We start from the raw sequence: 115,343 nt of genomic DNA, 5'->3' as shown, positions 1-115,343 counted from the left end.
TAGTGCTCAAACTACCGATTCAAACGTCAATAATGTCTCTGACTGCGCTGATCCAAAGCAAATGGGTGTTCAGCAGCTGATTTCTGCTTATCGTCGTCGTGGTCATCGCCGTGCTAAGCTTGATCCATTAGATCTACATCCACGCGCAGAAGTGGAAGATTTGACGCTTGCTTATCATAACCTTTCAGAAGCGGATCTTGATACTGTATTCCCTACTAATGATTTGAATATTGGTAAAGGTGAAGCCACATTACGTGAAATCATTGAGATCATGGAGCGCGTATACTGCCGCTACATTGGTATCGAATATATGCACGTAACCACCAGCAAAGAAAAACGCTGGATGGAACAGTATTTAGAAACCAACTTGGGTTACATCAAGTTTGATAAAGAAAAGCGTTTGTCTATTCTTGAACGCCTAACAGCGGCTGAAGGTTTAGAAAAATATTTGGCGCGTAAATATACGGGCGTTAAGCGTTTTGGTTTAGAGGGTGGCGAAAGCTTTATCCCTGCTATCAATGAAATCATCCAACGTGCGGGTCATTATGGCACCAAAGAGATGGTTATTGGTATGGCTCACCGTGGTCGCCTAAACCTACTGGTGAACATTTTAGGTAAAAATCCTGCCGATTTGTTTGACGAATTCGATGGTAAAGTGCAGCCAGAAAAAGGCTCAGGTGATGTCAAATACCATAATGGTTTTTCATCTAATGTGATGACACCAGGTGGTGAAGTGCATTTGGCGTTGGCATTTAACCCATCGCATCTTGAAATCGTAGCTCCAGTATTACAAGGGTCAGTACGCGCACGTCAAGTTCGCCGTAACGATGAGCCTTTAATGGAGCATACCGATGGCAACTCAGTATTGCCAATCGTTATTCACGGTGATGCAGCGTTTGCTGGTCAAGGCGTCGTTCAAGAGACATTCCAAATGTCACAAACCCGTGCTTATACCACAGGTGGTACGGTACATATTGTTATCAACAACCAAGTTGGTTTTACCACCAGCCGTCAAGAAGATGCTCGTTCAACTGAGTATTGTACTGACGTTGCGAAGATGGTTCATGCGCCAATCTTACATGTAAACAGTGATGATCCTGAATCTGTCGTGTTCGCCGCTCAATTGGCATTGGACTATCGTCGCGAATTTGACAAAGACATCATCATTGACTTGTTCTGTTATCGCCGCAACGGCCATAACGAAGCAGATGAGCCTTCAGCCACGCAGCCACTGATGTATGCTGTGATCAAGAAGCTACCGACTGCACGTACTATCTATGCACAGAAACTTATCGAAGACGGTATATTGAGTGCTGATGAAGAAAAACAGTATGAAGATGATTACCGTGAGTCTTTAGATCGTGGTGACTATGTTGCCAATTCATTAGTCAATGAGCCTAATGAAGCGCTATTTGTCGATTGGAAACCTTATTTGGGTCATGATTTGGTCGACGAATGGGATACCAGTGTCGATATTGAAAAGCTCAAAGCTTATGGACGCCGTATGGCTGAAATGCCAGAAGGCTATAAGTTACAACGTCAGGTTCAGAAGATGGTCGAGCAACGCTTAGCCATGCAAACGGGTGAAGAGCCATTGAACTGGGGTGCAGCTGAGACATTGGCTTATGCATCACTAGTAGACAATGATGATGTACTGGTTCGTATTACTGGCGAAGATGTAGGTCGTGGTACGTTCTCACATCGTCATAGCGAAATTTATAATGTCAACGATGGCAGCATGTACGTGCCATTGGCTCATATGAGTGACACGCAAGCCCGTTTTGCCACTTATAATTCATTGCTATCAGAAGAAGCGGTATTGGCTTTTGAATATGGTTATGCAACGACTGTACCGAACGCATTAATCGTTTGGGAAGCGCAGTTCGGCGATTTCGTCAATGGCGCACAGGTAGTGATTGATCAGTTTATCGCGAGTGGCGAAACCAAATGGCAGCGTGTTTGTGGTCTGACTATGCTATTGCCGCATGGCTTTGAAGGTCAGGGTCCTGAGCATTCATCTGCACGTCTAGAGCGTTTCTTACAGCTGTGTGCTGAAGACAATATGCAAGTGATTACGCCAACCACGCCTGCACAGATTTACCATGCGCTGCGTCGTCAGGCTGTACGTCCAATTCGTAAACCATTAATTGTCATGTCACCGAAGAGTTTGTTACGCCATAAGCTGGCTACCTCGAACTTAGAAGAGCTTGCTAATGGTAAGTTTGAAACCGTATTGCCAGAGATGGACGATCACAATGCAGATAAAGTGACTCGTATGGTCTTATGTGGTGGCAAAGTATATTACGATTTGCTCGAACAACGCCGCGCTTTAGGTTTAGAACATGTTGCTATCGTTCGTATTGAGCAGCTTTATCCATTGCCAGAAAAGCGTTTGATTGCTGAGATTGAAAAGTATAGCAACTTGGCAGAAATCGTATGGACGCAAGAAGAGCCGCTTAACCAAGGCGCTTGGTATTATCTAGCACCGCATATGTTCCGTATTGTCGTACCGCACCCAACCAAGGCGAAAGTCATGGAGCCGGTGGCACGTCCTCCTAGTGCAGCACCTGCGACAGGCTCACCAAAAATACATGCTCAGCAGCAGCAAGCGTTGATCGCTGGTGGACTTGGCATCAGTGTTGATGAGTTATCTCAGTAACAGATTATCTAATTGAAAGACTATACAAGATAAATGAATCAGGCGATAACAGGCAGCACAATGTAATCTTATCCAGCATAGTGCTGACTGCTTATCACGACTTAATAATAAGTATGAATATCCAAATCTAAGGAGTATATCGATGGCTGATATCAAAGCCCCCGTTTTTCCAGAATCGGTTGCCGATGGCACAATCGTTGAATGGCATGTTACTGAAGGTCAGCAAGTAAATCGTGATGATCTATTGGCCGAAATCGAAACCGATAAAGTCGTATTAGAAGTGGTAGCGCCTGATAATGGCGTTGTTACTAAAATCGTTAAACAAGTAGATGACACAGTATTGTCTGACGAGCTGATTGCTGAATTCGAAGCAGGTGCAAGCGCCAGTGCAGATTCTGCTCCAGCTGTAGATCCAGATCAACCAGCAGCACCAGTACAAGCAAAACAAGCAGCTGATGGTGGCGAGCCTGTACAAGTAACAGATAAAAAGAACGAAGATGATCATAAAGATCAAAGCCCAGCAGTTCGTAAAGCGGCAAAAGAAAGTGGTGTAGATCCTAAAGAAGTTGAAGGTAGTGGTCGCGGTGGCCGTGTTACCAAAACAGATATGGCAAACCCAACGTTGAAAGCAGACAGCAGCATTAAGTCTGACAGTGGCCGTCCAGTTGCTGAGTCAACAGGTGAGCGTACTGAAAAACGTGTGCCAATGACCCGTCTTCGTAAGACAGTCGCAAATCGTCTGCTAGCAGCGTCTCAAGAAACAGCCATGTTAACGACGTTTAACGAAGTCAATATGAAGCCGCTGATGGATATGCGTGCTAAGTATAAAGACCAATTTGAGAAGCGTCATGGCGTACGTCTAGGCTTTATGTCATTGTTCGTAAAAGCTGCGACAGAAGCACTCAAGCGCTTCCCAGCAGTAAACGCCTCACTAGATGGTGATGATATTGTTTATCATGGTTTCTATGATATCGGTGTTGCCGTATCATCAGATCGCGGTCTAGTCGTTCCAGTATTACGTGATACCGATCGCATGAGCATGGCAGATGTAGAGAGCCGTATCCGTGAACTTGGTGGCCTCGCTCAAAAAGGTAAGCTTGGTATCAGCGACATGACCGGTGGTACGTTTACAATCTCGAACGGCGGTGTATTTGGTTCATTGATGTCAACGCCTATTTTGAATCCACCACAAACGGCTATCTTAGGTATGCATGCTATCAATGACCGTCCTATGGCTGTTGATGGTAAAGTTGAAATCTTACCAATGATGTATCTTGCGCTGTCTTATGACCATCGTATGATTGATGGTAAGGAAGCCGTGCAGTTCTTAGTAACGATCAAAGAGTTGGTTGAAGATCCAGCCATGTTACTACTAGACTTATAAGCTTCTAAGCTTGTATTGGCAAACGCTGATACAAGCTTTTTAACTTTAGTATAGATGTTGGGAAAGGTGGTCAATAATTTGTGTATCGATTGGTCTGTTAAAGCAATTTGGTCATTATTATTGAGTGCTTTTTATCAGCGAGTAAGAGCGTAATCTGCTGTCATAGTGTATTAACTATGATGAGAGTCAGGCTTTTATTCATGGATAACAAAGCCCGCAGTTTGAATAATACATAAACTTAGAATTGAAAAATAGGAACGTACTATGAAAGACAATTATGATCTAGTCGTCATCGGCGGCGGTCCTGGTGGTTATGAAGCCGCTATCCGTGCAGGCCAGTTGGGTATGAGCGTTGCTTGTATCGAAAAACGTGTTTATAAAGGTGAGCCTGCGCTTGGCGGTACTTGCTTGAATGTGGGTTGTATCCCATCAAAAGCCTTGCTTGATAGCTCGCATCGTTATGAAGCGACCAAACATGATCTGCAAGAACATGGTATTACTACTGGCGACGTAGCCATTGATATCGAGCAAATGATTGCCCGTAAAGAAGGTATCGTTAAGCAATTAACAGGCGGTGTTGCTGCATTATTAAAAGGCAATGGTGTTGATTGGTTACAAGGTTGGGGCACACTGGTTGATGGTAAAGGCACTGATAAAAAAGTGAAATTTACTGCGTTAGAAGATGATTCTGAGACCACTATCACGGCTAAAAACGTCATTCTTGCTGCAGGTTCTGTCCCTATCGATATCCCTGTTGCAAAAACTGACGGTGATCGTATCGTTGATTCTACTGGCGCTCTTGATTTCACAGAAGTTCCTAAGCGTTTAGGCGTTATTGGTGCTGGTGTTATCGGTCTTGAGCTAGGTTCAGTATGGCGTCGTCTAGGCGCTGAAGTAGTCGTTTATGAAGCGCTTCCAAGCTTCCTTGCCGCGGCTGACAAAGATATCGCTAAAGAAGCGGGTAAAATGCTGACGAAGCAAGGCCTTGATATCCGTGTGGATACCAAAGTAACCAATGCTGAAGTCAAAGGCGACCAAGTGGTTGTCACTAGCGAAAGCAAGGGTGAGTCATCTGAAGAAAGTTTTGACAAACTTATCGTTTGTGTTGGCCGCCGTGCCTATGCCGAAAAACTGCTCGGCAATGATAGCGGTATCACGTTGACTGAACGTGGTCTGATTGATGTCAACGATCAGTGCAAAACCAACCTTGATGGCGTTTATGCGATTGGTGACTTAGTACGTGGCCCTATGCTTGCGCATAAAGCGATGGAAGAAGGCATGATGGCGGTTGAGCGTATTCATGGCGAAAAAGCGCAAGTTAACTATGATACCATTATCAACGTTATCTATACGCATCCAGAAATCGCATGGGTTGGTTTGACCGAGCAAGAAGCTGAGGAAGCAGGCTATGAAGTTAAAACTGGCTCGTTCAATTTAGCGGCTAACGGCCGTGCATTAGCGCAAAGCGAAGCTCAAGGTTCTATCAAAGTCGTTGCAGATGCCAAAACAGATCGCCTATTAGGAATGCATGCTATCTCTGCGGGCGCGGGCGATATCGTCCATCAAGGCATGATCGCGATGGAGTTTGTCTCTAGTATCGAAGATTTACAGCTGATGACGTTTGCTCATCCAACCATTTCAGAAGCAGTGCATGAAGCTGCTCTGTCTGCTGATGGTCGTGCTATTCACGCCATTCAGCGTAAAAAGCGTAAGAAATAAGTAGTTATTTTAATAAGTACCGACTTATAACCTGATTGTGGCATTGCTAGCATAGCGGTTGCTACGATCATGAGTGCGTCAGACATACGTTAAACATGTATATACGACGCACTTGTTTTCACTTTTTATTAATTGTAAAAAATAAAGGATACAATCAATGAATCTACATGAGTATCAAGCAAAAGAGCTATTAAAGAGCTACGGACTGCCTATTCAAGAAGGTATTATTGCCCACAACGGCGACGAAGCTGCCGCTGCTTTTGATAAGACACCAACTGACATTGCGGTTATCAAAGCACAGGTACATGCAGGTGGTCGTGGTAAAGCGGGTGGTGTAAAACTGGTTAAGACTCGTGAAGAAGCCAAGCAAGTTGCTGAAGAACTAATTGGTACTAACCTAGTAACGTTCCAAACCGATGCTGATGGTCAGCCAGTTAACTTTGTATTGGTTGCAGAAGATATGTATCCAGTACAAACTGAACTATATCTTGGTGCAGTGGTTGATCGTGCGACTCGTCGCGTGACTTTCATGGCATCTACTGAAGGTGGTGTGGATATTGAAGAAGTGGCTCACAAAACGCCAGAAAAAATCTTCAAAGTAAATGTAGATCCATTAGTTGGCCTATTGCCTTTCCAAGCGCGTGATGTTGCGTTCAAACTAGGCCTAGAAGGCAAGCAAATCAATCAGTTCGTTAAATTGATGACTGGCGCTTATAAGGCATTTGTTGAAAATGACTTTGCTTTGATGGAAATCAACCCATTAGCCGTTCGTGAAAACGGCGAAATCGTTTGTGTTGATGGCAAAATCGGTATTGACTCAAACGCTTTATATCGTCTGCCAAAAATCGCAGCGCTACAAGACAAAACGCAAGAAAACGAGCGTGAGCTTAAAGCGGCTGAGTTTGATCTAAACTACGTTGCTCTAGAAGGTAACATCGGTTGTATGGTCAACGGCGCTGGTCTTGCAATGGCGACGATGGACATCATCAAATTGTACGGCGGCAAGCCTGCTAACTTCTTGGACGTTGGCGGCGGTGCAACCAAAGATCGCGTTGTTGAAGCGTTCAAAATCATTCTAGAAGACAGCAGTGTTGAAGGCGTTCTTATCAACATCTTTGGCGGTATCGTACGTTGTGACATGATTGCAGAAGCTATTATCGCTGCTATCAAAGAAGTTGACGTAAAAGTGCCAGTCGTTGTTCGTCTAGAAGGTAACAACGCTGAGAAAGGCGCACAGATTCTAGAAGAATCTGGTCTAAAGCTTATCTCAGCTCAAGGCCTATCTGACGCTGCTCAAAAAATTGTCGATGCTGTTAAAGCCTAAGTTTTTAAACATAGGTCTTTACATATAAGCGTTTAGTGATAAAGGCTTAAGCATAGTAGTCAAAGCGTGATAGCAGCTTGCTGATACAAAACAGACTATCAATATTGATCAGTCGATAAGTCAGCAAGTGGTTATCACAAGACAACCGAATACAAGGAAAACATAATGAGTGTATTAATCGATAAAGATACCAAAGTATTGGTACAAGGTTTTACTGGTAAAAATGGTACGTTCCATTCTGAGCAAGCCATCGAATACGGTACGAAAGTTGTAGGCGGTGTAACCCCAGGTAAAGGTGGTCAAACCCATCTAGGCCTACCAGTATTCAACACAATGAGTGAGGCGATGGAAGCCACTCAAGCAGATGCTTCTGTTATCTATGTACCAGCACCATTCGTACTTGACTCTATCATCGAAGCAATCGATGCAGGTGTTAAGCTGATTGTTGTGATCACTGAAGGTGTTCCAACGCTTGATATGCTAAAAGCCAAGCGCTATCTTGAAGCCGCGGGCGACGTACGTCTTGTTGGTCCTAACTGCCCAGGTGTTATCACGCCAGGTCAGTGCAAAATTGGTATCATGCCAGGTCACATCCATCAGCCAGGTAAAGTGGGTATCATCTCACGCTCTGGTACCTTGACTTATGAAGCCGTCGCGCAAACGACTAAGCTTGGTTTCGGTCAGTCAACTTGTATCGGTATCGGTGGTGATCCTATCCCTGGTATGAACCAGATTGATGCGTTGAAATTGTTCGAAGCTGATCCACAAACTGAAGCGATTATCCTAATCGGTGAAATCGGTGGTACTGCTGAAGAAGAAGCAGCCGCTTACATCAAAGACCATGTCACCAAGCCTGTTGTTGGTTACATCGCTGGTGTTACCGCTCCTGAAGGTAAGCGTATGGGTCATGCTGGCGCTATCATCTCTGGTGGTCAAGGTACTGCTGAAGAAAAATTCAAAGCCTTTGAAGATGCTGGTATTGCATACACGCGCGACCCATCTAAGCTTGGTGAAAAGTTGAAAGAAGTTACTGGTTGGTAATATAGGCAGTTGTCTACAATTTAAATACCAAAACTTGATTGAAAAGAAACAAAGACACCCCTACAATGGGGTGTTTTTTTAATGGTTTAGCAATAGTAATTTGAGGATAAGAGAAAATGTTAAGTAATTCAACAATTTTAGTGACAGGCGGTACAGGCTCTTTTGGCCACAAATTCATCCCTATGACGCTAGAAAAATACAACCCCAAAAAGATAATAATATTTTCAAGAGATGAGATGAAGCAGTGGGAAATGGCGAAGCTATTTCAAGATGATCCACGCGTACGCTTCTTTATTGGTGATGTCAGAGACAAAGAAAGACTTTATCGTGCATTGGATGGCGTTGATTATGTTGTACATGCAGCTGCTACTAAAATTGTTCCTACAGCAGAATATAATCCTTTTGAATGTGTGAAAACAAACGTACATGGTGCTATGAACTTAATCGATGCCTGTATAGACAAAGGTGTAAAAGGCGTAGTTGCATTATCAACAGACAAAGCAAGCAGCCCTATTAATCTATATGGTGCTACCAAACTGACTTCTGATAAGTTATTTGTAGCAGGAAATGCGTATAGTGGCCAGCATGTGACTAAATTCTCAGTTGTGAGATATGGTAATGTAATGGGTTCTAGAGGATCAGTTATTCCTTTCTTCTTGTCGATTAAAGAGAAAGGTGAGCTGCCTATTACTGATGATCGTATGACACGTTTTATGATTACTCTAGAAGAAGGTGTTGAGTTGGTTTGGCATGCTTTTGAAGACATGGAAGGTGGAGAGATTTATGTTAAGAAAATTCCATCAATGAATATTATGGATGTAGCAAAAGCAGTTGCGCCAGAAGCCCAAACAAAAGTAATAGGTATCAGACCAGGTGAAAAATTGCATGAACAAATGATCGGTGCTGAAGACTCTTACTATACTTACGAGTACGCTGAACATTTTAAGATTCTACCTACCATTAATAATTGGGGAAATTCACCTGAACGTGTAAAAGATGGTAAAAAAGTTGCAGAAGGTTTTGTATATTCGAGTGATAATAATACAGAATGGATGCCAAGAACGGAGCTAGAGTCTTGGATAGAAGAGAACAAAAATAACATCGGTAAAATATAATGGAATTTATCCCATATGGTCGCCAAAATATAACAGAGAAGGACATTGACGCAGTCGTCAATGTCCTTAAGTCTGATTATTTGACTCAAGGTCCTAAAGTACCAGAGTTTGAACAAGCAATTAAAAATCATTGTGCGGTTCGACATGCCTTAGCAATGAATAGCGCAACGTCAGCTTTGCACGTAGCATGTTTAGCATTGGGAGTGGGGAAAGGGGATATTGTATGGACGACTCCCATTACTTTTGTAGCTTCAGCAAATTGTGCCTTATACTGCGGTGCAACGGTTGATTTTGTAGATATTGACCCTAGAACTTATAATTTATCAGCCGAATCTTTAGCACAGAAGCTGAAAGAAGCGAAAGAACAAGATAAATTACCTAAAGTAGTTATTCCTGTTCATCTATGTGGTCAGCCTTGTGATATGGAGGCCATACATGCATTATCAGAAGAGTATGGTTTTTCAATTATTGAGGATGCCTCTCATGCTATAGGTGGTAGCTACCAAGATACACCGATAGGTAATTGTCAGTATTCAGATATTACTATATTTAGTTTTCATCCAGTTAAGATTATCACTACTGCTGAAGGTGGCGTTGCTACGACCAATAGTGATGAATTGGCGCAAAAGATGGATCTGCTTCGTAGCCATGGCATTACTCGTGACACTGACCTAATGACACATGAACCTGATGGTCCTTGGTACTATCAGCAAATAGATTTAGGTTTTAACTACCGTATGACAGAAATGCAGGCTGCGCTCGGTGTTTCACAGATGAAACGTTTAAATGACATTACTAAAAAGCGCCATGAAGTAGCCAAACGCTATAATGAGCTTTTAAAAGATTTGCCTTTAATGACGCCATATCAAGATTCTCAGGGTCATTCAGGTTTACATCTGTATGTCATAAGATTGGATACTAAAAAACTTGACGTGACTCATAAAGAAGTATTTGAATTGTTGCGTGCAGCTAACATAGGGGTGAATGTTCACTATATTCCTGTCCATATGCAACCTTATTATAAAAGTAAATTAGGTTTTAAGGAAGGAGACTTCCCTGAATCAGAAGCTTATTACTCTCAGGCGATTAGTTTACCAATGTATCCTGAATTATCAGAAAAAGAACAAGCGTATGTTGTCCAGATATTAAGGAATATTCTGTTATGAAAAGTGTTGCATTAATTCCTGCTCGTGGTGGAAGTAAGCGTATTCCCCGCAAAAATATCAAAGATTTTTGTGGAAAGCCAATTATTGCTTATTCTATAGAAGCTGCTTTAAAAAGCGGCTGCTTTGATAAAGTAGTTGTCTCTACAGATGATGAAGAAATAGCTGCTGTTGCAAGAGAGTATGGTGCTGATGTTCCCTTTTTGAGGCCTAAAGAAATTAGTAATGACTTCGCAACAACGAAAGATGTCATTACTCATTTTTTATCGTATTTAAAAGAAAATGGCTGTGATTATGACTATCTCTGTACCATCTATGCTACAGCACCTCTTATCCAAGAAAAATACCTTATAGAGGCTCACAATAAACTACAAGACCCAAATGTCGTCAATGTATTTAGCTGTTCCACAATGCCATTTCCTATACAAAGAACCTTTAAATTAGATGAAAATGGTCATTGTGAAATGTTTTGGCCAGAAAATTTTAATAGTCGTAGTCAAGATCTAGAAGAGGCGTATCAAGATGCTGGTCAATTTTACTGGAAAAAAATAAAAGTTGAATCAACAAAAAATATGTTTGACTCTGATAGCGCTGGAGTAATTATACCAAGACACTTTGTTCAAGATATTGATACTTTAGAAGATTGGGAAAGAGCCGAATATATGTATCAAATAATTAATAAATAGGACAGATATGAATAACATAATATTGATTTTGGGTACAAATTCGGGTCAGCTTGATCTAATCAAAGCTATGAAAGATCTAGGATGGTTTGTCATCGGTTGTTCAAACAGATCTGATGAGGTTGGTGTTAAATATACAGATCAATTCTTTGAAGTTGACATTCGGGACATTGATGCTGTATCGAAAATCGCAATAGAAAACAATGTAGATTTAGTCTATTCAGTATCCTCAGATACAGCTATTAAATCAGTTGTACAAGTTTCTAGTAAACTTAATTTACCTACTTTTTATTCAGAAGATTTAATTCGCTTGCTTGATAATAAGCAAGAACTGAGAAGATTTTTAAATGATGCTAAGCTGAGCTATGTAAATTACATAGAAATTGATAACATTAGTGATAGTTTTGAGTGGGATACATTCCCATGTATCGTGAAGCCATCAAATGCGCAGGGGCAAAGAGGCGTACAAAAGGTAAATAATATTACAGAATTGCGAGAGTCAATTCTGAATGCTAAACAGTTCTCGTCGAATAATACTGCAATCATTGAAGATTTTTTAGATGGTGTGGAAATCTCTTGCAATGTATTAGTTTCAAATGGCCAGATTATATTCGATACACTCTCAGAACGTCTAACTTACAACGATGAGTATTTTGGCATACCAAAGGGGCATGTGATACCTTGCGTTAATATTGATGAAAATGCTCGACAAGAGGCTGTTGAGTTAGTTCATAACGTGGTTAAAGTATTAGACATTAAGAATGGACCTTTATACTTTCAAATGAAAGCCACCACAAAAGGTGTCAAGATTATTGAGATTGCTCCAAGATTGGATGGATGTCATGTGTGGAGGCTCATCAAGGATGCTACAGATAGAAACTTTTTAACCGAAACAATTGAGGTTCTATTGAATGATCATAAGAACACTCAACCTGTAGTGCTAAAAGATAGTAAATATTATGAATTAATCTTTCAACACTCAGAACCAAGCCAAACATTCCAAGAGAAAAGATTTCCTATTCCAGCGGATGCTTTATATCATGAATATAGATACTCTAACGGAGATTCCATTAACATAATCAATGGAAAGAAAGAAGTCGTAGGTTACTATGTTGCTGAATTTTCAAAAAATAAATGGGTAAATGAATGAGGCTAATAGTTACAGGTGCTACCGGATTTATAGGCAAGCATCTAGTCGAGTCCGCCAAGCAGCACTCTGAAATTGTCTGTTTAACTAGAAATTCTGAAAACCAAAGCAATCATAAGAATGTAAGTTTTGTACAAACAACTTATGAGCTTGATAGTTTGAGAGATATCCTGCGTGAAGATGATGTTTTAGTTCATTTGGCTGGTCAAAGATTGACGAAAGATGAGACTAACCCAAAACTACTTAGTTTTATTGAGCCAAACATCAAACTAACTGAAAATTTGCTTATAGCTGCTTGCGAAGCTAACATTAGACAAGTCGTTTTAGCTTCTAGTATTGGTGTTTATTCAGAAGCTGATAACATGCCATATTTAGAAGATACGATTACCAATCCAAGTACTATCTATGGGCTCTCAAAGCTAATTGGAGAACAGTTAGTTAATTACTATTGTATGAAAAACAGTATAAAAAGCACAGTATTAAGATTCTCTCAGTGTTATGGTATTGGAGAAAAAGACACACCTGTTTTAATGAAATTTATAAAGCAAGCTAATGAAAAACAAAAAATTATCGCTCAAGATAATGAGTTTTACTTAGATGAGATCTACATCAAAGATGTCATTGATGCCATACTTTTGGTAGTTAATAAAGAGACTGAAGGTACTTTCAATATAGGCGGTGGAAAGGCTTATTCGATTTTAGAAATGGCAGAAACAGTAAATCTAATTTTTAATAATGAAAAAAATATTGAAGTTACATCAGGTGTCAAAAAATATAATCAAAGCAACTTTTTATCGATACAAAAAATTAAAGAGCATCTAAACTGGTCACCTAGATTTGATTTAGAAAAATCTTTGATTGACATGAAAGAAGCTTATGAAATAAGGAAAGATTAATAGTGAAAACATTAAAAGAAGTTTTATATGAAGGAGGATCAAAAGAAAATGATCCTACTCCTTTTATTATTGCAGAGATGTCAGGCAACCATGGTGCATCGCTTGAACAGGCATTAAAGATTGTTGACCATGCTTCACAAACCGGTGTGGACGCTTTAAAACTACAAACATTTACACCCGAATCAATGACTTTAAACTTGGATCATGAGCATTTCAAAGTGACTAATAAAAAGTCCTTGTGGTATGGTAGAAGACTATACGATTTATATGAAGAGGCTCAGACAAAGTACGAATGGCATAAAGCTATTTTTGATAGAGCCCGTGAAAAAAATGTTTTATGTTTTAGTACACCGTTCGATGAAGCAGCTGTGGATTTATTAGAGTCATTGAGTGTTCCAGCATATAAAATTGCTTCGTTTGAGTGTGTAGATATACCTTTGATTAAGTATGTGGCGCAGACTAAAAAGCCAATGATTATATCTACTGGTATGGCATCTATTGCTGAAATTGATCTAGCTGTTAATACGGCTTTGAAAAACGGCTGTACTCAGCTAACGCTTTTGCAATGCACTAGTAGCTATCCAGCGCCAGCATCAGAAGCGAACCTAAGAACTATCCCTCACATGAAAGAATTGTTTGGTTGCCAAGTAGGCTTGTCTGACCATACCTTAGGTATAGGCTCTGCGATAGCTGCTACAACATTAGGTGCAACTGTTATAGAAAAGCATTTTAAGTTAGAAGATGATGAAGATAGCATTGACGCTGCATTCTCTTTAACGCCAAGTCAATTCAAACAGCTTGTTAATGAATGTAAGACGGCTGCTGAAGCTATGGGACAGGTATCCTATGGAGTGAGTGAAGCTGATAGTTTGGCTAGAAAAAATAGGAGATCTATTTATGTTGTTAATGACATCAAAGCTGGTGAGTTGATTACCACTGAAAATATTAGAAGAATAAGACCTGGGCATGGTTTATCACCAAAGTACTTTGATGAAGTGATTGGGAAACGGGCTGCATTAGACTTGGATACAGGTACACCGTTAGATTGGAATCAATTAGAGAATTAATTATGACTCACTACTGGCTTAATAAAGCAAAAAAAAATCTTTTAGCATCTAAAGAGTTTTCTAAAGCCAAAGAACTCTTAGAAAATAAGGATTTTTTAGAAAAGAAGGAGTTCAGAAAAGTAAAAGAAATCCTTGATTCTAAAGAGTTTTCTAAAGCAAAAGGCTTTTTGAAAGCTAAAGAATCACAGTTTCTAAAAGCCAGAGATATATTAATTGTCAAAGTAAATGAACATCATGGTAGTGATATAAAAGAAACGTTGCAAGAATTGGTAGACAATGAACAATTAAGAGTCACTTCTCGCAGAAAATATGGTGTGCATCTTGAAGAGCTATTAACTTCAGAGAAAGGTCTACATAATTTAGGTATTGTTTCTGCTGAGCTTCTAAATGAGAACCCAGATAGTATTTTGTTAATATATTTAACAGTTGTCTCTTTAGCTAAGCAAGAAAGGTTTGAAGAAGCATCTGATCTTATTTCAAAACAAGTCGTAAAATTGAAGCTAAACAAAGTATTAAGTATTAAAGTTAGAGACAAACAGTTAGTCGCCCTGCTAAAGATTTGGAGAGTACTTGACCTCATAGCAAGAGAAAACATGAAGTGGGCAGACGGTGATAATTTAAAAAGTAAAAATTACGATGACTTAGACTTTTTATTAACAAATCAAGATTTGGAAGATCCTGAGTTAACTTCTGATCTTATTCTATTTTATGCTGAGCCATATTTACAAGGTAAGCTTCAGCATGACTACTTAAATATATGTCAATCAGCGTTTGATAAGTCTCAAACTTTAGATAAAAAACTAAAAGTTATTTATGCTATTAGAAGAGAAGGTATCAGACGTCTTCCTAGCTATCATGAACACTATGACCTCGCAATTTCGCTATATGTTTCTTTAAGAAGCGAAATTAATAATTTTGTGCGTCAGTCTTTGCTTGCTAGAACATTGAAAGATGTAAAAACGCTAAGAACAATAATGAATGTAGGAAGGTCGTTAGGGCAGTATGATATCTATAGACCGGCTAAAGACGCTATTATTGAAATAGCAACGTCAAAGCAAGGGCAATCAACAGTCTGGACTGCTGCCTTTACACTTATGGAAGACGGAAAAGAAAATTACGATATATCTAAAAGAATCTTGAGCCTAGCTGATAAAGACCCTCAGCACGCTTCAGACATTCAGCATTTTCTAGAATGGGCTATATTAGCAGAAGAGTATCAATTAGCTTATAACTTTTTTTCTGAACAACCAAGAAAGGTAAAAGAAACTAAAAATGCTCTCTCCTATGTAAAAATACTTAATAGGCTTAAGAAGTTTGAAGAAGCAGAGGAAATTACCCGGGGTATACATGTTTCTCTCTTGTCTCGAAGCCATAATTTATGTCCATATACCAGTTGGTCATTAGTTAAAAGAGTAGGTGAGCTTAAGTTTCTGAAAGACACCGCAATATTGTATCAAAGTGTTCCTCAACCTAAAGATCCACAGGGAGTGATTTTTATCACTCCGAGATCTATAGAGCAGTTGAGAAAAACACCTATTGTTCTTCTAATGGAACTCAAAAGACTTGGCTGGGCAGTCATACCGCTTTCAGAAGGTCTTTTGCCTACAGAAAAAACCAATAATAAATACATCAATGAATTTATTGATGTGATAACAATGAATAGAGAGATAAAAAGGGGTTCTAAGCTTACACTTGATGTAAAGTTTGACCTTAATTTAAATCAAGGTCAAATGCAGTGGAAGGGTATTGATTTATCTCATGTTGTATGGGAAGAGTCAGCCATCAATAAGCGTATTTATGACGTAGATTATACCTGCCCATCATTAAATAAGTATTTAGAGAACATTTACACGACAACAGAATCGGCAGCCACTGTTTTAGATAATATCTTTAAATCAAAGGATGACATCGGCTTAAGAATTGGATTTATTGTACAGTTTAACGCAAGATTGCCAGATGCGCTCTATCGTTTTTATTGTGAGCAATATGGCAATCCTAATGATTTCTTTTGCATACACTCTGCAAACGGCTATCAAAATTATTTTTCTAATTTTTCTACCAATATATCGTCCAAATGTGTTGTCAGAAATATGACGAAGTATCCTCATACAAGATCGGCTAGCTTTCCATTACCAGAAGACTTTGAAGTTTTTTATCAAGAAAATAAGTATCGTGCAAAAGAAATTTTACAAACAGTGAGTAACGTTACAAATGTAAAAAGATCAATTTCTTACGATGATGATTCTGTTGAGAAGAGAGCAGCGATTCAATATATTAAGAATTGGAGAGCGTCTGGTAAGAAAGTCGTTTGTGCGTTCGGTAAGGTTGTTTATGATTCAGGAGTTCCTTTTGATGGAGGCGCTGCACATTCAAGTATGAAGGATTGGATTAATCATTCTATTCAAACAGTCGATGGCACAGATACTCTACTACTCATTAAACCTCATCCACATGAGCTTAATCAGCAAATTTCAACATTTGGAAATGCGGTATTTAGAGACATTATTGAAAAAGAAAACCAAAACACTATATTTTTGGATCATAACTGGTTCAAAATGGATGATTTGAAAGACTTGATCGACTTTGCCATTGTCTATAATGGTACTTCAAGTATTGAATTAGGTGTGATGGATATTCCCACTATTCTGTGTGGGCATTTTGGTACAGTTGATTATCCAGTAGGGCATCCTTCGCCAAACAATAGATTGCATTTCGAAAAAATGCTGAAAGGTGAGGTCGACCTTGTGGTCGATAGTCAATTAAAATATAAGTCAGCCTTATGGCTTTTTTATATGGGAAGTAGTCTGTTCACGACAGACTATAGATATCACTCAAGACCTGTCACAAATAAAGTTCTTTATCCTCCATACTGGTTTAATAAAGATGTAAATCGTTATTTAACCAAAGGCGATCAAAACGTAAGAAAATTGGCTTTGGAAATTATTGAATAGGATTAGAAATTGGATATAGTCGTTATAAGATGTTCAGCAAGTGCTACGGTTGGATTTGGCCATTTGGTCAGGTGCAGAGTACTTGCTGAATCGTTAAGTACAAGAGGGTATGGTGTCGTAATGGTGGGACCACCAAATAGCCTAAAAAATGAAACTGATGAAGATATTTTTATTGAGTGGATTCCTCGAGAAAATTGGTCTAGCTCACAAGGCGAAGCTGATTTTCATCTTAGTGTGCTAGAAAGGTATGACTCTAAACACATTATTATTGATGATTATAGGTCTGATGGAGAGCATCAAAAAAAGTTACGTGCAAATGGCATAAGAATTGTTCAACAATATGATGCCAGTAAAAAGCAAAATTTTGCTGCTAATTTAGTAGTGAATGGTAGCCCATATGAGAAATCTGAGTTTTATAGCAAAGATGTTTTATATGATGATGTAGAGTTTTTATTGGGTCCTAAATATTGTATTTTACGACCCATATTTTTTAGTCCTACACTCAAGGAAAATCACAAAGAAAAGAAAATCTTGATGACTTTTGGGGGTGGTAGCGATAGAGGTGCGATTCTTTATATTTTGAAGAAATGCTATCAATCTATTACAGAGAAGCACTGGAAGCTAACCATAATAGTTAGTGATAAAAACGAAAATATCAAAGAGATATCTGATTGGATCAGCTTAAACGGCCATCAAAATATAGAGCTTATTGTCAATCCTGATAGTATGGCAGAAATAATGTCAACCTGTCGTTTCGCCATTATGGGCGGTGGTACTACTATATTTGAAGCAGCATATCTTGGCATTCCAGCGCTACTAATCCCTATTGCTGATAATCAAATCAACCAATGTGTGGGTTGGGACGAACTGGGCGGGATGAAGTACATCTCAACATTTGACACACTTGATGAAAGCAATCTCAAAGATAGTCTAGTAGAGTTCCTAAGTGAACATAGCTTGGTAGAATCATATAGCCAACGTCTCAAAGCGATTATTGATGAGCATGGCTATCAAAGAATACTTGATAAGTTATTAGACCATGAGCGATAGCGAGCTTCCATCACCTCTGAAAGGTGATAACCATTCTATATTCATTAGATCAGGTTCATCTAAGTTGGTGATTCTCTTTTCTGCAATTAACATGAAAGAGAATCAATTTAATTTTTGGCAGCTTGGCAGAGAAATTGATGAGAATATAATTTTTGTTAATGATCCTTCTAATCAATGGTATCTCAATGGTATTCCAAGCTTAGGCACAAGCTTGGATCAGACAATATTCTGCCTCAGAAAATGGATAGATTATTTAGGTATTAAGGACGTATATTCTGTTGGAACCAGTATGGGTGGGCATGCGGCTATCCATTATGGAATAGAGTTAAACGCAAATATCTTGTCATTTCCAGCTGAGACTATACTAGGAGAGCAGCATTCTAGAAGTATAAAGCACTTAGAAAAAGATATAGTAAAAAAAGACTTTTTACTAGAAAAGATAGCTCACTTTAATAAAACAATATATATGATAATTGGGGAGTCTACTCCTAAAGATTTAATCAATGCAAGTTATATCAGAAAATTCGAAAACGTTAAAATTCATTCGCTTTTAGGTGTCGATCATTATGTACCGTCAGTGATTTCGCGTTCTAGTAAATTATATACGTTGTTAACGAGTTTTGTTTCTGATGGTCTTATTGAAAAAGATTTGTTCTCAAATTTAGGAAACTTCAACATATATGATGATGAATTGTTTTCTGACCTCACTGAATCATATCATAATTTTGAATCTGACAATCTTGATAAGTGCATTGCTTGTGCTGAGAAAGTACTAGTTAAGTTTCCAGCTTTTGAAAGTGCGTTGTATATGATTGGAGACAGTTATCTACAAAAAGAAGAGTATCAGCTGGCAATGGATTATTTGGCAAGAGCAATCATGATAGCGCCTAATAATGCTGATTACTTATTTAAATACTCACATACTCTCAGAATGTTAGGTGATAAGAAGACGAGCTTACACCTTTTGGACATTTTAATTCAAAAGTTCCCAAATTATGCCAAGGCTTATTATGCTAGAGGTAATATGCAGGTAGAAGAGGGGAATGAGTCAGCGGCTTTAGAGTCATTTAAACTAGCATTTTCACTAAACAGTAAGAATGAAAAATTCGAAAATAGGTATCTAAAATTGCTTAATAAAATATAATAATATTAAATTTTTTTATTTATAAATAGGCATGCTTTAGTAATGAATAGTAATCTATCTTAAATCTCAATTGTTACTACTTGGAACGAGTTAATAGTATCGAATTTCGCAACTATAAATTATATTAGGACACTAGCATAAGTTGTAATAATTAAATGTATTAATTTATCTAATCTTATAAATAAGAATAAGTCTTTAAAAAGCTAAAATGTAAATTTCTAACAAGGATGGCAGGCTTTCGTAATATGCTTTAAGTTTTCGTATGGGAGCCTAAGAGTAGATATAATAATTTATACTGATTAAAAATACATCAACTTGACTTTGTTAAGCTTATTCTGCATTATTCTAACATAACTAACATAACTAACATAACTAACATAACTAACATAACTAACATAACTAACATAACTAACATAACTAACATAACTAACATAACTAACATAACTAACATAACTAACATAACTAATATGGCTTTCAAACCTAACATTTACGGCAAATGGAGAAGAATTGAGATGAGCGAAATACCAGAGATTAGTGTTTCTGAAAACCCATTAGCTAGACTGGATAAAATTCAAGCTAGAGATAAGCCAAATCCACGATGGAGCACCCATTTTAAAAATAATCTGCTAACAACTACTAAGAAACCACTTTTCAAAAAAACTGATAAAATTTTTGCTGTTGGTAGCTGCTTTGCAGAGCGAATACGTACAGCATTGAATGGGCAAGGCTTTGAAGTTGGCCCGCCTATGCAAGAAATTGTAATGGATACTGAGCGTTTCAAAATTGATCGTCTTCCAAATAGACCTCACATGGATTATTTTAATAGTTTCACTGTGCGCCAAGAATTTGAGCGATATATTGGAGAGTGGAAGCAATCGGAAGACGACTATTGGACTATTAATAAAGACCCGTATTGGGGTGGCAATACAATATATCAGGATCCTTACCGTCGTATGGTAATCGGACGTACTCCCGAAGATCTTCGAGAAGCAGTGTTTCATTGCAACACTGCAGTTGATAAAGGAATCAGCGAAGCAGATTTATTTATTATAACTTTTGGTATGGCTGAAGTGTTTCGAAACTTGTCTAGTGGGAAAATCGCTTGTCAAAAACCAGGGTATTCGGGAGGGGCTGGAGAGTTCGAGACAGAGTTTCACATGTCAACTTTTTCTGAAAACTACGAAAACTTGAAAAAAATTACTGAAATAATAAAAACGGTTCGACCAAATGCGCAGATCGTTTTTACATTATCTCCAGTTAGTTTAGCACGTACTTTTTCTGATAACGATATCTTAGTTGCAAACTCTGAAGGTAAAGGGATTTTGCGAGCAGCAATCGGGCAAATCGTTAGGGAGTATGAACAGGTTTCATACTTTCCATCGTACGAGATTGTCATGCATAACTCCCCTGAAAGTTTTCGTGAAGATGATGGGCGTCACGTTTCAGATTGGGTTGTCAATCGAATTGTCGAAGCGTTTGTTGAAACGCATGCAGATCTAAATTGATTGATTCAAGTAAAAGGATTCCTTATGTATCAGCCGATTGATAAGCTTTTGATCGAGGCAAGAGATTATAGCGTCCGACTCGAGGCAAGCGCAGCACAAGATTTAGCAATGAATCTTGAGAACTATCTTAGCCCATCTTGGACAGTACGCAAAGTGCTTGAAGGCTATGAGCGTTATGCCAAAACAGGCATTAATGACGAAACAACTTATAAGCTTTTCAGAGAGGCCTTTAGTGAAACACAGGGACGTAGCAACCGTGTGTTTAGTAATGTGCTTTCAGATCATGTTGGTAAGACACAGTATGACTACTCTCAAACTATTTTTGGTGATGATATTGATGCCATAAATACTGTGAAAACCGGTCTTTATCATCTTAAGCATCACGGTTTTTATAAAACAAAACTTCAGGTACCTGCGGAAATAGTTGAGCGTTTAAAAAACAAAATTCTGAGCAGTATGGAGACTGATTGTGGCAGTGACGTTGAAAAGGCGATTACTGGAACAGATGATGCTCCTCTACAGATTAAAGGAAAACATGGTCCACTAACTACATTTGAGGAAATGTACGAAATTTCGAGTGATCCAATTTTGCTTGCCATGGTTCAGGAGTATATGGGTGTACCACCAATTTTCAATACTCCCGTTGCTTTCCTGAATTCAGCCCGCAAAGTTAAATCACAAAGAGAGCTTTCAGATACTGCACAGCTTTATCATCACGATATGCATCGTTTGCAGTTTGTGAAGCTTTTCATATATCTGACTGATGTAGATATGGACGCTGGACCACATACATTAATACCAGGTACTCATCGTAACAGGCCTTCGGAAATGTGGGCAGATGGTCGTCATGCGGACAGTGCAGTGATTGATTCAGGACTTATGAATAACGAAGTCAATATAGTTGGGCCAGCAGGAACAGTTTTTCTTGTAGATACTAGTGCATTACATAAGGGTGCTAACCCCATTAGTAAACATCGGTTAATGGCACAGGTTCAATATACTAATTCGCTATTCGGTCGACCATGGCCTGAAACAGAGCGAAAAATTTCTCTTGCTGCTAAGAGTGAGAATAAAATAGTTAATCAAGCAGCCGAACTGGTTCGGAAGTACGCTCAGCATTCTGGTGTTCGCTTTATGCAGAACTATATATAATTCATGTATCTACAAGTAATTATTAAGCCAGCACTTGCTGGCTTAAAGCTTTGGAGGAACTAAAATTGACCTATAGTGATGTTTGCTTCGTGTGATTTTTAATGCTAAAGAAAGTAATATATATAATATATTAGACAAAGTTATAGTCTTCATTATTTTTAGATACAGTATTATTATAGACTTAATACCTTCTGCCTTTCAGTGCATTATGAATAATTAATATTTAGTAGGTTTTCAATGTTACTGTATCGATTGACCCGAAAATTAATACGTGATCCAAAGCAGTTTTTTCTCGATTTTATCAACAATCGTAAACATCTTAGAGTAGATCCGAAAGATACTGTTTTTGCATTCAATATTAAGGAGTGGAAAAGACCTTATTTGGAGAGGTTCTATTCAAATAAAAAGATTGTATATATCCCTATAAATCTGAATGAATCTTTACTTAGGAAAAAATACATACCTCATATACTCAATAATAATATCGAAATTCTTATTTGGGGTATGGATCTTCCCAAAATAATTCAAGATAGTGGCGCGAAAATTACTTATGTCGAAGATGGTTTTATACGTTCAGTCGGTTTGGGTTCTGAGCATACACCACCCATGTCACTAAATTTTGATTGTAAAACTGCTTATTTCAATGCACGACAAGCATCCGATTTAGAAGATATTATTAATACTTACGACTTTAAGTCAGATTTAGAATTAATGAAACGTGCTAGGCGGCTAAAGGATGCTTTACTTAGTACTGGGATAAGCAAATATAACCATAATTCTGATGTTAATCTTCATAGCGTTTATGGAGAAAAAACCAAGAAAAGAGTGTTGGTGCTTGGACAAGTTGAGGATGATGCATCAATCAAATATGGTTGCTCTATTCATATTACCAATAATGACTTAGTACGCTTAGCAGTAGCTGAAAATCCTACTTCCCAAGTTATTTATAAGCCACATCCAGATGTGCTACTTCAAAAGCGTAAAATGCTTTCAGATCCAAAGGAAGTAGCTGATATTTGTAAGGTATTGACAGAGGATATTCCACTCGCTCAATCATTAGAAACAATTGATCATGTATATACAATCACCTCCCAAGCAGGTTTTGAAGCCCTACTAAGAAATATAACAGTGACAACTATTGGTTGTCCTTTCTATTCTGGCTGGGGAGTTACGGATGATCGCCAACCAAACTCTCGGCGGATAGCGAAACGAACAATAGAAGAAATTCTCGCTGCTGCTTACATACTCTATCCTAGATATTTTGACTTTACTAAAAATACAGAAGTTGAAGTTGAAGATATTATTCAAAAATTACTAATTGAAAAGTCTAATTGTATCCATTTTGAAGACTAAGATGACAAAATTTCGAATGACCTCAATGCTTTTGATTAGTTATTTTAAAGTCTAGTTAAATATTTACTACTTGTTTTTCTAAGTTTTTCTAACGATAGAAAATACAAAAGATTTCTCAGCTATGTTCTAACTTGCTTTTTCTATTATTAAGGTACTTTACTCATATGACTGAATCTAATGTCATTCACGCTGTCATCCCTGTTGCAGGCTTCGGTACACGTATGCTACCGCTGTCTAAGTCTGTACCAAAAGAGTTATTGCCTTTAGGCAATCGACCAGCTATTCATTATGTGGTTGAAGAAGCGATTGCTGCGGGTATCAAGCACATTGTCTTGGTCGGTCATGCGCAAAAAAGCGCGATCGAAAACTATTTTGATATTAATGTTGAGCTAGACACTCAGCTGCGTCATAAAGGCAAGGATGAGTTGGCAGACAGCTTAAATTGGCTACCAGCTGACGTGACGGTGTCAATGATACGTCAGGGCAAGGCATTGGGCTTAGGTCACGCCGTACTCGCTGCTCGTCCTATCATTGGTGAGAATGACTTTGCGGTATTATTGCCTGATGTGGTGCTTGATCCATTTATGACCGACGCTGCTACCGATAATTTGGCTTTTATGCTTGATGCGTTTGCTAAAGACAATCATTCACAAATCCTCGTAAATACAGTGTCCGATGAGGATGTCCATAAGTATGGTATTGCTCAATTAAATGAAGAGCAAAGTGGTAATAGTAAAGTAGATGATACGAACGTGAATACTAGCTTTGGGGTTGCAGGGTTTGTAGAAAAACCCAGTTTAGCAGAAGCACCTTCAAAACTTGCCGTCGTAGGTCGCTATGTATTTAGCAATAGAATCTTTGATTATTTGGCTAATACGACTGCCTCAGTGGGTGGTGAGATACAGCTAACCGATGCCATCGATGCACTCATTAGTGAGTATGGAGTTAATGTAACCACCATGCGCGGCGATAGTTACGATGCAGGCGATATGCGCTCTTACATGCAAGCATTTATCTATTTTGCTCAGCAGCAATTAACAGATGATGAATAGCTGATGGCAGAGACTAGCAAGGATAGAGCGTATAGCAGTGCTCGACATTCTACCTACTGGCAACAACTGCAAATGTTGGCCACGCAAGAATGGTCATTGTCTACGTTATTTGCGCAAGATGCTGACCGTGCCGCACACTTTAGTACGCGAGCTGATGCACTGTACATGGATTACAGCAAGCAGTGTCTCGATGAGGAAGTACTGGTAAATCTTTTAAAACTGGCAAAAAGTTGCGAGTTATCCGCTCGAATTGAAGCACTCATGCAAGGTGCTATGGTCAATACCAGTGAGCAACGTGCAGCTTTACATACAGCGCTGCGTTTACCGTCTACATCAACCTTAAAGACGGGTGAACAGGATGTAGTCGCCGATGTGCATCACAGCCTGGCACAAGTTGCAAAACTATCAGAGCGGGTCCGTCAAGGGACATGGCGTGGGTTTTCAGGAAAGGCCATTACCGATGTAGTCAATATTGGCGTCGGCGGCTCTGATTTGGGTCCACTGATGGCGACAACAGCACTGGATGAGTGGGCAGATACAGAGGTTGAAGTACACTTCGTTTCTAACATGGATGGCACTCAGCTTGACAACTTACTAAAACATTTGAATCCTGAAACGACCTTATTTATTATCTCGTCCAAGTCCTTTAGTACAGTTGATACTTTATCAAATGCCAAAACGGCATTATCTTGGTTACTTGCTACTGCCAAACTGCGCGCTGGTACTGAAGACAGTGTGTTGCGCCGACATTTTATTGGTATTTCCGCCAACAGTGACAAGATGAATGCATGGGGCATCCATCCCGAGCATCAACTACAGCTGTGGGAATGGGTTGGTGGTCGCTTTTCTTTATGGTCAGCGATTGGATTGGCGATTGCCATTCGTATTGGTATGTCTCAATTTCAGGCGCTATTAAGCGGCGCTCATAGTATGGATGAGCATTTTGCGCAGGCAGATTTTGCCGAAAACTTGCCAGTACTGTTGGGTTTGTTGGCAGTTTGGAACAGTACTTTTTTACGAGTGAATGCGCATACGGTATTGCCTTACGATGGTCGTTTAATCTATTTGCCAAGCTACTTAACTCAGCTTGAGATGGAGAGTAATGGTAAATCAGTGACCCAGCACGGCGACCGTATTGATTATAATACGTGTCCAATTTTATGGGGCGAGATTGGTTCGAATGCCCAGCATGCGTTTTATCAGTTGCTTCATCAAGGCACGCAGCAGGTCTCTTGTGACTTTATCGCCTGTGTGCGCCGCTATAGTACCGAGGTAAGAAATGCCTCATTACAGCAGCAGCACGACTTGTCTTTGGCCAATTGTTTGGCACAAAGCCGAGTCCTAGCCTTTGGTAATACAGCCGTTGCAAATATAGCGAATACTAAAGCGGATGTTGAGACGGACAAATACAAGTATTATCGAGGCAATCAGCCTTCAACCACATTATTGATTGATGAGCTGACCCCGCATAGTTTGGGAGCTTTGATTGCCCTTTATGAGCACAAAGTTTATGTTATGGCCAGTATTTGGGACATCAATCCATTTGATCAGTGGGGGGTTGAGATGGGTAAGCAAATGGCAGAATCTGTACATGCTGCTATGGAGCAGGGCGCAGGAGGTCAGTTTGACTCCTCGACTGACCAATTACTACAGCACATTAAACAGCTATCTCAATAACTGCCAATATCTCAACCATGCTATAGGGTATCCTTATGAGCGCTGACGTAAGTCATAATAACCATTATCAGTACGAACCCAGTCTATCGAATAAGGCTGATGTTTGTGTGCTTGTTGGCCATAGTATTGAAGCCATCACCAGTGCGGTCGTGCTGGCCAGTTTAGGCCAGCGCGTTCACTTATATGCAGATTTGGATATATTGTCACAGCAATTACATCAATATGGCTTTGAGCATCATTTGCAAGCGCTGTGGCAGATGTATGAGCAGCAGCAAATGATTGTTAGCCAAGCGTTACCAAGTAGTGCTGATAGGCTTATACAGGGCTATGAAAAAACAAACTGTGCTGATAGTGATAATATCGACAACGACAATCCTAATACTCAGCCGCCAACAGTCGCGCTATACTGGTTATTTTTAAACAGTATGAGAACGAGCTGGACAGAAGATCACTGGATTACCGCCTTTAATCACAGCAATCGCCAAGCATTGCCTTTGATCATGAGTGGCATTGAGCAATTGGGTGATGTTTCAGCGCTTGCTCAACGTTTACAGCGGGCTTGGGTATATTACGTACCCTTTGTCTTTTTAAAAGATGGAGATGCCTATAACTCGATGTTAAACCCGTCCTTATGGTTGCTTGGTGAAAAGACGGCCAACAGTAGCAATCATTTACAGGTCCTAAAACCTTTAATTCAGCATGCTCGTGCCACGCATCATGCTGATATCGCAACGATAGAATTTGCGCGTAGTAGCATCATGGCAATGCTTGCGACAAGGGTGAGCTTTATGAATGAGATGTCACGCTTGGCGGATAGCCAACAAGTTGATATTAAGCAAGTGAGTCATATCATGGGGCTAGATGAGCGGGTGGGTAGTAGTTATCTGCAAGCTGGCTGGGGGTTTGGTGGTAATACGTTACCAGCAGAGTTGTCTAGGCTACAGCAGTCGAGTCAGGCACATAGTCTAGAGATGCCGCTGCTAGAATCTATTATTCATATCAATGAAGATCAAAAAGAGCTGATATTTCGTAAGTTTTGGCAGTATTTTGATGGATTTATCGATAATAAGACTGTGATGATTTGGGGCGGGAGTTACAAGTCTGGCTCAGGACGTACGGCAGGCTCAGCCATTCACCCATTATTAGACTTATTGTGGTCTTATAATATTCGCACCCTGATTTATAGTGACAAAGCTCAACCTGAATTGATCTCGCTTTATAATCAGCAACCTTTATTTAAATTGATTGCCAGTCCTTATCATCAGATGAATGAAGCTCAGGCAATTTTTATCATTAGCTGGTCACCCCGACACGAGCTTGATATTGTCAAAATCAATCAGCAAGCAATGCCTGTATTTGATGCACAAAATGCCCTGACACGCACCCAAATTCAGCAGTTAGTGGGCGATTATAGAGGTATTGGTCGCTCCAACTAACCGTTTGGTTTTATCTTTATTTAAAAGTTGTTTTTATTAAAAAAGGCTCGCTAATATATATTAGTGAGCCTTTTTTATCTTCCAATATACATGGTCTTTTAATAACCTTAAGCGGGTACGGCACCTTGCAGTGCCAACCACTGCTGGATTTCTTTAATCTTGGTGGCCAGCAATGCCGCATCACCGCGACTTTCGATGTTTAAGCGGATGAGGGGTTCGGTATTGGACGCTCGTAAGTTAAAACGCCATTCGCCAAAGTTAAGGCTTAAACCATCGAGGGTAGATTTGGTTGGTTTTTGAGTGCTAAATTTTTCTTCAATTGCTCGAATAATGGTTGGCGCATCCTGGGTGGTCAGGTGAAAATTTCGTTCACCTGAGCTGGGATACGCCTGTATGTAGCCTGTGACCAATTCGGACAAAGTCTTACCCGTGACGGACAATAGCTCAATGGTCAACAGCCATGGAATCATACCGCTATCGCAATAGAAAAAATCGCGAAAATAATGATGCGCCGACATCTCGCCGCCATAGACAGCGCCAGAATCACGCATCACTTGTTTGATAAAAGAGTGTCCAGACTTACTGATCACAGCTTTGCCATTATGATCTTGTATCACCGCTTCGGTGTTGTATACCACACGTGGGTCGTAGACGATGGCTTCGTTTGGGTATTTGTTTAAAAATGCTTGCGCCAGCATACCCACTACGTAGCTGCCATCAATAAACTTGCCATGTTCATCAAATAAGAAGCAGCGATCAAAATCACCATCAAAGGCAATACCAAGATCGGCTTTGTTTGTTAGCACCGCTTGCTGAGTCGCGACTCTATTGGCTTCAATCATTGGATTGGGAATGCCATTTGGGAAGCTACCATCAGGAATATGATGTAAGGTCACAATCTCGATTGGCGTGCCAGCTTGTACCAGCTTGTCAATCAATAAATCTACGACTGGCCCGGCACTACCATTGCCTGAATTGATCACCAATTTGAGCGGTTTGAGCTTATCGGTATCAATGAAGCTCATCACATGATTGATATAAGCGTTTTTATTGGTTAATACCTGCAACTGCCCTGATTGATGAGCCGTTGTGAATTGCCCAGATTCTGCCAATGTTTGAATCTCTGCCAAACCATCATCCGCGCTGATGGGTTTTGATTGTTCCTTCACCAATTTTAAGCCATTATAATTAATTGGGTTGTGACTGGCGGTCACTTCAATGCCACCTAGCGCCTGATAATGGCTAGTAGCAAAATATACTTCTTCTGTCCCTGTCATACCTAAGTCGATGACATCAACGCCAGCATCTAACATACCTTTGATGGCAGCTTGTTTGAGTTGCTCACTTGAATGGCGGATGTCACTACCGATGACAATCGCAGGCTGTAGTGTTGCCATATCGCTACTTTGACTATTAGAGACTGTGTGATAACGCTGATATAAAATCTGTGCAAAGGCACGGCCGATACGATAAGCAATGTTTTCATCAAGAGTGACACCAAGCTCGCCACGAATATCATAAGCCTTAAATGAATTGATCGTTATAGGATTGAATTCAGTTGCTGGTTGATAGCTGGTGGTCGCAGAAGTGGACATAGTAATAAAATTCCTTGCGCGTGAGCAGTGGTAGAATGAAGAAGTAAGAGACACAATTATAAGTCAATCCGTGTTCAATGATACACTAACATTAGAGCATGTCCTCACTCTAATCGAAAGTTATCTGATAAGGTTAAAAATAAGGACATGCACTAATAACCCGAAAAAACGTTAAGCATATAAGAGCCTCCTTTATGACGACTTTAAACAATAAAATCGTAGCGCCAACCCCAGTACAAGGTACGCCTGCCGCCAGTGGGCAACTTGAAGATCTTTTGGCACTCATGGCAAGACTGCGGGCCGACTGTCCGTGGGACAAAAAGCAAACCAATCACAGCTTAATTCCTTATGCGATTGAAGAAGCTTATGAATTGGGCGAGGCCGTACAAAGTGAGGACGATGAAGATATCAAAGGTGAGCTTGGGGATGTGCTATTACAAGTGGTATTTCATTGCCAGATGTATGCAGAGCAAGGTCGCTTCGATATGAGTGATGTCATTACCACCTTACAAGAAAAGCTGGTTCGACGCCATCCCCATGTTTTTGAAGCCGAAACGCTCAAAGATGATGCAGCCGTCAAAGAGCGCTGGGATGAGATTAAGGCTGAGGAAAATCAGGCACGCGAGGCGCGAGGTAAACCACCGCGCCGTTTAGATGCCATCAAAGCAGGCAGTGCCTTGATGCAAGCTCAAGATGTACAAAAACAAGCATCAAAACTTGGCTTTGATTGGGACGGTATCAGTGGAGCCTTTGACAAGCTGGAAGAAGAGATTGATGAGCTAAAGGCCGAGCTGACGAACAAATCCAAAGCGGAGATTAAGGCCAATATTAGGGACATAGAAAAAGAGCTTGGCGATTGTATGTTTGCGCTAGTCAATGTCGCGCGTAAGCTCAATCTGGATGCAGAGACGGCAACGCTCACTTGTGTGCATAAATTTAAATCGCGCTTCGGTTATATCGAAGCGCAGTTGGCAGTAGTTGGCAAACGCTTCGAGGACAGTGATATCACAGAGATGGACGCACTATGGGATGCAGCCAAACGCCATGAACGCTTATAGCAAAAACGCGTTTATAAGTTGGATAGTCCACGCTGGTGGCTGTTTATTATTGGCGCTACTTGCGCTTAATAATGCCAGTGCAGCTCCGTGTTTTGACAATCCACAGCGCGCTTATGAGTATTTACTGGCACAAGAAAAATCAGCCATTCAAGCTCGTGATCAAAAAATAATTGATATCAATCGCGCCAGTGAGGGTGAGCTTACGTCTCTTCATGGCATTGGCAGCAGTAAGGCACAAGCCATCATTTTGTACCGTGACATGTTTGGCGATTTTAAAGCCGTGGATGAATTAGCAAACGTCAAAGGGATTGGTGCAAAAACCATTGAGAAAAATCGAGCGCGTTTGAGAGTATAGAAGACAGCACCATATTTTGGATTAATTAACCCCAATATTGACAAAATAGCACGTAAGTAAGTGTCATAACACACCTACCACTCACAAAATTTGTTAAACTAGTGGGTACATCCGCCTGATAAACGCTTCGTTTGTCAAGGGTGGTTAAAGAATACCGGCGAGGAGTAGATGCATGGCCGAGCGTGCCGCCAAGCAGTTAGAACTGAATAAATCTGAATTACCCAATTCCATTACTGAAGTGATTGCGACATTGACCCGAGCTGGGTTTGATGCCTATATCGTCGGTGGTGGTGTGCGCGATACCTTATTAGGCCTGCGTCCAAAAGACTTTGACGCTGTGACTGATGCCAAGCCGCATGAAATCAAAGATGTATTTGGTAAGCGTTGCCGCATTATTGGTCGCCGTTTTCAATTGGCTCATGTGTACTCAGGACGAGAGTTGATTGAAGTGGCAACTTTCCGTGGTCCGCCAACGAGTGACGCCAATACCAATCGAGATGGTATGATCCTGCGTGACAATGTGTGGGGCGACATCAAGCAAGATTTTTCTCGCCGTGATTTTTCTATCAATGCTCTGTATTATCAGCCACTCAAAGGCATCGTCCACGATTTTTGCGGGGCGCTTGAAGATATTGATAATAGAGTCATTCGCCTACTGGGTGATGCGCCCGTGCGCATTGAAGAAGACCCAGTACGGTTATTGCGTGCCTTACGTTTTAAGGCCAAACTGGGCTTCGAATTTGACGACGCATTGGCTGCGCAATTTCATGATGGTAATTGGACCTTACTTGAGCAGATATCGCCGCACCGTCTTTACGATGAGACGCAAAAGATGTTTACGGGTGGCTATTTGGTGCCGTTGTTACCGTTGTTGTTTGAGTCAGGGGCGATTGACAGCTTAATTATTTATCCACCCTCTGAACCAAGTGCGCTGGTCAAACAAGTGGCGATCAATACCGACAAACGTATTGCCGCGGGCAAAAGCATCAATCCAGCGTTTTTCTATGCGGCACTTTTGTGGGAAAACTATCTGCATCAATTAGCAAAAGCCAAGAAGCGTAATATGCCCTTTGTTGAAGCACAGATGCATGCCGCTGGCAAAGTGATTGACCGTCAACGCATCAAAACGGCCATTCCTAAATTTGCTGAGCAGTTCATTCGTGATATCTGGATATTGCAGCCAAAGCTTGCCGCGCCGCGTAGCAAACAAATTGTGCAGCTCTCTGAACATCCACGTTTCCGCGCAGGTTTTGACTTCTTATTATTGCGTGAGCAATGCGGTGATGCAGAGCATCCGCTATCAGAGTCTACCAATGAGATGGGTGAGTGGTGGCAGACTTATCAAACGCTATCTGAAAGAGAGCAACAGCAAGTCATTGACGCGTTTGACGAAAATATCCGTCGCGGCGCTTATAAGCAAGGTCAAGGTCAGCGTGGTCGCGGACGCAATCGCCAAAAACCAGAGTCCAATACCGTTGAGGTATCCGCAACCAACCAACAAAATCCCAAACATAGTAAAGCCAATGGCAACACTAGAACAGATGTGAATGAGCAGACTATGGTAAACGACCCAGCAAATATTCCATCACGCCGACGACGTGCGACTAGTCAATCTTCATCGGCTAAGCAATCTGGTGGTCATCATGATAAAGGTTATGATACGCAGCAAGCAAAACAAGACAGCAGTGAACTTGCGCAATTACAGCAATTGTCTCTTGCCAATAGCAGCAGTCAAGCCGCCAAACCCCATCATGTTAGTCCTAAGCCGCTGTTCGTCATAGAGCACGAAAAAGTAGTACCGCCATTGAAGAGACAGCTGGCAAGTGATGAAAAGGTTAACCCCGTCACCGCAGTAACGGTGCAGAAAAAATCTGTCGCTAACAGAGCGCCAACTGAGAAAGCACCGCAACCAAAAACCGAGCAGGCTGAAGTTAAGGATACATCTGCTAAAACCGCTGCTAAGGTCACTCGTTCGGTCGCAACGTCTCCTGCATTGGTTAGTATGAATAACGAGCCAATACCTCACAAGCGTCGCCGTCGTCAGCCTAGCGTAGAGGTCTCTCACACTGTAAATAATGCAGAAAAGAAAGACGCTGTTCATAACGAACCAACGACTGCAAAATATGCAAAAAAAGCGCCAAAACCAGCGACTCAGTCTAGCGACAAGCCAGCAACTAAAGCTAGGAAGTCTCGCAAATCAGCAGAGGCGACGGCTACACAAAAAACGTCTGTCAAAACCAGTCCGCAGACTGACAGTCAATCTGTAGCCGATGCGCTACCTGAACATAAAGGTCCTGTACCGGCAAAGCGTCGCCGTCGTCAGCCAAGTGCGGATAAAGTCTAGCGTTGGTAGTGCTGAGATTTATAGCGAATATAGTTAATTGACTTTAACAACGGTGCGATGCGATTGGCATAAGTTTTTTGCAGCCTCTGTATTAGCAGCACGCAAGAAAAAGTTATGCCAGTCGCACATATTCATTAATGTACAGATGTCATGTTGAACTGACCGTATTAACCTGAGACTTTAGAACACAGTGACCATTATGAATAACGTTGAAACCAGTACCAAATCCCGTCATTCACAGCCCGCTGCTGTTATAGAAGGCAGTCAAGAGGAGCTCATGTGGGTTACTTGTTATATTGGTTTGGGAAGTAATTTAGCTAATGATTTAGGCTCGCCAGTAGAGCACTTGCAGCAAGCACTTGTTAGCATACAAGACCATGAGAATATACGTGACGTTGGCGTGTCTTCTTTCTATGCGTCTGCGCCTATGGGGCCACAAGATCAGCCAGATTTTGTCAATGCCGTTGCCAGCTTTCAGACGACATTGACGCCATTTGATTTACTGATGTTTTGTCAGCAGTTAGAGCAACAAGCGAAGCGGGCGCGCCTACGACGCTGGGGTGAGCGTAGTTTAGATGTCGATATTCTACTGTATGGTGACATACAAATGACAGATCCTCAGCTGACCATACCGCATGCAGGCTTGCCCGAGCGCAATTTTGTATTGATACCGCTGAAAGAGCTGGCGCCAGATTTGAAAATTTCGGGGACATCTATACAGGATTATTCACAAAGTGCGGACTGGACAGGTTTAACACGTTTATTCAATAGTTAGGAAAGGTGGCAGTTTTATCAAACATTAAAAATAGTTAGAGATGTTTATTCAAAAATTCATAACATCAGTGGTTGATTGATAATTAAAAATATTGAGGATCATATGACAACGCTATCTACTTTAAACAAGTTTAAAAAAGAGGGTATCAAGTTTACTTGCTTGACATGCTATGACTCGATGTTTGCCAGAATGATGGATAAAGCGCAAATTGATACCATTCTGATTGGTGATAGCTTGGGTATGGTGGTACAAGGTCACGACTCTACGTTGCCTGTGACGGTTGATGATATGGCTTATCATACTGCCAATATTGCTCGTAGTAATAAGCACGCCCTGATATTGGCTGATCTACCATTTATGAGTTATGTAACGTTGCCAGAGGCAGTGGCCAATAGTCGCCAACTGATGCAAGCAGGCGCCCATGTTATCAAGATCGAGGGTGGTAGTGAGCTTTGTGATCTCATCACAACCTTGGCGCAAGCTGGGGCACCCACTTGTGTACACTTGGGTTTGACACCGCAATCAGTCAACGTCTTTGGTGGCTACAAAATTCAAGGACGTGGTGACGCTGCGGCTGATAAAGTACTGGCTGACGCCAAAGCTGTGGTTGCTGCGGGGGCGGCGCTGCTTGTCTTAGAGTGTGTACCAGCGGCACTTGCCAAAACCATAACAGAAGCTGTTGACGTACCAGTGATTGGCATTGGGGCTGGCGCAGACACTGATGGGCAAGTCTTGGTGATGCACGACATGTTAGGTATGGCGCATGGTCGTGTGCCGCGCTTTGTACATGATTTTTTGACCGATGAGCGCAATGGTGCACGCAGTATCGAAGGCGCATTTGCCCTTTACCAGCAGTCAGTACGAGAAGGGATTTTTCCAACCGAACAGCACCAATTTAGCTAATTTGTCCAAAATTTGGAAGAGAAGACGACTAAACCATGCCCATTATTTATCATCACATATCAGCATTGCGTACCGCCCTACAGCCTTATCGTGACCAAAAAAATATCGAACAAAGTAGCTTACAGCGTATTGCTTTGGTACCGACGATGGGCAATTTGCATGAAGGCCATCTTGAATTAGTCAGAATTGCGAAACAACATGCTGACATCGTGGTCGTCAGTATCTTTGTCAACCCTACACAGTTTGGGGCAGGGGAAGATTTTGATAGCTATCCTCGTACGTTAGATGAGGATGTTGCCAAGCTCGCTACTGTCGATGCAGATTTTGTTTTTGCTCCTAGCATTGATGAGATGTATCCAGTCTTGCCACCGCCCACTTCTGTTCGTGCAGGGGCGATTACTGCTCAGCTATGTGGTCAGTCGCGTTTTGGACATTTCGACGGTGTTGGTATTGTTGTCTCTAAGTTATTTAACATTGTACAACCTGATATTGCTGTTTTTGGGCAAAAAGATTATCAACAATTGGCCATCATCAAGCAATTGGTACGTGACTTAAGCTATTCTATCGATATTATAGGGGCGCCTATCGTCCGTGCTGATGATGGATTGGCATTGTCTTCACGCAACCAATATCTTAGCGCAAGCGAGCGAGAGATCGCCCCCGTATTGCATCAAGAGTTACAACGTTTGGCACATCAGTTAACCAGTAGTAAGCTGAGTCAGCAAGAAGCGGATTCATTACTGGCGCAAACACAGACGCGTATTAATGAGGCAGGTTTCACGGTTGATTATCTAGAAATCAAAACCGATGAATTAGACGCTATCACAGAGTCTGCAACTTTTAATATAGAAAACAAAAATTTAATCATTCTGGTCGCCGCTTGGCTGGGACGTGCACGCTTATTGGACAACCAATTAGTAGCGGTTAATCGACCGTTATGACAGAGCAACCTGCAAATGCAATGGACTAGGGTAGATAGATCATGGATTTAAGTCAGGATAAAAGTAACGATCATTCTGAGCAGACAGTGCGTAAAGTCGCTACTGACAAGCTCAGCATTTTGGTCATATCAGGTCTGTCAGGGTCAGGTAAAACCTCGGTATTGAATATTCTAGAAGATTTGGGCTATTACTCTATTGATAATTTACCTTTATCTTTGCTTGCGAATGCCACTCATAAATTGATCAATGAAAGCGGTATTCGTCGCATTGCATTGGGTATCGATATTCGAACGCCTCGTGCGGATTTGTCCAACTTTGCAGAGATGCACGAATCCTTAAAGGCTGAATATGGTGATCATGCCGTCAAGGTGGTATATGTCACGGCTCAAGAGAACACATTGGTAGCACGTTTCAATGCAACTCGCCGTGTCCATCCATTAATGTCTCAAGACGTTAATGACGAGCATGCTAAGCACGTCGCTTTTAATCTACCAGCCGCGATTAAAAGAGAAATTGAGCTACTAGAACCAATAGCAGATCATGCAGATATAAGAATTGATACAAGTGATCTCAATATTCATCAGTTGAAAGATCTTTTACGTGAATACATTGGTATGGACAATCAAATTGTCGTCAACTTACTGTCTTTTGGCTTTAAATATGGCAGTCCTATTGATGCAGACTTTGTATTTGATGTAAGGATTTTGCCAAATCCGCATTGGAATCCGGAGCTGCGCACGGCAACAGGTCTTGATGCTGAGGTGGCCACCTTTTTTGCTGATTGTCCAGAAGTGGCTGAAATGACCAATGACATCGCTGGATTTTTAACCCGCTGGTTGCCAGAGTTTTTACACAACAATCGTCACACGGTAACAGTGGCCATTGGCTGTACTGGCGGTAAGCATCGCTCCGTGTTTATTACGGATAACTTGCAACGTCGCCTTGTCAACGTTATGCCAGAAGGTATAAAAGTACTGGCGAAGCACCGCGAAAAGCATCGTTGGTAGTGATTGCTACATCTCAAAGATTATTAATTTTATTATTCATTATTTTGGAAAGTGTTTATGATTGACTGGTCAGAACAGGATATGCGTGTCTCGCGCACAGAACTCAAAAAAGCTCATGAGCGCTTGCAAGAGTTGTCGATACCGCTTGCTAACCTATCAAAAAAGCAGCTAAAAACCCTGCCAGCCAGTGATTATTTTATGGCAGAGTTGATGGCTTTGGCTGATATCACTAGCGCCAATGCTCGTAATCGCCAGACCAAGCGTGTCGGTAAGCTTATTAGCGAAGAAAATCGCCATGAGTTGGTCAAAGCCTTGTTTAATGCTGTGTTCCCTAAAGAACAAATCTCAAAGATAGAGAGCTGGGCTGATCGCTTGAATATCAATGATGAAGGCACGCTAAAACAGTTTGTTAAACAGTACAAAGCGTCTGAGCACAACAGCATGTATCAGCTGCTGCTATGGATTGAGTATGCCAAACACACACAAGATGACGAGCTGATGGCTGAGTCTAAAGAAGATTTGGCCAGTTACATTCGTGAAGTGGCTATCTTGTCGCAGTTGAAAAAATAAAGATAAAACAGAATGGTTATAACATTGGGTAATCTGATTCGATGATCATTTTGATGCAAAGTCATACAGTCTTAAGAAAAAAAGCCAATCTTTGAAGGATTGGCTTTTTTATGGGTGGCTTTCTTGTAGAATGATAGGTCAGCTAGCAGTTACTCATACATGACCTATCAGCAAGAAGCACTACATTATTTTTTTTCAGCGCGAACTTTGTCTACCAAGAACTCAACCACTTTAGGAACAGTCGCATCTTCGCCAGTCACAACGTATTTACCTTGTACGACGACAGCAGGTACACCAGAAAGCTGATAGCGCTTAGCACCAGCTTGTGAGCGACCAATCTTTGTACCAACCGCAAATGAGTTATAAAGACTGTTGAATTTCTTTTCATCAACCCCTTTTGAACCATACCATTTGCTTAAAGACGCCTGATCGAATAGCTTTTTGCCATCTTTATGAATCGCATTGAATAGTGCACTATGGGTTTTGTTTTCAAATCCTAAAAGCTGTGCGGCATAAAAACCACGAGCATTGGCTTCCCATACTGGGTTAAGCGCTGCTGGAGTCTTGAGAAAGACCACGTCTTTATCTTTGGTCTTCGCCCATTTTTCCATATGCGGGTCAAGCACATTACAATGCGGGCAACCATACCAGAAAAATTCACGAACAATGATAGCATCACCGCTGATTTTTTCTGGATTGTCTATCACGCGATAGTCTTTTCCAGCAACGTAGTTGGCAGCTTGTGCGCCCATAGTAGCAAATCCAACGGCCATAGCCAGACCAGTCAGTGTAATGACACGTTTCATACTTTATCCTTGAGGTGTGAAAACTTAGGTTTGTTTGAATATCGGTTTGTTTGTATATCAACAGATAGATGGCTTTAAGTACATAAACGATATAGCGTCAAGTATAATCTAGCCATAGTAGCGTATCGACTATGATAACGTAAAACGCGTGTGCTTGTGAATCCGAATCTTAACTAACAGTTGTAAAGCTGTCAGTTATTATTTAAGGTACATTTCTTACAAACGTTTGCATTGGTTAAAACTGCTCACAATCAGTGACGATGTACTTACGACAAAGTCGGCTGTCTCATGCTAATATTGAGCGCATAATCGTACGCTTTAGACAACAATAATGATAACGACAATACAGGAAAACCGTTATGGGTTCAGCTATTCCTTCTTCAAATGAGCACGCAGACAGCAATCTCAATGACACAGCGACTAGTACTATCAATGTAGATCCTAGTGAAGTAGAAAAATTCAATAAATTGGCCAGTGAATGGTGGAGCAACACGGGTGCTTTTGCAACCTTACATGAGATCAATCCGCTACGTTTGAACTGGATAGAAGAAAACGTTAAGCGTGGTTATCAAAGTAAAGATCTCGCTAAAAGCAATGAAGCGCCTCACGCCCTGAATAAAACGGCTGAGACAGGGCTTAGTGGTAAAAAAGTGCTGGATGTCGGTTGTGGCGGTGGTATATTGTCAGAATCGATGGCACGTCGCGGTGCTGATGTCACAGGAATTGATTTGGGTACCGAAAATCTAAAAGCGGCAGCACTGCATGCCGAGCAAAGCGGTTTAGACAATACCTTACGCTACCAGCATATTCCAGTAGAAGACTTAGCAAAAACGCATGCAGGTCAGTTTGATGTGGTGACTTGTATGGAGATGCTGGAGCATGTGCCCAATCCAAGCTCGATTGTGCAGGCATGTTTTGAACTGCTGGCGCCAGGCGGTGTGTGCGTGCTATCAACAATCAATCGCAATCCTAAATCTTATCTATTTGCCATCGTTGGCGCAGAGTATGTCTTACGCTTGCTTGATCGCGGTACGCATGACTATGCCAAATTCATTACCCCTGCTGAGCTTGATAAAATGGCAATAAATGCTGGCTTTACGCGCCAAGACATCATTGGTTTGCATTACAATCCATTGACCAAACGCTACTGGCTGGCACAAAACGTCGATGTCAATTATATGATTGCCGTACAAAAACCCGTTGCTTAAACTGTGCTTAGTGGTTTTATGACCTCCTATTTTACTCAACATGTTATCCGTATTAAGAGCCTTAATTATGACTGAATTTGTAAAAGCGGTTTTGTTTGATCTTGATGGGACGCTAATCGATACCGCTGCTGATTTTGTCCGTATCATTGGCAAAATGAGTCTCGAAAACGATTGGCAAGCGCCACCTGAAGCAGAAATCCGTGAGCAAGTTTCGGCAGGTGCGTCAGCAATGGTAAAGCTGATGCTAAGGTACAATGATCAACTTGAAGTGAGCGAAGACGCTTTACTGACTTTTCGTCAACAGTTTTTAGATGACTACGAAGCAGATATATGCGTAGATAGTTGCGTGTTTGCTGAGTTAGAAGAGGTCTTGACCACGCTTGAAAAACAAAGCGTGCCATGGGGTATTGTGACCAATAAGCCGCGCTATTTGGCAGAGCTGTTATTGCAAAAGATGGCGTTAGATGAGCGCTGTGCTGTGTTGATTTGCCCTGATGATGTGTCTCGCTCAAAACCTGATCCAGAGCCCATGTATATGGCATTAGAGAAGCTCAGTATTCCTCGCGGTGCTGCTGGCTGTGTACTTTATGTGGGCGATCACATACGTGATATCGAAGCTGGTAAGGCTGCGGGTATGCCGACAATTTTAGCAGCCTATGGTTATATTCCTCCTGAAGATCAAAAAAGCCTAAAAACGTGGGGCGCTGATTATATTGTCGATACACCTAAACAGTTGAATGAGCTGTTACTGTCTTCTGGTCGTTTTGAGTATATATAAATAGCTTTTTATGTAAGGCGTTATTTAGCGTCAATGTTAGGCCAGTATTCCCAATTCTTAAACGATAAGTAGTGAGCAATACCATGAGCACAAAAATTGATCAATCAGTGGAGACGCAAGCCACTCAAAGCCGTACCGAGCCTTTGACTCATGACGCTATCCGTAACTTTTTGCCACCTGATAACTGTTTAGATGGAAAGACTATTCTGGTGACAGGTGCGGGCGATGGTATTGGTCGTGTGGCTGCATTAACTTATGCCCGTTATGGCGCGACCGTTTTGCTACTCGGTCGTACCAGCAGTAAACTTGAATACGTTTATGATGAAATTGAGAGCTTCGGTGGTAAGCAGCCAGCCATGCTCCCGATGAACTTAGAAGGCGCAACCTATGCAGAGATGCAGCAATTAGAAGGACTGATTAATAAAGAAGTTGGTCAGCTGGATGGCATTTTGCATAATGCTGGTATGCTGGGGCAACTGACACCCCTTGAGATGTACGACGTTGATATGTTTGCCGAAGTGATGAAGGTCAACTTTACGGCAACCTTTATGCTCACCCAAGCCTTACTTCCGCTATTAAAAGACGCCGATCATGGTTCTATCGTCTTTACGTCCAGCACGGTTGGTACGCATCCGCGTGCATTCTGGGGTGCTTATGCGCTCTCAAAACAGGCGGTAGAGGGTATGAGCGATATTTTTACCCAAGAGACGCAAAACACCACCAATTTGAGATTCAATTGTGTCAATCCTGGTGGTACGCGCACCAATATGCGTGCTCATGCTTATCCAGGAGAAAATCCCATGAGTTTAAAAACACCTGAGGATATTATGCCAGGGTATGTCTGTCTGATGAGTGATGACAGTATTGGGGTACGCGGACAAGTGATTGAGCTACAACCAAAAGACTAGCTTTATATTTTATATAGTTTTAGGTTGCAATCAGTTGGCAGATACCCCATCTATTTGTTATTAAAGAATTTATATATAAGTAATAATAACAAATAGGATAAAACTATGGCAGGTGGCTGGTCAAGAGATGGTGCAGAGCACGAACAAATGGATGCAACCGTTAACGATGCGTTAGAGCGCGCTCGGCGTGCATTGCCAACGGGTGTAAGCGCTGAGTTTTGTGATGAATGCGGCAATCCCATTCCAGAAGCCCGGCGATTGGCAGTGCCAGGTATTCAGCACTGCGTGAGCTGTCAAACTGAGCTTGAGCAAGAGGCAAGGGCGGCGGAGCTATTCAATCGCCGCGGTAGTAAAGACAGTCAACTGCGTTAGTGGCAGGATAAAAAAGAAGCCTACTATGTATACATAGTAGGCTTCTTTTTTATTCTCATTTTTAAGACAATGATGTTGAAAATAAAGTCACTATATCACTAATGCCATCAATTCTCGGTCACGCACTTCCCAATCTATAGCAGACGTCACAGGAGAAGCATCGTCCAAGTCCATCTGATCGCTTTCATCCCCTGCCTGTAAAATAACCTCAAGTCGGCTATCTAATTGACTGGCAACAGTGATCGTGGTCAAACTGTCAGGGGTAAAATTGATTTGTAACCAACCGTCAGAAGTATGAACCACGCCTTTAATACGTTGCCAGCTTGGCAGTTTTAACAGCCATTCTTGTAACCCATCAGCATGCAATACATAGTGTGCTGGTAGTCGCCACCCTGCCAATAGTATGTCTTGCTGTTTCTCATGATAACGATAAGGAAGCTCAATATCTGGACTGACCGGATTATCATCATTGGCCTGCATAGAATTTGAGAGTGAAGTAGGCGATAAAGCGGTATTCGGTGGTCGCAAGCCAGCAGACAGTTTTTCAGGATAATTAATATTAATAGTGCGCTGCTGCGCGATAATATGGCTGGGCGTTGCGAGTTGGTTATTTAGCGCGGTTATATCAGTAGTAGACAAGTTGTCATTGTTGGGCGCAGCTTGTACAGTACTTGCCCAAATAATATGTACCTGCGTATTGAGTTTGGTTACCCATGCTTGTAGTGCTTGCTTGTCGCTATCACTCAAGTGTGTATAGCGGTTAATTACCAAGACATCGGCATCTTTAACATGCGCTTGAAAGCCGTCATGAGTACGATATTTGTCTTGCTGCCATTGCACACCGCTCAACACGGTAATGACTGCTTGCATTTGTAGAGCGGTCTGCCAATGCGGCGCACTAAGCTGATGTATCAGCTCACGCGGATGAGCAAGTCCTGTGGGTTCAATAATAAGGCGCTGCGGATGATGGTCACTGAGCAGACGGCTAATCGCAATCTGGAGCGGCAGCTGACTGGTACAACAAATACAACCGCCGCTGACCTCACGAATAGCGATGCTATTCTTATCGATCGCCTCGTCTTGGGAGCTTGCCAACAGCGAACCATCGATGCCAATACGCCCAAACTCATTAATCAATAACGCCCAGCGCTCATCGACAGGCTTACTAGCCAATAGCTGGTTGATAACCGTGGTTTTGCCAGCACCCAAAAACCCTGTCACTAAAGTGCAAGGTATGTTTTGGAAAACAGTAGATTTTTTCAAAGCAGCATTCATCATAATAATGACATTAAAACAAACTATTCACTTTTGATGGTTTCGATCTCGGCTTCATCAGGTACGAATACATAACCCACACCCCATACGGTTTGGATATAGCGCGCTTGTGAAGGGTTGTCTTCAATCAGACGGCGCAGGCGTGATACTTGTACATCGATTGAGCGTTCCATCGCACCCCATTCGCGACCACGAGCCAGATTCATCAGTTTGTCACGAGTCAATGGCTCACGTGGATGCTGAACCAAGGCCTTTAATACCGAAAACTCACCAGTGGTTAACGTGACCACATTGCCATCACGTTTAAGCGTACGCGTGGACAGATCAAGCGTCCATGGACCAAATTCGACGACTTCAAGCTGATGGCTTGGCGCACCAGGTAGCTCACGATTCTGACGACGCAATACCGCTTTGATACGAGCCAGTAGCTCTTTTGGGTTAAACGGCTTAGGCAGATAATCATCCGCACCAGCTTCAAGACCGGCGATACGATCGGCATCGCCACCTTTGGCTGTCAGCATGATAATAGGGATATCGCCATTGTTTTCGCGCAGACGCTTACAGATATTGATACCGTCTTCACCTGGCAACATCAAATCCAATACCACCAGTGAGAAAAGCTCACGCTGCATCAGCTTGTCCATCTGACTGCCATCATGCGCTGTACGCACGACAAAACCATCGTCTTCTAGAAAACGTTGTAACAAAGAGCGCAAACGGGCATCGTCATCAACCACTAGAATGCGCTGAGTTAAAGTGTCAGGGCTATTGTTGTCAGTCATATAAGCATCCTCTTATAAAAATTATTATCAGCAAAACAAGGGGTAAAAATAAGATGGTTTATAAAGTATTGTCATTGCTTTTGGGTCAATACTTTCGAATCAGTCCATAACCTAGCAAAACGGTATAAAATTTTAAAACATTTGTTCAATACAGCAGTACTTAGCGATATTTGTGCTATTGATACTTTAGTGTATAAGATTGCAGTCCCAATTGCATCACCCATAAAGAAAAATGCTGTATGCGTTTGTTTAACGAGGCGACAGAACTTATGATATAAGAGGATTTTTGCGATAAAACACGCGATAAATAACGAAAAGATAAAAAGGATTTTTATTCATGCAGCTTTTGCTATAATGCAAAACTACATTTCTCAACGATTGATACGTATATGAGTAGCACTGATACCTTAACGCCATCTCAAACCTCGACAAATGCGCAGGTTTTGGATGCAACCACACACGCGAATATTCACGACAAGCTTGCTCGCGCGCTTGGCATTAAGACTGCTCAAGTCAATGCGTTTGTCAAACTTTACGATGAAGGCGCGACTGTTCCGTTTATTGCCCGTTACCGCAAAGAGAAGACTCAGAGTCTTGACGATGCTCAATTACGCGCTTTAGAAAAGTCGCTTAATTATGAGCGCGACATGGCCACTCGTCGCCTCAAGATCACCGAGCTTTTGAGCACGCAGGGTAATTTGACTGACGAGCTACAGACCCGTATTGATAATGCGACGTCTAAGCTTGAGCTTGAAGACATCTACTTGCCATATCGTCCACGTCGTCGTTCGCCAGCTGCCAAAGCAAGAGCTGCGGGTCTTGACGTTGCTGCCCAAGCGATTCTTACTCAAGAAATAGCGCCCACCGATGCTTTGGCCGATTATCAGATTCAGTCAAATGTGACCGATGATAGCGGTCAAGAAATTGAGGTTGATTTCGGTGACATTGAAAAACAATTGGCTGGTGTGCAAGCCATCATTGTCGATGAATGGACGCAAGCACTAGATTTGCTGGATAACTTACGTAATGGCTTTGCCAAAACTGCCAGTATCGTCTCAACTGTGGCCAGTGAAGAAAAACGTGAAGTTGGTGAGAAATTCAAAGATTATTTTGAGCATAGTGAAAGCCTTGCGCGCCTACCGAACCACCGTTTATTAGCGATGCTGCGTGGTCGTCAAGAAAACGTACTAGGGTTAAAGGTTGAGGGCGAAGACGCACCTTTCATCGAAAAAATCATCAATCATTTTGATATTGATGCAAAAGCCCCTGCCGCCCGTCGCGAGTTTTTGGCAGAAGCGGCTAGCAGTTTGTGGAAAGACAAATGGCGTCCGCATATTGAGCACCGTTTATTGACTGAAAAGCGTTTGACAGCCGAAGCAGATGCCATTGAAGTGTTTGCGAATAACTTGCAGCATTTATTGATGTCAGCACCTGCTGGCCGCAAAGTGATCTTGGGCGTTGATCCTGGTATCCGTCATGGTGTAAAAATGGCCATTGTTGATGCTCAAGGTCATGTGATGTTGAATAGCGAAGACAAGCCTGTTGTCGCAACCGTCTATCCATTCGCACCTGATAACAAGATAGATGAAGCCAAAGCAGTTATCGATGAGCTACTAAGCACCTATCAGGTTGATTTGGTTGCTATCGGCAATGGTACTGCCAGTCGCGAAACCGATGCGATGATTAAAGAGATTTTGGCCGCCAATGATGCCCTAAAAGCCAAAGCTGTTATTGTTAATGAATCAGGCGCTTCTGTCTATTCAGCCAGTGAGCTTGCCAGTGATGAGTTGGCAAATCTAGACGTGTCCGTGCGCGGCGCCGTTTCTATTGCTCGTCGCCTACAAGACCCTCTATCAGAGCTGGTCAAGGTTGATCCAAAGGCGATTGGCGTGGGTCAGTATCAACATGACGTCAATCAAAACCAATTGGCTGATAGTTTGGACAAAGTCACGCAAGACAGCGTGAATGCGGTCGGTGTTGATGTAAACACGGCCAGTCCTGCTATCTTGGCGCATATTGCTGGTCTGAATAAGAATGTCGCACAGCAAATTGTCACTTACCGCAAAGAACATGGCGCCTTTGAGAGCCGTGAGGCGCTAAAAAATGTCCCACGTCTAGGGGTAAAAACCTTTGAGCAAGCGGCAGGATTTTTACGTGTTCATGATGGTAGCAACCCACTAGATGCCACTGGTGTTCATCCAGAAAGTTATGCGTTGGTCGATAGCTTATTGACGCAAACGGGCAAAGCATTACCAGACCTTATTGGTAATGAAGGGGTGCTAAACACCATCGATACCACAGCGCTTGCAGCCAACGATGATAACGTCAGTATAAAAGCCATTCTAGATGAGCTTGCTAAGCCTGCCCGTGATCCACGTCCTGAGTTTAAGACAGCTAACTTCCGTGATGATGTCAATAGCATCAAAGACCTTAGCGAAGGTATGACTCTAGAAGGTGTGGTTACGAATGTCACTGCTTTTGGTTGCTTTATTGATGTTGGCGTGCACCAAGACGGTCTAGTGCATATCTCACAGATGGCCAATGATTTTGTCGCTGATCCTATGAACCGTGTTAAGCCAGGCGATATTGTCTCAGTACGCGTCATTTCTATCGACGAAAAACGCGGTCGCATTGGCTTTAGTATGAAGCCTGAAGCCGAAAAGCCAGCTCGCACAGTGACAAAGGCTGCTGAGGCTAACTCAAGTTATGATGATAAAGCCACTCGTCCTCGCAGTAGCCGTCCTGCAGCTGATAAGCGTCCGTCATCGTCAAAACCACGTGGCAGTCGTCAAGACAGTCGCCAAGAAGGCCGACAGGACAAGGGCAGTACTAATACGCGTGGTAAAGCTGCTAAAAATGAGAGCACGGAAGTGCCTAGCAAGATGGGTACATTTGGCGCCTTATTAAAAGAAGCAGGCGTGACGAAAACAAAAAAATAGCTCATATGCATTTGATATGAATAATTTCAAATAATAAAAAAGGCAGCCATCGGGCTGCCTTTTTTGTATATAGTATTTGTGAAGATGAGCATTAAACATGTGTTGAAAAAGAAACTTCCAAGTACTGTTTGAGTATTTAAGTTTATTCAACCTTCAAAACCAATCCGTGCCTGAATCTTTTTATATATTTGACATATTTAAAGCTAGTTACCAAGATCTACTGATCCATCATGTCTGCTTCTTGCTCTTCTTGTAGCATGTCTTCTTGTAAGTCTTGCATACCTTGTGGTTCAACTTGTAATTGCATATCTTGTTGAGCCTGCATATCTTGTTGAGCCTGCATGTCTTGTTGAGCCTGCATATCTTGTTGAGCCTGCATGTCTTGTTGAGCTTGCATGTCTTGTTGAGCCTGCATCGCCGTAGGCATTGCTTGCTGGGCATTGGCAGGGTTACTAACTTTATTCACACTGGCTCTTGAGATGGTTTGAGTTTCATTAATTACAAACGGACTGGATTGATTAGCACCCTGTTCCACATTCGGACTGGTAGCCTCAGTCTCCATACCATCATTGACAGATGTAGCTTGCATGTCTGCTTGTGCGGTTTGTATATTCGCTTGCGCAGCTTCCATGTCTGCTTGTGCAGTTTGCACATTTGCTTGCGCAGTATCAGCAGGTGCGGCCATAGCCAAACTTGGGAGAGTAAGTGTGGCACCAATAAGTAGCGATAAAGGTAGAGTACGTTTTTTCATCAATGGATTCCTTAATTTATAGTCTTATAGTGTCAGTTCAAAGGGGTTTAAACTTCATGACTATTTAGCGTTGTTTTATATGTAAAAAATTAATGTAGTATTTCAAATATATATATTTAATATCTCTAACATTCAATCTATAGAAAAAATAAAATCATGATAACCATTAAGCGATTATCATGATCGATTTGGATGAAGAGTTTTATAAGCTAAACTAAATGGGTTACAAACTCTGAGTTGGAGAATAGCAATTAAACAATCAATGATTCAGTAGTGCATAGATTAAAAGTCTAACAGATTGATGTTGGCAGGTGACTTTGTGCAACTACTGTACGCTTATTGTCAGATTGAATAACGTCATAAAAGACACTGTCTCTGACGTTATCAATACCTCTATCAATACCTCTATTAATATCGATAGTAACTAATATAAATACAGTAGAGACTTTTACGGTTTACCAACCCATTAGCGGTTTGCCATTCTCAACGTATGATTCACGGTTAAGGATTGGTATCAGGTACACGTTTAACAGGGAAAGTTTGATTGATCTCCGTATTATCGATGATGTCTGCATCTGCTTCCTCACCAACGACAACCGTACGATCCGCTCCCTCAATAGCAACTGCTGTTCCTTGCGTGGTATTCACACGGTTGATCTGATCTGAGGGTGCTATGATGACTTCTTTTACACTGTATTTAGCGGGTCGGATGACACGAGTGGTGTTAACAACGACAGGCTCCATGGTACGAGTCTCAGCAATTGCTACTTGTGCCTCTGGCTCTTTGACTTCACTGACAATGGGCATAGGAAATTTGTTGCCAAAGTGATTGTCACACTGCTGCATAGTCAAGCGCACTGGATTGCCTGCCGCATCCATATAAACGTTGACAAGCATGTCAGCGGCGATAGGCACATATTTTCCTACCAGGGCACCTGAGACACCATAGCGTCCATTTGATTGACCGACGCCTAAGTCACAAGCACCTGCCGCATAATCGCTCGTGGTCAAGCGGTTACTATCAACGACACTTTGAGGAATCATGACTTCTGACAAGCGCATTTTTTTGACGCTTGCTTCTCCTGCTTGGTGCTTGGGGTTTTGATAAGTATAAGGCGTATAAAACTTGGCCGAACCATCTTTGACAGCAGTGACGCACTCTTCATACGTGTCGTAACCCACATTACCATGGCTATCCGTTACCATAGCCGCGCTCGCCGAGCTGGCAAACATGGCAAAGCCTGAACCTAATACAGCAACCGTTAATATATTTAATCTCATAATGGTTTCCTCTAAATAATAGATAAATTTTCAATGAAAAACGTCGCAGATAAAAACAGCGAAAATCTCAGACCGCCGTTTGTTATAACGAAATTTTTTGCTGGCATTCACTATATAAAAGGCATTGATTATGTTTAAAAGAATAAATTAATTTTTGAAAATCAATACGCTCAACATTCGAATAAGCAAACAGTAGAATGCAGTTGATGCCATAACCTATCTAATCCTACGTCATTTACTGCAATATGGCTGTGACATTAAGCAGAAGATATGTAGCATAGTGTGTTAGAAACCCAAAAATTGGCAACATCGTTTACCTGAAAATAACGTTATTATTCTTTTTTAACATTACTCAAGCAGAATCTCAGGCAATAAAAAGCCGTGCCTTATATGCAAGGCACGGCTGTGACCGTTGAAAGCTATAACCTACGATGGATTCAAAAACTCAGAAAATAGAAGCGATATGAGTTTATTCATATAGCCCAGTGGCACTACTAGTCATTGATCACTTCAAAACTCAAACCTGCATGTTCTTCTAAACGGGTCAACAGTTTGTCACCCATGGCAGAGGTAGGGGTCCAAAAACCACCACCAACGTCGTCTTTGCTAATATCTTGTGCCAAACACAATGCCGCTTGTGACAGCATTTGCGAGGTGCTGCCATAACCTGGATCTTTATCACCGGTCACTTTGGTCTGAATGGTATCGTTTTTGGCGGTTTGTCCAAAGAATCGAATATCAAAATAACCATCGTCTTGCTCTTCTTTAGACGGTCCAGAACCTGATTTGGGTAACACATGCTTGGATAAAAACTCACGGCTTGGTTTTACCATCATGGCTGTGGCAAACCCAAACAGTCCGGCACTCATAGCATAGCTTGATAGTTGACCTTTGACGCCATCTTTCATCCACATTGCTTCGTCGTACTTAAAGTTGCGACCATACTCATAGTCGAGTAGCTGGTTGGTACGATGAACGATACGAGTATTGATGCTCGCCATAACAAAAGGCGCTAGCCAGCGTTTGTGCTCATTGTCATATTCTGGTTTGCTAATGTTGGTTTGACGCACGCTTGGTGCCGCTTCATCGTTATTAAGCAAATAAGGGTTTGCTACTTGTTTGCGACGTGAAGGATCCTGTCCAACTTCTTCAAAAATAGTGGCCATTGAAGCAATGGTACCGCCTGACAAACCACCTTTGGCTGCTTTTACCCTCATATGTACCACGTCACAAGCTTCGCCAAACGTTTCTTCTGCTTTGGTTTGGGTAAAGTAAACGCCCAAATCCGATGGTATCGAATCAAAGCCACAGGAGTTGACAATACGAGCGCCACTTTGCTTAGCAGCATCTTGATACTTATCCATCATGTCTTTAATAAAAATGGCTTCGCCAGTAAGGTCAACGTAGTCAGTACCATTCTCAGCACAAGATTTAATCAGAGGCTCGCCATATTTCAGATAAGGGCCAACCGTTGAGATAATCACTTGGGTTTGTTTGGTCATCTTATCTAGGCTGCTTGCATCGTTACTGTTTGCAACAATGATATCGACTGGGCTTTCAAGTTCAGACTGCAATTTATTGAGCTTTTCCTCATCACGCCCTGCGATTGCCCAAGTGACATTCGCACCATTTTTATCTTTGGCGTTTGATAGAAAATTGGTTAAGTAGTGCGCGGTTATCTTGCCAACGAAGCTGGTTGCGCCATACAGAACCACCGCATAGGGGCGGCTCTCTGTCACGGTTTCTGGTGTGGTTTTTGTCGTATCCATATTGTTGCTCATAGTGACTGTCCTTATTGGTATTTTGATAAATGGAATCTGTATAAATGATGGTGTTAATAAATACTGAGCCAAATCGTCTCTTTGAGCAATAGGTTTGTTTGCTCGCTCAGTCTTACTATTGGTATTTATATCTATTACTGCTCAGATTTTTAGCGCCGATGTTTTAGATAATAGATATTTGGCAAAATGTATGTAGTTATAAAAACGCTTTATTTATCCTTAATATTTATAGCAGATTATAAAATGAAGACATTTATTATCTAGTGTTGTTCACCATCGAGACACATAAGTCATATAAAGAGGGACAAACGCGTCATAATAATAAGGTTTGCTACAAAGATTACATAAGTTATCGCTATCATTACTAAAGTGAACGTTTTTTTTAATTGGATATTGCTACTCTATAATCGTAAACAGTTAGAAAGCATACTAAAAAAATAAGAAGTAATTTAAAGGAAGGTTAGGGGAATTAAAGCAAATATTGGTAGCGACTTTTTAGTATAAGTCATTCAATTTGAATCTACTGTATGTGTTTACCTATTTGATCTTTCAACAATAATTTGAGGAGAATATTATGTTTCGCTGGGCTATAATTTTTGCAGTGGTTGCGTTGATAGCAAGTTTATTAGGTTTCGGCGGTGTCGCTGGACTATCTGCTAATTTGGCATATATTTTCTTAGCAGTGGCTGTCATTTTGTTCATCGTTGCGTTTGTCGGTCGCAAGATGTAATAGTAAGTTTGATTGGTTTAGATAAAAAAGTCCTCAATTGAGGACTTTTTTTATGCGCATCATAAAACTTATTGCGCTATAGATAGATGGTTAACCAAAAAATGAATACTTAACTAAAACCGTTTTGGTTGAATAATGTGCTCCATGCGTTTTGCTAGACGAATATCCAAACTTGAGATACCGCCAGTATCATGTGTGGTCAAACGAACTTTAACCACATTATAAACATTGTGCCATTCAGGGTGATGCTCTAGCGCTTCGGCATGAAAAGCAGCTTGATTCATAAAGCTCATGGCTTCAATGAAATCGCCAAAGTGATAACTTTTGACGATACTATTGCCATCCCGCTGCCAGCCTGCTAGGTCTTCTAGCTGCAAATCGATTTGCTTGTCAGATAAACTACTCATATTAATAACCTTATTATTATGTGGGGTTGGTTTATTAAAGTTATATGGATGACAAAATAGGCCGTAAGATTTTAACGGCTCTATTACTGTCTCTATGGTAAATGACGATCAAACTATAGTAAGTCCTGATATTCTGGATGTTTGCTGATGTACGCGGATACAAACGAGCATTGGGGTACCACTTTTTTACCGTTTTCACGCGCATAATCTAAGGCCCTTTTTACCAATGCAGAGCCAATACCGCGTCCGCCCAATGCTTGCGGTACAATGGTATGGTCATAGACAAGGGTATCGCCACGTTCTTGATAGCTGATGTAACCCGTTTGATTGTCGATAGAAGTCTCAAAACGGTTTGCTGATTGATTGTGGATAATCTCTGGTGTTGTATCAGACATTTGGTTGCTCATGATGATGCTCCAATATTGAATATTATTATCGAATTTTTAGTATTTATTCAGTGTCATACATGGCGTTTTGATAATCTTCTATTACTCATATTGAATAGTCAAAAAATGCCATGTTATAGATCCAATTATGGATGAATGGCGTACAATTATCTAGGAACTTACCGTAAATCTAGATAGTATGAATGTTAATATATTTACGTGTACTTCTACCTAAAAAAAGTGGTATTGGCTACTGATGTGCTCGATCACAGCATCGTTTTTCACGATATTTTATTTTGCATACGCCAAAGTATGACGGAGGGTAGGTGGCAAAAATCGGCTCCAACTACCCAAACGGTGCTCACTCTTATCAATACTGTCAGCAGCAGTATCTGCTTTAGCCAACGATTGCTTATAAGCGTGATACTCTTCGGTGGTGGGCAGGCTAAAGTGGTGAATGCGCTTTAATACTTGCCATAATTGCTGGCTAAAGCGACCCGTATTGTATTCCAGATTGTATTTTTGACACAGTGCTTGCACTTGCGGCGCAATGCCAGCATAGCGGCTGGCAGGCATATCAGGAAAAATATGGTGCTCAATCTGATGGGATAAATTGCCTGTTAAAATGTGAAACCACTTGCTGCCTTTGATATTACTAGAGCCAAGGATTTGTCGTACATACCAATCGTCTTTGCTCTCATTGGCATCAATATGCGTATAAATATGTGCCTGCTCAGTGAAATGTCCACAAAAAATCACAGCCCATGTCCACAGATTGCGGGCAACATTGGCAGTGGCAGTGCCGCTCAAGGTAGTCAATGCGCTACGACCACCGAGTGTCAATCCAATCGCAGTTGGCAAGACGACGTAATCTTTTGTCAATTGTCTTGCGATTTTGGCAAGTAAGGCACGTGTTTTTTGTTGCATCGTTTGGTGCAACTCGGTTGAGTCGGCATATTCTTCAACGCTGATTTGAATGTCATGAAAAGCAACTGCCCATTCAAAACCCAATGCTAGGACAGCTGTTTTGAACAGATTGTTACGGTCACTTGGCCTCCAAGCCTGTTCTTCAGTAATCCGAATAAGGTGGTAGCCTACGTCGTGATCGAGACCAAAAATATTGGTAAAGGTATGATGTAAATAATTGTGCGAATGCTGCCATAATGGCGCAGGGCAAACATTGTCCCAATCGAACTTTTGGCTATTAAGGTGCGGATGCTGCATCCAGTCATATTGGCCATGCATGACATTATGCCCAAGCTCCATATTGTTCACTATTTTGCTAAAACTGAGTAGGGCGGTCCCCAATAACCAAGTGCCACCTTGATAGCGCTTCGATGACAATCGGCCTGCCACTGCGAGCAGTCCGCGACCAGCCATCTCGCTACAGGCGACTGCGGCATAAATGCGTTGTATGTAACGCGCTTCGTCACTGCCAAGCGACTCCATTACCTCTTGATACAGTGCGTTTAACTCTTCGCCGAGTGCTTCGGTCTGAGCCTTTGTTAAAGGGTTGCCTGTCAGTATTGGATAATGTCCAGACTGTGGCTGCCTGTTGGCATGACTATTGTCATAATGATGGCTCTCATCCATCGCTACGTTCTCTTTTTTAGGCATACTATGAGTTTTCTCTGATGCTAAAGGCTGAGACGTCTCCAACTGTCCCTCATTTGAGAGAGGCAAGTAGGGTACAGCTGATTGAGCTTTGGTAATCGGTAGTAAGCGCATAAATGATCCTTAGTCCAAACCATCCAACTTATGGGTATTGGGTTCGGTTCAATGTAGTGAGTTGACTAATTCATGGTAAAAAGCATAAAAGCAGATTGGTAGAAAAACAGGCTGGTCTGTCATTAACAGACGTTCGCTTAAAAACTTTCAATGATAGACAGTGACATATACTAAGCTGTTATGGTGTTGTTACACATCTAGCACCACATCTGTTACCGCAACATTGATACAGGTTTGAATGAATTCATTACCATCGTGGCTTAGCTTGCCTGTTTGGATGTTTTTGACCACGCCGCTGATTTTATGACAACGGCACAGCTGGCAAATACCTTGGCGGCAACCATAAGTTAGGCGGATGCCTGCTTTTTCGGCGGCAGCCAATAGGGTGGTATCACTACTAAACTGTCGTTGCCGTACTCGTAAATAGACCGTCTGTGTCGGTGCTGTCGGTTCTTTATCGAGGGTTGGCTCATGGGTTGCATCAAAAAAATTGGTGCCGAAGCTTTCTACAATGATGTTATCACGCAGCGATTTCCCATTGGATAAGGTAATCTGGGCAGCAGCGTTATACAAACTCGTTAATAAGGCGCGCGAACCGCAAGCGAATATTTGTGTTTCTGCCAATGAGAGGCCGATTGTTAATAAACTGTCGGCAGTTAGATGCCGCGTACCTGCTAAATAAGTACTAGCGTCTGCTGTATCAATCAAATGATAAGTAAACTCTGGGTAGGCGGTTGCCAGCTGTTGCCATTGGCTTTGGAGTAGAATGGTGCGATTATAATGCAATAGAATGACGTGGTGGCCATTGTGCAATGCCTCAGTGATAAGACCCAGCATTGGCGTGATACCGCTGCCACTAGCAATAAATAATAATGGTGCTAATTGATTGTGTTCTGTCTCTTTGACCAATGATCCTTGTGCCAAGGTAAAAGAGCCTGTTGGGACGCTGCTTTGAAGGGTTGTACCGATTGGCATACGTTTGGTCAGATAATCCGACACCAACCCTTGCGGTTTGATCGCGACAGTGACAGTATGACGCAGTGGATTTTTACTGGTTTTAGCCTTGGTGCTGTCATCAATCCACCAAAGTGGGTGCTCTGGCAAGCCCACTAGCGAGTAACTGCGCTGATGAAAAATTCCTGCAAGGGCAACGCTCACATTGAGGTATTGTCCACCCTGCCAGCCCTCTTGTATGCGGAGTGCTTGCTGTCTAAAAGCGCGATTGGTTTCAAATCGTAGCGCGATTAAATCATCACTCAGTCGATGCCGTGCTAACAGTCGTATCTTGGGCATGCTCAATGACCAAAACGGATGCAAACGTGATTCAATAAAATCAACGAAAGCACCTTGAACCCATTCAGGGCGGTAGCCGGTGGCCATAAAACTCTTACCTTTGTGATGATTGTGAATGACGTGATCAGTCTTTGAGCATCTTTACTGTGTCCAAGCTAAGTCTAACTGAGACGAACATGCGAAAACTGCTTGATACTAATATTGTTTTGTTAAGACATGCTAACATTCTAACGGCTATTGGTTAAACTATCGAAAGGTTTAATGATTTTTTTTGTGCCATTTATAAAGCGTTTACAACAGCTTGGTGACTTGTATTGCTCAGTTAACCCAGCTTATTTCTAATTTTATAGCAGTGACCAGATAGAAATGACAGCGCTTTGCGACAAAAGGAGTAAAACACGTGTTAAAACAACCTCTCAGCTTGCAGGGTATGCGTCACAATGCGATAATGACCTATAATTTGTAACCCTGATTTTGAGGTGCAGCGTGCTTGGCATTATGGCTGAGTATGATTCGCTTGCCTCTTCTATGCAGTCTATCGGAGTGTTAATGGCTCAATATATCTACACGATGAACAACGTGTCAAAACTTGTTCCCCCTAAACGTGAAATTCTCAAAAATATTAACCTGTCGTTTTTCCCTGGTGCCAAGATTGGTGTCTTAGGTATCAATGGTTCTGGTAAATCAACTTTGCTCCGTATTATGGCGGGTGTAGATACTGAGTTTAGCGGCGAAGCACGTGCGCAAGCAGGTACGAAAGTCGGTTATCTGCCGCAGGAACCACAGCTCGATGACAGCAAAGATGTCCGTGGTAACGTCGAAGACGGTATGCGCGAAGCATTAGATGCGCTGGCACGTTTAGATGCCATTTATGCAGAATATGCAGAGCCTGATGCTGATTTTGATAAGCTTGCAGAAGAGCAAGGCAAAATGGAAGACATCATTCAAGCATGGGATGCCCATAACCTAAACACGCAGCTAGAAAAAGCTGCTGATGCGCTACGCCTGCCACCATGGGATGCGGATGTAAGCAAATTGTCAGGTGGTGAAAAACGCCGCGTGGCATTGTGTCGTTTGCTGCTATCACGTCCTGATATGCTATTACTTGACGAACCGACCAACCATTTGGACGCTGAATCTGTCGCATGGCTTGAGCAGTTCTTACAGAACTATAGTGGTACGATTGTGGCCATTACCCATGACCGTTATTTCTTGGATAACGTTGCTCAGTGGATTTTGGAGCTTGACCGTGGCCATGGCTATCCGTATGAAGGTAACTATACTGAGTGGCTAGAGCAAAAGAACAACCGACTTGAGCAGCAAAACAAGCAAGAAGAATCTTTTGCTAAAGCACTGAAAAAAGAGCTTGAGTGGATTCGCAAAAACCAAAAAGGCCAACAAGCCAAGTCTAAGTCTCGTGTCCAGCGTTTTGAAGAGTTGAACTCAACCGAATTCCAAAAACGTAATGAGACGTCTGAGATTTATATTCCACCTGGTCCACGTCTGGGTAATAAAGTCATTGAAGTGAATGACATCTCCAAATCATTTGGTGATCGCCTGCTTTATAAAGACTTAAGCTTTAACGTACCAGCGGGTGCCATTGTTGGTATTATTGGTCCAAATGGTGCGGGTAAAACCACGCTATTTAACATGATTACCGAGCGCGACAAGCCAGATACTGGCTCAGTTGACTTGGGTGAAAGCGTAAAAGTGGCCTATGTCGGTCAGGTGCGTGACAATCTCGATGACAATAAAACCGTATGGGAAGAAGTTTCTGACGGCCTTGATATCATTACCGTTGGCGACTATACCACGCCAAGCCGCGCCTATATTGGTCGCTTTAACTTCAAAGGTTCAGATCAGCAAAAGCACGTTGGTCAACTATCAGGTGGTGAGCGTAACCGTCTGCAACTGGCGAAGACACTGAAACAAGGCGCAAACGTACTGCTACTCGATGAACCCTCAAACGATTTGGACATCGAAACCTTACGTGCGCTAGAGGATGCGATTCAAGTATTCCCAGGCACAGTCATGGTTGTTTCCCATGATCGCTGGTTCCTTGACCGTATTGCCACGCATATCTTGGCATTTGAAGATGAAGGCCCAGTCTGGTTTGACGGTAACTACACTGAGTTTGAAGCATATCGCAAAAAGACGATGGGTGACGATGCCAGTCCTAAGCGCATGAAATATAAAAAGATTTCCACCTAGGAGTTTGGCCTTAAAAGCTTAACTTTTGAGTAATAAAAAAGACCTCTAATGATTAGAGGTCTTTTTTTGCTGGATTTAATTGGCTATTTATTAGCGCTTACGCCCAAATTTACGCTGCTTTTTATTGCTAATCTCGGTAATCGCGTGAGTGATCTCGCTTTCATCCAAACTTGCCACCTGATGTAGGATTTGCATCATATCAGGCGTGAGGACATACTTGGCATGGTGCGCGATATCATTGATACGATGGTCAAAGGTCAACACACCCGTCTCTTCATCTTTTTGCAAGTAATCAAGACGAGTCAATGCACTGAGGAAACTTGTAAATAAAGCCCGATCGAAGAAATCAGGAATGTCATCGGCATAAAGTACAGACAAACGCTGTCCAAGCAGGTGGCATAAATCAACAACCTCGCTTTCGGTCAAATTGCCTGAGCCTTGCTGAGCGAGTAGAGCAAGCGTCATGAAATAACGCTCAAGGCTTTGACCAACTGGTGTTGCCAGCACTTGCAACTGCTGATAGCACTTGCTATTTGACTCAGGTACGCTGAGCTTACCATCACCAAGCTCTACAATCAGACCATGAGACAGTAAGGTGTCGACTTTTTTGTTGATAGTATCGGCTAAGCCATGCGCTGGATAGTATAAAAACAGCTCGCTTTGTAAGAATGGATATAGCTGCTCAGCGATACTGTCTAAGCGGCTGCGCTCCATACGACCGTTACGCGCGACCAGTGCTGCTAAGAAAGACAATAAAATAAAGACGTGCAGAATGTTATTACGGAAATAGCTCAGCAATGCCGCCTGCTTGCCTGCGATCTGAATAATATCGCCTAAAATATGTGGTGTGCGTTCGATGAGCTTGAGTTTGATACCATAATCAATGATTTGCTGCGGGCTCATGTCTGTGATGACGGTGTCATCTGAATACGCCAGCTGCTGAGCAAGGCCTTGATAAAGGGCGATTTGCTCGCGGCAGCTTTCCTCATCCAATGCTGCCTTGGGGGCAGAGAGCAGTACCAATGACAACAGCGATACTGGCGTGACCACCGCTGCTTTATTGATGTGCTGCATCACTTTGACACCAATGTTATCGACCATGGCACTGGTTTTGTCGTCTAATGGTGTATCGGTACGATCAGCAGGCAGACTATTAGCAGACACATCGAATTTTTGCATGAATTCGCTTAGATATAAAGGCTTACCAAAGCTTAAATGAACTGTACCAAAGATACGTTCAATTTTACGCCCCACCTTGAGCAGACCGATTAAAGATTCGGACTCTTTTGGTTTACCTTTTAGCTCGCCAACATACGTACCGCCTTCCATGATGCGCTCATAGCCGATATAAGTTGGAATGAATACCACAGGTTTATTGGTCTGACGCAATTGACTGTGTACGGTCATCGCTAGCATACCCATTTTAGGCGGTAGCAGGCGTCCTGAGCGCGAGCGACCCCCTTCAATGAAGTATTCAATCGGCGTGTTACGAGTAATGAGTGTATGCATGTACTCACGTAGAACCGCCGTGTAGAGTGCATTACCACGGAAACTACGACGTATATAAAAGGCAACAGCGCCCCGTAATAATGGCCCCAATACAGGGACATCCAAGTTGTCGCCCGCGGCGATGTAGGGAATACTAAGACCACTTTTATAAATCACATAAGACAGCAACAGATAGTCAACATGACTACGATGACAAGGCACATAAACCAGTTCGTAGTCAGTGGCAATCTCACGAACACGCTCGAAATGATGCACTTCTACGCCATCATACAATTGCGTCCATAACCAGGTTAAGAACTTATAAAAGCCTCGTACAATTGAGTGCGAATAGTCATTGACCATCTCATTGGCATACCCTTTGGCAAGCAAACGAGCATCGCGAACACTGGTGCCCGTCTTTTCGGCTTCCGCTTCTATGGCGTGCTTGATCGCTGGCGAATACACCAGCTTATCAACCAAATTGCGCCTGTCTGATAAGTCAGGACCCAACATACTGGCCCGTTGTTTGTCCAAATAAATCGTGAGCTGCTGCTGTATGGTACGCACCAACTCACGGTTACTGTCAGCGGTTGCGACCAATGCATAATGTGGTGTTGCAGCGGCGCCTTGTTTGCTGTCGCTATTGGTCGTGTTTTCTGATGGGTCTTTTAAGTCAGTGGTGACCGCATCGACGGGGTCAGAGTCTTCTGTATCGTCTTTAAGATGAGTGTGAATAATGGTGCGTAAATCTTGGGGTGGATGAAACTGGACGAAGGTATCACGCCCCATCACACCGATATTAAACAGCTGTTTTGTGATACTAGGATCTTCCCAGTTATCAGCTGTTAATAGTTTAAAGAGCGAATCTTCTTTTTCTGGCGCACGTCCCCATAAGATAGATACAGGCACCAAACGCACCTTCAGTTCTGGATATTGCAATACCGCAGACACGAGACGTGAAAGGCGCGGTGACAATGGCGTGTCTTTGGCATGAGGATGATTCAAAAAAACGATAGCCGCATTTTCTTTGATACGATGAGCGGAATCATTGACTCCAACCAATGCCGGTGGCAGGCGATGCTCTTGTGTCTGCAAATCGATCAAAATACTGTTTGAACGCGAATAATCTTGCAACACATAAAATATGAGTGTCTGATCGTCTGCATCGAACTCCGGCAGCTCCCCTAATAGTTTGGGTTTGACTGCGACGTCAAGTAACTGACCCGAGAGCTTACGGTAAAGCTGATTGATCGGGGCTTTTGCATAAGGCGTAGAGGTGACTGGATTGCCATCAGTTGTCGTGGCATCATCAGTCGTGGCTGGCGCTGTAAAAATCCGTTTTTTCAGGAACTTCGGTATCATAATCAGTATCAGAAATAGTCAAATATGTTGCGCTTATAATGCCATAAAAGCCATCAAAGCGATATATAGTGTCTGTATATACTGCTATTATTCATAGTGCCTAATAATCATATGGGGTATCCAATATGAATGAAGGGACTCAATATAAGCACAAAATGTTAGATAGACTTTTATTTGAAAAAGAAGCATTTTGGCTTAATAATGTGTGTGCCTAAAAACAATAAAGCCTATGTATGCTATTGCATTCATGCCAATAAAAGAAGGTAAACTATTATGACGCCAGCCGTCGATCTTGCCAAAAAACGTGGTCTTAATTACCAATTACACGAATATACTCATGACAGTCAGGCAACCTCTTTTGGCTTAGAAGCCGCAGAAAAGCTTGGCGTGGATGTCACGCAGGTTTTTAAAACTTTGGTGGTGTCGACAGAAACCAATGTACTTGCTGTCGCAATCTTACCAGTAGACAAGACGTTGAATTTTAAAAAAATGGCCAAGGCAGTGGGCTGTAAAAAGATCCAAATGGCAGATCACAAGCAAGTAGAACGTACTACTGGCTATGTATTGGGCGGCGTCAGTCCATTAGGACAAAAAAAGCGTTTGACGACGATCATCGATGACTCGGCACAAAGTTATGCCACCATCTATGTGAGTGGCGGTCGTCGAGGTTTAGAGATTGAGCTACCACCTGAGCAGCTATCAGCCACGCTTACTGCTCGCTTTGGTGCTATTACTGATGATTAAAAGACTAGCTATTAAAAGACTAGCTATTAAAAGATTAGTCGTTAACAGTTTATAAATTCAGTGGCATGTTGCTACTGATCTGTTGTTTTTTACTTGTACTTTATAAGGATATATCCATGCCGCATTTAACCATCCAAGCGACGCCCAATGTCAGTATTTCTCATGAAGAATCTTTACTCAAATTGTTGAACAAAGTGCTGTGGGACAGTGGACATTTTGGTAATCCAGCGGATATCAAGAGCCGTATCATACCGCTTGAGACGTTTTTGGTAGGGGTAGAAGATGATGAACAAACCAACGGCTTTATCTATGCCAGCTTAAAAATAATGACAGGCCGTGATTTGGTGATTCGCAATCAACTCGCAGAGCTATTGGTAAGCACGATAGAAAAAGAGTTAGGCCCAAAACAGTCAGGACGCGCCGCCTTACAAGTATGCGTTGAAGTCGAAGAAATCAGCGCGGTGTATCATAAAAAAATGCTGGGCAGTTAAACGTCCAAATGCTTTTGTTACCTAAAGCCTCTATCTGTCATTGATTGACCCAAATAAAAGCAGCCTGCTACAAAGTAGGCTGCTTTTATTTTTAGGATAGGTATTTCAAAATCACTATTTACATAGCGACTGACTGGCGTATTTAGGCAGTATCATGGTCTCTATTTTATAGCCTGCGGTTTTGCCTTGTGTTGCCATAAGGTTGCGTGCGATACGCAATCGATAATCACCCGTGGTTGGCAGACAGCCTTGATAAATGATGCCGCCTTTGGTGCCATCTTGTGTACCATTTGGCATATGTAATACACCCACATTGGCTGTTTCAGCCGTGCCCGCTAATGGCAAAATATTGATCACCGCATATTGTGAGCTGCCCGCCTGAAAACGATACCAGTGCTCATCTTCGTTGGGACTGAGCTTCCCAGTTGTCGTACTAGTAATAGCACCTTTTGCAAAGTGAATAGGGGTATCGCTATTTTTAGCAACGGCGCTATGGGCGGTGATAACGGCAAGCGCCGTACTGAGCAATAACGCTTGTATACCCTTTGATGCTAACGATACTGTTTGATGGTTAATGGATAACATGGTTGGCTCCTAACATGACAATCTGGTTATTGATATAAAAAAGGCAGTAAAAACTCGATTGCAGAGTCGTAAAACCATGGTGCTCTGATAAATATCGATTGTCTTTAGTAACTACGTAAGTGAATCAGCGTAAGCGAATCTACATAAGTAAATAAGCACTTAAGCAAATAGTGAGTGTTAATTGGGCACAAAAAAGCGCCTATGATTTAGGCGCTTTTTTATCAGTTATCGTATGACTTGTATGTGATTCTAGTCTAGAAAAGCAAAATGCTCGATTTCCATTGACGTCATGCTTTCACTTGGCGCCACCATTGCCTCAGCGTGACCAGACGTACGTGGTAAAAGCTTATCGAAATAGAACTCGGCAGTTTGGATTTTTGCTTGATAGAACTCTGGTGCTTCAGTGCCACCGTTTTTAAGCTTTTCATAAGCAATGGCTGCCATGCGTGCCCAGTGGTAACCCATCATGACGTAACCTGAGTACATTAAGAAATCATCAGAGGCTGCTGAGATGATTTCACGATCTTTACGCGCCATCAGCATCAAGCGTACCGTGAGGGTATTCCATTCAGCACATAGCTTGGTCAGTGCCCAAACAAATTTACGCATGTCTTTATCAAGGGCATACTCACCGCACCATTTCATGATGCTTGAGGTGTAATCACGGATGATTTTACCTTTAGACTGTAAAATAACCTTACGGCCTAATAGATCCAGTGCCTGTACGCCAGTCGTACCTTCGTACATGGTCGCAATACGAGCATCACGAGCGATTAGCTCCATACCCCACTCTTTGATATAGCCGTGACCGCCATAAATTTGCTGACCGTGCTTGGCTGCTTCAATACCCAGTTCAGTTAAAAAACCTTTTAGGATAGGGGTGTAAAAGCCTAGCTTGTCATCCCATTTTTCGAACTCTTCATCATCGCCATTAACGATACCCTGTGCCATTTTGTCCGCATAGCGCGCTGAATGGTAAATCATTGAGCGACCGCCTTCAGCAAAGGCTTTTTGCGTCAACAGCATACGGCGTACGTCAGCATGGTGAATGATAGCATCAGCCACTTTTTCAGGGTCTTTGGTGCCAGATAGCGTACGCATAGAACGACGTTCTTTTGCATAGGGTAGCGCGTTTTGGAAAGATAGTTCAGTGTGCGCTAGACCTTGGATACCAGTGCCGATACGAGCAGTGTTCATAAAGGTGAACATCGCTTTTAAGCCTTTGTGCGGTTCGCCAATTAGGTAGCCAGTAGCACCATCAAAGTTCAAGACACAGGTAGAAGAGGCGCTGATACCCATTTTGTGCTCGATTGAACCACACACAACCGCATTGCGCTCGCCAGATTCGCCTTCAGCATTCGGCGTGAATTTTGGTACGATAAATAGTGAGATACCGCGTGTGCCTTCTGGTGCATTTGGTAGGCGTGCTAAGACAATATGAATAATATTGTCTGTTAGGTCATGCTCACCGCTTGAGATAAAGATTTTGGTACCACTTATTTTATAGGTACCATCATCCTGCGGGATGGCTTTTGATTTTACTTGGCCCAGATCCGTACCACACTGTGGCTCAGTCAAACACATCGTACCTGCCCACGAGCCTTCGACCAACTTCGGTAGATAAAGAGCTTTTTGCTCATCCGTACCGTATTGCAGTAGCGTGTTGATACAGCCCGTTGATAGGCCAGAGTACATCGCCCATGGCCAGTTGGCAGTACCGATCATTTCAGCTTTTATCAAGTTAATTGACGTCGGTAAGTTCATCCCGCCGTATTCTTCGGGATACGAGATACCTTGCCAGCCGCCTTCTACAAACTGATTGTAAGCTTCTTTGAAGCCTTTTGGCGTGGTTACTTCGCCATTTTCAAAATGACAGCCTTCTTCATCGCCTGATTGATAGATAGGAGCGAGGACATTCTCAGAAAAGTCAGCCATGCCTTGTAGGATCATGTCAATCGTTTCAGGATCAGCGTTTTCACCGTTATCCAAGCTTTTGTAATGGGTTTGATAATCAAAGACATCATTAATCAAAAACTTGATATCACGTAAAGGTGCTTTGTAAGTTAACATAGTCGTTCTCTTTGGTTGGTTCGCTATCATAGACTTACGACGCAGTATTTGAGTCAAAATTCATGTCAGCGATGTGTCATTATTTTAAGTGAGATAGACAGTATATCGGTCGTCATATGGGTGGGTTATAAACAGCGAGTCCATAATGAGGGTCGTTGTTGTGATGTCCTTATCAAATATCGGCTGTTATGGCGTTGATATGATTATAGATCTTATAAAGCGATAAATATACAATTCATAACTATTATTCATGACTTTATATTATATTTATTACCTTTAGTTTTATTACGGTAAAAGTGTATCGTCAAAAACGATTTAGATAAACGGTTTAAGATGAGTAACAAGCCAAAGAGCAATAGACAAAATACATAAGGCAGACCCTCTATGAGCGAGTCAAAATCACACAAACAAACCTCCTAGTTGACCACGTTATTCACGCGTATTAAGGGGCTCATTGATGGTGAACTTGGGCATTTACTAACCGTCAATCGTAGCCGAAGACCCTGGCATATGCCTATTATTGCAGCGATTGCGATCAGTTTTCCTGTATTTGTGGGGGCTTACTTTGGTGATTTGTCCGCTGGAATCAAAGCATCACTGGGTTCGATGATTATTCTCAATTTGCCCTTGGTCGGTGGATTGCCTTATCGGTTAGTGACAGTGATGGCTTGGGGGTTTGCCATGATACTCAGCTTTGCGCTGGGTTTGATGGCGCAGCAAATCCCTGTACTCAGGCTGCCAGTTTTTATACTCATTGCGCTTAGTGTGGTGATGTTCGGTCGCTACTATAAGCAGCCGCCACCAGCAGGGCTGTTTACATTGATGGCAGGTGCCATTGCGCTGTTCATTCCTATACCTGTAGACCGAATACTCTCAGCAATAGGTCTGGTCTTGCTGGGTAGTGGGTCGTCGATGTTGCTCGCGCTACTGTATACGCTGTTTTTGCTCGCCACACGTCCTATTGGCCTTGCGCCTAGTTATCATTATGAGACAGATATGATCAGCGACAGTCTCATCGTGGTAGGGTTTGTGAGTGTGGCAATGGTCATCGCTGTGACGTTAGAGATGCAATATCCATATTGGGTGGCAATGAGCTGCTTTATTATTATTCAAGGCATCCAGCTGCGAACCATGTGGATCAAGCAATTGCACCGTATGTTGGGCACATTGGTGGGTATGGTGGTTGCCAGTTGGCTGCTGTCTTGGGGGCTGTCGACATGGGGTGTTGCCGTGGCTATATTATGTATGATGCTATTGATTGAGTCATTTGTCGATCAGCATTATGGGTTGGCGGTGATTTTTATTACACCCCTGACCATATTTATTGCTGAATATGGCAGTGGTTTGCCATTTTCTGAACAAGCCTATCAGTTGGTGATGCGTGCGCGTTTATACGACACAGCGATTGGGTGTATGGTGGGTTTGGCGGGTGGAGTTGTCATGCACTCGACCAATTTACGTGTGCCGTTACGGCGTATGGAAAATTGGCTACTGGCGCGTTTTTCATAAATGATGTGCTAGATAGTATGTGTCTAAAAAAGTACGCCAAAAAAAAGCGCATAGACTCAGTTTATGCGCTTTTTTGCGTACTTAGCATATAGACTGCTTAGCTTTTATTTAAGTCTTCTGTCGCTTTTGCAACATCAATAGGGTGGCCTGTCCAACGCTCAAAACTTAACGCCGCTTGTCCAATTAGCATGCCATAACCGTCAGAGGTCTGTGCCCCGCGAGCTTCAAAATGCTGCAAAAATGGTAGCGGACGCCCGTACATCAAGTCGTAGGCGTATTGGCAATTTAAATCATGGCGAAGCGGTAGTTTATCATCTGATAAGCCAATAGAAGTGGCATTGATGATAATATCAAATGATCCCTCTAGTTCTGCGGTGCTGCATGTTTTAATCTGCTGCTCACCAATAACAGTGCTGGCTGTGCTCAGTTCTTCAACCAGTTTTACCGCCTTGCTTACGGTTCGATTGGCGATGGTTACTGTTGCGATGCCTGACTCAATCAAGGGCAGTATGATACCGCGAACAGCGCCGCCGGCACCGATAATGGCAACGCGCGCGCATGTTAGTGGCCAGTTCAGACTTTTTATATGATTGACCAATCCTTGACCGTCGGTATTATCGCCATAAATAGCCTCTGCTAGCGGTACGCCCTTATCCAACAGAGCCTTGTTTAATAAGAGCGTATTGACTGCGCCTGCAATTTTGGCATGTTCTGACAAGCCGCCGCGCGCCGCACAGCACTCATAAGCAATTTGTTTGAATGGCACAGTGATATTGGCACCAGCGCCGCCGCCGCAAAAAAACGCCTCAACCACAGCGGTAAAACTGTCTGCATTATTGGGACAGTATTGACGTTGATAGCTGATATCCATGCCCGTTTGTGCGGCAAATAGCGTATGGATTTTGGGAGACTTACTATGGGCAATCGGATTGCCAATCACTATAAAATGCTGAGTCATAAATATTCCGCTAGCGGTGAGAGTCAAAACTCATGAATAAGAGCGTCGTTAAAGCTCACTTATCATAAGGGATACGGTGAGGTTTGACAAACCGGAGACGGAGCGAATAACCATTTGAATAAGCAAGAGGTTTTGATATGGAAGGTCCTTAACAAATCTGTACTCTCTGGGACCGTTATCCGTAACGTAAAGGGTAGTCAAGTGTTAAGCAGTTGGGTAAACTATAGATTGCAAAAAAATATGGGTCTGCTCTAGTGATGGTTCCGTTGTAAAAAGCTAAGAGCTAAACAAGCTTGTCAGTAAAAACATTGTTCATTATCAGCGGCTTCTTTGATCGCTCGTTAATACTATTTTGAGACCAATCTAAAAGTGTGAGTAAATTGTCCATGTGGAATAACAACCTGCAGACCTTAATGGTCGGTATGATAATGGCGGTTGGTGTATCGCTCAGTGGCTGTGACAATAGCCAAAGCGATGCCCAAAATCAAGATGCTAATGCAAACACTAGCGAGCAGGCAAGCGTCAATGATGCGCCAGCAAAAGACAGTGCTGCTGGGACTGCTGACTTAGATGGGGCAACTGCTGCGCAAGCCACACCGGTGAGATATGATGTTTCATCTTGGGGCTCGGGTGAGGTGACGCCGCTTGGTATTGACAAGCTAGAGGAGATTAAGTCGACTTTTGGTAAAGTGGTAAGCACCGATGAGAACAGCTTGGACTACGCCAGTAATGCGGCTACCAAATACCGTTTTATGAAGGCTGATGCGCCTTATTTGGACCTTATTGACTCTGAAAAATACTTGGAGCTTGGCTGGTACTACGCCAATCCTACTGACTCTGATAAAGAAAAAGAGCTCAGTCAAAACCATGCCAAAAAAGCATACAAAATTGCCCGTCAATTAATGGGTGATGAAGGCGGTAAGATGGTTGGTGATATGCTTAACAGTCAAATCACCAAAAATAAAGTGGTCGGCGGACAAAAAGTAGAACTGGCAAAATGTGAATTTTATAGCTGTATGCTGGTCATCAATAAATCTGAAGCGCCAGAAAATAATAGTTAAGCTGTGAGAGAAGCAATGCCGATGTCTAGCAGCTGGTTTTGTCTACACTCATCAGAAAATGAGACAGATCTTACGCACGCTACTTTGTCGTTAGACAACCGTGGACTGGCATATGGCGATGGTTTTTTTACCACCATGGGCGTGATTGACGGGCAGATACTGTGGTTGGATTATCATCATCAGCGTCTCATCTCCCATCAAAAAGCACTGCAACTCGACGTAGATAGCCGTTCCTTAATAACTGCGTTAACAACGCATGCTCAGCGCTTACAACAAGGGATACTCAAGCTAATCGTTGTGCGAGCCGCGCAAGCCGTTCGTGGGTATGGCTATACATTAAGCGCGTCTGGAAGCGCTTGTGATGTTTGGCTAAAATCCTCAGATATGGTGGTCGCAACTGATAAGCAGCTGTGCTTACCAGATGGGCGCTTCATTCCTATACAGCCAGTTAATCGAGCCATTTGCTTATCAGCACAAATTGCTTGCTTGCCGCCACCATTAGCAGGGTTAAAAAGTCTTAATCGGCTCGATACGGTGCTAGCAAGTGCTGAGCTACAACGCATCAAATCACACTCACTACCATCTGACTCATCGCACACTCCTGCACAGCCAAACATTGAAGAAGGGCTGCTGCGAGACATGAATGGCTGCTGGATTGAGGGCACGATGAGTAATGTGTTCTATCAGCTAGCGGATGCGCCTTTGGCAAACCCACAGTCTCTAGAGTCGAAAAACATCATTGGTACCGTCCAAGAGAACTCTAATTATCTGATGGCTGGTCAATGGTACACGCCTTCTTTGGCGCAATCGGGCGTTGCTGGCGTGATGCGACAAGTGATTATAGATGCTTTGTCCAATACAGCCTATCCAGTTATCATCAGGCCATTGCAAGATGATGATTTGCTACTTTTAAGGCGCTTGTTTTTTTGCAATGCCTTACGCGGTATCATGCCGATGGCTAATCTAACGTTATTGAATGAGAACGTAGTGACAATGGCGTGAAATGTGCGTGCAAAACGCTATTTTTTATCAAAAATATTGAATTTGGTATCTATCAAGTCATCGTAAAACAACTCAACGTCTTCCTTTCTATACATTGTCCGAGCTTGTAGAATGGCTGACGAATCATCTGTCGCCATTACTTCAACAATATGACTCATAGTTTCAACGATTTCTATTTGATAAGTGGTTAAGCCTACTTCGTTCGTCATGTGCCGTTCTCCCCTTAGCTAGATTTATTGTGCCTATGATCCTAGCAAAAAGAGCAAATACAAATGATCGTCTTCTGTAATCAAAAATGCAAAATGCTTAGTATAGTTTTCTATAGTTCCCGCGACTTATAAATTCAATAATACCCTTATCACGCAAGACTTGTAATTGCTGACGGATTTTATCCTTGATGTGATTGTTATTAGGATGTTTGAGCTGTAGCTCATCAGAAAAAGCATAAGCTTGAATGAGAGAAAAATGGATATCAAGTCTGTCAATACATTGCCATACATCCAGTGTCCAGCCACGCGAAGTACTAGATTGCTCACGTAAAAACAAGGTTTTTTGAAATTGCTGTGTGACGTTATCACGAGGTATCACATGCTGGTCTTTTACTAAAAAGATTTTTCCCGATTCTGGTACGTGTCGTAAGTCGATATTGCAGCCGATCCAACCTGCACGTTTGGCCGTTGCTGATAAAGGATTGCGTTTAATAATGATATCAGGTGTAAAAAAGTGCTTAGGAATAATCATAAAATTATTTACCGTCAGCGCTTTTGAGTATGTCAAAAAAAAGAAGCTTGGATTGTCGTCGCTATTGATACGCTCAATCATTGTCTTATAAGCGCCATCGTTAATAATATTGCTTAAGGTCGCTTTTTTACTTTTTAGCTCATATTGCTCAGTACAGGTCGAGCAATAAAAGTCAGCAACAGGTTTCCCATTCGCAAATTCTCTTAGCGGCTGGGTGTTACAATTCGGGCAGTAGCCATTATTTTTGACCCAAGCTTCGCTCAGCACACGAATAATCTGCGCTTGAGAGTGATAATTTTTGGCAAGACGTTGATCAAAATGTAGATTCATAATAGCTTTTTTATTAAAAGAGGGTCGCAAAAGCACCTGTCGAAATTGAGAATATGAAGCCATGTTGCTTAGTGCCAGTATCCAGTTAATTCACAAGCTAAGCAAATACCATTGAAAATGCCACGGTTCAGTGCTAAATTCTAGCAAACATCTGCCTCGCGAGTTGCCATGAGTAAGCCTACATCTGAAACGCCTCCTGAACGTCCTAATGATACCTCATCAAATCAACAAGATAGTAATGTTGGTCAACGTGCTGATACCACGCCCACAGACTCAGATGTGCCTGCCGTAGAAGAAGTAAAGGGTAAACCTGCGACAGATGTCTCACTCATCAGTGGTGATAATAAGCCGCGTAAGTATAAAACGGACAACCAATCGTTTTTTATGCAGCGCGGCTATCAAATATTGCTTGTGCTTGGACTCATTGCGGCGTTTTTCTTAGTCATGGTGTATCAGACATTGTTTGGACGCATCGATCAGCCACAAAAAATGGTCACGATTGAGAAAGGTCAGACCTATTATGGTTTGCTACCGCAGTGGCAACAGCAGATACCTCTATTTTCTGCCAGTATTGCTAAGCTATATATCAAGTCGCAAGTCGATGCGCCGCTACATGCAGGGATTTACCAACTACCAGAAAATCCGACCATGGCTGAGGCGCTGCAAGTGCTCGAACAAGGCGCAAAAGCAGCCATGGTAAAAGTACAGATCATCGAAGGCAAAACATCTAAAGACTTATATCAATCGCTACGTGACAATCCGGGTATCAAAAAAGAAGTACTGACTGCCGATAGTGACAATGCCAGTATCGCAAAAGCACTGGATTTGGCTGGTATATTGCCAGATGAGGTGGTCAACAGTAATGATCCTATCGTCAATCACAATCTTGAAGGTTGGTTTGCTCCGGATACTTACTATTATGGTGAAGGTACCAGCGACAAACAGGTATTGACGGATTTATACAAACGTCAGCAGCAAGCACTGACGGACGCTTGGGAAAATCGTGCCCCAGATTTGCCATATAAGAGTCCTTATGAAGCCTTAGTCATGGCATCTATTATCGAAAAAGAGACCAGCGTGCCTGACGAGCGTCCTTTGGTATCAGCGGTGTTTAATAACCGTATGAATAAAGGCATGCGTATGCAAACGGACCCGACCATTATTTATGGGATGGGAAGTCGTTATGAGGGCAATATTCGCCGCCGCGACATCGATGAGAAAACGTCGTATAATACGTATCAAATTGATGGTTTGCCGCCAACGCCAATCGCATTGCCTTCTGCCTCTGCTATTGAAGCAACCTTACATCCAGCCGATAGCGATGCCTTGTACTTTGTCGCCACTGGTACAGGTGGGCACAAATTTACCAATAGCTTAGATGCGCACAATCAAGCCGTAAAAGAGTATTTGGGTGTCATGCGTGAAAAGAGATCGCAAACACCGCCGCAGTAAGTTATTTTTTTAGTCATTGTTTATCAAGCAACCTATCATTTAATGAGCGTTATAACAGCACATATAACGCTCATTAATGGCAAAAGGTCATACCATGTCAGTCTCTTTGCAAGCCGATTCTTCCTTATCCACTCATGTCTCATCTAACTTACCGAAAACGTCACACGTGACCAATCAAGGTCGCTTCATTAGTTTTGAAGGCACTGAAGGTGTGGGTAAAACCACAGCGATTGAACAATTATGCTCACGCTTGCAGGAAAATGGCATCGACTATCTGCGTACTCGTGAGCCCGGTGGTAGTCCGTTTGCAGAGCGTCTACGTGAGATATTATTAGATCCAGCCACCGATATTACGGACGATACTGAGCTATTACTGTTATTTGCTGCGCGCTGCGATCACATGCAGCAAGTCATTTTGCCAGCGTTGCAGCGTGGTGTATGGGTGATCTGTGACAGATTTACTGATTCGACCATTGCTTATCAAGGGTTTGGACGCGGACATGGCGATGATGTTATGCGTGCTAAGATCGAGGGGCTGATCAGTCAGTTTGTGCTACAACTACCTGATTTGACATTGTGGTTAGATTTGCCAGTATTAGAAGGAATGGCACGCGCTAACAAACGCGGTGCTGCTGATCGGTTTGAGCAGCAAGCCACCGAGTTTTTTACGTGGGTTCATAAAGGGTTCAGCGAGCTTGCTAACGACTATCCTATGCGAATACAGCGTATTGATGCGTCAGGCAGTGCAGATGAGGTTGGTGTGCGAATTTGGCAGATGGTACAAGAAAAACTGCTTGCCCAATAGCAACCTTTAAAAAAATAACAGCCTTGAAGAAGCATAGTAAGATTAAAAGCCTTGTGTCAGAAGCAGCATAAAAAAGCCCCAACATTACGTTGAGGCTTTTTTCGTTATAAGCATTTTATGTAGAAACTTTTAACGTTTGTCTGCGTTGCTTGAGTCTTTTTTCTCAGGCTCTTTTTGTTCAGACGTTTTAGGACTATCAACGTCTGCACTAGCTGTATTGTCTTGACCAGAATCAGGCAGGCGATTTGGGTCAAGGCCTCCTTTTTTGTTTTTTGGGGCATTGCCATTACCATTGGTACTACTGCCAGAGGTTTTGGTCTTCGACGTCGCTGTTGAGTTGGCGGACATCACGCCTTTATTCGCAGGGTTAGTAGAGGCATCTTTTGACTCTGTCGCTTTATCCTTAGAGGATGTTACGGTGTCCGATAAAGTCTCTGAGCTGCTTGGTTTTGGCGATGCATCATTGCTTATGTTTTGCTCACCGTCTTTTTCTATATTTGCCACAGACTCTTGCGCTGCTGCTTGAGCACTGATATCGCTCAGCTCCTTTTCTTTACGCTTTTCAGGCGCTTTGGATTTGGATTCAAAGCTGGCATCGGCTGCCATTCGCGCTTGCTCTTGCTTTGGGGTGACATCTACAGGCTTTGGCTGTACTTCATCCTCGACCACCAGTGAGATAAGCTTGCGATCGCGTGGCACATTGCCATCGAATTTATCGGTAATAACGTGCAACTTACCTTCTTTGTCAATAGTATAGAGCGGCACAAATTGTTTGTTATCTGCCTTATACTGCTCAAAACTATAACTGTCTGTAATGTTGGTGATTTTGATACGGGCCTTTTTTGACAGCATACTAGCAAGCTTGGTATAAGTCACATCTTTGCCAAACAGCCACTGCGAATGGAAGTTTGATTGCTTGTCATCACGCTCACTTCTGGCTTTTTCGTCGCTGAATTTGAGACGATACAGTTTACGCTCACCAAATTCATGACGGTAATGAATCTCAGACAAGGTGTTCATCTCTTTATCCATACTCATGGCAAATAAACGACCAATACCGATCAGGTCAAGGTGTCGATCAGCATGATCAGAGATGGGATTACCAAAATAAGTACGTAGCCCACTCATGCGAGCGCGGGCAATATTGGTATAGTTGTTGTGGGCGACAATGACGTCAAAACCTTGATCTTTCAAAGAGCTGGCCACCAAAAGGGCAATAGGGTTTGAGCCGACAATCAGAATACCGTTGGTTTCAGGCTCACGTACGCCCAGCAAATTACCGACTACCTTTGCACCCAAGCCCTGAATCATGACCGTACCGATAATGACCATAAAGACGAGCGGCACTAATAACTCAACCCCTTGAATATCATACTCTTGCAAACGAATGGCAAATAACGACGAGATGGCAGCCGCGACGATACCACGTGGCCCAATCCAGCTAATCATGAATTTTTCACTGGTTTTGAGGTTTGAGCCGATCGAAGAGGCCCACACAGATAGCGGACGCGCCACGAACATGACAATAACGAGTAATACTAAGCCTGCAAAACCAACACTGAGCAAGCTTGCCAACTCCACACGAGCTGCAAGAATGATAAAGAGCACTGAAATCAGAAGAATGGTCAAAGACTCATTAAACTCTAAAATGGTCTCGCGTGGAAATTTTGGCCAATTTGCCAAGGCAACACCCAGTACCGTGACGGTTAAAAGACCTGATTCGTGTTCTAAGTGATTGGAGACCGAAAACAATACCAGCACAAAGGCAAGCGTAAACACATTACGCAAAAACTCAGGAATCATGTGACGGCGCATCAGAAACGCCAACAGCCAAGCACCAGCCATACCAAGTGCGGTCGCCAATACCACGATTTTAGCAAACAGTAAGATACTGCTGGCTTCGCCGCCTGAAATAATGTACTCATAGACCAATACCACGGCAATGGCGCCGATTGGGTCAATGATGATGCCTTCCCATTTTAGGATATTAGATATCGTTTTATTGGGACGCACACTACGCAGTAGAGGCATAATAACGGTTGGGCCTGTGACACAGACCAGCGCACCGAACAATAGAGCGACCAATGGGTCCACATCGAATAACAAGTACGTCGATAGGGCAACGATAGCAATGGTAATCAGAACGCCAACTGAGACTAGCATCTGCACAACCGTGCCATGCTGTTTGATCTCATCGAACTCCAATGTCAGTGAGCCTTCAAACAGGATAATGGCCACACCCAAAGAGATGAAAGGAAACATGAGTTCCCCAAGCACCAAATCAGGGTCGAAAACGCCTAATACGGGTCCTACAATAATGCCAATTAGCAATAAAAATAAAATGGACGGTTGCTTTAAATACCAAGCCAACCATTGGGCGGCAATACCAATCCCAACCACGCCAGATAATAATAGGGCGGTATCCATAAGTTGATCCTTTTATAATCTTGTCATATTTTATATCTATCAATCGTTTTTATAGAAAAACTGTCGCCAGTCGCGTGATAATTAGAGCGTCTGTTGATAATGGCATCTTTTTATAAAGTCTGAGCTACAACAATGATAGCCATCATGAATCACAACATGAGCTAAATATGATATATATACTATAAAGTAGTAGAGACAAAAGCATTCCCGAACATATAACGCCATTTTAGAAATGCAAAAGATGAAAAATAAGAGTGATGATCGTCAATTTGATAAACTTACTGTCAGTAAATTCAACGTTTGTTTTTTGAGAAATTATTTGGCTGCTATCATACCATGATTTTATTTCTTACCTATCATGATAGGAATTACCACCGTATCAGCACGAATACTTTGTAACTGCAAAAGCGTGAGTAAGAATAAACAGCCTCAACGATATCAATAACTGATCTAATAAAACGCTAAACAGAGCGAAAGCTATGCAGGCGACATTATCTAAGATCACTTTAGCTTATACAAGTCACGACCAATAACAGCCAATATGGCCCTTAATAATAATTGACCATTCATGCAGAGGACGATATGCCTATCACTATATTCAAAGCGCGCACTAAACTTAGTATGCAACATTGGTTACGCCGCAGTGCATTGGCGCTTGCTGTTGGCACAGCGATGGCAACTGGCATCACTGCAACGACCTTGACTTCTGCTCAAGCCGCCGTAACCACTGCGGATTTTTCTAATCTCGTACAACAAGTCACGCCTGCGGTTGCACGCGTCAACGTCACAAAAACAGTCAGTGAGGAGGAGCTTGCAAAAGCGCAAACGGCCGAATTATTGCGACAATTCTTTGGTGATCGCCTACGTATTCCAGATCAGGCCACCACACCAGCGGTTGAGCATGCTTATGGCACGGCTTTTTTTGTGACTTCTGATGGCTATATGCTGACCAATCATCATGTGATAGAAGGGGCTGATAAAATCACGGTCACGCTTAATGACAGAACAGAGCTGGATGTGACTTTGGTGGGTAGTGATGAGCGCTCAGATGTGGCAGTACTTAAGGTGGCAGGCAGTAAGTTCCCAGCGCTGCCAATTGGGGATTCAAATGCGCTAAAAGTAGGGGAGCCTGTACTCGCTATTGGTTCGCCATTCGGTTTTGATTATTCAGCATCAGCGGGCATTGTCAGTGCCAAATCACGCAGCTTTTCACGCGAGATCAGTGTACCTTTTATCCAAACCGATGTGGCACTCAACCCTGGCAATTCAGGTGGTCCATTGTTTAACCAGCGCGGTGAAGTGATTGGTATTAACTCACGTATCTTCAGTGGTACTGGGGGCTATATGGGGCTGTCCTTCTCGATTCCGATTGATGCTGCCATGGATATTTATGAGCAGATAAAAACGAACGGAGAAGTGGCGCGCGCCTATATGGGTATTTATCCTCAAGATATTGATCGCAATTTGGCAGAAGCTTACAATTTAGTACGTCCGCAAGGGGCATTATTGACCCGTGTCTCTCCAGATTCACCCGCTCAAAAAGCAGGTTTAAAATCGGGCGATATCATTTTGCAATATAATGATGTACAAATTATGCGTGCCTCAGACTTACTCAATCTGCTAAATCGTGCAAAACCCAGCGATACATTTCGCGCCCAAATCCAACGTAACGGTCAGCAGATGACAGTGAGTGGCAAGCTTACTTATGCACCCGATGACGTGCGAGCACAAGGTGGCGATCAGCAAAGTAACGATATACAACTGGGTTTGCGTCTACGTAACCTAACAGCCGATGAACAAGCAGAAATCAGTGTAGACAAAAGCTCAGGTATCTTGGTGACCACCGTTGATCCAACTGGTTTGGCAGCGCGATCTGGTATCATGGCAGGCGATGTGATTACCAATTTCCACCAAAAACCAATTAGAAAAGTGGCAGATTTTTCAAGTGCGATCTCATCATTACCCAAAAAAGGTGTGGTGACTATTGAGGTTATTCGTCAAGGTGTGCCTGGTATTATCGGTCTGCGCATTGAGTAAGTAAAGCTGTCGCAGATGCAATAATAGAGACTGGGCTTCAGGATAGTATGGAGAGCGAGTCGATAATTGTACTTGTCTATCACAGAGCTTGACCTCTATAATGGCTGATTTTTTTGGCAAATGACCAAAAGCCGTCACTAACTGACGCCATGAGTGATAGATTTATTGCTCAATGCGTTCTAACATAGAGTAAGCCATTTGATAGGCTCCTATTCTTCAGTAACTACCAGGTAATTATGACTGACCATGCTTTTTATATACTCAGTACTTCTACGGCAGCAGCATTGCTAGCGTATATAGTACTGTGGTCAGGGCTACAGACATTCAATGCCAATCCCACCAAGCGTTTTTTGCGTATTTGGGTCAAGTTGATATTGTATTATGCTGCTTATACCATGCCTGTTTGGATAGTGCTGTTGGTTTTGGGGTGGTTACAAAAGACGCTACCGATGATGCAAGACGCCGTATCATTCTTAGTGTTGGCAATACTGGTCATGGGGTTGTATTTTTATACAGTGATTGTACAGCCCAATCGTTTGCGCGTAGAGCATCATGCGGTTGATTTGAGTTTGTCCTCACCGCTGACCGTCGCTGTACTGGCGGATTTGCGTATTGGTTTATATAGTGGCAAGCCGCGCCACATTCGTAAATTGGTTGCTACCATTAATGCGTTATCAGCAGATGCGGTCATGATTACAGGCGACTGGTTGTATTACCCGAGCGCTGATTTGGTTGGACAGCTCATGCTATTCAAAGGTGTGAATAAGCCCATCTATACTGTGATGAGCGTCTCAGATCTGCGTTATCAGTCGATTAATACTACAAAGCAAGGTCAGCCTTTATTAGAAGATACGTTGGCCAGCGCTTTTGACATACTGGATATCAGTTATATTGGTCAGCAGTGTACGTCATTGCCCCTGACCTGCGCGGCAACTGCAAAGGGCCATTCAGTGCCCAGCGTGTCAAGTTACTCCCGAAATAGCCAAAAGTTAACTAAGAAAAAAAGCACAAAAAATAATCCTGTGGTCGCATTGCTGTGCGGCTGGCAAGATATTCCTCAACCAACGACTGAGGTTGAAACTCCCAGTAAAGCAGCCAAAGCGGCGCTTGCTGACAAGATTACTCATGCCTCTCAGCCTGTTATTATTTTAGCATCACGATTTGATAGTATTAGTCATTTGCCAAGATCGGTGCAACCACGCCCTTTATTGATCACGGGTGCGGCAAAAACAACTCAAAAAAATATATGGTTGGCGCAAAAACAAAAAGATATCCAGCGCAATAAAGAACGCTCCGCCTTGCTAAGAAACAACCGTATGAGTAAACAGCACGGTTTATATCAATATGGTAGCGCACAGATATTTGTGAGTAGCGGTGTCGGCACGCGAGGCTTGCCTTTTCGCTTATATCGTCCTACTATCGATGTGTTGACCATTCGCTAATTAAGCCGAAACAATATGAGGTTTAGGCCATCGCTATCATGCTTTAAAAGAAAAATAAGAGGCGATTTGGTATTCATTAATGCTATTGACGGATAATTGATTGATAGCGGTTAAATCAAAATATGCTACACTAGCAGGCGATTTTATTATTATGGGTTTCTTATTTAAAAGGCATATTTGGTGATTGGCAACAATACCGCCAATACTGGTGTTAGCGTTTAAAATATCTGCTATCAATGCCATAAATAACAGCCAAATACTCAGCAAGAAGTTATCAAGCAAGAAATTGGCCATGGTCTTTATAAGTGCACACATTCATGGGTGCTACCATAACAATGGACACTTGCAAACGACCTATCATGTGACAGCTTTGACAAAAGCTAGGATAATACAGTAAGGCACGGTTATGAGCACAGCATACGACGAGATCAAAACCCGACTACAAGGCTCAATGGTAGCCTTGGTAACGCCCATGCACCCTGACGGCACGGTTGATTATAAACGTCTGGCAGACCTCATAGATTGGCAGATTGAGCAAGGCACTCATTGTCTTGTTGCTGTCGGTACCACTGGTGAGTCGGCAACCCTATCTATGCAAGAGCACAGCGATGTCATTCGTTATTTTGTGCAGCATGTCAAAGGTCGCGTACCAGTTATCGCTGGAACAGGTGCTAACAATACGATGGAAGCAATTAAACTGACTCAGGATGCAGCAGATGCTGGTGCAGACTGTGCCTTGTTGGTCGCGCCTTACTATAATAAGCCCCCTCAAGAAGGCATATATCAGCATTATCAAGCGATTGCCAAGGCGGTCAACATACCTCAGATGCTTTATAATGTCCCTGGACGCACGGTCGTGGATATTGCTCAAGAAACGGTTGAACGTTTGGCTGATATCGAAAATATCGTTGCGATTAAAGACGCTACTGGTTCTGCACTACGCGGTGAGCAACTCATCAAAGCGGTTGGTGATAGAATGGTTGTGCTATCAGGCGATGACGGTACAGCGCTTGAATTGATGAAATTTGGCGGTAAAGGCAATATTTCAGTCACTGCCAACGTCGCGCCAAAAGCCATGAGTGATACTTTTGCCGCAGGCTTACGCGGTGATTTTGATGCGGCCAATAAAGCCCATGATGTCGTTAAGCACTTACACCGTGATTTATTTATTGAGTCGAGCCCCATTCCAGCGAAATACGCCCTGCATAAAATGGGCATGATAGATACAGGTATTCGCTTGCCATTAGTATGGTTGGCAGAACAACATCATGCGACCATTGATAACGCCTTAGTCAAAGCGAACTTATTGTAAAATTGAGCAGATAATTGCGAAGCATATGAGTGATAACATAAGCATTGCATGACTATCTAAGATCTTGTGAACACAATAAGCCAATTGCTCAAATGAGCAATCATTGCTAACTCAGAGAGATAACATGATGACAGTATCATCAAAGACTGCAAAAATATTCCCTGCGATGTTGACCCTAATTTTAGGTAGCACCATCGTATTAAGCGGCTGCCAAAGTGTGAAAAACGTGCTTGGTAAGCGTGACAATGGCAGTTTAGAATATCAGCAAAGCAAAAAGCTTGCGCCAATAGCGCTACCAGCTGACAAAGAAACGGCCCCATTTGTACCACTGTACCCAACGCCAAATGCAGGGGCAAATACGCTGACACTACAGAATGAATCAGGTAGTCAGTATCAACTGCCAAAACCTCAGCGCACGGTGAGCACACCCGCAAACTAATTCTATCTCCTTCTCTATACCGCTGGCTTTTATTGCAATTAATCTAATGAGATTAATGTAGTAATATAAGACTCAGCGGTAGCTGCGCGTTTTTACCACATAAGCTTGAACGAACAGGACTCCTCTCATGCAAAAGCAACAACTGCTGTATAAAGGCAAAGCCAAATCTGTCTATGAAACAGAAGACAATGATCTTTTGATTCTACATTTCCGTGATGACACCTCAGCGCTTGATGGCAAGCGTATCGAACAATTGGCACGCAAAGGTGTCGTCAACAATCGCTTTAACGCTTTTATCATGCAAAAATTGGCGGATGCTGGCATTGAAACGCATTTTGAAAAGCAGTTGTCTGATGATGAAGTATTGGTCAAGCGTTTGGATATGATTCCAGTTGAGTGCGTGGTTCGCAACTTTGCTGCAGGTAGTTTGGTTCGTCGTTTGGGCTTAGAAGAAGGCCAAGCATTGACGCCGCCTACTTATGAGTTGTTTTATAAAGACGATGCCCTTGGTGATCCGATGGTCAATGAATCATTGTCTGTATCGCTGGAATGGGCAACTGAAGAACAGCTGGCTAGAATGAAAGAGCTGACATATCAAGTCAACGATGTACTAAAAGCGTTGTTTGAAGCAGGCGATTTGATACTGGTTGATTTTAAATTAGAATTTGGCGTGTTCCATGACCGCATCGTATTAGGAGATGAGTTCTCTCCAGATGGTTGCCGCATTTGGGACAAGACAACTAAGAAGAAACTGGATAAGGATCGTTTCCGTCAGTCACTAGGCGATGTGATCGAAGCCTATGAAGAAGTGGCTAACCGTATTGGTGTGCCACTGAGCTAAAGGTTCGATAATTAACGTCAAAAAAACTGAGCCATGTGCTCAGTTTTTTTATGGTATTAGATTAATTTGGATTTCCTAATGAGGACTTGAATTTTTGGTTGTAGGCCAATAGTATCGACGTCTTAACTTACTAAAATAGTCATAGTCTATTTACAATTGGCGCACTATACAGATATTAAGCATTCGGCTATATCTGCTTATATATATCAAGATGAAACATTAATATTGAGCATACTTGAACTATCAAGAGCCATACGCTAAAAGAATTATTATTGAGGTGTATCCGATATTTAAAATTGACCACTCTACTCTGATAGACAAAGATATGAACCAGCCAAACTACTAAATGTTAAAAAGATATTATCATATTAGAGTATACCCTAAATTCTTATTTATGAGTTGACATTAGAGATGATTAGAAAATACAGAAAAGATGACATCGAAATATTATTGGATATTTGGTTAAGAGCGTCTATCGAAGCACATGATTTTATTGCGCCTGATTTTTGGAGGTCGCAAGTAAATAATATGCGGAATATCTACATACCAGCTTCAGAAAATTATGTTTACGAAAGAGAGTCCAAAGTACTAGGTTTTTATTCTTTACATGAAAATACTTTGGCTGCTATTTTTGTATCTCCTGAGAATCAGAGAGCAGGTATCGGTAAGCAATTAATGAACCATGCAAAAAAGCAAAGGGAAAATATTGTTCTTTCTGTTTATAAAGAAAATGAGCCAAGTTTTAACTTTTATCTATCGCAAGGTTTTACTGTTGTCAGCGAACAAATTGATGAGCATACAGGACGTCAGGAATACACCATGAGCACAAGTATATAACTTCCAATTTCACAAGTAAGAAAAGGCTTCGCTAATGTCTACTGCTTCATCAACCGTTTTAGAGCCAGCTTGGTTTACGCGTCCAACCTGTGTGGTGGCCGCTGATTTGGTAGGTAAGGTCCTATGTCGAAAACTGACCGACAGCGACGGATCAGAAAAAGTTTTGCGAATGCGCATTTCTGAGACCGAAGCCTATATTGGTTTAGAAGATCCTGCCTGTCATTCCCATGCAGGAACGCGGACGGAACGCACTGAGATCATGTATGCACAAGGCGGCGTATTTTATGTCTATCTAACCTATGGCATCCATCACTTACTCAATATGATCACAGCGGCTGCCGAGTCGCCTGAATCGGTTTTGATTCGAGCAGGATTTTTGACAGAAGATAGTGATCGTCTGATTGATGAGCAATATCAAAGCGCAGACAAGCAACTGACTCATCCCAAACAGTTTGCTGGTCCGGGCAAACTCACAAAACGTTTGCAGATTGACCGTGACTTATATGGAAAATCAATTGAGCCTACATCCAATGTTTGGATAGAAGATGATGGCTGTGCACCGACCATATCATTGCGCCCTCGTATTGGGATCGATTATGCTGGTGATGCCAAAGACTGGCTACTACGCTATGTATGGACGGATCACCCGTCTTTATCCAAAAAATAGGTATCTGTGCAAATGTACATAGCCACTTTTATCTTAACGCCATTTTATGAGGTAGAGACATGTATAAGCTGACAGTATTCGTTCCTAATGATGCCTTAGATACAGTAAAGTCGGCTTTGTTTGCCGCGGGCGCAGGGACGATCGGTGATTATGAACAGTGCTGCTGGCAAGTGCAGGGCACAGGACAATTCATGCCATTGACTGGTAGTACACCGCATATTGGTACACACAATTGTCTTGAAACCGTTGATGAGTGGCGAGTGGAGATGGTGGTTGAGGAAAACGCCATTGAAGCGACTATTGCTGCATTAAAACATACCCACCCTTATGAAACGCCCGCCTATGATGTGATTAAGGTATTGGAACTTTAAAGGCATTGATATTATTTAAAGCATAAAAAAGGTCAAATAAACCAACATTGGGTTTATTTGACCTAAGGCATCCATAGCGTAGGGATGTCAAAAGCGTAAACGCGTTTTAAGACCAACGATGCTTGTTGCGCTTATCATGATGCTTGTCTTTATGTTTGCCATTGTTCTTGTACTTATTTTTATTAGGATGCTTTTTATCATATTTATTGTGCTCCCCATTATTTGACCAACCAGTTCTATTTGAGCTAATCAGTCTAAGGCTAGGGTAGGCGTACTGACGTTCATAGTTCTGATTGTCTTTTCTAACGTGGGCCGTTAGGGCACGATCACCGCGGTAGTTATCAGATCTGATGTCCATGACTTGATAACCTTGACGGCGCAAGTTTTCGCGTAGCTGTTGCTTAGCACGATTGTAATTGGCATTGTCGTTATTACTATTATCACGATAAACAGGGCGATTGTCATAGCCATAACCTGGACCTGCAACGGTACAGCCGACAGTAGTACCTAATAATGCAGCGACCAGACTCGTAGATACCACTGTCTTAAATGAAAAAAGGTTTGAGAAGTTCATAATCCAATGTCCTATGATAGGGTTAAAATAGCTGGCTAATAGTGAGGTTATTAGTGGCCAAAAAGGTATTGCATGTTATGAATGGTAAAAAATCACATTTCAAAATACTTATATTAGGTAGCTTTTGAAGGTAATTAAAATATAAAAGACAATTTCTATATTTAGAAATCTTTTCTTACATTATCTATCATAAGTGACAAAGCTTGATATTACGTGTCCTGTGCGTTAATAAGTTGTAATTATTGTTTAATAATAAGAGTGTTGTAAGCATATGCTTACACGCAATGACGCTTACGCGACTTAACAGCAGGTTAGGATTCAAGCATTATGTTCATACGGCATTAGGAAGTGTGACTCAAGGATTGAGTGAACCGCATTAAGGATAATGAGTCATTTATTAGAATCAGGATGATGATGATAAATGAAGTAAGGACACATAAGTTTTGCCAGTGACAGCAGTAGTATGCTGTTAAGTGTAGTAAAAAGGGCAGGATGCCCAGTATCACAATATACTGAATATCATGCAAGGATGCATAGGAAGCAGTGGTGATAGGTAACATGGATGGTTAACAATAAAACCGCATAACAAGAGTGTTATGCGGTTTTATCGTATCTGGATTTTGCTTATTTATTTATCATCTTAATAACATATGCCAAATACACAATCGTTTGATTCTTTATGAATTGTGCAAACTAAAAAAACCGTATGAATCCTCATACGGTTTTTTATTGTCTGGTATTTTTAATCTATCTATTACTCGTTCTATTTATTGCTCGTAATACAATTTAACTTTTACAAAGCAATAACTAAATAAAATTAGTATTTATTTTCAGTGCGCCAAGCATCAACTTCACGTTCAGCGTCTTCTTTATTGTGACCGTAACGTTCTTGGACTTTACCTACTAACTTGTCACGACTGCCTTCAACATGTAGTAGATCGTCATCAGTAAGATCAGCCCATTTTTGTTTTACTGAGCCTTTCATCTGGTTCCAGTCACCTTTTAGAGTATGTTCGTTCATTATTATATTCCTTCTATTATTATAAAAGTGGTTGTAAAGACAATTGTTCCATCTGTCTTTTATTCATTACCTTTTTACTCAGCAAGCTCATATATAAGCCAACTGGTGATATCTAATATAGGCATTCCTAATCGACTTGTCTGTATAGTCAATGTTTAGAGTGTTTCTCCATTATAGTGATTTACACTTCTGTGTTATAAGCCGCTTATTTGTGTAATAACTGACGCGCTTTCTCAGTAATCTACGTAAAAACCGTAAGCAAATTTAGCAAAGATAATCACGGTTATAGCGTCGCTCAACGCCTTTGTCCTAAATCTATGTACGGGCGTTAAACACTTAATGATAGACTTGTTAGAGAAATGGCTATAGGCTTATAGTTGAAATTATTTTTATATTTAATAATCATCATATTTAATAAATACTTTATAAAGCTCGTATAAATGGACAATGGATACATTTGACCCAATGAATTTGATAGACATAGCGACTGAAATGCCTAAAGAATCAAAGCGTGAGCGAGCCAAAGCCAAAACACGGCATGCTCTGCTAAAAAGTGCGTTGCAACTCTATAGTGCAGAAGGCGCTTGTGGCATGAGTATGAACAAGATTGCAAAAAATGCCGGTATTGCACAGCCCAGCTTTTATAATCATTTCGATAGCTTGGAGTCGCTACAAAACGAGTTGAGTGAGCAGCTCAAACATCACTATCTCTCACCCATGCGTACGGCTTGGATAACTATGCTCAAGGACTATACAACGTTGACAAGCGAGCAGTTTTATCAGCGTTGCCAGTATTGTTTGACCATGATTTTTGATGCAGCTTTTCAGAATATCGAGCTGTTTCAGCGCTTAATCGAAGATGGTTTGCGTGCGACAACGCAGGCAGAACATCAAGAGATATGCCAAAAGGGCGGTGTCACTGATCGTTTATCAGGTAAAGGTTTGGGTCGCTTGATTGGTGAAATAAAAGAGTCATGGGCAGAGATATTTGCCCAAGGATTGACGTCAGCGCAGTGTTCTTTTGAAGCCTCTCAAGTCAATCTCTGCGTTGATGTGGCTGTGGCGCAAGTCCATGAGTTGATAATAGGCTGCCATCAAGAGCGATACTCAAGGTCGCAGGCCATTGCTATCTTGTGCAAAAATTTTGATGTGTTGTTTAGTAGTTTTTTTCACGAAAGCTGTCACTAATCAATATAAAAAGTACTGTGGTGAGCAACCTCGTAAAAAAGTGATGGTTATCACACTATTATGAAATGGAATTTATGTAGCAAGGATGATCGTAAACATATAATAAGGAGCGTAACCATGAGTAGCAAAGCTGTGCAGGACAACGAACAAACACATTTTCGGACCTGTAATTTGTGTGAAGCGATGTGCGGTATCGTCATCAAACACGATGGTGAAAAAGTACTATCGATTAAGGGTGATAAGGATGACCCGTTGTCACAAGGGTATATTTGCCCAAAAGCGACTGCCTTGCAGGATTTACATGAAGACCCTGATCGTTTGCGCCAGCCTGTCGAGAGAACGAAAGATGGCTGGAAAGAAATTAGCTGGCCTGATGCCTTGGACAAAGTAGCAGTAGGCATCAAATTCGTACAGCAAAAACATGGCAAAAACGCCCTTGGGATCTACCTTGGCAATCCAAACGTGCATAACTTGGGCGGGATGCTAACGATTAAGCATCTACTGGGTAGCATCAAGACGCGCAGTCGTTTTTCTGCCACTTCCATCGACCAGTTACCCCATCACATCGTGAGTATGCATTTATTCGGTCATATGCTGCGTATTCCTGTTCCTGACATCAATCGTACCCAATATATGCTCATCATAGGTGGTAATCCGCTAGCGTCTAACGGCAGTATTATGACCGCACCAAACATGCGCCAAAAACTAAAAGACATCAAAGCTCGCGATGGTAAAGTGGTGGTGATTGACCCAAGACGAACCGAAACCGCAGAGATTGCAAGCGAGCACCATTTCATACGCCCAGCGACCGATGTGTTATTGCTCCTAGCAATGCTGAACGAAATCTACGCGCAAGGCTATGCCGATAAAGCACGGCTTAACAATAATAAAGCGGCGTCTTTAGCTCCAGAGATTGAGCGAATCGCAGACTTTGCCAAAGACTATAGTGCAGAGTCAGTGGCCAGTATTACTGGTATTGCCGCAGCTGATATCAAACGTATGGTGACAGAGTTTTGTGAAGCACCGAGCGCTGTCTGTTATGGGCGCATGGGCGTCTCAGTGCAAGCGTTTGGCTTGTTGAGTCAATATCTGATTATGGTGATGAACATCGTGACTGGGCGCTTAGATGAAATCGGTGGCTTGATGTTCCCCAACCCTGCGGTCGATGTGGTCAATAACTCAGGTCCTGGCTATTTGGGTAAGCGTCACAGCCGCGTGAATAATTTGCCCGATTTCAATGGCGACTATCCAGTGGTTACCATGGCGGAGGAGATGCTGGTAGACGGCGAGGGACAACTAAAAGGATTTATGACGGTTGCAGGCAATCCTGTCTTAAGCACACCCAATGGTGAAAAATTGGATAAAGCGCTGGCAAGCCTAGATTTTATGGTGTCGTTGGATTATTTTATTAATGAAACCAGTCGTCACGCTCATATTATCTTGCCGCCCGTCTCGCCATTAGAGCGCGACCATTACGACGTGACCTTTAACAACTTTGCGGTACACAATGTCGCCAAATATTCAAAAGCCTTATTTCGTAAACATAGAAAAGCCAAACACGATTGGCAGATTTATTTGGCGCTGGCAAAGCGTCTGGATAAAAAAGTATCGATGGCTACTAAGGTTGAACGCCTGCTCATCACTCTTTTTGGACCCAAATTCATACTTGATCAAGGCCTAAGACGCGGCCCCTATAAAGGTTTGAATTTAAAAAAATTGAAAAAAAATCTGCACGGCGTTGACTTGGGGCCCCTCAAACCAATGCTGCCACAAGCGTTAAAGCACAAAGATCAGAAAATTAATCTAAATGTAGATTTTTATCAAGCAGATTTGGATCGTGTACAAGCGATGATTCAAGAGTATGATGACACAAAAATCTTACTCATAGGTCGTCGTCATGTGCGCAGCAACAATTCTTGGTTGCATAACAGCCAGCGCTTGGTAAAGGGTAAGTCGCGCTGTACGCTCATGCTGCATCCAGAAACAGCAGAGCAGCACGGTATTAAAGACGGTCAAGATGTGAGAGTGACCTCTCGAGTAGGCAGCGTGGTCATTACAGCAGAAGTGACCAATGATCTGATGCCGGGTGTTGTCAGTATTCCGCATGGTTTTGGTCATGGACGTAAAGGCGTTAAGCAAAAAATTGCGCAAGCCCATGCTGGTGTCAGTGTGAACGATCTGACAGATGATACATTGATTGATACATTAAGTGGTAATGCAGCGGTGAATGGCGTGCCAGTGCAATTAGAGGCAGTCGCGCCTGAAACGTCTAATCTGGACACTACTGACTCAGCAACCACTGCATCTGACAGCGAATCCAGCAGTGCAGCCTAGGCTAGACAGACTTAGCTTGTATAAAAAAGCGCTCATATGTAGTTTATCCACTATAAAATAAAGATAGCGAGACTGATACAAATTTTGCGCCGCCTCTGTCCGTAAAGGTACAGCAAGTAAGAAAACTTTATATCAGTATTGCATGATAATGGAGGTTCTTTTTTTATTTAGGACTGACTATCGTTACATAAAGCGCCTTTTTTATGCGGTTATGCCCACAAAGTCAAAATCGACAGCGGGCACCTCGCCTTGCATCAATAAGCTCAGCGCCTTTGCTGACCCGCAGGCATGTGTCCAACCAAGCGTTCCATGACCAGTATTGAGCCACAAATTATCGTAGGTCGCATCCACATTATGACTGCCGTGACGAACTTGACCCACATGGGCGCGTCCAATTAAAGGCACATTAGAGGGCGTCATAGGTCGCAGTCCTGTCCAATACTGGACAGAGTTTGCAATGATGCCTTTTGGAAATAATTGCTGTACGCGCTTGGTAATGGCTTCGCAGCGAACAGTATTTAAGTCTAAATTATAGCCATTAAACTCCGCCGTCCCTGCGACTCGTAGTTTGTTACCAAGACGTGAAGTCACCAGCTTAAATTCGTCATCAATAAGGCTGATAAAAGGAGCATGGTGCGGCGCACGAGGATTGACTTGATAAGTGGCTGAATAGCCTTTTGCCGGAAAAATAGGCAGATGAATACCAAGCGTCTTCATCAATGGCACACTATAACTGCCAAGCGCCAATACGTGGCTGTCAGCACTAAAGGTTTGGGCGTTTTCGCCTTTGGGTCTGATGGTAATGCTGTGGATATGCGGTCGACTGGTTTGCGTGTCGGTATTAATAGCTAGAATCTCGGTGTCATATAAAAAACGGACGCCCGCTTCTATACAGCGCTGAGCAAGCCGCTGGGTAAAGAGGTGCGCATTGCCAGATTCATCGCGACTGGTATACGTCGCTCCTGTGAGTTTGTGAGCAATGTGATAAAGCGCTGGCTCCAGACTCACGGCGTTATTGATATCAATGACGTAGCGCTCACAGCCAAGTGCTTGCATGCGTTCTGTAGGTTTGAGAGCGGCATCAAACTCAGCCTGACTGGTATAAAAATGCATGATACCGCGAGTCTGCTGCTCGTAATCAATGCCAATATCAGCCCGCAATTGTTGCAAGGCATCCCGTGAATACAGCCCCAGACGTACCATTTGTACCAAATTGGCATCGGCTTTGTTAGCGCGGCATTCTTGCAAAAACTGCATGGCCCATTTGAGCTGCGCTTTATCCGCACGGAGCCGATAAAGCAACGGCGCGTCCTCTTTAAACAGCCACTTAAGCGCTTTCATCGGCGTGGCTGGATTGGCCCAAGGCGTGGCATGCGAGACCGATATCTGACCACCATTGGCAAAAGACGTTTGCATGCCTGCCGCTGATTCGCGCTCAATCACAGTCACGTCATAACCAGCTTGACGTAGATACCATGCGGTGGTCACGCCCACCACACCTGCTCCGAGTACCACAATATGTGTCATAGGACGCTCTGCTGCGTTTTAGTAAAATAGGTAAGAAATGTGCGCATTGTCTGGTGCTATTTTGCGCGAGCAACATCTGCTTGTAGGGCAGGCGGTAAATCCAATACCGTCAACTCACTCTCAGCAAGATGTTCTGGGCGAGCCACCACGAGCGCTTCAAAACCCTCAGCCGTCGTTAGGGTATTGACCACTTGGATTTTGTCCAGCTTATCCCCTGCTGTTGGCGCGGTACCTGCGCCTTTTACACTGGAGCCTTTTACATAGTGTAAAAACGCTTTTGGGGCAGATTTAAAATAGATACGAGCAATGACTTCTTGACCCAAATAGCAGCCTTTGTCGTAGTCCATGCCGCCACGCTGATGCAGTCGCAGCTCTTGTGGTTGGAACTCACCTTGAGTGGCGGCAACGATCCAATAGTTGCCCGTAGCAAGACTACATTGCATCCATGCTTGCGTGTCTTTAGACGTATTATGATCTTCTTTGTGACTAAAAGTGGGCTCATCTGCCAGCACACAGGGATAAATAGCAATCGGTTCGCTGGTATCAAATTTAGAAAATGCCCCGAACTTTTTCAAGTGCGATTGTAGAGATGCGGCACAATCGGCACTAATGACCACATCATATTGTTTTTCTGCCTGTTTTTTAATCCAAATACCAAATTCAATCCGACCTTTTAAATTACCAATAGCGGCGGCTTGGTAGCTCAGTCCAAGTTTGGTGACATCACAGGTAAGCTGACCTTGTAAGAATTTTTCCGCGTCTTCGCCTTGAATGGTGAGTTGGGCAAACTGCGGTAGTATTGGTGTGTCTGAAACTTGAGTCATTATTATTATCCTTCTAATAAAAGTGTATTCAGTAAAGATATGAGCAGCAAAATTGAATGAGAAAAAAGCGTAAAAATAAATCTAGATGTAGCTACAAAGAGTACCACAAAACCGACAGTCATAAAAAATGTCATCGCTTGGCTATAGCTTGGGGCCGATACCCAATTTTCAAAGGTACAAATTGGTTAAAGGTGACGAGTTACGGTACAATGTGAGCTCCAGAATACCCCTAATTTACGATGGCTGCCGAGGAAATAATGAGCTTACCTAATTGTCCAAAATGTGATGCTGAATATACGTACGAAGATGGTGCGTTACTGGTATGTCCGATGTGCGCTCACGAGTGGACGGCGGCTGAGACGGATGCGGCGCAAGCTGAAGACCAAAATGCCGTCATCCGCGATGCGGTAGGTAATGAGTTACAGGATGGCGACGCGGTCACCGTGATTAAAGATTTAAAAGTTAAAGGTTCCTCAATCGTCATCAAAGTGGGCACTAAAGCAAAAAGCATTCGTCTGTTGCCAGACGCGACCGATGGTCACGATATTGACTGCAAACTTGATGGTTATGGCCCTATGAAGCTCAAATCCTCTGTGGTTAAAAAAGCGTAATAAAAGAAAGCTGCGACTGATTTAAAAGAGTGGCTCAGCGACAACCAGTCAGTACCAATGGTATTGAATCCAAAGATTTTATCACCAGTAAATAGGCACGTATCGATACAAAATAACAAAACCCACAAGTAGAGAATTCTTATGAGTACCAAAAACGAACAGCTATTTGCACAAGCCCGTAAACATATCCCAGGTGGCGTCAATTCACCCGTCCGCGCTTTTGCAGGGGTCGGTGGTACGCCAATCTTTATGCACCGTGCCAATGGCAGCAAAATCTATGACACCGAAGACAATGCTTATATTGATTATGTGGGTTCTTGGGGCCCAATGATTTTGGGTCATGCGCATCCAAAAGTCATTGATGCGGTCAAAAAAGCCGCTGACGATGGTTTGAGCTTTGGGACACCAACGCCTTTTGAAACGACGGTTGCAGACAAGATCTGCGAAATCGTTCCAAGTGTTGAGATGATTCGTATGACCAGCTCAGGGACAGAAGCGACCATGAGTGCGATTCGTTTGGCGCGCGGCTACACTCAGCGCGACAAAATCGTCAAGTTTGAAGGCTGCTACCACGGGCACTCAGACAGTCTGCTGGTAAAAGCAGGCTCAGGCATGCTCGATATCGGTGAGCCAACGTCTAAAGGCGTGCCAGTGGATTTTGCGAAGCATACCATTACGATTCCTTATAATGATCCACAAGCGATCAAAGACTGTTTTGAGAAATGGGGCGACGAGATTGCTTGCGTTATCTTGGAGCCGATCGCTGGCAACATGAACATGGTCATTCCGGCGCAAGAATTCCATGATACCTTGCGTGCAGAATGTACCGCCAATGGCGCTGTGCTTATCTTTGATGAGGTCATGACAGGTTTCCGTGTTGGACTGGGCGGTGCACAAGCACATTTTGGTATCACCCCTGATTTGACATGTTTTGGCAAAATCATCGGCGCAGGTCTACCAGTCGGTGCGTTTGGTGGTAAAGAAGAGATTATGTCTTGTATCGCGCCACTTGGCGGCGTGTATCAAGCTGGTACATTATCAGGTAATCCGCTAGCAATGCGTGCTGGTATTGCGATGTTTGAAGACTTAACGGCAGAGGGTTTTTACGAAGACTTAGCTGCTAAAGTCGATCATCTGGTTGATGGCTTCCAAGCGGCAGCTGACAAGCATGGTATCAACCTACGTACTAATAAGCTTGGCGGTATGTTTGGTATGTTCTTTGTCAAAGACAGCACAACTGAAACGCCAAAAAACTTTGATGACGTGACAGAATGCGATATGGATGTGTTCAATACTTTCTTCCATGGTATGCTCGATCGCGGTATTTATCTCGCGCCGTCTGCTTATGAAGCGGGCTTTATGTCAATCAAGCACAGCAATGAAGATATTGATGCGTCAATTACGGCTGCTGATGAAATCTTTGCAGACATGGCAAAGCGTTAATTTGAATGCTTAACGCTGTTTTTTAAAAATACGTGGTTTTAAACCATTGCCAGCACAAGTAAATTCATTACTGTGCTGGTTTTTTTCTGGCTCTGTCGTATTTGCGATCTTTTAAACTTAGATTACCGCGTAGCACATCACTATACATGCGAAAATCGCTGGCAAAGCTTTTGAGCGGAAATTTAAAAGAGGCGGGTTTGTTTTTTTCGAAGAAAAAATGCCCAACCCATGCACAGGCGTAGCCGGCAGCAATACCTTTTAGTAAGGGGGTTGGAGAGCGGTCTTTGACAGATTTTGCTAGACCCAATAGACCAAAGCTGCTGCCAGCAAAATGCAAACGGCGACATGCCATGTTTTGATGTTCATTCAAATAAAAATCGTAAAAATTTTGTTTTATTGAAGGATCGGCTTTTATGAGGTCTGTTTTGGTAGTCTTGTTGGTATAATCGCCATCCTGAGTGGTTGCGGTTTCGGTTGAGAGCGCTGTGTCATTGAGGTTCATGGTTTAGCATCCTTGCTAGTCATTTATTATATCACGTATGATGTACCCATTTATGCACCAATCAAAACACGTTTGAGTAGACATCATTGCGGCTTTTATTTTTACTCTATATGTATAACTACTCAGTAAGTAACTGTTATCTATTATAATATTCTTAAATTTTAATGTAGCAAACCAACCTAGTGAATACAAGTAACAGATGCGCCGCATGCGTCCATTATTTCATGAATAGTGTGTTTGTCTTTATGTGCCAATGTTGTGTCTCTTGCCAGTTTTTGGCATAAATGCTTTAATGGTGGCAATTACATCGGTTCGCATAAATGTCATGTTTTCTGCCCGTGTAGTTTTCTATCTGTTCTTTGTCTCACTTTTAATCCCTATTTTTCCTATTTATCTGACATGGTAACGATTTCTCCTATGCCTATTGACTATCTTAAAAATCCACCTCTCACTGACGATGAGATGATGGCAGCTATCGATATCGGTTCCAACAGTTTTCATTTGGCCATTGCTCGTCTTGATCATGGTGAGGTGAGAAAAGTAGTTTCTATGTCTGAAAAGGTTCAGCTGGCGGCTGGACTGGACGAAAATAATATCTTAAGTGCGGCCGCTGAAAAGCGTGGTCTTGAATGCTTAAGCCGTTTTGTGGCACGCTTGGATTCGGTACCACCCGAACGTCTTCGTGTGGTAGCAACAAACGCGTTGCGACAAGCCAAAAACTCCAACGATTTTATCGCTCATGCCAATAAAATTTTACCAAAGCCCATCGAGATTATTGCAGGACGGGAAGAGGCGCGATTGATTTATTTGGGTGTCTCTCACACCAATGCCAGTAGCGACAAGCGCTTGGTCATTGATATCGGCGGCGGTTCAACAGAATTTATCATCGGTCAAGGCTTCGATCCGCTATTGACCGAAAGCTTGCAAATGGGTTGTGTGGCTTTCACGCAAAAGTATTTTGCTGATGGTCAAATTACCAAAGAAGCTTTTACCAAAGCCATGTCAGGTGCGCGTAAAGAAGTGCTCGCTATTAATGGTCGTTACCAAAAAATGGGCTGGACCAGTGTGGTTGGCTCGAGTGGTACGATTAAAGCGGTGCGCAATGTCTTGGTATCAAAAGGCTGGGCTGATGAGCAAGAGTGCATCACCTATAAAGGCGTTAAAAATCTCGAAAAATTACTGCTCAAAACAGGTCATGTCGATAATATTGATCTAGAAGGTGTCAAGGAACACCGTAAAGCCATATTTCCTGCAGGCGTCGCAGTACTGCGCGCTGTGATGCAAGTATTGGGTATTGACACCATCAGCTATTCAGACGGGGCGCTACGTGAAGGCGTCATGTATGACATGCTTGGACGCTTTGCGAGTGAAGATGTGCGTGACCGTAGTGTACTCGCCCTCATTAAGCGCTATTCAGGCGATAAAAAGCAAGCCAAACAAGTGGTAAAAACCAGCCGGGCTTTGTTCGAGCAAGTGAAGAAAAGATTGCTGCTGAGTAGTGATGATGGTGATTTGCTCAGACGGGCGGCTTTTTTGCATGAAATTGGCCTTGCGATCAGTCACAGTAGCTATCATAAACACAGTGCTTATTTGCTCGAGTATTCTGATATCCCAGGGTTTTCGCAAGTTGACCAAAAGCGTATGGCACAACTGATGCTCAATCATCGTCGTAAGCTCAAAGCAGATATGCTGGAGCAAACTCTTAACATCGGTGGCGATCAGCTCGTTTATTTGTGTCTACTGTTGCGTCTTGCGGTGCTGGCGCATCACAGCCGTAGCGATCAGGAGTTACCAGAGTTGCAGTTAGAAATCATTGAAGATAATTGCTGGCAAATCACGGTGGCTAATGATAGTGAACATTATGCTTTTTTGCTGCCTGATCTTTATACTGAAGTCGATCAATTTGCAAAGTGGGGCGTGAAGCTAAGCATTGTTGCTGCTTAAAACGGTGAGTGGTTACTATTGTAATGATGGCATTAAAGATTAACGTAACAAAAGCTGCTTTGTCAGTAATGCCATGCCAAATAAGATGTGCTACTATAGCTTCTATTGAGTTTACAACTGTACTTTCATTATCTAAAAATAGATAACGATATCATTATTATGTATAACGATTAAAGGGAAGCGTCTATGAGCACTGTCTGGGATAGTGTGCAGCTTGCACGACATGCCAAGCGTCCATTATTTATGGACTATGTTAATCAGCTATTTACCGAATTTGATGAGTTGCATGGCGACCGTGCTTATGCCGATGACAAAGCCATTCTAGGCGGACTTGCGCGCTTCGACGGTAAACCTGTGATGGTCATTGGTCAACATCGTGGTCGTAGCACTCGTGAGCGTATTGCTCATAACTTTGGTATGGCAAACCCTGAAGGTTACCGCAAAGTGATTCGTTTGGTCAAAATGGCTGAGCGCTTTAATATTCCAGTGATGACTTTCGTAGACACCCAAGGTGCCTATCCGGGTATTGGCGCTGAAGAACGTGGACAAGCACAAGCTATTGCCGAAAGTATTGCTGTTTTTTCTAGCCTAAAAGTCCCTATTATTGTGACTATTATTGGTGAAGGTGGTTCTGGTGGTGCATTGGCGATTGGGGTGGGTGACAAAGTAAACATGCTGCAAAACAGTATCTATTCGGTCATCTCTCCTGAAGGCTGTGCTTCTATCCTGTGGAAAACGGCTGAAAAAGCACAAGATGCCAGTGAAGCGTTGAAACTGAATGCGATTAATCTGCATCAGATGGGTTTGATTGATGCCGTTATCGAAGAAGGGGAAGGCGCTCATATCCAGCCGCAGCCTGTGATGAATGCTTTGAAAGCGCTGATTGCTGAGCAATTGGACGAGATTAAAGATTTAGATGCACAAAAGCGTTGTGAGTTACGCTATGAGAAGCTGAAGTCTTTTAACTCAAATGTGATGTTGCCTTGCTAGTTTAAGCTTGAGCTTTTTATGTGAGAGCGCCAAGCTTAGTGCTAAAATAAAAACGTGTCATTTAATGGCGCGTTTTTTTATGCCTATGAACTAATCTATGAACGGATAGAACAGAACGGTTAAGCAACATTAACCATAGGCTTTTTAGGATCAAACCTTATAAGATTACAAACGCTTATGAAAATTCATGCCATGCGTATAATGTCGATTTTAAAGTACATTGACTGTAGCCGGTACAACATGAAAACGATACATGAGAGACTACGTGCGACTGGGATAAATGTTTCTTTTTAAAGTCAATCGACTACACAATTCATATGACCATCAAATAAGCAGGGTTAGCTATGACCAGTAGTGCCATCGTGCCACATCCCATTGAGCCCATAGCAGCGCGACCTACCGATGCCAAATTAGAAGCAGCATTTTTGAATAGCTTATCTGACTATGGTGCACGGCTGCATGGTCGGCGTATTTGGCTGGCTTGTAGTGGTGGCCGTGATTCATTGGCGCTCGCCGCATTATGTGTTCAGCTTTATCGCCAAGGAAAGTTACCGTTTTTGCCACAGCTTTTACATGTCGATCATCGTCTGCAAGCGGACAGTCACCACTGGTCGATGCATGTGGCACAGTGGGCGCAAAAGCAGCAACTGCCGTGTCATGTCTTACAGGCACAAGTGAACGGTCATGATGAGCAAGCCGCGCGGCAGGCACGCTATGACGTCATGCGTGTACATATGAATCAAGACGATGTATTACTATTGGCGCACCACGCTGATGACCAAGCAGAAACAGTGCTTATGCGTCTGATTCAAGGAGCAGGCGTCAACGGTTTGTCTGGTATACAGCCTTGGCGAGTACAAACGCAAGGGGCGCATCGCATTATATTATGGCGGCCTTGGCTCACCGTTCAGCGCGCTGATATCAGTGCTTATGCCACGCGTTTGCAGCTCCCTTATATTGACGATCCGACCAATGAGACTGGTGATAACGTACGCAGTGGTCTGCGACGAGACATCATGCCAATACTCGCGGAATACAATCCAAATGTCATCGATAATATTGCTCGTAGCGCGCAGCTACTGAGCGATGCAGAGGCGACTGTCCGAGCTCAAGCGATACAAGATGTAGAGCAAACCGCTATTGGCTCATTACAATTGTCTTCTGCTCAGCGAGTACTCGATATTGATAAATTAGCAGCGCTACCGTTGCATCGACAGCGCCAACTATTGCACCACTGGCTTGGTCAAGATGAGCCGTTACCACCAGCCAAACAACTGATAGATGATGTGATACAGCTAAGCCAACGCTGTGATCATGATCATCAAACCGAGTTATTTTGGCAAGGTCGCAAGCAGTCCTATACCATTCGTCGCTACCGCCAGCAGCTGTATCGCTTGAGCAGTGATTGGCTAAAATGGCTTAAGATGCCGCTTACCGAACAGGTAGAGTTAAATTGTAATCTTAATTTAGTTCCTGATGTTGCTGCTACCAAATCTACGCTCGTAAGCTTGCGTATGAGTCCAGACTTTATGTGGCAACTGCACGTGACCCCAAATGTGTTGGCACAACTATCAGATCATAATAGCAATAGTGAAAACGGTGAAACAGCGACTAAACAAGTATTAAAAATAGCGCCATTAAATCGTCAGCAGCGCATTCAAACCAAACAGGCTTCACGCCCACAATCAGGCAAAAAACTGTACCAAACACTGGGTATTCCACTTTGGTTGCGAGAGAGTTTGGTGGTGGTGAGTGTAGTTTTAGAAGACGAAGTAACTAATGAACGAACTGAGAGTGAGCCAGCAAAGGAAATTCCTATATTATTACTATCACCTTTCGAGAGCTGGCATTTGAGTTCTGCTGATCTATCTAGTCAGCTCACAGAAAGTCTACTCAGTGAGCTGTTGAATAGTCATTTGAGTATTCAATAGTATCTGTTAAAAAACGGATGACGTTGTTTAACGGCATTGAGTTTTTTGTTACTTGATACCCGTTTTGACCGCTTGAATTTCTCAGACGATGGCGGTGGCAGTATGTTAAACTGAGTGTCATTTTACCTAGCATTATGTTAGTTTTAATGCCTTTGAATTTTGCGAGTAGGAGACAAGTATGTCAGTATTAGATAACAAGAAAATCAGCTTTATTGGCGGCGGTAATATGGCGCAGGCCTTGATTAGTGGGCTGATTGGCTGCGGTATCCAACCGAATCTAATTACGGTTGCTGACCCTAATCTGTCTGTACGTGAACAATTGGCAGCGAAAGGATTGAACACCGTCGATCCTACTGCCGATGCAAATGCAGCGGTTATCGATGCTGACATCGTAGTGCTGGCTGTGAAGCCACAAGTCATGAAAGCGGTGATTGGCGCGTTTGCTGATGCCTTGAGCACCCAATTGGTGATCTCGGTGGCGGCAGGCTTGTCGACCGAGCTTTTATCTAACATGTTAAATGGTTACCGCAATATTGTACGTGCGATGCCGAACACACCCGCTATGATTCAGATGGGTGCCACAGGGCTATATGGTACGGACAATATTTCTGCTGAGCAAAAACAGTTAGCTACTGCCGTGATGGAAGCCTCAGGCCTGGTCATGTGGGTTGAAGATGAAGCGCACATGCACGCGGTTACGGCCGTGTCAGGTTCAGCGCCCGCTTATATGTTTTATTTTATCGAATCGATGGTCGATAAAGGCATCGCCTTAGGACTAGATACAGAGCAGGCGTCGGCACTGGCACTACAAACCATGATAGGCGCCGCAAAAATGGCGATGGATAGTGAAGATGCGCCCGCTGAATTACGTCGCAAAGTAACGTCTCCAAATGGCACCACTCAAGCGGCAATTGAGTCCATGCAAGTCAATGATATTGGTCGCCAAATTGGTGAAGCCATGCAAGCTTGTTATGATCGCAGCCAAGCGTTAAGTGAAGAGATGAGTAAATAGTTTACTCTATGGTATCAAGTGCGTCATTGCTGCAACCGATAATGTACTTGAAGTAATACCGCGCCCACACCTACATGACACTTGTCACCCTATAACCTGTTAATAAGATCATATTGAGTAGCACTTCATGAACAACATGTTATTTCAAATCTTTGATTTGGTCACCACATTCGCCATGATGTTGGTATTTATTCGCTTTATGCTACAGTTTGCAGGAATGGACGCCAGAAACCCCATGATTGCCCCAGCCTATAAAGCGACACATATTGTCGACGTATTTGGACGTATTTTTCCAACCGTCGGGCAAGGTCGTATCAGTATCGCTGCCATTGTGCTTATGTTTTTGATTCGCCTTATTGATATTTCAGGGAAAGCGGCGCTCACGCATAAAGGCATTGCCCCCGTGCCGTTATTTTTTACGGGCACAACAAGCTTAGTGTTAGATTTCTTGCGTCTATGCCGCTATTTGGTAATAGGCTCTATTATCGTTAGCTGGATTGTGGTGTTTACCCGATCTGAGCATCCCATCATTGGTATTATTATCAATCTTGCTGAGCCTATCTTAGCGCCATTTCGCCGCATCACCCCAAACTTAGGCATGCTGGATTTATCACCAATGGTTGCTTTCTTTGCATTTTATTTGCTTGAGATATTTATTGGTGGTTTGACAGCCAATTTTATGCCCATGCTGGGATAGGCTGACGTTAGTTACTGAGACCAGCACTGACTGTTTATAAAATTTTGAACCAAGAAGGCGCTCTATCTATTTAGAGCGCCTTTTTTAATTCAGTTGAATCCGTTCAAGATAGCGTATTATCTGTGTGGCTACATCAATAGGAAAACCAATACATTAAATGCGAACGAAGCGATTGGGTATGAGTTGGGCGTCAGCATTGTCAGGGTGCGGAACGTCAGCCGCGCGCAGTGTCTGGGTAATCCAGCTGTCTGCTGCTTTGACGGCATCAACAAGCGCATCCCCCATGGCTAAGCGTCCCGCAATAAAGCTGGCGAGTGAGCAGCCTGACCCGTGGAATTCACCCTCTAAGCGTGGCAAAGTACTCTGATGTATCATCTCGCCTTTGACATATAGATACTGTTCGATATCACCGCTATCAAAATCATGCGAGGTTTTGACAAGGACCGCATGCGTACCCTGCGCGCATAGTTTTTGTGCGCCAGCGTGTAGATCTTGCTCACCACTCAAAGCGCGCAGCTCATGACTGTTGGGCGTCACTAAAGTAGCGTAAGGTAACAGCTTCTTGAAGGCAGCTACTAGTGTCTTTTCGTCACCCAAGCTACCGCCACTGTTGGCGACCAATACAGGGTCTAACACGAAAGGCACCGTAGCAGCGATCACGCGCTCAGCAAATAAGTTTGTCAGCATTGCGATGTTATCAGTTGTGCCAAGCATACCTGATTTGATGACAGCGACTGGTAAATCATCGAGCACTGTCGTGGCTTGCGCCTTGACTAGGTTTGCAGCACAGGCGTCAAAACCAAATACTTGCTGTGAGCTTTGTATAGTAATCGCTGTACAAGCGACGGTAGCGTAGGCACCTGCTTGCCCAATGGCTTCAATATCTGCTTGTAGTCCGGCGCCGCCTGAGGGGTCCAATCCTGAAAAACACAGTACCACTGGTCGCATAACACTTCCTTTTATATGGTTTAAAATGAACAGCAAATACTATAGCCACCTGCTAACAAAAAAGCCATAGTCGTCCAAATGCTGCGCTTAGATACATGACACATTGATAAATATCACGTTAGAGAGCCAAAGGACTATTTTTGGCAAAGTTTTTTCTACTCAAACGTCTATAAATGCCTATAAATAAATAATTATACGAAAACTCTCATAAATCTGTAGACAACGCTTGCAATTCGTTTTGGCTTTGCTATAATACTCGCCCACGACATAAGACGTATCGTTAGCAATGATACTGAGTTTATAGTTATTTTATAAGCGTTTTATATCGTTCGGTGAAGTGGGTGAGTGGCTGAAACCAGTTCCCTGCTAAGGAACCATACGTGTAAGCGTATCGAGGGTTCGAATCCCTCCTTCACCGCCATTTATTCAGTTGTTATTAGAGTAATAAAGCAATATATTGGCGTTAAGTCTTTTTAGTTATTAGATCAAAAATTAATTTGAATTTAGTAAAAAAAGATATTGACACAAGCGATATTATCTATATAATAGCCAACCTAATTTACTGAAATTGTTTTTAACAACTCGGTAAATGATTTGCAAAGTACGCGCTTGTAGCTCAGTTGGATAGAGCACTTGGCTACGAACTAAGGGGTCGGGAGTTCGAATCTCTCCAAGCGCACCATTTTGCATAATCAATTAAATCAATCGCCTGTCTTATGACAACTTGGCGATTTTTTTATGTCTATAGATTTTGTCTGATACCATTATTTTGTCACACAGTGACACCTTATGATAATGTACGCTAAGACTGTGAATTACGGTACAATAGAGACACTATTCACTGCTTGCTATGAGCTTGTCCATGTCAAAGAGTTTATCCAAACGCCCAGCAAAAGCGGCTAATAAATCAATGCCTAAGCGCAACCCCTCTACACAACCACTGCCTGATGAAGAACCAACGATCGCTAAGCCAACGACTCGCGTTGTGGCGATTATCTATGATGGTATGTTAATTTTGGCATTGCTGTTTCTGGTCGGGACAATACTTACCGTGATAGGTACAGTGCTGACCATGCAGACAGGGACACAATCATCGCAAGCACAATCGCTACCGACATGGTATCAGAACGTGGTAATGACGCCGTCTTTTGTACTAACGCTGGTCGCATTTTATGGCATATTTTGGCGCCGCGGTGGGCAGACATTGGGTATGCAAACTTGGCGATTAAAAACGGTGAACAACTCAGGTCACTTGCTGACATGGGGACAGTCTTTTAAACGTATCCTAGCGGCATGTTTGATGCCATTATTGTTTGGTATTATTGGTAGTCTAATCGGCGGATCGCGCGCTTTATTATTAACCAGCGCCTTCTTGGGTTTGATATTTAATTACGCATTTTGTGTGTTCAATCGTCGTGGTCTTGCGGTGCAAGATATGCTATCCAACACCATTACCCTAAAGATGCCAAAAGTAGCACATGAAGGGTTATGGAGTGGATTCAAAAATCGTAAGAAAAACCAGAAAAGTCAGTAGGGTAAAAATACACTCAGTCTACTGTCTGTCGTTTATCTAAGCACATTGTTTTGAATAGCAAAAACTACATGTTGACGGTTTGAATAAGCCATCCTGTATAGCCCACAAAGAAGAGTACCAGCGTGGTACCAGAAAGACGGCCAAATTTACGCTTGGTCATATACACATAAACACATAGAGCAACAAGCAATAAGGTAATTGCGCCCATTGTCAGGACATCACGCGACAAGATAACAGGGTTGACAGTGATGGGGGCAATCAAGGCTGCAAGACCAACGACGCCCAGCGTATTGAATATATTAGAGCCAATAATATTGCCCAGTGCCATGTCATGTTCGCCTTTGCGTGCCGCTGACAAGCTCGATACCAGCTCAGGCAATGACGTGCCGACAGCGACAATCGTCAATCCAATAATAAGCTCGCTCAATCCCCAAAAAGTGGCCAGCTCCACTGCGCCCCAAACGATTGCACGTGAGCTGACGACCAACATCAGAATACCGATAAATAAAGAGCCAAGCCCTCGTGCAACGCTTTGTTCGGCTTTTTCTGCGTCTATTTCTGTTACTACATCGTCTTCATGTTCATGATAGCCTTCACGTAGGCTCAGAAAAATCTGCATCCCCAATACCGCGATGAGCAATACCACTAGGACAATGCCGTCAACTGCGCTCAATGCGCCATCACGCAGTTGCCATGCCGCTATAACGGTAATCCCTACTAAGATGGGCAAGTCACGTTTTACGATAGCCTTACGAATGATAATAGGGCTAATTAATACCGTTGCGCCTAGGACTAAAGCAATATTGATAATATTAGAGCCATAAGCATTACCCAGCGCCAACTCAGGGCTGCCTTCTATTGCTGCCAGCACTGACACAACCATTTCAGGCGCTGACGTTCCTATTCCTAATATCAAAACACCAATCAAAAAGCTAGGTACACTGAACTTCTTTGCCAGTGTGGTCGCCCCGTCAATAAAAACATCCGCACTCCAAACCAAAATTGCTAATCCAATGAGTATCGCAATAACAGCCAGCCACATTAGTATTGTTCCTTATCAATTATCAAAAATTGTCATAAAAAATATAAATTTCCTAGGATGTGTTGTTACTCAGATTTTAAGACCACTCGCTGTATCAATGGGCTAATTAATAACACATCCTAAGCATAAAGGTATAAAAAAAGCTGAATCTACATGTGGATTCAGCTTTTGTATTAGTATAAAGGTTTTGACTAAATAATAACAATAACTTCAACAGTTTAGTTGGTCAGTTATGTCTATTCTGTCCGAAGATTTTGTGTTTTTTCAATCTAAGCCACTTGGACAGGAATGATGTTGGCGGTGTCTTTCACCGTGTTGTCTTCGTTGCAGTAGACCAGCTTTGGTTGATACGTTGACGCTTCCACTTCATCAAAATGGGCGTAAGCGCAGATAATGACGATATCACCTAAGTCTGCCATATGAGCTGCAGCACCATTTAATGAGATGATCCCAGAGCCTGCTTCAGCACGGATGGCATAGGTACGAAAGCGCTTGCCATTGGTCACATTATAGATATCGATAGACTCATTTTCACGTAGCCCAGCGAGATCGAGCAGATCACCGTCGATACCACACGATCCTTCGTAATGCAGTTCGGCATGGGTAACACGGGCACGGTGTAACTTGCATTTAAGCATATTAAGTAGCATAGGTTGCTTCCTTAGCGTAGCTGATATTAGTTAACTAAATCAAAAGGTTAATAGAGATTAACTTGCTAAAATAAAAGACTGCTGACCTGTATATGGTGTTACTCAGGCAATTTAAAACCATTGATTTGTGCACGCGCTTTTTCGACATCACCAGCTAACAATAAGGGTAATGCCTCAAAAGCAGCTGTCAAAGCGCTATCGATGGCAATCTGCTCATTAGGAGCAGCTTTGGAAAGCACATGGCCACTGACTTTAGATTTGTGGCCTGGATGCCCAATACCAATGCGTAGACGATGAAAATCATTGCCGAGATGAGGCGTGATATCCCGTAGACCATTATGACCACCATGTCCACCATTGGTTTTGAGCTTGATACTGCCAGCAGGAATATCGAGCTCATCATGAGCAATCAATAATTCGTCATTATTGATTCCATAAAAGTTGACCATCGGCACCACTGACTGACCAGACTTATTCATAAAGGTTAATGGCATCAAGAGCCGCACATCAGACCCATGGATACGTCCACGCCCCGTCACGCCATGAAATTTTTTGTCATGGGAGAGGGTGATATTAAATTCCTGGGCCAAATGATGGACAAACCAAAATCCAGCGTTATGCCGCGTAAACATATACTGCTCACCAGGATTACCAAGACCGACGATAAGCTTTATGGCCATAAAAACACCCTGCTTGAATGTAATAAATGAGTGGTAAGGTTTGCTACAGCATAAAACATTGTCGAGTCATATTCAAAAAGACGGTGTGACAAAACTGTCTTAGCTTACCAATAATGGTGTCCAAACCCTACTTACAAAAACAGCAGGAGATCTGAATCACCTGCTGTTTTTTTGACTGAATAAATCATCGATTATATGCACTACAACGAGTGACTATATAAAGGAATGATTACTCGCTGTCTTTGTTTTCTTCAGTACCGTCGTTTTGCTCAGTAGCTGGTACTTCATCAGCATCAACGTCGTCAGCAGTTTCGTCAACTTCTTCAACCGTTGGTGGCTGCATGTTAACGATAGTACGGTCATGGCCATCTTCTAGCTCAAGCTCATGAATCACAACACCTTCAGGAAGAGTGATGTCTGATAGACGGAACAAATCACCGATTTCCATACCAGATACATCTATTTCTAGGTATTCAGGTAATTGTGATGGTAAGCAAACAACTTCGATATCAGATACTAGCGTAGATAGTACGCCTGCAGCAGCTGTACCTGGTGCTTCTTCACGACCAACAAAATGCACAGGAACGTTCATGTGGATTTTTTGACCTTTTACAACGCGCTGGAAGTCAGCATGCATTGGGAAGCCTTTTGCAGGATGACGCTGCAAATCTTTGATAACGGCTTGATGCTCTTCGCCATCAACAGTGATGGTCAAGATGTGTGAGAAGAATGCTTCAAACTCAAGCGCTTTTACCAACTCGTTTAGCTTGATAGAGATTGCTGTTGGCTCTGCGTTGCCACCATAGATGATAGCAGGAACTAGGTTCTGCTTACGTAGGCGGCGGCTCGCACCTTTACCTTGTAGGTCAGCAGAACGATCAACTGCATTTAGCTCAAAATGATTAGTGCTCATGGATATAATCCTATAAAAAGAATGATGAAGTGTCTGGTCATAAAAAAGTGGATTTGCGACCAATCCACTAATGGGTGATGATAGCTAAAATTTGTCGTTGCTGATAAAACAGACAACACTCAAATCTTGCCATTCGCTCATCATAACGAATGATATGCCTATTACAGTCATTAAAAATCGTTATTGCTAAGCTTGATCAGCACTTTTGGTAATATCGACCTGACAAAGTCAAAAGTGGTCGACACAGGCGCGCATTATACGTGGTTTTGTAGTAATAATAAAGACCTACGCAAAATGACTGTACAAACTATTCAGTAAAAAAAGCGCCAAGTGAAGACACTTGACGCTTTATATTTGGCTACTGATAATCTATTATCACGCGTATGATTGTAAAAACCACCGTAACGATTGTTTACGTTTTGAGCTTAAGCGTCAAACATCGCACTAATAGATTCTTCATTATTAATACGGCGTAAGCTTTCAGCCAGCATCGGTGCAATGCTTACCTGACGGATTTTACTACAAGCCTTGGCTTCATCTGATAAAGGAATGGTATCAGTCACAACCACTTCGTCTAATGCTGACTCGCTGATATTCTTTAGCGCGTTACCAGATAAAACAGGATGGGTAATGTAAGCCAAGACGCGGCGTGCACCATGTTCTTTTAGTGCTTCAGCCGCTTTACATAGGGTACCTGCGGTATCAACCATATCATCAACAATCACACAATCGCGGCCACGGACATCACCGATGATGTGCATGACTTGTGACTCGTTGGCACGTGCACGGCGCTTATCGATAATTGCCAAATCCGTATCGCCTAACTGCTTCGCCATCGCACGCGCACGAACCACACCGCCAACGTCAGGTGAAACCACCATGATGTTGTCATAGTCTTGTTTTTGTAGGTCATTCAATAGAACGGGTGTACCGTAGATATTATCAACAGGAATATCAAAGAAACCCTGAATCTGATCTGAGTGCAAATCAACCGTCATCACGCGATCGATACTGACGATGTTGAGCATGTCAGCGACGACTTTAGCAGAAATAGGCACACGAGCTGAACGTGGACGACGATCCTGACGAGCGTAACCAAAATACGGCATGACGGCTGTGATACGGCCAGCACTAGAACGACGCAAAGCATCGGCCATCATCATGATTTCCATCAAGTTGTCATTGGTTGGTGCACAAGTAGGCTGCATGATAAACACGTCTTTACCGCGTACGTGTTCTTTGATTTCCACGGCAATTTCGCCATCAGAAAAACGCGTGATGTCAGCTTTACCAAGAGGTATATGAAGGTGATCGGCTACGGTTTTTGCTAATTCTGGGTGGGCATTGCCCGTAAAAATCGCCAAATAAGGCATGACAGAAGTCCTATTGATTGACTCAAGCAGCGACCGCTAAGCAGTGACAAACTGCTCAAATTAAGAAAAGAGTGGTGAAAAAAGTTGAAGTATACTATTACAGTAAAAAATGGCAGGGGTAGCTGGACTCGAACCAACGGATGTCAGGATCAAAACCTGATGCCTTACCAACTTGGCTATACCCCTGTAATGTCTAGGCTGTGGACTCCGATATCTAATAGTAACCAATTAGTCACTCTCAGAATGGGCTCACGACCTGTTAGTTATCTAAGAAACGGATAAACCGTCCAAAACATAACTTTTCCCTAGCGGTGTCCATTGCGAACTATACCGAAACTGGGATAACGTTGTCAATGATATTAAGATAAGTGACTGTTTATAAGCCGCTTATAATAAATCCATCTCAAACGCTTCGTACTAAAAAATGGCAGGGGTAGCTGGACTCGAACCAACGGATGTCAGGATCAAAACCTGATGCCTTACCAACTTGGCTATACCCCTATTGAGGCGACCTATTATAAGTAAATTTTCAGATTTTGCAAGTCATTTGCGTCTTTTTCTAGGATTTATTCATATTAAATTGACGTCGAAGGCGTTTTGACAGATAAATATTAAGGTACAAGATTGTATTTGATATCTACGACTAGTGATAGTTCGAAGCTTGTGTATACGATATTCTGTACAGAATCTTTAAAGGATACGCATTTTTTTTGCTTAAAAGCTATTTTGGAAAATACCCACTTATAAACTCCCCACCACATATCCTGCACAAGGCGCCTCTTTAATCCACTTCGCCAATAGCTTTTTATCAGAGGCAATACTCACATCTAACGGTAAAAATACCGCGCTACCAGAGCCGGTCATTCGTGCTGTGCTCATTGCTTGTGCCTCTAACCCTTGCAGATAATGTAATGCCTCTGCAACAGCAGGAGAGAGGCTTGTCACTACTGGAGTGAAGACATTATAATAGGGCGCGGTGAGCGTTTGAACATAGTCAGTGTATTGGCTTTGAATGGTATCAATCGAAATAGGGACGATATCTCGCTTTAGCTTGGTATGAGCAAATAGGGTAGCGGTATTGACATGCGCATTAGGAGTGAGGAGCAAATATTGCTGGTCAGGTAAGTCAATGGCAGTCAATTTTTCACCAATACCCATCGCGATAGCATCTTGCCCGAAGATAAAGATAGGCACATCTGCACCTACCTGCGCACCGATTTTTATCAGTTCATTGCAAGTAACGTTAAGCTGCCAAATCTCATTGAGCACCAGCATAGTCGTTGCGGCGTTGGAGGAGCCACCACCCAAACCTGCACCCATTGGCAAATGCTTGTCTAAAGTAATAACTACTTGCGCCAACTGCTTAGGTAGCGTATCTGACTGTATGGCAAACGCGAGCAATGCACACGCCGCCTTAAAGATTAAGTTGTCTTCTATATCGGCAGTGATGCTCTTAGCACCAGCCAATACCAATAACTGATGACAGAGAGTATTGGCATCTATTCCGATATTAGCCGTTTGTATCACAGGAGCTTTAGCCACCGAAAAATGCAAATAATCGCCCCAATTGAGAAGACGAAATACCGTTTGCAAATTATGATAGCCGTCAGCACGCCTGCCCGTAATGTGCAAAAACAAATTGATTTTTGCAGGGGATAAGCGGCTGATATTAGAGGCAGAGGTTAGGGAGCTATTCATAAACAACGATCTTAATAAACACAAAAAGCCAATTCATTAATACCAATTCATTACTAATAGTTTAATGATTGATGGTCATGACAACTTTATTGCCTTGTGATTGTACCGCACTGATTTTATTGGGCAGCTTGTCATTACCTTTATACGTGAAGCTGGCACGCCATTCGCCATTGACCGAACTGACTAAGCGATTTTGAGCATCAAGCTGTGGGGCGCTGTCTGATGGCGCTGGGCGACCAGATATCCAATAAGGCAGTTGTGAGATGGGCGCTTTCCAACCAGTGGCTTTTTGCAATAGAGTCTCAGGATCATCAGCGGTCAAGGTTCCTGTCTTTTCGCTGACCAAAGTGGCGATTTGACCATTGTATTCGATGTTGGTTTTACCAATACCCAATGCGCCAATCAGTTCAATGGCAAAGCGATCGTTCTCTTGTCCCCACGCATAAAATGCACTGCCGCCTTGGCTTCCTGCGGTGTCATTGGCCGGAGTAGTAACGCCGATTTTGCCTGTGATGTTAAAGTTTTCAAGCTTTTTAGGTTGGTCTGCGTTTTGACCTTGCATCATGGTTGGTTGATTGGTCGCATTCGCAGTCTTTAACGACTGACAGCCAGAAGTAATAACCATTGCTGCCGTCAAAGCAGAGAACAAAGCTAACTTATTGGTTTTGTAAAAAGGGCGTGTTGACATAATAGTGCTTCCTCAAAATGGACAAAGTGACAAAATATTAGCTTAATTCTTATTTGTTACTCAGTTATACGTGGTTGTTAGCTTCTTATAATGACCTTGTAATCATCATACCCAAGTAACCCAAGTCATATATGTAAGGCGTCAAAACGTTTGGCGCTAACCAATGGTTTACTCCCAGCATGAATTAATACAGTTGTATGCGGTCACTGATATTGCTTTGTCCGAATGAAAAACGCTGCTGCAAATCCGCTAGCAATGTTTCGACCTTTTCATTATTGCCTAGACCTTGATAAGCGCGTAATAGCAACGTACCTGAACGCAAAGTTGGGAACACATCATAAGGCGTTTGTAAGTAGTCGATGACCTGTTGATAGTCTTCATTGGCCAATGAATTACTGGCCAGTACATTGAGTGCTTGCAAGTGTAGATCATTGTCATAACGAGGGTCATCGTAACGAATTTGAATGATAGCTGTGGCCAATGCTAATCCTTGTTCTGAGCTGCGTTCGTTGGCGAGGAGTAGTTGAGCATAACTCAGCTGATACGACAAGTTGCTAGGGTCTAATGCTTGCAAGTGGTTGAGCAACGTACGTTTGACAATGTAGTCATTTTTGTCATCAAGCAGCTGGGCGCGTGCAAACAGAAGTGTTTCGTTATCAGGGTACTTACGAGCGGCGCGCGTTAAGAGGCGAAGCGCTTCTTCAGGTTCATTTTGCTGCCATAAAATATCGGCTTGTAGTACATAAGTGTCAGGCGCGAATACGCTAAAATCTTTACGCAGTTTTTCTAGCGTGGCGATAGCCGCATCGGTATCATCGTTTAACAGTTCAAACGCCACGACTTTTCTACGTGCTTCTAGTACCAAATCCTCTTGCATGACATTATTAAAATAACGTTTTGCTTGCTCCACGTTTTGCTGACGCTCGGCACTGATACCAAGATAATAATAGGCGCGATCAAGATAAGCAGGTGTTTTGGCGAGCGTGTTCAATAGCTGATCGGCACTGTCGTATTTTTCAATATCCAAACTGACCAACGCTGCCAATAAAGTGATTTCTTCGTCGTCTCTAAACTGACTATGAGCGTTAAGCAATAATTCCCATGCTTCCTGACTTTGTTTGATGTCCAGTAAGTAGCGAATCTCGTATAAGTATAAGCTTTTACTATCAGGATTACGCATACGCGCTTGGTTTAGGTAATTAACAACTGTTTCCGCTGTAACGATTTTGCGCAATATATCAGCTTTCAAAGTGATAAAAGGCACATAATCAGGTTGACGCTCCAAAGCGCGGTTGATATGTACGATGGCAATCTCAGGCTCGTTAAACTGATAGAGGAGACCTGCTTTTAAAACAGACAATGAGGCGTTTTGTTCGCTATCGAGTGGTTGTAGCGCGGCCAGCAGTTCACGTTTGTCTTCATCATTATTTGGATAAATGCCAATCAGAATCTCGCTCAAATCAGCGCGAGGGTCATAACGTAAAATACGGTTGAGTGTTTCACCAGCCAGTAGATAATCATGGGCTCGAAGTGCGAGATGCGCGACATAAAACCATGCAGGTACATGGTCCGGGTTTTGATCTTGCCATGCTTTAGCAAACTGCAACGAATCCTCAACCCTTTCACTGCGTAAAGACAGACTCAGCGCCCTTTCAAATACCGCAGTCGCATCATCTTTAAAGGATTGCTGTTTATAGATAGCGAGGGCTCGTCGTTTGTCATCACGATCTGCTGCAAACTCGGCATCCAATAGGGCATATAAGCTTGGCTCTTGCATCTCAGGTTGCCAGATACTCGTCGGTGCTAAACCATTGATGTTATCGACCGTTTCTACAGGCTGTGTTTGATCATCGCTAGGCGCATTTATAGAGGCTTTAGAATCAATAAACGGCGTGGATATCTCGGGCAAATTTTTCTCTTGCCCCAAGTCTGCATGACTGGCGTGTGCTGGTGTCATCAGGCACAGACAAACCGCCAATGACAACGTCAGTTTATAACGTCGATATAGGCTATCCATAATGACACGCAGCAAAGCACGAAGGCTAAACGATTCGCCATTTACAAGTAATAATCGAAACTGTGATTGAAACACTGACCCAAAAAAAATCATAGATAGCCGTATTCGCCCATTGCTTATCTATTGTGATAAAGCAATTTTATTTAATCATATCAACCAAATATTGGTAGTGAGTACTCATTACAAGCATTATACGAGTAGAACAAGACGATAAACAATAGTGTCCATGTTACTTGATAGTGGCAGCAGTCTTGCCACCAAACGTATTTTTATTCTATATTGTCTGCTTTTGACCAAAATCCGTCACGCAGTTAATTATTGAAAAATACTTTAAAAATATAGCAAGTTACGAGGAACTAAGCGACCCGTTTATGTCTACTTCTATGACCACACCCCAAAACCCGACCATTGGTTTTATCAATCATAAGGGTAGTTGATTTGTAATATATACGCCCAGATACAGGCAAATACGCTTCATAGAAGGGCGAGTGTTAATTAAAGCTAGCAATAATGATATAATAAGCGATTTTTAGGTTCTTCCTCTCAGCGCTGTTTATCAGGACTGTCTTTTAATAGAAAGAAGACAGCGTGATGGGCAGTTGAGCATCATATTTATGGTCTATTGATAATGAGATTAGTGGTCATTGGGGTCAATCACAAAACTGCACCAGTTGCTCTGCGCGAGCGTTTGGCGCTTGTGGGTGACGACGTGAATATCGCTCTCAAACAATTAGAGACTTTCACGGATGGTAGCGTGATTGTTTCTACCTGCAATCGTACTGAGATTTATGCCCTTGTCCCTGTAGTAACAGAAGCAGCGTCACAATCTGAGGCACAAGAAACGACGGCTGTGAGCGGTAGTAACCATGTCTCTGCGGCTGATATCAACGCCCATGTTGTCAAAATCAAAACATGGCTGGCTGATTTTAAGCAATTATCGCTTATTGATATCGACCCATATCTCTATGTGCATCGTGATACTCATGCACTGACTCATTGGCTGAGAGTCGCGGCAGGGCTGGACTCTATGATACTGGGTGAGCCGCAAATATTGGGTCAAATCAAACGCTCAGTACACCTTGCGCAAGAGCAAAAAGTGCTAAGCAATCAGCTTGGCTGGATCGTTGATCAAGTGTTTGCTGCCGCCAAACGTGTGCGTAATGAAACCAAAGTTGGCGCTCAAGCAGTGTCTCTCAGTTTTGCTGCGGCCAAGCTGGTGACGCAAATATTTGATGATTTACCTAGCCGTACTTTGTTGGTCGTTGCGGCAGGCGAGATGAACCGTTTGGTAGCCACACATATCGCTGGGCTGGGTGTGGGACGCGTGATTATTTGCAACCGTAACCCTGAGCGAGCAGAAGCGCTAGCCGCTGAACTGCGTCATCCTGACCGCCGTGTGGAAGTCAGAACCCTACAAGAATTGCCTCAGGTACTGGCAGAAGCGGATATTGTCAGCAGCTGTAGCGGTAGTATGGATTTATTGATTGATAAAACCATGACCGTACAGGCACTCAAGCGCCGTCGTTATCAGCCCATGCTCATGATTGATTTGGCCGTGCCACGTGACATTGACTCCTCGATCAGCCGTATAGATGATATCTATTTATATTCTGTTGATGACTTACAGCATGTCATTGCTGGTAATATCGAGCAGCGTCGCCAAGCGGCAGTCGATGCTGAGTTACTGGTCAGCCAGTTAGTCGTTGAGGTCGATCGTCGCTTTCAGGTACGACAAGTGGGTAAAGACATTCAGCAGTATCGTGCGCATACTCAGGATAAAGTCGATAAGCTACTACACGAGTCTATTGCCAAATTACAGCAAGATGATGCCAGTCCGGAAGAGATTCTTATCGAGTTGTCACGTCGTCTCACCCAGTCGCTGACCCATTCGCCATCTAAGCTGATGCGTAAGGCAGCCCGCGAAGGTGACAGTGAATTGCTCAATTTTGTTGTATCAGGATTAAAAGATACTCATCGTGGTCGCTAACTTGTATCTCATATCATTATTTATTGTCTAAAATTATCGATTATTTCTTGCTTACTGATTGCCATAGAGCTACTTATATTCTTTCTCCATTCTTAAACCATTCCGCTAACTCAATCTTCTTCAAAATCTCTTGTACTAGCATTCGGCAAGCCTGATGTTATTAGTCCTTATTTTCTGTATCCACCATAAAATTGATGTTTTTATTTTGTATGCTCTCATAAACCACTAAAAAACTCATGAGTACAAGACACCTTTAGCAATGATAGTGGTGCTAAGATATAGTGCTATATTGTCATCTCTGTCTTACGTTCTACACGCTTGATGTTGGCAGCACGGTATTTATTTTATGTTGGATATAGTGCAGGCTGATTTATTCAAATAGTTGGTAAAAGCGTAACAGAGTTTTGTGGCAGCCAATTTTAGAGAAACATTTCATGATCTGACCATAAACAAGGAGCGTCCTATGACGGCATTACGTCAAGATATTGATCCAAACGGCTTATTAGAGTATTCGGTGGTCTATACTGACCGCGCCCTGAACCACATGTCTCAGGTCTTTCAGCAAGTGATGACTGACTTATCCAGCGAGCTAAAATCAGTGTACAACGCTGACGCCGTCGTGATTGTGCCAGGCTCTGGTACTTATGGTATGGAAGCGGTGGCGCGTCAGTTGGCAGACGATGAAGATTGTCTCATTATCCGTAATGGCTGGTTCAGTTATCGCTGGACGCAAATTTTAGAAAAAGGCAAAATCGCCAAATCATCTACGGTATTAACCGCAGAGCGAGCAGATGATAGCGAGTCACCAAGACCATTCGCACCAGTGGATATCGACACGGCGGTCGCCAAAATCAAAATGGAAAAGCCCGCGATGGTCTTTGCGCCGCATGTTGAGACGTCGTCGGGCATGATTTTGTCAACAGGCTATATCAAAGCATTGAGCGCTGCGGTTCACAGTGTGGGTGGCTTATTGGTTATTGACTGTATTGCTTCAGGCTGTGTTTGGTTGGATATGAAAGAACTGGGCATTGATGTCCTCATCAGCGCCCCGCAAAAAGGCTGGAGCAGCACGCCGTGTGCGGGTCTGGTGATGCTTAGTGACGCCGCGATTAAAAAAGTAGACAATACAGAGTCAGATAGCTTTAGCTTAGATTTGAAGCAATGGTTGACTATCATGCGTGCCTACGAGAATGGCGGTCATGCTTATCATGCAACCATGCCGACCGATGGCTTACGCCAATTCCGTGACACGCTATTGGAAGCCAAAAAGATTGGTTTTGATACATTATGCGATGCTCAATGGGAGTTGGGCACACGTATCCGCAAGGTATTGTCAGACAAAGGCATAGAAAGCGTCGCGGCTGAAGGATTCGAAGCGCCAGGCGTGGTCGTTGCTTATACTGATCGCGATGATATGCATAAAGGTAGTGCTTTCGCTGAAGCGGGCATGCAGATTGCTGCTGGTGTCCCTCTCAAAGTTGGTGAGCCTGATAACTTTAAAACGTTCCGCTTGGGTCTATTTGGTTTGGATAAATTGACCGACATTGACGGTGCGGTGACCCGCTTTGAATCAGCGCTAGAAAAGGTGCTGGCTCACTAGTTCAAGTCGTTTACCTTTATAGTAAGTATCAATAATAGTAAGTATCAGGATATAAGAGTAGTAAACGTTTAGCTAAAATACTGAACGCTAGTGTCACGCTAGGTTCAGTATTTTTTTACCTTTTTATTATATATAATAATATAATGTATTTTTATAAATTAAATACTGTATTTGCTTTTGCTACCAATGGGTTGAGAGAACTATGATGAACATACAAATAGATTGGCAAGCATTTACGCCCATCTCTTTGGTAGGTGGACTGTTGCTGGGCGTAGCGACAGTCATACTGCTATTGGGCATTGGACGAATTGCGGGTATCAGTGGTATTTTTTCAAGTTTGCTTAAGCCCAAGCGGGTAGAAGCTTGGCAAGTGTTGTTTATAGTGGGGCTTGTTGTGTCACCCATGTTATATGGTCTGGTCAGACCATTACCTGCTATGGAAATGAGTACGTCTTTGCCGTTGTTGATTGGTGCAGGGTTATTGGTTGGTTTTGGCACGCGCTTAGGTTCAGGATGTACCAGCGGACATGGTATCTGCGGTAATGCGCGCTTGTCTCCACGCTCGATGGTGGCAACGGTGACCTTTATGGTATGTGGCATGGTGACGGTTTATATTGGTCGCCATCTTTTGGGACTGATCTAAACGAGTAAGATGGCTGATTACTACCTACATAAAAAAATAGAGAGACAGAGCAATGTTAAAAAATATGATTGGACTACTAGCGGGGCTACTATTTGGCGTAGGACTGCTGATATCTGGTATGACAGATCCTACCAAGGTACAAGGGTTTTTAGACGTTTTTGGTGCATGGGACATTTCTCTGGCACTAGTAATGGGCGGTGGTCTGATCGTGGCCATCATTGGGGTGCAAATTGCTAAGCGTCAACCAACCAGTTGGATCGGTAGCCCAATTGAGATGCCAACCACAACCGTTATTAATAAAAAACTGCTTATCGGCGCGATGCTGTTTGGCATTGGCTGGGGTTTGGTCGGTATCTGTCCGGGACCGGGCATTGTATTGTTAGGAGCTGGACAATGGCAGGCTTATGTATTTATTCCCGCGATGATCGTAGGCATGCTGATATATCAGTGGCTTGAGCCTAAGCTTGGGTGAAAACAGTTTTAACAAGATAGTGATAAGGTTAATTTAAAATAGCTCGATTGATCTCATTTGGCGCTCTCTTATAATCGATATGATGAGCAGACTTCCTGATTAAAACAGCGTTACCAACATAGTGCTCACTCATCAGTCGTTTGTCTGCATAGCTGATAATAATGGCGGTGTGTTACGATAACAACAACACAAAATTCTATAGCTTGCTTAGTCTCACCAACGATTCATAAGGAAAATGACATGACCGCCAGCGCCACTGCCAGTATGATTGATACCGCCAGCACCAACGAGCACTATCCGCATTTGTTTGAGCCGCTAGATTTAGGGTTTACCACACTAAAAAACCGTTTGGTCATGGGTTCTATGCATACAGGACTTGAAGACCGTTTCTATAATTACGGTAAGCTGGCTGCTTATTTTGCCGAGCGTGCCAAAGGCGGGGTAGCTATGATGATTACGGGTGGTATCTCGCCCAATCGTGAAGGTTGGTTGCTGCCTGCTGGTGGTACTATGAATACAAAAGCTGATGTGATCAATCATCAACGCGTCACCCGTGCAGCCCACAAATACGACAGCAAAATCATCATGCAGATCTTGCACAGTGGTCGCTATGGTTACCATCCTTTTGTCGTATCAGCCAGTCCTGTCAAATCGCCAATCTCGCCTTTTAAACCGCGTAAGATGAGCATCAAAAACATTGAACAAACCGTCAAAGATTACGCTCGCTCAGCTCGTCTCGCCAAGCAGGCGGGTTATGATGGTGTCGAAATCATGGGCTCTGAAGGCTACTTGATCAATCAGTTCTTGTCGCGTCATGTAAACAAACG

General features: G+C 42.8%; 98 protein-coding genes and 4 tRNA genes (2 of these 102 running past the window's edge). 67 read left to right on the top strand and 35 right to left on the bottom strand.

What is annotated here, in order from left to right; all coding sequences use genetic code 11:
• From CIK80_RS06740 to CIK80_RS06645, 20 genes are all read left to right on the top strand, one after another.
• Positions 1-2,659 carry the 3' portion of a 2-oxoglutarate dehydrogenase E1 component gene (locus CIK80_RS06740; RefSeq protein ID WP_095569337.1) on the top strand. It extends 227 nt beyond the left edge of the window, so the window shows 2,659 of its 2,886 coding nt (coding positions 228-2,886); its start codon lies beyond the left edge, outside the window; the stop codon is at positions 2,657-2,659.
• 142 nt (positions 2,660-2,801) lie between these two features.
• Positions 2,802-4,043: a 2-oxoglutarate dehydrogenase complex dihydrolipoyllysine-residue succinyltransferase gene (gene odhB, locus CIK80_RS06735; RefSeq protein WP_062843558.1), complete on the top strand. Its 1,242-nt coding sequence runs from the start codon at positions 2,802-2,804 to the stop codon at positions 4,041-4,043.
• A gap of 264 nt (positions 4,044-4,307) precedes the next feature.
• The gene (gene lpdA / locus CIK80_RS06730; RefSeq protein ID WP_095569336.1) at positions 4,308-5,762 is read left to right on the top strand and encodes a dihydrolipoyl dehydrogenase; all 1,455 of its coding nucleotides are present in this window, start codon (positions 4,308-4,310) and stop codon (positions 5,760-5,762) included.
• A gap of 157 nt (positions 5,763-5,919) precedes the next feature.
• Positions 5,920-7,086 carry an ADP-forming succinate--CoA ligase subunit beta gene (sucC, locus tag CIK80_RS06725; RefSeq protein WP_095569335.1) on the top strand — a complete coding sequence of 389 codons (1,167 nt, stop codon included), beginning with the start codon at positions 5,920-5,922 and terminating at the stop codon, positions 7,084-7,086.
• A 165-nt stretch (positions 7,087-7,251) separates the two neighbouring features.
• On the top strand, positions 7,252-8,127 hold the full coding sequence (gene sucD / locus CIK80_RS06720; RefSeq protein ID WP_062843561.1) for a succinate--CoA ligase subunit alpha: 876 nt from the start codon (positions 7,252-7,254) through the stop codon (positions 8,125-8,127).
• A 116-nt stretch (positions 8,128-8,243) separates the two neighbouring features.
• Positions 8,244-9,242 (top strand): UDP-N-acetylglucosamine 4,6-dehydratase (inverting), encoded by a 999-nt coding sequence (pseB, locus tag CIK80_RS06715; protein ID WP_095569334.1) that lies wholly within the window; start codon positions 8,244-8,246, stop codon positions 9,240-9,242.
• Complete coding sequence (pseC, locus tag CIK80_RS06710; protein ID WP_095569333.1) at positions 9,242-10,408, top strand: UDP-4-amino-4,6-dideoxy-N-acetyl-beta-L-altrosamine transaminase; 1,167 nt, start codon at positions 9,242-9,244, stop codon at positions 10,406-10,408. Before pseB ends, pseC begins: the two co-directional genes overlap by 1 nt.
• Positions 10,405-11,091: a pseudaminic acid cytidylyltransferase gene (gene pseF, locus CIK80_RS06705; protein WP_095569332.1), complete on the top strand. Its 687-nt coding sequence runs from the start codon at positions 10,405-10,407 to the stop codon at positions 11,089-11,091. The genes pseC and pseF overlap by 4 nt, the downstream gene beginning before the upstream one ends.
• Positions 11,092-11,098: 7 nt before the next feature.
• Positions 11,099-12,238: an ATP-grasp domain-containing protein gene (locus CIK80_RS06700; protein ID WP_095569331.1), complete on the top strand. Its 1,140-nt coding sequence runs from the start codon at positions 11,099-11,101 to the stop codon at positions 12,236-12,238.
• Positions 12,235-13,131: an NAD(P)-dependent oxidoreductase gene (locus tag CIK80_RS06695; RefSeq protein WP_095569330.1), complete on the top strand. Its 897-nt coding sequence runs from the start codon at positions 12,235-12,237 to the stop codon at positions 13,129-13,131. Before CIK80_RS06700 ends, CIK80_RS06695 begins: the two co-directional genes overlap by 4 nt.
• A 2-nt stretch (positions 13,132-13,133) precedes the next feature.
• Positions 13,134-14,198, top strand: a complete 1,065-nt coding sequence (pseI, locus tag CIK80_RS06690) for a pseudaminic acid synthase (RefSeq protein WP_095569329.1) — start codon at positions 13,134-13,136, stop codon at positions 14,196-14,198.
• 2 nt (positions 14,199-14,200) lie between these two features.
• A complete protein-coding gene (locus CIK80_RS06685; RefSeq protein WP_095569328.1) occupies positions 14,201-17,149 on the top strand; it encodes a hypothetical protein in 2,949 nt (982 codons plus the stop codon).
• A 120-nt stretch (positions 17,150-17,269) separates the two neighbouring features.
• A complete protein-coding gene (locus tag CIK80_RS06680; RefSeq protein ID WP_095569327.1) occupies positions 17,270-18,199 on the top strand; it encodes a glycosyltransferase in 930 nt (309 codons plus the stop codon).
• Entirely contained in the window at positions 18,189-19,343 is a 1,155-nt protein-coding gene (locus tag CIK80_RS06675; RefSeq protein WP_095569326.1) for a tetratricopeptide repeat protein, read from the top strand. The genes CIK80_RS06680 and CIK80_RS06675 overlap by 11 nt, the downstream gene beginning before the upstream one ends.
• A gap of 512 nt (positions 19,344-19,855) precedes the next feature.
• Positions 19,856-20,848 carry a GSCFA domain-containing protein gene (locus tag CIK80_RS06670; protein ID WP_179288331.1) on the top strand — a complete coding sequence of 331 codons (993 nt, stop codon included), beginning with the start codon at positions 19,856-19,858 and terminating at the stop codon, positions 20,846-20,848.
• 24 nt (positions 20,849-20,872) lie between these two features.
• Positions 20,873-22,000 (top strand): phytanoyl-CoA dioxygenase family protein, encoded by a 1,128-nt coding sequence (locus CIK80_RS06665; RefSeq protein WP_095569324.1) that lies wholly within the window; start codon positions 20,873-20,875, stop codon positions 21,998-22,000.
• Positions 22,001-22,237: 237 nt separating this feature from the next.
• The gene (locus CIK80_RS06660) at positions 22,238-23,353 is read left to right on the top strand and encodes a hypothetical protein (protein WP_218830306.1); all 1,116 of its coding nucleotides are present in this window, start codon (positions 22,238-22,240) and stop codon (positions 23,351-23,353) included.
• 164 nt (positions 23,354-23,517) lie between these two features.
• The gene (locus CIK80_RS06655; RefSeq protein ID WP_095569323.1) at positions 23,518-24,405 is read left to right on the top strand and encodes a UTP--glucose-1-phosphate uridylyltransferase; all 888 of its coding nucleotides are present in this window, start codon (positions 23,518-23,520) and stop codon (positions 24,403-24,405) included.
• Between the two features lie 3 nt (positions 24,406-24,408).
• Positions 24,409-26,082: a glucose-6-phosphate isomerase gene (gene pgi / locus CIK80_RS06650; RefSeq protein WP_095569322.1), complete on the top strand. Its 1,674-nt coding sequence runs from the start codon at positions 24,409-24,411 to the stop codon at positions 26,080-26,082.
• Positions 26,083-26,117: 35 nt separating this feature from the next.
• Positions 26,118-27,518: a UDP-glucose/GDP-mannose dehydrogenase family protein gene (locus CIK80_RS06645; RefSeq protein ID WP_095569321.1), complete on the top strand. Its 1,401-nt coding sequence runs from the start codon at positions 26,118-26,120 to the stop codon at positions 27,516-27,518.
• Positions 27,519-27,625: 107 nt separating this feature from the next.
• Here the strand turns inward: CIK80_RS06645 and CIK80_RS06640 are convergent, their stop codons facing one another.
• Positions 27,626-29,113 carry a phosphomannomutase CpsG gene (locus CIK80_RS06640; protein WP_095569320.1) on the bottom strand — a complete coding sequence of 496 codons (1,488 nt, stop codon included), beginning with the start codon at positions 29,111-29,113 and terminating at the stop codon, positions 27,626-27,628.
• A 194-nt stretch (positions 29,114-29,307) separates the two neighbouring features.
• On the opposite strand from CIK80_RS06640, the gene mazG reads away from it, so the two are divergent.
• The 8 genes from mazG (at position 29,308) to yjgA (ending at position 37,066) form a co-directional block, all read left to right on the top strand.
• Positions 29,308-30,171 (top strand): nucleoside triphosphate pyrophosphohydrolase, encoded by an 864-nt coding sequence (gene mazG, locus CIK80_RS06635; RefSeq protein ID WP_095569319.1) that lies wholly within the window; start codon positions 29,308-29,310, stop codon positions 30,169-30,171.
• Positions 30,158-30,526: a ComEA family DNA-binding protein gene (locus CIK80_RS06630; RefSeq protein ID WP_095569551.1), complete on the top strand. Its 369-nt coding sequence runs from the start codon at positions 30,158-30,160 to the stop codon at positions 30,524-30,526. The genes mazG and CIK80_RS06630 overlap by 14 nt, the downstream gene beginning before the upstream one ends.
• 172 nt (positions 30,527-30,698) lie before the next feature.
• Positions 30,699-32,870, top strand: a complete 2,172-nt coding sequence (gene pcnB, locus CIK80_RS06625) for a polynucleotide adenylyltransferase PcnB (RefSeq protein ID WP_095569318.1) — start codon at positions 30,699-30,701, stop codon at positions 32,868-32,870.
• Positions 32,871-33,147: 277 nt separating this feature from the next.
• Positions 33,148-33,645: a 2-amino-4-hydroxy-6-hydroxymethyldihydropteridine diphosphokinase gene (gene folK / locus CIK80_RS06620; protein WP_095569550.1), complete on the top strand. Its 498-nt coding sequence runs from the start codon at positions 33,148-33,150 to the stop codon at positions 33,643-33,645.
• Positions 33,646-33,747: 102 nt separating this feature from the next.
• Positions 33,748-34,548, top strand: a complete 801-nt coding sequence (gene panB, locus CIK80_RS06615; protein WP_095569317.1) for a 3-methyl-2-oxobutanoate hydroxymethyltransferase — start codon at positions 33,748-33,750, stop codon at positions 34,546-34,548.
• 35 nt (positions 34,549-34,583) lie between these two features.
• A complete protein-coding gene (panC, locus tag CIK80_RS06610) occupies positions 34,584-35,489 on the top strand; it encodes a pantoate--beta-alanine ligase (protein WP_095569316.1) in 906 nt (301 codons plus the stop codon).
• Between the two features lie 41 nt (positions 35,490-35,530).
• The gene (gene rapZ / locus CIK80_RS06605) at positions 35,531-36,496 is read left to right on the top strand and encodes an RNase adapter RapZ (RefSeq protein ID WP_095569315.1); all 966 of its coding nucleotides are present in this window, start codon (positions 35,531-35,533) and stop codon (positions 36,494-36,496) included.
• A 57-nt stretch (positions 36,497-36,553) separates the two neighbouring features.
• Positions 36,554-37,066 (top strand): ribosome biogenesis factor YjgA, encoded by a 513-nt coding sequence (yjgA, locus tag CIK80_RS06600; RefSeq protein WP_062843579.1) that lies wholly within the window; start codon positions 36,554-36,556, stop codon positions 37,064-37,066.
• A gap of 185 nt (positions 37,067-37,251) precedes the next feature.
• Here yjgA and CIK80_RS06595 read toward each other — a convergent pair whose 3' ends face one another.
• Complete coding sequence (locus CIK80_RS06595; protein ID WP_095569314.1) at positions 37,252-37,872, bottom strand: thiol:disulfide interchange protein DsbA/DsbL; 621 nt, start codon at positions 37,870-37,872, stop codon at positions 37,252-37,254.
• A 359-nt stretch (positions 37,873-38,231) separates the two neighbouring features.
• Here CIK80_RS06595 and ubiG point away from each other — a divergent pair, with 359 nt between their 5' ends.
• The 4 genes from ubiG (at position 38,232) to CIK80_RS06575 (ending at position 41,138) form a co-directional block, all read left to right on the top strand.
• Complete coding sequence (ubiG, locus tag CIK80_RS06590) at positions 38,232-39,080, top strand: bifunctional 2-polyprenyl-6-hydroxyphenol methylase/3-demethylubiquinol 3-O-methyltransferase UbiG (RefSeq protein WP_095569313.1); 849 nt, start codon at positions 38,232-38,234, stop codon at positions 39,078-39,080.
• 67 nt (positions 39,081-39,147) lie between these two features.
• The gene (locus CIK80_RS06585) at positions 39,148-39,858 is read left to right on the top strand and encodes an HAD-IA family hydrolase (RefSeq protein ID WP_095569312.1); all 711 of its coding nucleotides are present in this window, start codon (positions 39,148-39,150) and stop codon (positions 39,856-39,858) included.
• An 83-nt stretch (positions 39,859-39,941) separates the two neighbouring features.
• A complete protein-coding gene (locus tag CIK80_RS06580; protein WP_062843583.1) occupies positions 39,942-40,766 on the top strand; it encodes a YciK family oxidoreductase in 825 nt (274 codons plus the stop codon).
• A gap of 105 nt (positions 40,767-40,871) precedes the next feature.
• The gene (locus tag CIK80_RS06575) at positions 40,872-41,138 is read left to right on the top strand and encodes a DksA/TraR family C4-type zinc finger protein (RefSeq protein ID WP_095569311.1); all 267 of its coding nucleotides are present in this window, start codon (positions 40,872-40,874) and stop codon (positions 41,136-41,138) included.
• A gap of 90 nt (positions 41,139-41,228) precedes the next feature.
• Here the strand turns inward: CIK80_RS06575 and CIK80_RS06570 are convergent, their stop codons facing one another.
• Together CIK80_RS06570 and ompR are read right to left on the bottom strand one after the other, a co-directional pair.
• Positions 41,229-42,416, bottom strand: a complete 1,188-nt coding sequence (locus CIK80_RS06570) for a GTP-binding protein (RefSeq protein ID WP_095569310.1) — start codon at positions 42,414-42,416, stop codon at positions 41,229-41,231.
• 20 nt (positions 42,417-42,436) lie between these two features.
• The gene (ompR, locus tag CIK80_RS06565) at positions 42,437-43,195 is read right to left on the bottom strand and encodes a two-component system response regulator OmpR (protein ID WP_062843586.1); all 759 of its coding nucleotides are present in this window, start codon (positions 43,193-43,195) and stop codon (positions 42,437-42,439) included.
• A 389-nt stretch (positions 43,196-43,584) separates the two neighbouring features.
• On the opposite strand from ompR, the gene CIK80_RS06560 reads away from it, so the two are divergent.
• The gene (locus CIK80_RS06560) at positions 43,585-46,134 is read left to right on the top strand and encodes a Tex family protein (RefSeq protein WP_095569309.1); all 2,550 of its coding nucleotides are present in this window, start codon (positions 43,585-43,587) and stop codon (positions 46,132-46,134) included.
• A 217-nt stretch (positions 46,135-46,351) separates the two neighbouring features.
• Here CIK80_RS06560 and CIK80_RS06555 read toward each other — a convergent pair whose 3' ends face one another.
• The 3 genes from CIK80_RS06555 to CIK80_RS06545 all read right to left on the bottom strand — a co-directional run bounded on the left by CIK80_RS06555 (position 46,352) and on the right by CIK80_RS06545 (position 49,947).
• A complete protein-coding gene (locus tag CIK80_RS06555; protein ID WP_095569308.1) occupies positions 46,352-46,885 on the bottom strand; it encodes a hypothetical protein in 534 nt (177 codons plus the stop codon).
• 501 nt (positions 46,886-47,386) lie between these two features.
• The gene (locus CIK80_RS06550) at positions 47,387-48,166 is read right to left on the bottom strand and encodes a hypothetical protein (RefSeq protein WP_095569307.1); all 780 of its coding nucleotides are present in this window, start codon (positions 48,164-48,166) and stop codon (positions 47,387-47,389) included.
• A 494-nt stretch (positions 48,167-48,660) separates the two neighbouring features.
• The gene (locus tag CIK80_RS06545) at positions 48,661-49,947 is read right to left on the bottom strand and encodes a saccharopine dehydrogenase NADP-binding domain-containing protein (RefSeq protein WP_095569306.1); all 1,287 of its coding nucleotides are present in this window, start codon (positions 49,945-49,947) and stop codon (positions 48,661-48,663) included.
• A gap of 574 nt (positions 49,948-50,521) precedes the next feature.
• On the opposite strand from CIK80_RS06545, the gene CIK80_RS06540 reads away from it, so the two are divergent.
• On the top strand, positions 50,522-50,677 hold the full coding sequence (locus tag CIK80_RS06540; RefSeq protein ID WP_084387210.1) for a DUF1328 domain-containing protein: 156 nt from the start codon (positions 50,522-50,524) through the stop codon (positions 50,675-50,677).
• 113 nt (positions 50,678-50,790) lie between these two features.
• On the opposite strand, the gene CIK80_RS06535 is transcribed toward CIK80_RS06540, so the two are convergent.
• The 4 genes from CIK80_RS06535 to CIK80_RS06520 all read right to left on the bottom strand — a co-directional run bounded on the left by CIK80_RS06535 (position 50,791) and on the right by CIK80_RS06520 (position 54,578).
• Entirely contained in the window at positions 50,791-51,084 is a 294-nt protein-coding gene (locus tag CIK80_RS06535) for a 4a-hydroxytetrahydrobiopterin dehydratase (RefSeq protein ID WP_062843591.1), read from the bottom strand.
• 113 nt (positions 51,085-51,197) lie between these two features.
• Entirely contained in the window at positions 51,198-51,491 is a 294-nt protein-coding gene (locus CIK80_RS06530; RefSeq protein WP_257011696.1) for a GNAT family N-acetyltransferase, read from the bottom strand.
• Between the two features lie 270 nt (positions 51,492-51,761).
• Positions 51,762-53,198 (bottom strand): acyl-CoA desaturase, encoded by a 1,437-nt coding sequence (locus CIK80_RS06525; RefSeq protein WP_257011695.1) that lies wholly within the window; start codon positions 53,196-53,198, stop codon positions 51,762-51,764.
• A gap of 189 nt (positions 53,199-53,387) precedes the next feature.
• Positions 53,388-54,578, bottom strand: a complete 1,191-nt coding sequence (locus CIK80_RS06520) for an iron-sulfur cluster-binding domain-containing protein (RefSeq protein ID WP_095569305.1) — start codon at positions 54,576-54,578, stop codon at positions 53,388-53,390.
• 462 nt (positions 54,579-55,040) lie between these two features.
• Between CIK80_RS06520 and ettA the strand changes: the two genes are divergently transcribed.
• Positions 55,041-56,702 carry an energy-dependent translational throttle protein EttA gene (gene ettA, locus CIK80_RS06515; protein ID WP_062845788.1) on the top strand — a complete coding sequence of 554 codons (1,662 nt, stop codon included), beginning with the start codon at positions 55,041-55,043 and terminating at the stop codon, positions 56,700-56,702.
• 90 nt (positions 56,703-56,792) lie between these two features.
• On the opposite strand, the gene plsB is transcribed toward ettA, so the two are convergent.
• Positions 56,793-59,552 carry a glycerol-3-phosphate 1-O-acyltransferase PlsB gene (plsB, locus tag CIK80_RS06510; RefSeq protein ID WP_095569304.1) on the bottom strand — a complete coding sequence of 920 codons (2,760 nt, stop codon included), beginning with the start codon at positions 59,550-59,552 and terminating at the stop codon, positions 56,793-56,795.
• A gap of 273 nt (positions 59,553-59,825) precedes the next feature.
• Between plsB and ybaK the strand changes: the two genes are divergently transcribed.
• Positions 59,826-60,296, top strand: coding sequence for a Cys-tRNA(Pro) deacylase (ybaK, locus tag CIK80_RS06505; protein WP_095569303.1), 471 nt, complete (start codon positions 59,826-59,828; stop codon positions 60,294-60,296).
• Positions 60,297-60,412: 116 nt separating this feature from the next.
• Positions 60,413-60,787: a 5-carboxymethyl-2-hydroxymuconate Delta-isomerase gene (locus CIK80_RS06500; RefSeq protein WP_095569302.1), complete on the top strand. Its 375-nt coding sequence runs from the start codon at positions 60,413-60,415 to the stop codon at positions 60,785-60,787.
• A 114-nt stretch (positions 60,788-60,901) separates the two neighbouring features.
• Here CIK80_RS06500 and CIK80_RS06495 read toward each other — a convergent pair whose 3' ends face one another.
• Entirely contained in the window at positions 60,902-61,372 is a 471-nt protein-coding gene (locus CIK80_RS06495; protein WP_095569301.1) for a hypothetical protein, read from the bottom strand.
• Positions 61,373-61,621: 249 nt separating this feature from the next.
• The gene (locus CIK80_RS06490) at positions 61,622-63,442 is read right to left on the bottom strand and encodes an acyl-CoA dehydrogenase C-terminal domain-containing protein (protein ID WP_095569300.1); all 1,821 of its coding nucleotides are present in this window, start codon (positions 63,440-63,442) and stop codon (positions 61,622-61,624) included.
• A 510-nt stretch (positions 63,443-63,952) separates the two neighbouring features.
• On the opposite strand from CIK80_RS06490, the gene CIK80_RS06485 reads away from it, so the two are divergent.
• A complete protein-coding gene (locus CIK80_RS06485; RefSeq protein ID WP_095569299.1) occupies positions 63,953-64,951 on the top strand; it encodes an FUSC family protein in 999 nt (332 codons plus the stop codon).
• A 97-nt stretch (positions 64,952-65,048) separates the two neighbouring features.
• On the opposite strand, the gene aroE is transcribed toward CIK80_RS06485, so the two are convergent.
• Entirely contained in the window at positions 65,049-65,909 is an 861-nt protein-coding gene (aroE, locus tag CIK80_RS06480; RefSeq protein ID WP_095569298.1) for a shikimate dehydrogenase, read from the bottom strand.
• Between the two features lie 386 nt (positions 65,910-66,295).
• On the opposite strand from aroE, the gene CIK80_RS06475 reads away from it, so the two are divergent.
• Both CIK80_RS06475 and CIK80_RS06470 read left to right on the top strand, forming a co-directional pair.
• Positions 66,296-66,970 (top strand): hypothetical protein, encoded by a 675-nt coding sequence (locus CIK80_RS06475; RefSeq protein ID WP_095569297.1) that lies wholly within the window; start codon positions 66,296-66,298, stop codon positions 66,968-66,970.
• 15 nt (positions 66,971-66,985) lie between these two features.
• Positions 66,986-67,972 (top strand): aminotransferase class IV, encoded by a 987-nt coding sequence (locus CIK80_RS06470; protein WP_095569296.1) that lies wholly within the window; start codon positions 66,986-66,988, stop codon positions 67,970-67,972.
• A 17-nt stretch (positions 67,973-67,989) separates the two neighbouring features.
• Here the strand turns inward: CIK80_RS06470 and CIK80_RS06465 are convergent, their stop codons facing one another.
• Together CIK80_RS06465 and CIK80_RS06460 are read right to left on the bottom strand one after the other, a co-directional pair.
• Positions 67,990-68,181: a DpnD/PcfM family protein gene (locus CIK80_RS06465; RefSeq protein ID WP_095569295.1), complete on the bottom strand. Its 192-nt coding sequence runs from the start codon at positions 68,179-68,181 to the stop codon at positions 67,990-67,992.
• A gap of 97 nt (positions 68,182-68,278) precedes the next feature.
• Complete coding sequence (locus CIK80_RS06460) at positions 68,279-69,043, bottom strand: DpnI domain-containing protein (RefSeq protein WP_095569294.1); 765 nt, start codon at positions 69,041-69,043, stop codon at positions 68,279-68,281.
• Positions 69,044-69,211: 168 nt separating this feature from the next.
• Here CIK80_RS06460 and mltG point away from each other — a divergent pair, with 168 nt between their 5' ends.
• Positions 69,212-70,495 (top strand): endolytic transglycosylase MltG, encoded by a 1,284-nt coding sequence (gene mltG, locus CIK80_RS06455; RefSeq protein ID WP_095569293.1) that lies wholly within the window; start codon positions 69,212-69,214, stop codon positions 70,493-70,495.
• A 94-nt stretch (positions 70,496-70,589) separates the two neighbouring features.
• Positions 70,590-71,300, top strand: coding sequence for a dTMP kinase (gene tmk / locus CIK80_RS06450; RefSeq protein WP_095569547.1), 711 nt, complete (start codon positions 70,590-70,592; stop codon positions 71,298-71,300).
• 129 nt (positions 71,301-71,429) lie between these two features.
• Here the strand turns inward: tmk and CIK80_RS06445 are convergent, their stop codons facing one another.
• A complete protein-coding gene (locus CIK80_RS06445) occupies positions 71,430-73,727 on the bottom strand; it encodes a cation:proton antiporter (RefSeq protein WP_095569292.1) in 2,298 nt (765 codons plus the stop codon).
• Positions 73,728-74,309: 582 nt separating this feature from the next.
• Here CIK80_RS06445 and CIK80_RS06440 point away from each other — a divergent pair.
• Entirely contained in the window at positions 74,310-75,764 is a 1,455-nt protein-coding gene (locus tag CIK80_RS06440) for a Do family serine endopeptidase (RefSeq protein WP_095569291.1), read from the top strand.
• Between the two features lie 236 nt (positions 75,765-76,000).
• Positions 76,001-77,206 (top strand): hypothetical protein, encoded by a 1,206-nt coding sequence (locus CIK80_RS06435; protein ID WP_095569290.1) that lies wholly within the window; start codon positions 76,001-76,003, stop codon positions 77,204-77,206.
• 36 nt (positions 77,207-77,242) lie between these two features.
• On the opposite strand, the gene CIK80_RS06430 is transcribed toward CIK80_RS06435, so the two are convergent.
• On the bottom strand, positions 77,243-77,449 hold the full coding sequence (locus CIK80_RS06430; RefSeq protein ID WP_143516785.1) for a hypothetical protein: 207 nt from the start codon (positions 77,447-77,449) through the stop codon (positions 77,243-77,245).
• A gap of 163 nt (positions 77,450-77,612) precedes the next feature.
• Here CIK80_RS06430 and dapA point away from each other — a divergent pair, with 163 nt between their 5' ends.
• The 6 genes from dapA (at position 77,613) to CIK80_RS06400 (ending at position 81,673) form a co-directional block, all read left to right on the top strand.
• Positions 77,613-78,518, top strand: a complete 906-nt coding sequence (gene dapA / locus CIK80_RS06425) for a 4-hydroxy-tetrahydrodipicolinate synthase (protein ID WP_062843606.1) — start codon at positions 77,613-77,615, stop codon at positions 78,516-78,518.
• Positions 78,519-78,645: 127 nt separating this feature from the next.
• Positions 78,646-78,957, top strand: a complete 312-nt coding sequence (locus CIK80_RS06420) for a hypothetical protein (RefSeq protein WP_257011713.1) — start codon at positions 78,646-78,648, stop codon at positions 78,955-78,957.
• 127 nt (positions 78,958-79,084) lie between these two features.
• Positions 79,085-79,798 (top strand): phosphoribosylaminoimidazolesuccinocarboxamide synthase, encoded by a 714-nt coding sequence (gene purC, locus CIK80_RS06415; RefSeq protein ID WP_062843608.1) that lies wholly within the window; start codon positions 79,085-79,087, stop codon positions 79,796-79,798.
• Between the two features lie 411 nt (positions 79,799-80,209).
• A complete protein-coding gene (locus CIK80_RS06410) occupies positions 80,210-80,635 on the top strand; it encodes an N-acetyltransferase (protein WP_062843609.1) in 426 nt (141 codons plus the stop codon).
• A 34-nt stretch (positions 80,636-80,669) separates the two neighbouring features.
• Positions 80,670-81,302, top strand: a complete 633-nt coding sequence (locus tag CIK80_RS06405; RefSeq protein WP_095569287.1) for a DNA-3-methyladenine glycosylase — start codon at positions 80,670-80,672, stop codon at positions 81,300-81,302.
• A gap of 59 nt (positions 81,303-81,361) precedes the next feature.
• Positions 81,362-81,673, top strand: coding sequence for an NGG1p interacting factor NIF3 (locus tag CIK80_RS06400; RefSeq protein ID WP_095569286.1), 312 nt, complete (start codon positions 81,362-81,364; stop codon positions 81,671-81,673).
• Between the two features lie 106 nt (positions 81,674-81,779).
• Here the strand turns inward: CIK80_RS06400 and CIK80_RS06395 are convergent, their stop codons facing one another.
• Both CIK80_RS06395 and CIK80_RS06390 read right to left on the bottom strand, forming a co-directional pair.
• The gene (locus CIK80_RS06395; protein ID WP_095569285.1) at positions 81,780-82,247 is read right to left on the bottom strand and encodes a hypothetical protein; all 468 of its coding nucleotides are present in this window, start codon (positions 82,245-82,247) and stop codon (positions 81,780-81,782) included.
• 817 nt (positions 82,248-83,064) lie between these two features.
• Positions 83,065-83,268: a CsbD family protein gene (locus tag CIK80_RS06390; RefSeq protein ID WP_062843613.1), complete on the bottom strand. Its 204-nt coding sequence runs from the start codon at positions 83,266-83,268 to the stop codon at positions 83,065-83,067.
• Between the two features lie 492 nt (positions 83,269-83,760).
• Here CIK80_RS06390 and CIK80_RS06385 point away from each other — a divergent pair, with 492 nt between their 5' ends.
• Both CIK80_RS06385 and CIK80_RS06380 read left to right on the top strand, forming a co-directional pair.
• Positions 83,761-84,456, top strand: coding sequence for a TetR/AcrR family transcriptional regulator (locus CIK80_RS06385; RefSeq protein WP_179288330.1), 696 nt, complete (start codon positions 83,761-83,763; stop codon positions 84,454-84,456).
• 117 nt (positions 84,457-84,573) lie between these two features.
• A complete protein-coding gene (locus tag CIK80_RS06380; protein ID WP_095569283.1) occupies positions 84,574-86,790 on the top strand; it encodes a molybdopterin oxidoreductase family protein in 2,217 nt (738 codons plus the stop codon).
• Between the two features lie 201 nt (positions 86,791-86,991).
• Here the strand turns inward: CIK80_RS06380 and CIK80_RS06375 are convergent, their stop codons facing one another.
• Entirely contained in the window at positions 86,992-88,317 is a 1,326-nt protein-coding gene (locus CIK80_RS06375; protein WP_095569282.1) for a D-amino acid dehydrogenase, read from the bottom strand.
• A gap of 56 nt (positions 88,318-88,373) precedes the next feature.
• Entirely contained in the window at positions 88,374-89,141 is a 768-nt protein-coding gene (locus tag CIK80_RS06370; protein ID WP_095569281.1) for a folate-binding Fe/S cluster repair protein, read from the bottom strand.
• Positions 89,142-89,398: 257 nt separating this feature from the next.
• On the opposite strand from CIK80_RS06370, the gene CIK80_RS06365 reads away from it, so the two are divergent.
• Complete coding sequence (locus CIK80_RS06365; protein ID WP_095569280.1) at positions 89,399-89,752, top strand: zinc ribbon domain-containing protein YjdM; 354 nt, start codon at positions 89,399-89,401, stop codon at positions 89,750-89,752.
• Positions 89,753-89,893: 141 nt separating this feature from the next.
• Positions 89,894-91,195: a glutamate-1-semialdehyde 2,1-aminomutase gene (gene hemL, locus CIK80_RS06360; protein ID WP_095569279.1), complete on the top strand. Its 1,302-nt coding sequence runs from the start codon at positions 89,894-89,896 to the stop codon at positions 91,193-91,195.
• A gap of 67 nt (positions 91,196-91,262) precedes the next feature.
• Here hemL and CIK80_RS06355 read toward each other — a convergent pair whose 3' ends face one another.
• Positions 91,263-91,697, bottom strand: coding sequence for a DUF962 domain-containing protein (locus CIK80_RS06355; RefSeq protein WP_095569278.1), 435 nt, complete (start codon positions 91,695-91,697; stop codon positions 91,263-91,265).
• A gap of 417 nt (positions 91,698-92,114) precedes the next feature.
• Here CIK80_RS06355 and ppx point away from each other — a divergent pair, with 417 nt between their 5' ends.
• The 5 genes from ppx to CIK80_RS06330 all read left to right on the top strand — a co-directional run bounded on the left by ppx (position 92,115) and on the right by CIK80_RS06330 (position 98,271).
• On the top strand, positions 92,115-93,641 hold the full coding sequence (ppx, locus tag CIK80_RS06350; RefSeq protein WP_062843619.1) for an exopolyphosphatase: 1,527 nt from the start codon (positions 92,115-92,117) through the stop codon (positions 93,639-93,641).
• 186 nt (positions 93,642-93,827) lie between these two features.
• Entirely contained in the window at positions 93,828-94,631 is an 804-nt protein-coding gene (locus CIK80_RS06345; protein WP_095569277.1) for an acetyl-CoA carboxylase carboxyltransferase subunit alpha, read from the top strand.
• Between the two features lie 344 nt (positions 94,632-94,975).
• A complete protein-coding gene (gene tilS, locus CIK80_RS06340; RefSeq protein ID WP_095569276.1) occupies positions 94,976-96,562 on the top strand; it encodes a tRNA lysidine(34) synthetase TilS in 1,587 nt (528 codons plus the stop codon).
• A gap of 178 nt (positions 96,563-96,740) precedes the next feature.
• Positions 96,741-97,574: a pyrroline-5-carboxylate reductase gene (gene proC / locus CIK80_RS06335; protein ID WP_095569275.1), complete on the top strand. Its 834-nt coding sequence runs from the start codon at positions 96,741-96,743 to the stop codon at positions 97,572-97,574.
• Positions 97,575-97,701: 127 nt separating this feature from the next.
• Entirely contained in the window at positions 97,702-98,271 is a 570-nt protein-coding gene (locus CIK80_RS06330) for a YggT family protein (RefSeq protein ID WP_095569274.1), read from the top strand.
• A 153-nt stretch (positions 98,272-98,424) separates the two neighbouring features.
• Here the strand turns inward: CIK80_RS06330 and CIK80_RS06325 are convergent, their stop codons facing one another.
• Positions 98,425-99,219 (bottom strand): hydroxymethylpyrimidine/phosphomethylpyrimidine kinase, encoded by a 795-nt coding sequence (locus tag CIK80_RS06325; RefSeq protein ID WP_095569273.1) that lies wholly within the window; start codon positions 99,217-99,219, stop codon positions 98,425-98,427.
• Positions 99,220-99,550: 331 nt separating this feature from the next.
• Between CIK80_RS06325 and CIK80_RS06320 the strand changes: the two genes are divergently transcribed.
• The 3 genes from CIK80_RS06320 (at position 99,551) to CIK80_RS06310 (ending at position 100,753) form a co-directional block, all read left to right on the top strand.
• Positions 99,551-99,640 (top strand) — tRNA-Ser (locus CIK80_RS06320).
• Positions 99,641-99,824: 184 nt separating this feature from the next.
• Positions 99,825-99,901, top strand: a tRNA-Arg gene (locus CIK80_RS06315).
• Positions 99,902-100,081: 180 nt separating this feature from the next.
• Entirely contained in the window at positions 100,082-100,753 is a 672-nt protein-coding gene (locus tag CIK80_RS06310) for an RDD family protein (RefSeq protein WP_095569272.1), read from the top strand.
• A 64-nt stretch (positions 100,754-100,817) separates the two neighbouring features.
• On the opposite strand, the gene CIK80_RS06305 is transcribed toward CIK80_RS06310, so the two are convergent.
• The 10 genes from CIK80_RS06305 to CIK80_RS06260 all read right to left on the bottom strand — a co-directional run bounded on the left by CIK80_RS06305 (position 100,818) and on the right by CIK80_RS06260 (position 109,907).
• Positions 100,818-101,795 (bottom strand): calcium/sodium antiporter, encoded by a 978-nt coding sequence (locus tag CIK80_RS06305; protein WP_095569271.1) that lies wholly within the window; start codon positions 101,793-101,795, stop codon positions 100,818-100,820.
• Positions 101,796-102,064: 269 nt separating this feature from the next.
• Entirely contained in the window at positions 102,065-102,445 is a 381-nt protein-coding gene (gene panD / locus CIK80_RS06300; protein ID WP_010196068.1) for an aspartate 1-decarboxylase, read from the bottom strand.
• Positions 102,446-102,543: 98 nt separating this feature from the next.
• Entirely contained in the window at positions 102,544-103,125 is a 582-nt protein-coding gene (gene pth / locus CIK80_RS06295; RefSeq protein ID WP_095569270.1) for an aminoacyl-tRNA hydrolase, read from the bottom strand.
• A gap of 229 nt (positions 103,126-103,354) precedes the next feature.
• Complete coding sequence (locus CIK80_RS06290) at positions 103,355-104,038, bottom strand: 50S ribosomal protein L25/general stress protein Ctc (protein WP_095569269.1); 684 nt, start codon at positions 104,036-104,038, stop codon at positions 103,355-103,357.
• Between the two features lie 425 nt (positions 104,039-104,463).
• Positions 104,464-105,411: a ribose-phosphate pyrophosphokinase gene (locus CIK80_RS06285; RefSeq protein WP_095569268.1), complete on the bottom strand. Its 948-nt coding sequence runs from the start codon at positions 105,409-105,411 to the stop codon at positions 104,464-104,466.
• Positions 105,412-105,521: 110 nt separating this feature from the next.
• A tRNA-Gln gene (locus CIK80_RS06280) sits at positions 105,522-105,597 on the bottom strand.
• Between the two features lie 239 nt (positions 105,598-105,836).
• Positions 105,837-105,912 (bottom strand) — tRNA-Gln (locus tag CIK80_RS06275).
• 240 nt (positions 105,913-106,152) lie between these two features.
• Positions 106,153-107,109: a 4-(cytidine 5'-diphospho)-2-C-methyl-D-erythritol kinase gene (ispE, locus tag CIK80_RS06270; RefSeq protein ID WP_095569267.1), complete on the bottom strand. Its 957-nt coding sequence runs from the start codon at positions 107,107-107,109 to the stop codon at positions 106,153-106,155.
• 61 nt (positions 107,110-107,170) lie between these two features.
• Complete coding sequence (lolB, locus tag CIK80_RS06265; protein WP_095569266.1) at positions 107,171-107,797, bottom strand: lipoprotein insertase outer membrane protein LolB; 627 nt, start codon at positions 107,795-107,797, stop codon at positions 107,171-107,173.
• Between the two features lie 184 nt (positions 107,798-107,981).
• On the bottom strand, positions 107,982-109,907 hold the full coding sequence (locus CIK80_RS06260) for a tetratricopeptide repeat protein (RefSeq protein WP_095569265.1): 1,926 nt from the start codon (positions 109,905-109,907) through the stop codon (positions 107,982-107,984).
• A 535-nt stretch (positions 109,908-110,442) separates the two neighbouring features.
• On the opposite strand from CIK80_RS06260, the gene hemA reads away from it, so the two are divergent.
• From hemA to CIK80_RS06235, 5 genes are all read left to right on the top strand, one after another.
• Positions 110,443-111,801 carry a glutamyl-tRNA reductase gene (hemA, locus tag CIK80_RS06255; protein ID WP_062843633.1) on the top strand — a complete coding sequence of 453 codons (1,359 nt, stop codon included), beginning with the start codon at positions 110,443-110,445 and terminating at the stop codon, positions 111,799-111,801.
• A gap of 463 nt (positions 111,802-112,264) precedes the next feature.
• Positions 112,265-113,401 (top strand): aminotransferase class V-fold PLP-dependent enzyme, encoded by a 1,137-nt coding sequence (locus CIK80_RS06250; protein ID WP_095569264.1) that lies wholly within the window; start codon positions 112,265-112,267, stop codon positions 113,399-113,401.
• A gap of 205 nt (positions 113,402-113,606) precedes the next feature.
• Entirely contained in the window at positions 113,607-114,044 is a 438-nt protein-coding gene (locus CIK80_RS06245; protein WP_095569263.1) for a YeeE/YedE family protein, read from the top strand.
• Between the two features lie 52 nt (positions 114,045-114,096).
• A complete protein-coding gene (locus CIK80_RS06240; RefSeq protein ID WP_095569262.1) occupies positions 114,097-114,516 on the top strand; it encodes a DUF6691 family protein in 420 nt (139 codons plus the stop codon).
• 240 nt (positions 114,517-114,756) lie between these two features.
• Positions 114,757-115,343, top strand: partial view of an NADPH-dependent 2,4-dienoyl-CoA reductase gene (locus CIK80_RS06235; RefSeq protein ID WP_095569261.1) — the beginning only. Its footprint extends 1,549 nt past the window's final position; 587 of the gene's 2,136 nt are visible here — the first part of the coding sequence; the start codon lies at positions 114,757-114,759; the stop codon falls past the right edge of the window.

It is taken from the genome of Psychrobacter sp. JB193, from assembly GCF_002285555.1.
Lineage (GTDB): Bacteria > Pseudomonadota > Gammaproteobacteria > Pseudomonadales > Moraxellaceae > Psychrobacter > Psychrobacter alimentarius.
The sequence above is the reverse complement of the archived record's forward strand: the minus strand, read 5'-3'. Positions and strand labels throughout refer to the sequence as shown.

Coding starts and splice junctions, on each gene's coding strand:
- proC (WP_095569275.1), top strand. CDS start 96,741: ATGTCAGTATTAGATAACAAGAAAATCAGCTTTATTGGCGGCGGTAAT.
- CIK80_RS06495 (WP_095569301.1), bottom strand. CDS start 61,372: ATGTTATCCATTAACCATCAAACAGTATCGTTAGCATCAAAGGGTATA.
- purC (WP_062843608.1), top strand. CDS start 79,085: ATGCAAAAGCAACAACTGCTGTATAAAGGCAAAGCCAAATCTGTCTAT.
- CIK80_RS06465 (WP_095569295.1), bottom strand. CDS start 68,181: ATGACGAACGAAGTAGGCTTAACCACTTATCAAATAGAAATCGTTGAA.
- CIK80_RS06685 (WP_095569328.1), top strand. CDS start 14,201: ATGACTCACTACTGGCTTAATAAAGCAAAAAAAAATCTTTTAGCATCT.
- folK (WP_095569550.1), top strand. CDS start 33,148: ATGTGGGTTACTTGTTATATTGGTTTGGGAAGTAATTTAGCTAATGAT.
- panB (WP_095569317.1), top strand. CDS start 33,748: ATGACAACGCTATCTACTTTAAACAAGTTTAAAAAAGAGGGTATCAAG.
- CIK80_RS06390 (WP_062843613.1), bottom strand. CDS start 83,268: ATGAACGAACATACTCTAAAAGGTGACTGGAACCAGATGAAAGGCTCA.
- pgi (WP_095569322.1), top strand. CDS start 24,409: ATGGCAGAGACTAGCAAGGATAGAGCGTATAGCAGTGCTCGACATTCT.
- CIK80_RS06695 (WP_095569330.1), top strand. CDS start 12,235: ATGAGGCTAATAGTTACAGGTGCTACCGGATTTATAGGCAAGCATCTA.
- pcnB (WP_095569318.1), top strand. CDS start 30,699: ATGGCCGAGCGTGCCGCCAAGCAGTTAGAACTGAATAAATCTGAATTA.
- CIK80_RS06400 (WP_095569286.1), top strand. CDS start 81,362: ATGTATAAGCTGACAGTATTCGTTCCTAATGATGCCTTAGATACAGTA.
- CIK80_RS06550 (WP_095569307.1), bottom strand. CDS start 48,166: ATGAGATTAAATATATTAACGGTTGCTGTATTAGGTTCAGGCTTTGCC.
- CIK80_RS06430 (WP_143516785.1), bottom strand. CDS start 77,449: ATGGCATTGATAGCAGATATTTTAAACGCTAACACCAGTATTGGCGGT.
- tmk (WP_095569547.1), top strand. CDS start 70,590: ATGTCAGTCTCTTTGCAAGCCGATTCTTCCTTATCCACTCATGTCTCA.
- ppx (WP_062843619.1), top strand. CDS start 92,115: ATGCCTATTGACTATCTTAAAAATCCACCTCTCACTGACGATGAGATG.
- CIK80_RS06580 (WP_062843583.1), top strand. CDS start 39,942: ATGAGCACAAAAATTGATCAATCAGTGGAGACGCAAGCCACTCAAAGC.
- CIK80_RS06670 (WP_179288331.1), top strand. CDS start 19,856: ATGAGCGAAATACCAGAGATTAGTGTTTCTGAAAACCCATTAGCTAGA.
- CIK80_RS06560 (WP_095569309.1), top strand. CDS start 43,585: ATGAGTAGCACTGATACCTTAACGCCATCTCAAACCTCGACAAATGCG.
- CIK80_RS06530 (WP_257011696.1), bottom strand. CDS start 51,491: ATGAGCAACCAAATGTCTGATACAACACCAGAGATTATCCACAATCAA.
- lolB (WP_095569266.1), bottom strand. CDS start 107,797: ATGTCAACACGCCCTTTTTACAAAACCAATAAGTTAGCTTTGTTCTCT.
- CIK80_RS06520 (WP_095569305.1), bottom strand. CDS start 54,578: ATGGCCACCGGCTACCGCCCTGAATGGGTTCAAGGTGCTTTCGTTGAT.
- CIK80_RS06500 (WP_095569302.1), top strand. CDS start 60,413: ATGCCGCATTTAACCATCCAAGCGACGCCCAATGTCAGTATTTCTCAT.
- ettA (WP_062845788.1), top strand. CDS start 55,041: ATGGCTCAATATATCTACACGATGAACAACGTGTCAAAACTTGTTCCC.
- rapZ (WP_095569315.1), top strand. CDS start 35,531: ATGGATTTAAGTCAGGATAAAAGTAACGATCATTCTGAGCAGACAGTG.
- CIK80_RS06310 (WP_095569272.1), top strand. CDS start 100,082: ATGTCAAAGAGTTTATCCAAACGCCCAGCAAAAGCGGCTAATAAATCA.
- ybaK (WP_095569303.1), top strand. CDS start 59,826: ATGACGCCAGCCGTCGATCTTGCCAAAAAACGTGGTCTTAATTACCAA.
- CIK80_RS06330 (WP_095569274.1), top strand. CDS start 97,702: ATGAACAACATGTTATTTCAAATCTTTGATTTGGTCACCACATTCGCC.
- CIK80_RS06645 (WP_095569321.1), top strand. CDS start 26,118: ATGAGCGCTGACGTAAGTCATAATAACCATTATCAGTACGAACCCAGT.
- ompR (WP_062843586.1), bottom strand. CDS start 43,195: ATGACTGACAACAATAGCCCTGACACTTTAACTCAGCGCATTCTAGTG.
- CIK80_RS06680 (WP_095569327.1), top strand. CDS start 17,270: ATGGTGGGACCACCAAATAGCCTAAAAAATGAAACTGATGAAGATATT.
- pseF (WP_095569332.1), top strand. CDS start 10,405: ATGAAAAGTGTTGCATTAATTCCTGCTCGTGGTGGAAGTAAGCGTATT.
- hemA (WP_062843633.1), top strand. CDS start 110,443: ATGAGATTAGTGGTCATTGGGGTCAATCACAAAACTGCACCAGTTGCT.
- aroE (WP_095569298.1), bottom strand. CDS start 65,909: ATGACTCAGCATTTTATAGTGATTGGCAATCCGATTGCCCATAGTAAG.
- CIK80_RS06445 (WP_095569292.1), bottom strand. CDS start 73,727: ATGGATACCGCCCTATTATTATCTGGCGTGGTTGGGATTGGTATTGCC.
- mazG (WP_095569319.1), top strand. CDS start 29,308: ATGACGACTTTAAACAATAAAATCGTAGCGCCAACCCCAGTACAAGGT.
- ispE (WP_095569267.1), bottom strand. CDS start 107,109: ATGAATAGCTCCCTAACCTCTGCCTCTAATATCAGCCGCTTATCCCCT.
- CIK80_RS06460 (WP_095569294.1), bottom strand. CDS start 69,043: ATGAATCTACATTTTGATCAACGTCTTGCCAAAAATTATCACTCTCAA.
- hemL (WP_095569279.1), top strand. CDS start 89,894: ATGAGTACCAAAAACGAACAGCTATTTGCACAAGCCCGTAAACATATC.
- CIK80_RS06355 (WP_095569278.1), bottom strand. CDS start 91,697: ATGAACCTCAATGACACAGCGCTCTCAACCGAAACCGCAACCACTCAG.
- CIK80_RS06305 (WP_095569271.1), bottom strand. CDS start 101,795: ATGTGGCTGGCTGTTATTGCGATACTCATTGGATTAGCAATTTTGGTT.
- lpdA (WP_095569336.1), top strand. CDS start 4,308: ATGAAAGACAATTATGATCTAGTCGTCATCGGCGGCGGTCCTGGTGGT.
- CIK80_RS06250 (WP_095569264.1), top strand. CDS start 112,265: ATGACGGCATTACGTCAAGATATTGATCCAAACGGCTTATTAGAGTAT.
- yjgA (WP_062843579.1), top strand. CDS start 36,554: ATGATTGACTGGTCAGAACAGGATATGCGTGTCTCGCGCACAGAACTC.
- CIK80_RS06475 (WP_095569297.1), top strand. CDS start 66,296: ATGTGGAATAACAACCTGCAGACCTTAATGGTCGGTATGATAATGGCG.
- CIK80_RS06675 (WP_095569326.1), top strand. CDS start 18,189: ATGAGCGATAGCGAGCTTCCATCACCTCTGAAAGGTGATAACCATTCT.
- CIK80_RS06285 (WP_095569268.1), bottom strand. CDS start 105,411: ATGCCTTATTTGGCGATTTTTACGGGCAATGCCCACCCAGAATTAGCA.
- sucC (WP_095569335.1), top strand. CDS start 5,920: ATGAATCTACATGAGTATCAAGCAAAAGAGCTATTAAAGAGCTACGGA.
- odhB (WP_062843558.1), top strand. CDS start 2,802: ATGGCTGATATCAAAGCCCCCGTTTTTCCAGAATCGGTTGCCGATGGC.
- CIK80_RS06595 (WP_095569314.1), bottom strand. CDS start 37,872: ATGAAACGTGTCATTACACTGACTGGTCTGGCTATGGCCGTTGGATTT.
- CIK80_RS06260 (WP_095569265.1), bottom strand. CDS start 109,907: ATGATTTTTTTTGGGTCAGTGTTTCAATCACAGTTTCGATTATTACTT.
- ubiG (WP_095569313.1), top strand. CDS start 38,232: ATGGGTTCAGCTATTCCTTCTTCAAATGAGCACGCAGACAGCAATCTC.
- CIK80_RS06365 (WP_095569280.1), top strand. CDS start 89,399: ATGAGCTTACCTAATTGTCCAAAATGTGATGCTGAATATACGTACGAA.
- CIK80_RS06660 (WP_218830306.1), top strand. CDS start 22,238: ATGTTACTGTATCGATTGACCCGAAAATTAATACGTGATCCAAAGCAG.
- CIK80_RS06345 (WP_095569277.1), top strand. CDS start 93,828: ATGAGCACTGTCTGGGATAGTGTGCAGCTTGCACGACATGCCAAGCGT.
- tilS (WP_095569276.1), top strand. CDS start 94,976: ATGACCAGTAGTGCCATCGTGCCACATCCCATTGAGCCCATAGCAGCG.
- CIK80_RS06575 (WP_095569311.1), top strand. CDS start 40,872: ATGGCAGGTGGCTGGTCAAGAGATGGTGCAGAGCACGAACAAATGGAT.
- CIK80_RS06375 (WP_095569282.1), bottom strand. CDS start 88,317: ATGACACATATTGTGGTACTCGGAGCAGGTGTGGTGGGCGTGACCACC.
- CIK80_RS06535 (WP_062843591.1), bottom strand. CDS start 51,084: ATGAGTAGTTTATCTGACAAGCAAATCGATTTGCAGCTAGAAGACCTA.
- CIK80_RS06630 (WP_095569551.1), top strand. CDS start 30,158: ATGAACGCTTATAGCAAAAACGCGTTTATAAGTTGGATAGTCCACGCT.
- CIK80_RS06655 (WP_095569323.1), top strand. CDS start 23,518: ATGACTGAATCTAATGTCATTCACGCTGTCATCCCTGTTGCAGGCTTC.
- CIK80_RS06470 (WP_095569296.1), top strand. CDS start 66,986: ATGCCGATGTCTAGCAGCTGGTTTTGTCTACACTCATCAGAAAATGAG.
- CIK80_RS06405 (WP_095569287.1), top strand. CDS start 80,670: ATGTCTACTGCTTCATCAACCGTTTTAGAGCCAGCTTGGTTTACGCGT.
- panD (WP_010196068.1), bottom strand. CDS start 102,445: ATGCTACTTAATATGCTTAAATGCAAGTTACACCGTGCCCGTGTTACC.
- CIK80_RS06665 (WP_095569324.1), top strand. CDS start 20,873: ATGTATCAGCCGATTGATAAGCTTTTGATCGAGGCAAGAGATTATAGC.
- CIK80_RS06700 (WP_095569331.1), top strand. CDS start 11,099: ATGAATAACATAATATTGATTTTGGGTACAAATTCGGGTCAGCTTGAT.
- plsB (WP_095569304.1), bottom strand. CDS start 59,552: ATGATACCGAAGTTCCTGAAAAAACGGATTTTTACAGCGCCAGCCACG.
- CIK80_RS06395 (WP_095569285.1), bottom strand. CDS start 82,247: ATGAACTTCTCAAACCTTTTTTCATTTAAGACAGTGGTATCTACGAGT.
- CIK80_RS06370 (WP_095569281.1), bottom strand. CDS start 89,141: ATGACTCAAGTTTCAGACACACCAATACTACCGCAGTTTGCCCAACTC.
- CIK80_RS06545 (WP_095569306.1), bottom strand. CDS start 49,947: ATGAGCAACAATATGGATACGACAAAAACCACACCAGAAACCGTGACA.
- CIK80_RS06380 (WP_095569283.1), top strand. CDS start 84,574: ATGAGTAGCAAAGCTGTGCAGGACAACGAACAAACACATTTTCGGACC.
- panC (WP_095569316.1), top strand. CDS start 34,584: ATGCCCATTATTTATCATCACATATCAGCATTGCGTACCGCCCTACAG.
- CIK80_RS06585 (WP_095569312.1), top strand. CDS start 39,148: ATGACTGAATTTGTAAAAGCGGTTTTGTTTGATCTTGATGGGACGCTA.
- CIK80_RS06555 (WP_095569308.1), bottom strand. CDS start 46,885: ATGAAAAAACGTACTCTACCTTTATCGCTACTTATTGGTGCCACACTT.
- sucD (WP_062843561.1), top strand. CDS start 7,252: ATGAGTGTATTAATCGATAAAGATACCAAAGTATTGGTACAAGGTTTT.
- mltG (WP_095569293.1), top strand. CDS start 69,212: ATGAGTAAGCCTACATCTGAAACGCCTCCTGAACGTCCTAATGATACC.
- CIK80_RS06290 (WP_095569269.1), bottom strand. CDS start 104,038: ATGAGCACTAATCATTTTGAGCTAAATGCAGTTGATCGTTCTGCTGAC.
- CIK80_RS06325 (WP_095569273.1), bottom strand. CDS start 99,219: ATGCGACCAGTGGTACTGTGTTTTTCAGGATTGGACCCCTCAGGCGGC.
- pth (WP_095569270.1), bottom strand. CDS start 103,125: ATGGCCATAAAGCTTATCGTCGGTCTTGGTAATCCTGGTGAGCAGTAT.
- pseB (WP_095569334.1), top strand. CDS start 8,244: ATGTTAAGTAATTCAACAATTTTAGTGACAGGCGGTACAGGCTCTTTT.
- pseC (WP_095569333.1), top strand. CDS start 9,242: ATGGAATTTATCCCATATGGTCGCCAAAATATAACAGAGAAGGACATT.
- CIK80_RS06420 (WP_257011713.1), top strand. CDS start 78,646: ATGACAGTATCATCAAAGACTGCAAAAATATTCCCTGCGATGTTGACC.
- CIK80_RS06385 (WP_179288330.1), top strand. CDS start 83,761: ATGCCTAAAGAATCAAAGCGTGAGCGAGCCAAAGCCAAAACACGGCAT.
- CIK80_RS06240 (WP_095569262.1), top strand. CDS start 114,097: ATGTTAAAAAATATGATTGGACTACTAGCGGGGCTACTATTTGGCGTA.
- CIK80_RS06435 (WP_095569290.1), top strand. CDS start 76,001: ATGACTGACCATGCTTTTTATATACTCAGTACTTCTACGGCAGCAGCA.
- CIK80_RS06490 (WP_095569300.1), bottom strand. CDS start 63,442: ATGTTAACTTACAAAGCACCTTTACGTGATATCAAGTTTTTGATTAAT.
- CIK80_RS06440 (WP_095569291.1), top strand. CDS start 74,310: ATGCCTATCACTATATTCAAAGCGCGCACTAAACTTAGTATGCAACAT.
- CIK80_RS06245 (WP_095569263.1), top strand. CDS start 113,607: ATGAACATACAAATAGATTGGCAAGCATTTACGCCCATCTCTTTGGTA.
- CIK80_RS06540 (WP_084387210.1), top strand. CDS start 50,522: ATGTTTCGCTGGGCTATAATTTTTGCAGTGGTTGCGTTGATAGCAAGT.
- CIK80_RS06640 (WP_095569320.1), bottom strand. CDS start 29,113: ATGTCCACTTCTGCGACCACCAGCTATCAACCAGCAACTGAATTCAAT.
- CIK80_RS06570 (WP_095569310.1), bottom strand. CDS start 42,416: ATGATGAATGCTGCTTTGAAAAAATCTACTGTTTTCCAAAACATACCT.
- CIK80_RS06525 (WP_257011695.1), bottom strand. CDS start 53,198: ATGCGCTTACTACCGATTACCAAAGCTCAATCAGCTGTACCCTACTTG.
- dapA (WP_062843606.1), top strand. CDS start 77,613: ATGAGCACAGCATACGACGAGATCAAAACCCGACTACAAGGCTCAATG.
- CIK80_RS06485 (WP_095569299.1), top strand. CDS start 63,953: ATGCCTATTATTGCAGCGATTGCGATCAGTTTTCCTGTATTTGTGGGG.
- CIK80_RS06410 (WP_062843609.1), top strand. CDS start 80,210: ATGATTAGAAAATACAGAAAAGATGACATCGAAATATTATTGGATATT.